This is a genomic window from Enterobacter sp. SORGH_AS_0287 (genome assembly GCF_031453695.1).
In the GTDB taxonomy this organism is placed as follows: domain Bacteria; phylum Pseudomonadota; class Gammaproteobacteria; order Enterobacterales; family Enterobacteriaceae; genus Enterobacter; species Enterobacter ludwigii.
Window position 1 is genome coordinate 3,506,471 of sequence record NZ_JAVIZW010000001.1, and the last position, 115,343, is coordinate 3,621,813.

The following is a 115,343-nucleotide window of genomic DNA, read 5'->3' on the forward strand; positions in this document are numbered from 1 at the left end:
TATCGGGTAAGCGCGGAATGCTCTCCCACACAGACGGGATGCCCAATGGCTTCGAGCATTGGAATATCCGAAAGATCGTCACCATAGGCATAACAATCCGCTGGATTAATCTCCTTATCCCGGCAAAACGTCATCAGGGCGTCTTTTTTACCCGCTCCAATTGTTTGGGGCAGGCCGATTTCCCCCGTCAACTCGCCTGCGTCATTTATTATCAACGGAGCACAGAGTATGTCCGTTACCCCAAGATATTTCGCAATGGGTGACAGAATCGGAAGCATAGAGCCCGATATAAATACGATGTACATGTTCTGTCTCTGATGGCTTTTAAGTGCTGAAACGGCACTCTCAATAAAAAATTCGTTTTCTGGCTTACGCCTGAACCATTCATCGCCCATTTCTTCCAGATAACGACAAGACACACCTTTAAACTGGCGATAATACTCTCTGTTCAGCGTCTCCCCTGGCATACCGTTTTTTACGTCGACGCGAAAACGAGACATATAGCGTTGAAGACGATCGTTTTGATTATTTTCCCTGCACCAGAAGTCATAGAAATCAAACATGCTTTTAATATTTATTAGCGTCTCATCAACGTCAAAAAATGCGGCGTGGTTTCATCGCGCCACTGACGATACTGCAGATAGTTATACGCGGGCACCTCAACGTGACGAAACTGAATATAATTAGATTCGGGTAAACTCTTTTTATTATCGATTGGGGATTCAACAAACTTAAGCAGTTCGCGACGAATATCGGTAGAAAGAACAGCAGAGAAACGATGGAACATGGATTCCATTTCACTCTCAGCACACGCAATTTCTTTAATGTCATTGAAAGCGCGCAGTTCCAGCAGTTCATTAACACCGTTTTCTTCACAGGAAAACTAGCGAACGTTTTCATTGCTTTTTAAGGAGGTAAAATCTTTCTCTGTAAAAGTATTTTTTAACGGGAAGCGTGATACCAGTACATATTTAGACGACATAATTACTCCGAATATTGATTGAGTGAGGATTCGGGTAGAAATTTATCAATATAGGAAACAATTGGAATTGTTAAATTTGTAATATATTTTTGGTATTACTGTTGAAATGGGTTTACTGCCCGCATTTAGCGTGTAATATCGAAATGGAAAAAAGACGAAATACCTTTTCGCATTCAGGACCCACGTATGGCCACAGCAGAACATTTAATCAGCAATAACCTGCCCAGTATCAAACAATTACAATGCTTTCTCGCTGTCGCACATGAACTGAACTTCCGTAAGGCTGCCGAACGCCTACGCATGACTCAACCGCCATTGACGCGTCAGATAAAATGCCTTGAAGCGGTTCTGAAACGTCAGTTGTTCAGCCGCAACACGCATGACGTTAGCCTCACAGAAGCAGGCCGTGCGCTGGTTGTTCAGGCTGAAAAAATACTCAAAGACATCAGTAACCTAAAAGAAGATCCTCTCTCTTCTGAAACGAGCCTGCGTATTGGACTCACACGGACCCTTAATTTTGAATATATTGAACCCGTGAATACCCAGCTTCACAAAATGAACGCGGGAGATGATGTCGAAACGCCGGACCTGACGTCAGCCCAACTGCTGCAAAGCTTGTCTAAAAACATGCTGGATCTGGTGCTGACCGGTGAAAAAGGAACGGGTCATGAAGACATTGTTCAATACCGCTGGGTCTGCCAGGAACCGTTGCTCATCGCAATGCCCTCTTTACACCCTGCCAGCCTGAAAGAGAAAGTCGCGCTGGAGGATATTAGCGATCTTCCCATTTTCTGGTTTTCCAGAAGTGCCAACCCGTCATTTTACGACAAATGCGAAAGCTACTTTGATACGCTGAAAACGCCTCTGAAGCGGATAAAAGAGCCGGATGATACCCTTGTGATGCTAAGCCGTATCGCAAGAGGGAAAGGATTTGCGCTACTGCCTCAGTCGAAATGCACCTTTAATCAGGAAGGACTTTGCTACCGTGAACTCACGGACGCCGAGGCAAAAAGGTTAAACATAGATATCTATGCCGCCACTCGCCTCAATGAAAATAGAGAGGAGATTCTTAACGCACAGAATGTGTTATGCGGGAAAACGGCTTAATGCAGGTAAAACACGCCCTCTTCCGGCAGGAAAAGCTGGTTATAGCGTAACTGGAAGGCGTTTAGCTCCTGCGGATCGGGCTCCATTTCACGCATAAAACCCAGCGTCAGACGGACCTGCGCGTCCGTGATCGGCGCGGCCAGACGGGCTTTACGCAGCATACGGTGCCAGGCAAGCAAATTCTCTTCACTGCCATTAACAATGCAGACCTGCCAGATCAGCAGCACCTGCGCCGCGTTTTGCAGATGCGCCTCGTCCGGGCGTTCAAGGTAGCGGATAAACTCATTGCCGGGCGTTTTACCGAACTGATCGATCATCGATTCTACAGGAACCGGGGTGATCCCCAGCCGCTCGCTCAGGCGTTTAATTGCGCGACGTGAATCTGAGGTCAGGACCCGAAATCCCACCACAAACACCACAGCAAGCGTTGCCAGCATTATCCAGACCATGCGTTCTCCTCTACGTCAGCCGCTCATCATAGCGGGAAACGCGCGGCGTCGACAGCGGGCAAGGCCATAATAGTGCAGTGAAAAAAGGTGGAAAATCGTTATGAGGGCAGCGCCAGGCGTGCTGGCGTGTAGTGCGCCGAAGACAGCCCGCGCAGAACGGGCTGCGGGGCTGTTGCTTTAGACCGGTCAGCGTGCCTGCAGCCCTTTCAGCAGCGCGTCATGGAAGCGCTGAGGGTCCTGCATCTGTGGCGCATGGCCCATGTCGTTAAACTCAACCAGCGTCGCATGCGGAATGCGTTTTTCCGTCTCCTTACCCAGTACTGCATAGTTGCCCAGCGTCTTGCGGATCGCCGGCGGGGCGAGGTCTTTCCCGATGGCGGTGTTGTCTTTGGTGCCGATCATCAATAATACCGGCATCTTCAGTTCACCAAATTCGTAGATCACCGGCTGGGTATAAATCATGTCGTAAAGCAGGGCTGAGTTCCAGGCGACACGCGTTTTGCCCGGCCCATTGTTCAGCCCTGCCAGCATCGTCACCCAACGCTCATACTCCGGCTTCCATTCCCCGGCATAGTAGGTATTTTTCTCGTACTGACGAATACCATCGGCGCTGGTTTTAAGTTCACGCTGATACCACTGATCGACCGTAATATGCGGTACGCCGCGGGCTTTCCAGTCTTCTAAACCAATCGGGTTGACCATCACCAGCTGTTCCACTTCCTGCGGCCACATGAGCGCGTAGCGGGTCGCCAGCATGCCGCCGGTCGAGTGCCCAATAACCGTCACGCGATCGACGCCGAGCTGCTTAAGCAACGCGTGGGTGTTATCCGCCAGCTGCTGGAAGGTGTACTGGTAATGCTCGGGTTTGGTGGATTTACAAAAACCAATCTGGTCTGGTGCCACCACGCGGTATCCGCTGGCGGAAAGCGCGCGGATAGTCCCCTCCCACGTTCCGGCGCAGAAGTTTTTACCGTGCATCAGCACCACGGTGCGGCCGTTGGGTTTTTCTGGCTTAACGTCCAGATAGGCCATATCAAGCGGCTGATGTTGCGAGGTAAAGGTGAAATGCTTAACCGGCCAGGCGTAATCAAACCCTTCCAGCTTCTCGCCGTACGTCGGCGCATCCGCCGCCAGGGCGGGGGAGGCAAGCGCCACCAATAGCGCAAGACAGGATAGTCGTCGGTTTACCATGCAAGCTCTCCATAACAAAACGGACAAAAGCCGCGGGGTGCGGCAGCAAAATTAAAATGTAGAGCATTGCAGGGAGCGGGTCTGTAAAGGGGGGTAAAGGTGGGATGTAAAAAAAGCCCGGCGGTCAACCGGGCAAAGAAGTTACCTGCACACTCAGGCTACTTTTAATTTCTGCATCCGATTTTCACGGCGGATCTTACGTTCTTCCAGCACCGCGACCATCGCCATCAGGACGATACAACCGATGGCGGCGGCATCCAACGCGGCAAAGGTCCCGGCCCAGCCGGTGAGGCCGAAAATCGGCGTGCCGTCGGCGATCATACCCAGACCCAGCTTGGCGAAGCTGTCACCGATCAGGTAGGCGAAGGTGCCTTTAATTCCATCGGCAGCGCCGATCGCTTTTTTCGGTACGAAGCCGACTGCCGCCACGCCGATCAGCAGCTGTGGACCAAACACCAGGAAGCCGAGCGCGAACAGGGACGCCAGGTAAACGTACTGGTTGCTGGCGTGCTGGTAGACGCCGAGCGTGGCGATAATCAGCGCCAGCGCGACGCAGGCCACCAGCGCGCGGCGACCATTGGCGAGGTCCGAGAGCCAGCCCCACAGCAGCGTGCCGACCAGCGCGCCCACTTCGAACAGGGTGAAGCCCTGAATCGCAACTTCTTTGGAGAGCTTCAGCTCCTGGAAGGCATACACGGTGGACCACTGGTCGATACCGATACGCACCACGTACAGGAAGATGTTGGAGAAACAGAGCAGCCAGATCACTTTGTTTTTCAGCACGTACTCAACAAAGATCTGCCATTTGGACATCTCGTTTTCTTCGGTCTCTTTGTCCTCTTCGCTGATCTCCTCGCCGAACAGCTCTTCGGCTTTGCCGAGGCCGTACGATTCCGGGGAGTCGCTGCCGTAGCGCAGGCCGATAAAGCCGACAATCAGGGCGATAATCGACGGGAAGATAAACATGCCGATCACGTGGCCGTCGAACAGGTAGTTTGCGCCGAACAGCGCCACGCCTGCCGCACCCGCCCCACCGAGGTTGTGGGAGATGTTCCACATGCCAAGGTACGAACCACGCTTGCGGCGAGGGGTCCATTTGGTGATGGTGGAGTAACTGCACGACCCACCGGTACTCTGGAAGAAACCGCTCAGGGCGTAGAAGGCGATCATCATGAACAGGCTGACGGAGCCCGCGCCCATGCTGGCGCTGAAGCCGAGCATACAGATGGCGGAGAGGATCAGCATAAACGGCAGGAACTGCTTGGTGTTTTTGCCGTCCGCGTAGTAGGAAACGACGGTTTTGCCCACGCCGTAGGTGATAGAGAAGCCCAGGCCAATCATCCCCAGCTGCGTCATGCTCAGCCCGTAGGTTGAGATCATGTCGTTCTGCGCGATGTTAAAGTTTTTGCGGATCAGGTACATGGTCAGGTAGCCGATAAAGACCACCAGGTAAGACTGCATGAACGGTTTGAACCACATTTTACGCCGCACATCGAGCGGCAGATCCAGGGTCGGTTTGCGCACCTGATTTAAGAAGGCCAGCATGATTGGTTTACTCCTGAGCTGATTTTTGCAGCATTGTAAAAACCAGCCGGGAGCGACGCCTGAGACAGCGTCCAGGTGAAACCAGGAAAATTTCTTAGTTTTGCGCCATTCGGGATGAAAAGGTGAAGCACATCACGCTTCGTGTGCCTCGCGCGGCGCCTGCGCATGCAGGAACGGCAGCAGCAGCAGGGCCGAAATTCCTGCCGCGATGGCGATCACGGCGAAGAAACCGCTCCAGTGCCAGACGTCGATCACCCGCGCCAGCGGCCAGCCGGAGAGCGAAGCGCCAAGATAAGCAAACAGCCCGACAAAGCCCGTGGCTGCTCCCGCGGCGTCTTTGTGTGAACACTCCGCCGCCGCCATGCCGATCAGCATCTGCGGGCCAAAGACGAAAAAGCCGGTGGTGAAGAAACACGCCGCCTGCATCACGTAGCTGGCAAACGGCATCAGCCATAGCGAACCAACGGAAAGTAAAATCCCGGCGGCGAAGATCAGGTTCATCGGCCCGCGGTTACCGTTGAAGAGCTTATCCGAGCCCCAGCCCGCCACCAGCGCGCCGATAAAGCCGCCCAGCTCGAACATCGTCACCGCCGAGTTGGCGGTCACCAGATCGACGCCCAGGGTTTCGGACATATACAGATTGCCCCAGTCGTTGATCGCCGCACGCACCACGTAGACCAGCACGTAGCAGAGGGAGAGTAACCAGATATAGGGATTTAACAGCACATATTTGGTGAGGATCTCTTTACGCGTCAGCCCTGCACCTTCCTGCTGTTGAGCGACTTCCATCTCGTCGTGCCGCCAGTCGCCTACCGCGGGCAGGCCCACGGTTTGTGGCCTGTCACGCAGTCGCCAGCAAAGAAACAGCCCGGCAACGATCGCCAGCCCGCCGGCAATCATCATTCCCGTGCGCCAGCCGTAGTGCAGCGCCGCCGCCCCGACCACCATCGGAATAAGCGCCCCCCCGACGTTATGCGCCGTGTTCCAGATAGCCCACCAGCCGCCACGCTCGTTGCGCGAGTACCAGGCGGTAAGCAGACGGGCACACACCGGCGCGCCCCATCCCTGGAAAAAGGCGTTCAACGCCCACAGCAGCGCAAAGGCCCAGAGTGAGGTGGAGAAGCCAAACAGAATGTTCACCACCCCGGTGGCAATGAGTCCAGAGCCCATAAAATAACGGGCATTCGAGCGGTCGCTGACGATACCGGAGAAGAACTTCGACAGGCCGTAGGTGATGTAAAACAGCGTCGCTAGCAGGCCAATATCGGTGCGTGTCATCACCCCGCTGGCGAGGATTTCCGGCGCGGCGGCGTTGAAACTTTTGCGGGTAAAGTAAAAAAGCGCATACCCCAGCCAGATGGTGATCAGGATATGGCGACGCCAGTAACGATAGCGGGCGTCAATTTCACGTTTATCGTTTAGCGGGGCGGCATTCGCCGGGGTTTTAAACATGCTGACTCCTCAGCGGTAAACTGACGCTGACGCGCGTGCCGTGGGTGCAGGAGATGGTCAGGGTGCCACCCAACGCCTTGACGCGCTCACGCATGCCCGCCAGGCCAAAACCCAGCTGGCCGGAGCCCGGCGGCAGACCGCAGCCATCATCTTCAATCACCAGCATCAGGCGTTCATCCTGTTGCCATCCCTGCAGCGTTACCGCGCTGGCGCTGGCGTGCTTAACAATATTATTCAGCCCTTCCTGACAGACGCGGAACAGCGTGACGCGCTGGCCCTCGCTCAGCAAAGATTCATTGATGCGCCAGTCAAGATGGCTGACGATCCCGCGGCTTTCCAGCTCCATCTCGCGCATCAGAGACCGTACCGCCTGCTCAAGCGTAAGATCGTCCAGCTGGCGCGGTCGCAGCCTGCCAAGCAGTCGCCGCACCGAGTCATACACGCCAAGAGAGAGCTGTTCGATATGTGCCCCGCCCTGCTTTACGCCGGCGTTTTCGGCCGCCAGACGCTGAACGATGCCTGCCTGAGTGCGAATGGCGGTAATGGTCTGGCCGATGTCATCGTGCAACTCGCGGGCCACCTCCTGCCGGACGCTCTCTTCCGTTTCCAGCAGGCGTTCTGCCAGACGGCGATTACGCGCCAGCTCGGTTTGTAATGAGTGGTTAAGTTCACGCAGGCGCTGAATCCCGGCCCCCAGCAGCAGCCCGGTCAGGCTCTGGGCCAGCAGGGAGAGCAGTAAATCGACGGGGTGATCGTGCCAGGTCTGGCTGGCAATCAGCGCGATAGCGTTCATCAGGGTGGCAATCAGCGCGCCCTGCCAGCCGTAGTGCCACGCGAGGGCAATAATCGGCAACGCCAGGCAAAACGGGGTAAAGCGCGACAGCTCATCGGGCAGGCCAAGCTGCAGCCACAGGCTGATCGCAAACAGCAGCAGATACCAGATAAGATGCCGGGCGCGCCAGTTTACCGGCTGAGAGACCAGCGCCGGTCCGAGCGGCTGCCAGACGGTACTGGTGAGGTAGTGCCAGATAACCAGACAGGTGGGAGCCAGCGTCAGACCGCCGGTCAGCGTCAGCAGAAGGGCGTTAAGCATCTCCTCTTCGCCGGTCCACGGCAGGGACTGCAACAGCGCGGCGGCAATCAGCGCAGCCCCCTGACGCAGCAGCGTGCGCCAGTCGCGCTGGTGACGATAACGGGAGATCAGCGCCACCGGGATCAGCGTGAGTACGCTGCCCGTCACCAGTAAAGGCAAGTGCGCCAGCGCCACCTCCTGCGCCAGCCAGATCAGCATCAGCCATTCGGCGCCCAGCAGTACCGGCCAGAAACCGCGCGGGCATTGCAGCATCAGCCCCAGACGCAGGCCAAACGGGAAAAGCAGCACCGCCAGCTCCGGGCGTTCAACCAGATGCAGGCTGATGCTCCACAGGCAGAACCAGGCGGCGGAGAAAATGGAAAAACTGGCAGCAACGGCGATCAGCCGTGAAAACAGCGGGTTCATTGCCAGCTGTCGAACATGCGGCGCGCCAGTTCAACGTCATTACTGACGCCGAGTTTTTCCATCAGGTTAGCGCGGTGAACGTGAACGGTTTTTGGCGACAGCCCCAGGTCCACGGCAATCTCTTTCACCGACATCCCCTGCGCCAGTTTTTCTGCCACCTGACGTTCGCGTCGGGTGAGCGGGTCCTGTCGCCCTGCCGCCAGCTTGATGGCGATATCCGGCGTCAGGTAGCACCCGCCGGTGGAGACCGTGCGTACGGCAGCGATCAGTTCGTCCGGGCTGCAGCGTTTGGAAAGAAATCCGCGTGCGCCTGCGTTCAGTGCCTGCTCCACCAGCGCCGGGCTGTCATGGACCGAGAGCATCACGATCGCCATCCCTTTCGGTAACTGGCTCAGCAGCTCGAGTCCGGAGAGATCCGGCATTGAGATATCGCAGATACAGACCTGGACACCGCGCCCGGGCAAACCTGCCAGCGCCTCGCGACCGGAGCCGAACTCCGCCACCACCTGAAAATCAGGCTCAAGGTTCAGCAGCTGGGCAAATCCGGAGCGGACGATGAGATGGTCGTCGATAAGGGCGATGGTGGTCATGGCGCGTTCCTGGCGGGTTAAAAAACGCGCTTACCTTAACGATAAGCGCGTGGGGGTTCAAGCTTTGCGCTATTTACTCGAAGAACACCGCAATTTTGTTAAACATGGTGGGATCGGACTGGTTGCGCACCACTTTCTCGACATCTTCCAGCTTGTCGATCTGCGCAATCATCTGCTCCAGACGCTGATCGTCATTCACCAGTAGCCAGATGCGGCTGTGCTCGCTGCCCTGAATGGGCAGACAGAGGATACCTTCCACGTTAAACGCGCGGCGGGCAAAAAGCCCACAGACGTGCGTCATCACGCCAGGGTGGTTGCGGACGGTGAGTTCCAGAATGACGTTATCATGTTGTTTCTGCATGGCTTATTCCCCCACCATCTCAGTATTTGCCGCACCTGGCGGCACCATCGGGTACACTTTTTGTTCAGGATCGATACGCACGTGGATCAGCGCCGGACCAGGACGAGAAATCGCCGCCTGCAGCGCCGCATGAGGGTCCGCTTCGGCGTTCAAATCGCAGGTATGCAGGCCAAAACCGGCGGCAATCTGCATAAAGTTAATCGTTCCTGGATAGGTCGCGGCAAACACGCCCTGCGTATAGAACAGACTCTGCTGCTGGTGCACCAGCCCCAGCGCCTGGTTGTTCATCAGGATGATTTTCACGTCTAACTGGTTTTCGGCTGCCGTCGCCATTTCCTGAATGTTCATCATCAGGCTACCGTCACCGGAGAAGCAGATCACCTTGCGATCGGGATTGGCCAGCGCCGCGCCCACTGCCGCCGGCAGGCCAAAGCCCATGGTCCCCAGTCCACCCGAGGTCAGCCACTGACGCGGACGGTTCAACGGGTAGGCCTGGGCGGTCCACATCTGGTGCTGGCCTACGTCGGTGGTGATAATTGCGCTGTCATCAACGCAGGCAGCCACGGCGTTAATCAGCCCGTAATGGCTCAGCGGGTCCCCCTCGGTTGGGATAGCGCCCGGGAACTCTTTTTGCAGATCGGCAACCAGCTGACGCCAGTCGGCGCGATCGGAAGCGTCCGTTTGCGGAATCAATTGCGCCAGCACCTCGGCAACGTCACCCTGAATCGCCACGTGCGGCTGCTTGATTTTACCCAGCTCGGCACGGTCGATATCCACATGAATGATTTTGGCGTTCGGGCAGAACTGCTCGGTCTTGCCAATCGCCCGGTCATCAAAACGTGCACCCAGAACAATCAGCAAATCCGCTTCTTGCAGAATATAGTTCGTGCTGCGCGCGCCGTGCATCCCCAGCATACCCAGCGACAGCGGGTGCGCTTTTGGCAACATACCCAGCGCCATCAGGGTCATGGTGGTGGGCAGGCTGGCTTTCTCTGCGAGCTGGCGTACCGCGTCGGAGGCATTAATCGCCCCGCCACCCAGATAAAGCACCGGGCGTCTGGCGGCGTTAATCATCGCCGCTGCAGCCTGCACGCTCTCTGCGCTGAACTGCGGCGCTGGCGCACGTTCACCCGGCTCCGGCAGCACGTCAATCTCGATCTCTGCGGTCTGAACATCCTTAGGAATGTCTATCCACACCGGGCCGGGACGGCCGGATTGCGCAATACGAAACGCATCGCTGATAACCTGAGGAAGCTCGGCGATATCGCGAACTAAATAGTTATGTTTAGTGATGGGGATAGAGATGCCGTAGGTATCCACTTCCTGAAACGCATCGGTACCGATCATGGAGGACGGCACCTGGCCGGTGATGCAGATCAGTGGAATTGAGTCCAGGCGCGCGTCGGCGATAGCGGTGACCAGGTTAGTCGCACCCGGGCCACTGCAGGCCATACAGACCGCGGGTTTGCCCTGCGTACGCGCCATGCCCTGAGCGATGAAACCCGCGCCCTGCTCGTGACGCGCCAGAACGTGACGAATCTGCGTGCTTTGGCTTAACGCATCATACAGCGGCAGCACGGTGCCGCCCGGGATCCCCGCAACCGTGGTGATGCCCTGTCGTTCCAGCAAATGAACGATTAACTGCGCGCCCGTGAAACGCGTTTTGGTGGATGTTGTGCCCGAACTTGCCATGCTCCAGTCCTTTTCTTCTGAGCCGACTTTCCGGGGAGGGTCCTTAAACGAAAAACCCCGCCCGGTTTGCGCCGGCGGGGTTTTGGATTCGTGTGTTGATCCAGTCCCTACGGCGCATTGCCGACGACCACCACCACACGCACGACGACCACTGCGGCTGGTTGCGCAGTTGCTAGTAGGGTCGAGGTGAACATGGATGCTGTCATTGGGGACCTGTGTTTGGAATCTATTGATAGAATTTATACAAACACAGCTTTTCGGGCATGACAATGGAAATATTTTCATCTGCGCAAAAATGCGTCGAAGATCACGTTTCGTTTGTTGCGTGCAGAAAACAAAAAACCTCGCCTGAGCGAGGTTTTTTTTCAGAGGTTTTGCGGTTGGTCGCCGCAGAACACACTGTGTTACGTCAACGCAAAAAGTATACGCGATCGAAGACGAACGCGCAATTCAGGCACGGATTTTGACGTTTTTGAGTATGGACCGCCTTCTGAATTTTGTCCAATAAATACTGTTCATGCATACAGTATTTATCTATACTGAGGGTGTTCGCAGTGAGCGAGGGGGCCGCAGTTCTACCGGCGCAACGAAGTCCTGGCTGAAACGGGTGGTGCCGTCAGTGCCTTAACCCCCTGAAGTGAGCACACTGTGTTACGTCAATCCAGGTGCTGGTCACAGGCGGCGGAAAGGTACGCCAGCATCGTGCTCCTTTTAACCAAAAGGAGACGCGTATGAGCGTAGTGGATATGGTGATACTTATCCTCAAACTCATTGTTGCTGTACTGCAACTACTTGATGCTGTCCTGAAATACCTTCGGTGATTCAGGTTCAAGTCGCACCTGAGAGGGGCGGGCAACCGCCCCTCTTTAATAACGAGGGAATGCTATGTCGCGTCTGTTAATTGAGCCTGTCACGCCAGAAGAACCAGGCTATATCGCCTTAAAGGCCGAAAGTATCGCATCGAATTTCAACATGCTGCGCCGGCTGGAAGAGAACTGGCAGCGCGGTGAAAACCGTTTTAACGCACCGGGCGAAAAGCTGCTGGGCGCCTTTTTGAACGGCAAGCTGGTGGGCGTATGCGGTCTTAACCGCGATCCCTTCAGCCAGCAACCGCGCGCCGGCCGCATTCGTCATCTCTACGTCAGCGAGAAGTGCCGCGGGCTGGGCATTGGTAAGCAGCTTCTGACCGTGGTAATGGCCGATGCCAGCATCTGGTTTGATTTTCTCAATACCCACGCGCCGGACGCTGCATACGGGTTTTATCATCAGGCGGGCTTTACGCTGGTCTCGGATGAACCACGGGTCACACACCGTCTGTTTTGCGCGGTGTGACCGGCTGGCAGCATCAGGTTGTGAATGTTACAGTTGAGTGACAATTCACCGCCAGATACGCCATGACCATTACCGTCTTCTGCATTTTACTGTTCGCCGCGCTGCTGCATGCCAGCTGGAACGCCATTGTTAAAGCCGGTACAGACAAGCTCTATTCAGCAATCAGCGTTAGCGGTTCCGCCGCGTTTATCGCCCTGGTATTACTGCCCTTCTCCCCACAGCCGTCTGCTGCCAGCTGGCCGTTTTTAGGGGTCTCCTGCGCGCTGCAGGTGGTGTACACGGTGCTGGTTGCAAAGACCTACCAGGTCTCCGATATGAGCCAGACCTATCCGCTGATGCGCGGTACGGCACCGCTGCTGGTGGCATTGATAAGCGTGCTGGTGCTGGGAGATAGCCTGTCATGGCTCGCGTGGTCCGGCATCGCCGTGATCTGCCTGTCGATTCTGGCTATGGCCATGAACGGCCGCATGACGTCGCGTAAGGGGGTCTGGCTTGCACTGCTCAATGCCTGTTTTATCGCCGGGTATACGCTGGTCGACGGCACCGGCGTGCGGTTATCAGACACCGCGCTGGGCTATACGCTGTGGACCTTCTTTATGAATGGCTTCTGTCTGCTCTTCTGGGCGATGATGGCACGCCGACGGGAAGCCTCCAGATACCTGCGTACGCACTGGAAAAAAGGGCTGCTCGGGGGGATCGGCACCATGGGCTCTTACGGGCTGGCGCTCTGGGCGATGACCCAGGCTCCGCTGGCCGTGGTCGCCGCCCTGCGTGAAACATCCATCCTCTTCGGGGCGCTGATCGCATTTGTGCTGTTAAAAGAGAAGGTTGCGGGCCTGCGTATCGCGGCCGCAGTGGGAATTGCGGGCGGGGCGATCCTGCTGCGCCTGGCATAAATCACTGGCAACATTAGTTGCCGATCTTGTTTACAAATCCTGCCTTTACCCCTTCTGACATTCATCACAGGAATGCTTAATTTGTCATCTCTCTGTGGTAGATTCCTCGCGCATTTATGGGAATGCGTAGTCACTTATTCTTTATTTCTCTCTTTTGGCAAAAGTATTCAGCGACATGAAAAAACACAGGAACGTTAACTTATTGTTGATGCTGGTGTTACTGGTGGCCGTCGGTCAGATGGCGCAAACCATCTACATTCCAGCGATCGCCGATATGGCAAAGGAACTTAACGTCCGCGAGGGCGCAGTACAGAGCGTAATGGCAGCTTATCTGCTGACCTATGGCGTTTCGCAGCTGTTCTATGGACCGCTGTCTGACCGCGTCGGGCGTCGCCCGGTGATTCTGGTTGGTATGTCCATTTTCATGGTGGCGACGGTGATTGCCATTACCACCCATAACCTGACCATATTGATTGCCGCCAGCGCCCTGCAGGGTGTCGGCACCGGCGTCGGAGGGGTGATGGCGCGAACCCTGCCACGCGATCTCTATCAGGGCACCCAGCTCCGCCATGCCAACAGTTTGTTAAATATGGGGATTCTGGTGAGCCCTCTGCTGGCGCCGCTGATTGGTGGCCTGCTCGATACGATGTGGTCCTGGCGTGCCTGCTACGCTTTCCTGCTGGTGCTGTGCGTAATTGTGACCTTCAGCATGGCGCGGTGGATGCCGGAAACCCGGCCAACGGACGCGCCACGCACCCGCCTTATCACCAGCTATAAAACGCTGTTCGGCAACGGCGCGTTTACCTGTTATCTGCTGATGCTGGTTGGTGGCCTGGCGGGTATTGCCGTGTTTGAAGCCTGCTCCGGCGTGCTGCTGGGTGCCGGGCTTGGCCTGAGCAGCATGGTGGTCAGTATCCTGTTTATTCTGCCCATCCCGGCCGCGTTCTTTGGTGCCTGGTTTGCCGGCCGTCAGAACAAGCGTTTCTCAACGCTGATGTGGCAGTCGGTGATCAGCTGCCTGCTGGCAGGTCTGATGATGTGGATCCCGGGACTGTTTGGCGTGATGACCGTCTGGACGCTGCTGATCCCGGCGGCGCTGTTCTTCTTCGGCGCGGGGATGCTGTTCCCGCTCGCCACCAGCGGCGCAATGGAGCCGTTCCCGTTCCTTGCAGGCACGGCGGGCGCACTGGTGGGGGGACTGCAGAACATCGGTTCCGGCGCGCTGGCCTGGCTCTCGGCGATGATGCCGCAAACTGGCCAGGCTAGTCTGGGGTTGCTGATGACGCTGATGGGGCTGCTGATTTTACTGTGCTGGCTGCCGCTGGCGTCGCGTGTTCCCCATCACGAGCAGCCGGTTTAACCGCATGATGGCCCGGCTTCTCGCCGGGCTTTTCACAAACAGGCGCGATCATGGCCTGCAGCAGCGGCTCTGGCGCTGGACGCCAGGCGCCCTCTTCCCCGTCGTAAAACTGAATATCCGCGTTGATAGCGTAGGGAATGTTGGCCTTTTGCAGTTCGCAGGCCATAAACGAGGCAAACGCCATTTGCGATGCGGTTGGGGTGAAGTGATTTGATTCACCCACGCCCCAGCCGCCCACCCAGCTGACGTGACCGGTTTTTTGCTGCCAGTGCAGCGCGGTCGCAATACGATTATGGATAGCCGCTTTCTCCGCCACCGTCCCGGACGTCCACGGATATTTACCGTTACTCTTTAGCGGACCCCACGGGAAAATGTGCCACTCCGCCAGCAGATAATTTTGGCTGTGCGCCGGGAGTTTCAGGCTGGAGAGATCCTCTGGCGCAGCCCGCAGACGTGGCGCGATGAAGATCATGCGATTAGCATCAATTGCATGAATGTCTTTGACGGTTTTCTCGTAAACCCGGTTAAGCGACGCGGCGTTATGGTTGAGCTTGTCCGCCGGTTCATAAATCAGGTCAAAACCCAGCAGGGGATAGCTTTGGCCGAAGTAGTGCGCCACGGCAATCCACCAGTTAATCACCTCTTTTTCCGTCTCGGCTTTCGGGTCGTTTTTATATTCATCGGCCTGATAAGCGATAATCGGGATCACCCCGTATTGCTCGCAGGCTTCCACCAGCTTACGCAGATGAATCAGCCGCGCTTCCGTCGGTTCATCGGCCACGCGGATACGCACATGGCTGATACCCTTCGCACGAAAATCGCGAACCACCAGCGGATCGAACTCCCGAATGCCGCGCTCGGTGCGCGCCCAGTCCACGTCCATCCCCACGCCCAGCTTTTGCGCATAAAGCGCAGCCGTCAGCGGGGTGGCTCAGCGGCAATCACCCAGCCGGAAGAGAACAGTAACGCAGTGGCAATCAAAGGCTTTAACACGGTGTACCTTGCGAGAAATCAAAAGCATTACCTGTATTTAGCACGCTTTTTCACATTTGGTGTAGCGCCAAAGCGTAATAATTCTTCAGCCAGCCAGTTCTCTCAGCCAGCTAATAAAGGCATCTATTTTCGGCCACTGTCGTCCTGGCAGGGTCGACATGTAGTAATGCTGATGGCATTTAAGCGTTTTCTCCCCAAACGGTGCAATCAACTCACCGCGTTCGAGCCGCTTTTGTACCAGCCGTTTTCGCCCCATCGCGACCCCGACATGGTTCATTGCCGCGACAATCGCTAAATCAGAACGATCGAAGCCAATGCCCGATGATGATGGCATGTTCACTGCAAAATGTGCCGCCCAGCTGAGCCATTCGTCGGTACCGGAATCGTTGCTCCAGGCCTGGCGATCGTGCAGGAGCGTACAGTGGCTGAGGTGGGCGGCGGGGTGTTTCAGCAGGTCATGTTCCCGGGCATACGCCGGCGAGCAGACGGGTAAAATCGCCTCGTCCATCAGGAAGTGATGCGTCAAATTGGCTGGCGGCGTATCGTCGAAATAGAGCGCCAGATCGATACCGGTTCGCTGCATATTGACGTTTTCATTGCCGGTCAGGATGGTCAGCGAGATCGCGGGATAACGCCGGGTGAAATCTCCGAGCATAGGCACCAGCCAGCACTGGGCAATCGACGGGCGAGAGTAAACCGTCAACGTGCCGGACAGCGCCTGGTTCTTGATATCCAGGATCTCCTGGTTCAACGTATCCAGCGACGATTTCAGCGTCCAGTAGACGCGTTTCCCCTCCTGCGTCAGCTCCACTTTACGGTGGGAGCGGACAAACAGCGCTATCCCTAACTCCTCTTCCAGCAGGTTGATACGGTGGCTCACCGCACTGGGGCTGAGCGACAGCTCCTCCGCCGCCAGCGCGAAGGACTCGTGGCGGGCGGCCACTTCAAACGTATACATTTTTGACAGCTGCCAGCCGTTTAACAGCCGGTTTCGGCCTTCATTTGCGTCATTCATCGCACTTCTCACACAGACTTTTGCTGCTCAGGATACCGCTCAAAGTTGAATTTATGTGAACCAAACACGCATTAAGTGCGCTTTTTTGAGTCCAGTCACGCGTTTGATCCAATCTGGCTCACCTGAAAGGCAATTTATATCGTTTGTCAGCACCCGCTGATTTTTCGTCCAATACCCGTAAATAACATAAGGGTGAGGTGAGATATGGGTGCTCAGGTCTGGGTTGTGGCGACGCTGCTCATCAGCATCGCGTTAATCGTATTAACTATCGTAAAACTGAAGTTTCACCCGTTCCTGGCGCTGCTGCTGGCGAGCTTTTTTGTCGGTGCCATGATGGGAATGCGCCCGCTGGACATGGTAAATGCCATTGAAAGCGGTATTGGCGGCACGCTCGGCTTCCTGGCGGCGGTGATTGGGCTTGGCACCATCCTCGGCAAGATGATGGAGGTGTCCGGTGCGGCAGAACGCATTGGGATAGCGCTTCAGCGTTGCCGCTGGCTGTCAGCCGATGTCATCATGGTACTGGTGGGGCTTATCTGCGGCATTACGCTGTTTGTTGAAGTCGGCGTCGTCCTGCTGATCCCGCTGGCCTTCTCCATCGCCAAAAAGACCCATACCTCGCTGCTGAAGCTGGCCATTCCCCTCTGTACCGCGCTGATGGCGGTGCACTGCGTGGTTCCGCCGCACCCGGCGGCCCTGTTTGTCACGAATAAGCTGGGGGCGGACGTGGGGACGGTTATCGTCTACGGTCTGATGGTTGGCCTGCTGGCCTCGCTGGTTGGCGGCCCGCTGTTCCTGAAATTGCTGGGCGATCGCCTGCCCTTCAAAGCCGTCCCGGCTGAATTTTCTGACCTCAACGTTCGTGAAGAACATACGCTGCCCTCGCTGGGAGCCACGCTGTTTACCGTGCTGCTGCCCATTGGCCTGATGCTGGTGAAGACCCTCGCCGAGCTGAATATGGCAAGAGAAGGCACGCTGTATACGCTGCTGGAATTTATCGGTAACCCGATCACCGCCATGTTCATCGCCGTGTTCGTCGCCTATTACCTGCTGGGGCTGCGCCAGCATATGGGGATGGGTACGATGCTGACCCATACCGAGCATGGCTTTGGCGCCATCGCCAACATTCTGTTGATTATCGGCGCGGGCGGCGCGTTTAACGCCATCCTCAAAACCAGCGGCCTGGCCGATACCCTGGCGCACATTCTGTCGAACCTGAATATGCACCCGATCCTGCTCGCCTGGCTGGTGGCGCTGGTTCTGCACGCGGCGGTGGGGTCGGCCACGGTGGCGATGATGGGCGCAACTGCCATCGTCGCACCCATGCTGCCGCTCTATCCTAACGTCAGTCCGGAGATCATCACCATTGCTATCGGTTCCGGTGCCATTGGCTGCACGATCGTGACCGATTCCCTCTTCTGGCTGGTGAAGCAGTACTGCGGTGCCAGCCTGAACGAGACCCTGAAGTACTATACGACGGCGACGTTTATCGCCTCGGTACTTGCACTTGGCAGCACATTCCTGCTTTCTTTCATTATCTGAGCGCGAAGAGACGTACTATGGAAAACGCAACTATCAGCACCTTAACCGCACAGTTCCCTCTGATTGAGGATCTGATTGCCCTGAAAGAGACCACCTGGCTAAACCCGCGCACCACCTCGCTTGCTGAAGGGTTGCCGTATGTCGGGCTGAGCAAAGCCGATGTGGACGACGCGCATGCACGCCTTAACCGCTTTGCGCCGTATCTGGCAAAAGCGTTCCCCGAAACGGCGGCCACGCAGGGGATTATCGAGTCCGAACTGGTGGCTATTCCGGCGATGCAGAAAAGGCTGGAAAACGAATCGGGGATAGCCATTCCCGGCACGCTGCTGCTGAAAAAAGACAGTCATCTGCCTATCTCTGGCTCCATCAAAGCGCGCGGGGGCATCTATGAAGTGCTGACTCACGCCGAAAAACTGGCGCTGGAAGCAGGGTTGCTGAGCGTCGAAGACGATTACAGCATCCTGCTGGAACCGCGTTTTAAAGCGTTCTTCAGCCAGTACAGTATCGCGGTGGGATCCACCGGCAACCTCGGGATGTCCATTGGCATCATGAGCGCGCGCATCGGCTTTCAGGTTACGGTGCACATGTCTGCCGATGCCCGTGAGTGGAAAAAAGCCAAACTGCGTAGCCACGGTGTGATCGTCGTGGAATATGAGCAGGATTACGGCGTGGCGGTGGAGCAAGGACGTAAGGCCGCGGAGAGCGATCCGAACTGTTTCTTTATCGACGATGAGAACTCCCGCACGCTGTTCCTCGGCTATGCGGTGGCAGGCGAGCGGCTAAAAGCGCAATTTGCCGCGCAGGGCCGCGTGGTGGATGCGGAACATCCGCTGTACGTCTATTTGCCTTGTGGCGTCGGTGGCGGTCCTGGCGGCGTGGCGTTTGGCCTGAAGCTGGCCTTTGGCGACAACGTACACTGTTTCTTCGCCGAGCCGACGCACTCCCCGTGCATGCTGCTGGGCGTCTACACCGGGCTACATGATGCCATCGCCGTGCAGGATCTGGGTATCGACAACGTGACGGCCGCCGACGGGCTGGCGGTTGGACGCGCGTCTGGCTTTGTGGGCCGGGCGATGGAGCGGCTGCTTGACGGGTTCTATACCCTTTCCGATCAAAGCATGTACGACATGCTCGGCTGGCTGGCGCAGGAAGAAGGCATTCGCCTTGAGCCGTCGGCGCTGGCGGGCATGGCCGGGCCGCTGCGTGTTCCTGTCGCTTCCGCGAACGCGACCCATCTGGTCTGGGCAACCGGCGGCGGAATGGTGCCGGAAGACGAGATGGCGAAGTACCTGGCTAAAGGGAAAAAATAAACTGCAGATGGGTGACCGCAAACAGCAGTGACAACGACAGCACCGCGAGGGCGATCAGGAACTTATCGCGCACCGCCTTCGGCTGTACAAAATCGTCCTGCGTCACATCCATTACGTTGCGACTGCGGGTATAGCGCCACAAAACGATCGCCACAAGCGCCAGCACGACCAGTGAGATCCAGAATGGCACGCCTGTGCGATGCCAGTTGTGCTTGATGGCGAGGGCAATCAGCGCGCCATACCCCAGTAACGTACGCAGCCAGGCCAGCGACGTCCGCTCCGGCTGCAGGCCGGGGTCGGCTTCGCGTCGCGCTTTGCGGTTATCCACCATACAACACCAGCACCATCACCACGCCCGCTACCGCCAGCAAAATCATGCTGATGATGAGTAACCCACGCGTATAGGGAAGATCCTGCTTGAGCCGCATCGCCTTTTCGTTACGCAGCCAGCGCAGGTAGCCGTAAATGGCCAGCACGCCGGCAAACAGGCACAGCAGCAACGCCAGCACTTCGCGGATCAGCGGCGTGGCAAAATCAGGCGCGAGCTGGTCAAGCCCCACACCCGCGGCGAGAAAGCCCAACGCGGTTCGGATCCATGCGAGGAACGTACGCTCATTAGCCAGCGAGAAGCGGTAGTCAGGGGCTTCACCGAGGCGGGAAATTTTCATGAAGATTCCTTGTCTGCTACAGGCAGGTTCCAGCATAGCGTAAATCGACAAGGACAAGGAGACCGGCATCGGGCGATGCCGGTCAGGACGATTAATGCAGCGCTGGCCAGTACGCTTTGTTGGCCTCGATCAGATCATCCAGAATCGCTTTCGCAACGGAGGCGCTCGGCACCGTTTTCGACAGCGTAATCGCCTGCCACAATTTCTGGTACGAGCGCTGCTCCCAGGCATCCACTACCAGTTTTTCCACCGCTACCTGTTGGCTCATCAACCCTTTCTGGAAGTGTGGAATATCGCCCACCGTTAACGGCTCCGGCCCGTTATGACCGACCAGGCACGGAATTTCTACCATCGCGTCGGCATCAAAGTTATGAATGGCACCGTTGTTGGGCACAATCAGCAGCATGCGCTCCTGAGTGTTGAAGGCAATCGCAGTCGCCAGATCGACGATGTACGACGCATGTTCGTCGATTTCCAGCTCCCCGGCGGACGATACACCGGCTTCGATAATCGCCCGGCAGGCGCTGAACACATGCTTCTCACGGTGATCCATCACCTCGTTAGCGCGCGTGCGTTCCGGATTGGAGTGCGCGACCACGTAGTCCGGGAACAAGTAATATTTCAGATAGGTGTTTGGCATGGTGTCCGGATCCAGCGCCTGCACATCTTTTGCCTTCGCGAACGTGTCGTTCCAGCTGGCTTCGGTATGGGCATTGTCAGAGGGCGGTACATAGCCGTTTTTTGCGACATATTCGCGCAGTTTCGGCATTAAATCATTGCCGTTTGCATCTTCAATGGATGTCCACCATCCGAAGTGGTTCAGCCCGTAGTAACGCACGCGCATCTCTTTACGGTCTTTAAGACCGACTATCTGCGCCATACGCCCTTCAATGCCGATGGGCATATCGCAGATGTTGAGGATTTTGGCGTTGGGTCGCAGGCGACGGGTCGCTTCAGCCACGATGGCCGCCGGGTTCGAGTAGTTCAGCATCCACGCATTCGGGGAGTATTGCTCCATATAATCGACCAGCTCCAGCACGCCGCCAATAGAGCGCATGCCGTAGGCGATCCCGCCGGGTCCGCAGGTCTCCTGACCCAGCACACCGTGACGCAGGGGGATTTTCTCGTCTTTTTCACGCATCGGGTATTTCCCCACGCGGATATGTGCCATCACAAAATCGACGTCGGTAAAGGCCGCTGCAGGATCGGTGGTGTAGCTAAACTCAATCTCCGGAGCTTGCTCTTTAAGGATGATCTTGCACGCCTCGGCGATGGTCTCCTGACGTGCGCCGTCGTTGTCATAGAATTTCAGCGCGCGCAGCGGAAAACGGTCACGGTTGGCTAACAGCATCAGGACGATACCCGGCGTGAAGGTACTGCCGCCGCCTGCAATGACAACTGAGAATTTTTTCATGATATAGCCTCTGTCAGGGTAGTTTGTTCGTTTGTTGAAGGGGTTTTCATCAGCGATTCAAGCTGGTCTCGCACCTGAGGGACGTGCAGTCCAACAATCACCTGAATGCCGTTGCCGCGTCGCACCACACCGTGTGCGCCCAGGGCCTTAAAGACGTCGTCGCTTTGGGTTTGCGCCATGTCGACCAGCGCGATACGTAAGCGGGTGGCGCAGTTATTAATGCTTTCGATATTGGCCGCGCCGCCCAGCGCCTGCAGGAATCCGGCGGCTTGCCCAACCTGCTGGCTGGCGGCAGCCGGTGCGGTGGTTTGCCCGCGCGCCGCTTTATAATCCGCCTTGCTGTAAAGTTTGACTTCGCTCTCTTCACGGCCCGGGGTTTTAAGGTTCAGCCGTTCAATCAGCGTTTTGAAGACCACGAAATAGAGGCCGGTGAAGCAAAGACCGATACCCATCTGGGTGAATACCGTCGAGGCGTGGTTGTGGAACATGGGGATCCAGTTTTGCGGCAGAAACTGGTCCAGCAGTCCGCCGCCCATGTTGCCCACGACGCCGAAGATGTACATCACCGTCGCCATCGTGGCGGCCAGAACGGCGTGGACGGCAAACAGCAGCGGCGAAATGAACAGGAAGGTGAATTCCAGCGGCTCGGTAATGCCCACCAGCACTGCGGTCAGCGTGGCCGGGATCAGCAGGCCTGCCACTTTGACGCGGTTTTCCGGTGACGCGGTGTACCAGAGCGCCAGCGCAATCCCGACAGAGCCAAACACTTTGGCGTTGCCATGAAGCGCAAAACCGCCTTCCGGGAACAGGGTTTTCAGCGGCAGGGTGCTTTGGCTAAATTCCTGAAGATGCTGCGCCCAATAAACCTGGATGCCGCCCTCGACCGCTGCCGGGCCAAAGATAAACGGACCGTAGACAAAGTGGTGTAATCCGGTAGGGATCAGAATGCGTTCCAGGAAGGTATAAACCCACACCCCCAGCGCACCGGCAGAGCGTAAAAAGGCCTGCAGGGACTCAATGCCGAGCTGCACTTTCGGCCAGCCCATCAGCGTCAGCCAGGCGCAGGGGATCATCACAAAGAACGCGAGGATAACGACAAACGAGGTGCCCTGAAAAATCCCCAGAAAAACAGGCAACTGCTTGTCGAAATAGCGGTTGTGGATAGCGGTGACAATCCCCGAAATCACAATCGCCCCAATGATGCTGGTATCGAGCGTTTTGATACCGGCAATCATGGCCAGTCCGCTGCCGGCAGTGGGCTCAGCGGCGAAGTCGACGCCAAAGAAATGACCCCATGTCATCCCCATCGCATTGATAAAGTAGTTCCAGGTCAGAAAACTGATCAGCACCGCCAGACAGGCGCGGCCCTGCGCCTGCTTCGCCAGACCAATCGGTAAACCCACGGCAAAAATCAGCGGCATATTGCGAAACACCGCCCAGCCGCCCTCTTCAATGATGTGAACAATTTGCGCGAACAGATTATCGGGGGCGGTTAAGGCCTCGCCCACAAACAGCGGGTTGCGAAGCATGATGGCGATCCCGACCACGATCCCGGCAAAGGGAAATAACAACACCGGGGTAAACATGGCGCCGCCAAAACGTTGTATTTGACTGAGCATTTTTAAATCCTCACGTAACAACCTGTAGGGGGTAGAGGCCTTTATGATTTTTTGCTGGGCCTGAAGTGAGCATAAGAATTTACCCATGGGCGAACATGACGTGCCGCTGCGATTCGTGATCGCATTCATGGTTTTATTTTGACCAGTCAGGTCTACTTTTCGTTGTTAATATGGACATGTCAGGACGCAAGCCACGCGTTAATACGGGCAGAGAGGTCTACTGATGATCTACAAATCTATCGCTGACAGGTTGCGGCTGCGGCTGAATTCGTCGGACTACAATATCGGGAGTCCGCTGCCGGGTGAGAAAGCGCTGGCGCAGGAGTTTGGCGTGGCGCGGATGACCATTCGGAAGGCGCTGGATCTGCTGGTGAACTGGGGGCTGGTTGAACGCCGACACGGTAGCGGGACATTCGTGGCGCGTAAAGATGTCCACCACGAAACCACCAATCTGACCGGGCTGGTGGAGGTGCTGCGCCAGCAGGGAAAAGAGGTGCAGAGCAAGGTGCTACAGTTCGAAGTGATGCCCGCCCCGCCCGCTATCGCCAGCCAGCTCCGCATTCAGGTGGATGAGCGTATCTACTTCTCGCGCCGGGTGCGTTATGTCGACGGAAAGCCCCTGATGCTGGAGGACAGCTTTATGCCCGTGAAGCTGTTCCGCACGCTTTCACTGGCACATCTGGAAGGGTCGAAGTTTGATTACATCGAGAAGGAGTGCGGAATAACCATCAGCGGCAACTACGAGAGCCTGACGCCGGTGCTGGCAGATAAACAGCTCGCCGGTTACCTGAACCTGCCGGAACAGACGCCGCTGCTGCGGATAACGTCTCTTTCCTACAGCGACAGCGGCGAATTTCTCAATTATTCCGTGATGTTCCGTAATACCCGTGATTACCAGGTGGACTACCATCTGCGGCGCATCCACCCGGACGATCTGCTAACTCATCCCCCAGAACAGCACCGCCAGTAGCTGCGGGGTAATAATGCGCAGGAACATCACCAGCGGGTAGACCGTGGCGTATGACAGCGCCGCCGCGCCGCTGGTGGCGTGCAGGTTGTTGGCAAAGGCCAGTGCGGGTGGGTCAGTCATTGATCCGGCGAGCATGCCGCAAAGCGTCAGATAGTTCATTTTGGCGAACATCCGCGCCAGGATCCCCATCGTCAGGAGCGGAATCGCCGTGATAAATATCCCGTAACCGACCCAGCTCATCCCCTCGCCCTTCACCAGGGTATCGATAAAATCGCCCCCGGATTTCAGGCCGACCACCGCCAGAAACAGCACAATCCCCAGCTCGCGCAGCGCCAGGTTGGCGCTCGGCGGCATAAACCAGTAGAGCTTACCGATACAGCCGATACGCCCGAGGATCAGCGCCATAATCAGCGGTCCCCCCGCCAGGCCCAGCTTGAGCGCGACCGGAAAACCCGGGACATACAGCGGAATGGAGCCAAGCAGCACCCCCAGCCCGATACCGATAAAGACCGGCAACATCTGCACCTGCTGCAGTTTTTGCTGGGCGTTACCCACCATGTCCGCTACCGCATCAATGGATGACGGGCGCCCAACCAGGTTCAGGATATCCCCGAACTGCAGGCTGGCTTCCGGGCTGGCGACCAGTTCCACCCCAGCACGGTTAAGACGGGAGATCACGACGTCATAGCGCTCTTTAACCTGCAAATCGCGTATTTTCTTGCCAAGCACGTGCTCGTTGGTCACCACGACGCGCTCTACACGCATATCGGTGCCGCGCGTGGAAAGCGAGGTCTCCACCTCCTGACCAATCACCAGCCGCGCGTTGTTTAAATCCCCGGGCTGTCCGACCAGGTGCAGCAGGTCACCCTGCTGAATAATGGTCCCGGGCGCAGGTACCATCAGCATATCGTCACGTTTAAGGCGTGAGCAGATAATATTGGCGCTGTTCAGGATCGGCACATCCTGAATCGCCATATTGTTGAGGTTGGGGTTATCGACGCGAATGTTGATAGTTTTGATCGGCATATGACCGTTGGTGAGCGTGGTTTCGTGGTCTTTTGCCTCGTTTTCGACGTTAATGCGAAAGAGTACCCGCACCAGCCACATGGAGAGCAGAATGCCGCAAATCCCAAACGGATAGGCCATGGCGTAGCTCATCCCCATCTGGTCGACAATACCGGGAGAGATGCCAAGATCGCGCAAAATTTGCTGCCCTGCACCCAGTGCAGGCGTATTGGTGACCGCCCCGGAGAAAATACCCAGCACCACCGGCAGCGGAATATCGAAGAGCTTATGCAGAATGGCGGTGACCAGCCCTCCCATCACCACAATGCCGAAGGCAAACAGGTTCAGCCGTAATCCGGAGACCCGAAGGGAAGCGAAAAAGCCAGGCCCCACCTGAATACCAATGGTGTAGACGAAGAGGATCAGACCGAATTCCTGGATGAAATGGAGCATTTCGGCGCTGAGCACCAGCCCAAGCTGGTCGGCAAAATGGCCAACAAAAATCCCGCCGAACAGCACCCCGCCTATCCCAAATCCGACGCCGCGGATTTTAACATTGCCAATCCACAGACCCACCACTGCGACCAGGGCCAACACGCTAACGGTTAACGCGATATCACTCATGATCCACTTCCTGTGCATAACCTTAGTTATGCTACGGATTCTCTCAGAGCCGCACGCGGTTGTATGGGCGATGGCGCACAAAAAAGCCCTGCCGGGGCAGGGCGTTATCTTTTCATCCTCTCCCTGTGGGAGAGGCAACAACCCGCAGAGGGTTAACTGTTCAGCGCAGGACGCTCGCTAATGGCGATACGCTGCGGTGCAATGGCTTCCGGCACGTTGCGGGTCAGGTCGATATGCAGCAGCCCGTTGGTAAATGTCGCGCCGGACACTTCCATATGGTCAGCCAGAGTAAAGCTCAGGCTAAACGGCTGATTAACCAGGCCCTGGTGCAGCCATTTGGTCTCGGTTTCTTGTTTTTCCGGCGTACCTTTCACGGTCAGGCGCGTGCCTTCGAGCTGAATATCCAGATCGTCCTGGCGGAACCCGGCCAGCGCAAGGGTAATGCGATAGTGGTTGTCATCGCTTTTTTCGATGTTGTACGGCGGAAACGTCTGTTGCTCGGTGGTGCTTTGCAGGGCATTAGCCAGTTTGTCAAAACCAATCCACTGACGCAGCAGGGGGGATAAATCGTAGTTACGCATACTAAATCTCCTTCTGAGAAGCGAGTTCGGCACAGTTTATTTTTGTGCGCAGTTGTTCCTGCAAATCCTCATGGATTCACATATGCTCCCATTACGGCAAGCAATTCTGGGTGGGCCGCTCGCGCGACCCGCATAATCAGTTGATCTCGATACGGCGCGGTTTTTTCTCTTCCGGAATCACACGTTCCAGTTCGATAAACAGCAGGCCGTTGACCAGGTTCGCGCCTTTCACGTGAATGTTCTCGGCTAACTGGAACTTGCGTTCAAAGTTGCGCTCGGCGATACCCTGATAAAGGTAGGTACGTTCTTTCTGCTCAGCCGTATGTGAACCTTTCACCACCAGCAGGTTGTCCTGCGCGGTGATCTCCAGTTCGTTCTCTGCAAAACCGGCGACGGCAATGGCGATGCGGTAGTGGTTTTCATCCACCAGTTCAACATTGTATGGAGGGTAGCCGTTGCTCTGGCTTTGGTTATTTTCTAAATGGTTAAACAGGCGGTCAAAACCAATTGCAGAACGGTATAGCGGGGAAAGATCGAAGTTACGCATAAATAAAAGCTCCTGAAATCAGCGAGAAATTGTAGCCTTCCACCATGGACAGGCCAGTGTGCCCCTGAACACCCCTCAGGCGTGTTCGTTATCGGGTTACATTCTTAAAATGGGTCTGGAACCGGTCTTTTCAAGCGCAGCGGACGCACTTTTTTTTGCACTTTCGTGCATCTCGCTTAGACTGGGACAACAGCACAAAGGGTTAAATTGCGATGGCTGCCACAGTGCGGGGTTATCGGGCTATCCATTTTGAACGAGGCTCGCTATAACCCTGAGTTGCAGGTTTATGCAGTGCCATTAACGATGACTGAGTGATGATGAAAAATGTTCTGATAAAGCTGACGACGTTCAGCGGGGTTGTTTTACTTTGCGGGTGTTCGAGCGTGATGTCTCACACCGGCGGTAAAGAAGGAACATATCCGGGGACGCGTGCCAGCGCTGAGATGATCTCCGATGACGATACCAACTGGGGCACAAAATCCCTGGTCATCCTGGATATGCCGTTTACGGCTGTGGCCGATACGCTTTTGCTGCCGTGGGATATGTTCCGTAAGGACAGCTCCGTGCGCTCGCGGGTAGAGAAAAGCGAGCAGCAAAATCTGGCCACCAATTCCGTCATTCCACCCGCTTAACGCCAACGCGTTAACGCTGCCCGGTTTCCGTTAGCCAAAGCTGACGGAAACCTTCTGTCTCTTCCATCCATGCAATAAAACGCCCGTCCGGGGAAAACACGACCGCATCACCAGACGGTGGATTGCCGTGATCGGACGTCAAAAACGTCACCTCTCCGGTTTGCGCATCACAGCAGGCAATCCGCTCTTCCAGCACAAATCCAAGACGTTGACCGGCTGGGTGCCAGGTAAATGCCGACTGAATGTCACTTTCGTTATGCGTCAACTGGCGTGGTTCGCCGCCTTCTGGAGCGATAAGCCACAGCTGCACAATGCCCTTATCATCACGCATCAGAAACGCAATCTGCGTCCCCTGCGGGTTACAGCGTACCCAGTGACGCGGCACGTTTACCAGCCCCGGGAATGCCCGCTGGTGGGTAAAGGTCAGCCGGCGCTGCATGACACCCGCCGGGGGCGCAGGCAGCGTCTCAGGAGTCCCCTGCAGCGGCGCATCGCCCGCGCGTTTCCATCCCTGCTCGTCGTTGGGCAGATCCACAATAAACAGTTCTGGCACTTTCTCGCCTGTCGCAGACACGGTATCGCCGATAAACGCCAGCCTGTCATTGCCCACCCAGCCCTCTTCATAGGCTCGGTTGATCTCATCGCTGCCGGGCTGAGGCGCGGGCGTCGTGCGGCTCACCAGCACGCTCCAGAAGGTGCCGGAATATTCACGTGGATGCGTCCCCTGCGGCATCACCGGGCCAAAAGGTACTGCGACGCCGACATTACGTAAATCGAGCTTCGGGTCACGCTCATGCAATACATGGTCGTTGTAGGTAAAGCTCACGAACTGTCCGTCAGGGCTAAAAACGTGCACGTGGCTGCCGCCACGCAGCGCGCCTGCGGTATAAGGCGGCGTGATATCCATGGCATCCAGGTTACTCACCTGACCGTTGTGTACAACCACGCCCTGACGATGATGAAAATCGTAGTGCCAGTCTGCATCCGGGTTTTCCGGGCCGTGGATAAAGACATATTTGTCCTGCTGCGGATGAACGGTCACCACGCCAACATGCGCGCCGTGACTGGTGCGATAGATCACCTCGACGTCACCCGTAATAACATTGACCCGCTCAATAGTTTCACCGGTAAACGATGCGCCGGACGGACGCACATCGTAGGCCAGCCACTGGCTGTCCGGCGTCCAGGTATTGATATTGGTAAGCTGGTGATGACGGGAGGCGAAGGTGATTTGTTTCATGGCGTTACCCTGATGCGCAGTTATCGCATCAGGGTAAAACATTGCGGGGAATTAGCCTACACGTTTGACGTCACCCACCAGCAGGATGTAGGAGAGCGCACCGAGCAAGGCCACTGCGGAGATATAGATCAGTGCCGGGCCAAAGCCATAGTCCTGAGCCAGATAACCGATGACCAGCGGAACCGTGATCCCCCCCAGTCCACCGACAAAGTTGAACACGCCCCCGGTCAGACCAATCAGGCGCATCGGGGCCAGCGAGGAGACCAGCGACCAGGTTATGGAGGCAAAACCGTTACCGAAGAACGCAATCGCCATCAGCGTCATAATCCAGACCGGATCGTTGGTGTAGTTTGCACCCATGATGCAGGTGGAGATCAGCAGCCCGCAGATAATAGGCGTTTTACGCGCGACACCCAGCGAGAACCCTTTTTTCACCAGCCTGTCCGCCAGCCAGCCGGAAAGCAGCACACCAAAGAAGGCCGCCAGGAACGGTACGGTGGTCATAAAGCCCGCCTTCAGCGCGGTGATGCCTTTTTCCTGGGTCAGATAGTTCGGGAACCAGGTCAGGAAGAACCACAGCGTGGAGGTCACCGCGAACTGCCCCAGATAAACCCCCACCAGCTTGCGATGGAAAACCAGCTTCCAGTCGGCTTTGGTCAGCGGCTGACGCGCCTCTTTTTTCACCGGCGCATCGCCATCCACCAGGCCGCCACCGTCGCGGATATAGTCCAGTTCAGCTTTGCTGATACTTTTGGTGAGACGCGGCGGTTGATAGACCTTGAACCAGATCAACGACCAGATAATGCCGATCCCCCCGGTCACAATAAAGACCCAGTGCCAGCTCAGCAGTTCCTGGATCCAGATCAGCAGCGGCGTCAGGAATGCCAGGCCGACAAACTGCCCGGAGGTGTAGAACCCAACGGCCGAGGCGCGTTCATGCTCCGGGAACCAGCTGGTCACCATGCGGTTATTGGTCGGAAACGCCGGGGCTTCGAAAATCCCGGTGATCGCACGCAGGCCAATCAGCGACATCAGCCCGGTGGCAAAGCCCTGGAACAGGGTCGCCACCGACCAGCCGAAGATGGCAATGAAATAGGTCAGGCGCGAGCCGACGCGGTCAAGGAACCAGCCGCCGGGGATCTGGCACAGCGTATACAGCCAGGCAAACGCCGAAAAGACGTAGCCCATTTCCGCTTTGCTGATCCCAAACTCCTCCTGAATATGGGCTGAAGCCACGGCAAGGTTGGCGCGGTCAACGTAACAGATGACCACAGTAATAAAGATCATGACCAGCGTCAGGTAGCGCCGACGCCCGGTTTTTGCAGCAGTAACAGGAATATCCATCGCAATCTGTCTCCAGATTTTGGGCATAGCGAAGCCGCTCACCATGCCCTGTAATTTACAGAGGGTGTGTTTGTTATTGTTGAAATTACTTTTTAGTGGCGATGTGCTTTGGCTGAATTACCACTCAGCGACAGAGCCATCTTCATGACGCCATAACGGGTTGCGCCAGTCCGGCGCGTTTTTACTCAGCTCAATGACTTTGGCTTCGTCGATATCCACGCCAAGGCCCGGCTTCGTTAACGGTTTAAAGAAACCGCCTTCCATGCTGAAATCATCTTTGTTTTTCACAAAGTCGAGCAGTTCCGCGCCCTTGTTATAGTGAATGCCCATGCTCTGTTCCTGGAACACCGCGTTGCGCGAGACAAAGTCGACGTGCAGACAGGCTGCCAGTGCGATCGGCCCCAGCGGACAATGCGGTGCCAGCGCCACGTCGTAGGCTTCCGCCATCCCGGCGATTTTGTAGCATTCCGTGATGCCGCCGGCATGCGACAGATCCGGCTGCAATATCGCCAGGCCGCCAGCTTCCAGCACGCGTTTGAACTCGAAGCGCGAGAACATGCGCTCACCGGCGGCAATCGGGATATGCGTCTGTGCGGCCAGTTTCGGGTAGTACTCCGCCTGCTCGGCCAACACCGGCTCTTCGATAAACAGCGGACGGTACGGCTCCAGCTCTTTAATCAGCACTTTGGCCATCGGCGCGCTGACGCGACCGTGGAAGTCCAGGCCAAACTCAATCTCGTTGCCGAACGCTTCACGGATCTGCGCCACGGTATTTACCGCGCGGTCTACCGCCCGTGCGTTGTCGATGACGCCCATCTCTTCGCAGCCGTTCAGTTTAAAGGTGTCAAAACCAATATTGCGCAACTGCCTGATACCGTCGATCACTTCCGCGGGACGGTCGCCGCCCACCCAGCTGTAGGCTTTGATTTTGTCGCGCACCAGGCCGCCCATCAGCTGCCAGACCGGGGCATTCAGCACTTTGCCTTTGATATCCCATAACGCCTGGTCGATACCGGCGATGGCGCTCATCAGAACCGGTCCGCCCCGGTAGAAACCCGCGCGGTACATCACCTGCCACAGGTCGTTGATGCGGGCAGGATCTTGTCCTGTCAGGTACTCGCCCAGCTCATGCACCGCCGCTTCCACGGTACGCGCACGCCCTTCAATGACCGGTTCGCCCCAGCCGACCACGCCTTCATCGGTTTCGATTTTCAGGAACAGCCAACGCGGCGGTAAACGGTACGTGGTGAGTTTGGTTATTTTCATTTCACTGCCTCTCGATACGCTTTCACAAATGCGGCCGCCTGCTGTGCGGTACGTTCGACGGATTGCCCGGCGCGATAGAGATCGCTGCCCAGACCCGCTCCGACACAACCTGCGTTGATCCACTGCGCCAGGTTTTCTGGCGTCACGCCCCCCACGGCAAAGACCGGTACGCTGGCGGGCAATACCGCTTTCAGCGCGCTGATATAGGCCGGACCAAAAGCCGATGACGGGAAAATTTTGAGCGACTGCGCGCCCGCATCGAGAGCCGCGAACGCTTCTGTTGCCGTTGCGCATCCCGGGCAGACGGTCATGCCGTAGCCCACTGCGCGACGGATCACCTCAGGGTGAATATTCGGCGTCACAATCAGCCTGCAGCCCATCAGCGCAAGCTGGTCCACCTGCTCCGGTTGCAGAACGGTGCCAGCGCCAATCAACGCCTTATCACCAAACGCGTCCACGACCGCCGGGATGCTCTTTTCCCACTGTGGGGAATTAAGCGGTATTTCCACGGCGTCAAAACCGGCGTCGATCGCCGCACCTACGTGCGCTAATACCTCGTCGGGCGTGACGCCGCGCAGGATAGCGATGAGGGGAAGATTAGTTTGCCACTGCATGAGCGATGCTCCTTATTCCTGCCTGAAATGCCGTGTCGCCTTCTACCGCAGCCACGTCCCGCCCGATGGCATTGAACGCCTGGCGGTAGCGAGAGGTCAGCGATGAACCCGCGACGAGGGTGATGGTCTGTTGCCCGGCGAACTGCTCGCTCAGGCTGGCGACTTCCGCGCCAATCAACAGGCCCGATAAAAATTCGCTGACCTGCGTACGGGGAAGCGTGCCCAGTACATGCGAAGCGCGAACTTCAAAAAGTTGCGGCAAAACGGCAGGGCTGGCGATACCCCGCTCCAGCCCGGCGGCAAAGGCCTCGGGCGAAGCGTCCTGCTCCGGCAACCCCGCGCCCACCAGCGAGTGCGTCAGCAGCAAGTGGTGCAGCTCACCGGTCATCACGGTGCGAAAATCGTGGATGTGCTCAGCGTCGGCCTGCACCCATTTACAGTGCGTGCCGGGCATGACGTAGACAGAAGAAGGAGAGAGCGTGCGCGCGCCAAGGAGCTGGGTCTCTTCGCCGCGCATCACATTGTGGTTATCGTTCCGGGAAACGCATAATCCTGGAATAATCCAGATATTGTCACCAACGGACGTTAACTGCTCGCCAATGGCAGCGAACGCGGCAGGGACGGGCAGATAAGGCGCAACCTTCCAGCCCACGTTACTGCCCACCATGCCCGCCATGACCACCGGCGTGGCGCCCTCGCGCCAGTTGTGTGTCACCTCTGCTAACACCGCCTCGGGGGATTTACCGTTCAGGCGCGTCACGCCTGCTTCTGATTGCCTGCTTTCCAGGCACTGCTCGCCCTGATACAGCCAGGCGCGCAGATTGGTCGATCCCCAGTCAATAGCGATGTAGCGAGATGTCATGTGATTTCCTTCAACCTTCGTGTCGAGCTGGCGATCATCGTAAGTGCCGCCTGCTCTGCCGCGTCGCCGTCCTGATGCCGGATAGCATCGAACAGCGCTTTATGTTCCTGGAGCGTTTTTGGCATGTTGGCCTCATCGCCCATCCAGGTTCGTTCAAATACCGCGCGCTGTAGCGAGCTGATGGCAACGCTAAGCTGCTGTAATACCGGGTTATGAACCGACTGCAGCACCGCTTCGTGATAGCGGATGTCCGCTTCGTTGAACGCATCCCGGTTCTGGTTATTGGCAATCATGTCGTTCAGGGCGGACTCAATCTGAGCCAGGTCTCCTGACGTTGCACGTTCCGCAGCCCAACGGGCGATGGCCGGCTCTACCAGGTTTCGTACCTCACTCATCGCGCCAATCAGCCTTGGGTCGTAGTCGTTTTCCAGCACCCACTGCAGGACATCGGTGTCGAGGTAGTTCCACTGATTACGCGGGGCGACAAAGGCGCCGCGGTAGCGTTTCATTTCAATCAGCCGCTTTGCCATGAGCGAGCGAAACACTTCCCGAATGATGTTGCGCGAGGTTTCAAACTCCTCACACAGCTCTGCCTCAGCAGGCAGCGGTGAACCGGGAACGTACTTTCCACCCACGATCTGGGTGCCCAGCGTGATGACGATGCGATCGGTTTTATTGAGAGTCATGGAGAGTCCTTATGCTCTGTATGTTCAGGACTACTTTACCTCGACCGCTGAATTTCGCCTCACTTTTGCAGTACAAACGTGACACCTTTCGTCATTACCGTGGCTGTAATGTAGTACAATCAATTAATGTTGTACTACAATCAAGATCACAAAAAGAACAATTCGATAAATTCAGCGCAAAAAAAAGCCCCGGTTGATAACCGAGGCTGATGAGCGTGAAACGCTGTTACTGCAGAACAAATTTCTCGATCGCGTAGGCAACGCCGTCTTCGAGGTTAGATTTGGTCACGAAATTGGCCACGTCTTTCACCGACGGGATCGCATTGTCCATTGCCACACCCATGCCCGCATATTCAATCATCGCAATGTCGTTTTCCTGATCGCCCAGCGCCATGATCTCGTCCGGTTTGATGCCCAGCGTATCTGCCAGCGATTTCACACCGGTGCCTTTATTGACACGTTTATCCAGGATTTCGAGGAAGTACGGCGCACTTTTCAGCACGGTGTATTTCTCTTTTACCTCAGCCGGAATGCGCGCAATCGCTTTATCCAGGATGTCAGGCTCATCAATCATCATCACTTTCAGGAACTGGGTGCTCGGATCCATTTTCTCAGCTTCGCAGAACACCAGTGGGATCGTCGCGACATAGGATTCATGTACGGTGTAATAGCTGATATCACGGTTAGCGGTATAGAGCGTATTGCGATCGAGCGCGTGGAAATGGGAACCGACCTCGCGGGACAGTTTTTCCAGGAACAGGTAATCGTCATAGTTCAGCGCGGTTTGCGCTACCGTGCTGCCATCCGCCGCCTTCTGTACCAGCGCACCGTTATAGGTAATGCAGTAATCGCCCGGCTGATTCATGTGCAGCTCTTTCAGGTAGCTGTGCACGCCCGCATACGGACGACCGGTGGTCAGTACCACATTCACGCCTTTTGCGCGCGCAGCGGCAATCGCGTTTTTAACGGCTGGAGAAATAGTGTGGTCTGGCAGCAACAGCGTGCCGTCCATGTCGATAGCAATAAGTTTGATAGCCATAGGGTCCCCGGGATAAATGAGTGCTGCCTCATGCTAACGCGATTAAGCCCACAAAAATAGAGCTACATTGCGCAACAAAAGCCCCCTTTTACGCCTGTCCCGGGGATCACGGCTTACTCGCGGGTGAGGACTATTTTGCCAAAAGCACCGCGGTCGAGGTGTACAAGCGCCTCTTCAAGCTGGTTAAAACGGTAGCGGTGTTCAATCACCGGTTTCAGCCCCGTGACATCGACTGCGCGGACAAAATCTTCCAGCGCACGGCGGTGCCCGACGCCAATCCCCTGAATCACCGGTGATTTCAGCAAGAGTTCGCTGGCAGGCAGCGAGATTTCACTCCCGGCCAACACGCCAATGACGGATATGCGCCCGTGAACGGCAACGGCCCGCAGGGAATGTCTCAGGTTCTCCCCGCCAACGGTTTCAATAATATGGTCGATACCGCGATCCTGCGTCAGCGCGTAAATCTCGTCAGCCCAGTTCCCTTTAAGCCGGTTGATGCCCCGATCGGCACCGAGCGTTTTAGCCAGCGCCAGTTTTTCATCACTGCCCGACGTCACAAAAACTTCTGCACCGTGTGCTTTGGCGATTTGCAACGCGAAGATTGCGACACCGCCTGTGCCTTGCACCAGCACCGACTGTCCGGCACGTAACTGTCCGCGCTCCACCAGCGCAAACCATGCGGTAAGCCCCGCGCAGGGTAAGGTGCTGGCCTCTGCGTCATCCAGCGTTTCCGGGGCGGCCACCAGCCAGTTTTCACGCATGATCACGTATTCAGACAGCATCCCCTGAAAATAACCGCCCAGCGTCTGGTAGGGCAAATTGCGGGCGTCGCCTTTCGGTTTACCGTCAACCCACTCCGGAGAGAAGGTGGAGATGACGCGAGCTCCGGGTTTAAAGCGGGTAACGCCTTCACCCGTACTGTCCACCACGCCTGCCATGTCAGATGCCGGAGTAAACGGGAAGGTGAGCGCGATCGGCATGTTGCCTTCAATGACCATTTTATCGCGATAGTTGAGCGCAACAGCGTTCACCCGCACGCGCACTTCACCCGGGCCCGGCTGGGGAACAGGCGCCTGAGTGAGTCTGAGGTTTTCACGCCCAAGGGCGTCCATTGACCAGCGTTGCATCATCTCTGTCATCTTTTTCTCCTGTTATCAAATGCACTTCAGTACTGACAGTCTAACGTTGACTCATGGTCGCCAGTGGCGATACCTTTTCCCACTATTGATTCCTGAAGAGCAACAATCCATGACCGATACGCTGAAGGATATTCCCGTTTTTGTCGCCGCCGTAGAGGCAGGCAGTTTTGCTCAGGCCGCAGTGCGTTTGCATTTGTCGCGCTCGGCGGTAGGGAAAAGCGTTGCTCGCCTTGAAGCGCGGCTGGGAGTACGCCTGTTTCAGCGCACAACGCGTAGCCAAAGCCTGACCGATAACGGTGCCCTTTTTTATGAACGTTGCCTGCGAGCACTCCAGGAAATCCGTGGCGCGGAGTCGCTGCTGGAAACAGGGAAACATCAGGTGAGTGGCCGTCTGCGTGTTGCCATGCCGGTGCTGTTTGGTCGCCAGTGCATCGCCCCGCTGCTGATAGCCTTGACGCAGGAGCATCCTGCCCTTGAGCTGGAAATGTCATTCAGCGATCGCGTAGTGGATATCGTCGAGGAAGGGTTTGATATGGCGGTGCGAAACGGCGCACTGCCGGACAGCACCATGCTGGTCGCCAGACGCCTGGGGGAACACCGAATGGTGCTGTGCGCCGCGCCGGAATACCTGAGGAATAACGGCCAGCCTGAAACCGTTGGCGATTTACGCCAGCATAAGGCCATTAACTACCTGCGTGCCGGCAGGGTGTTACCGTGGGAACTGGCGGACCACGAAGGCACGCAGCACACCCTAATTCCCCGCTCATCCCTCAATATGGACGATCTGCAGGCTATCTGCGACGCAGCGCTGGCCGGGCATGGTATTGCATGGTTACCCTGCTGGATGGTGCGCAAAGAGCTGCAGAATGGAGGGCTCATCCCACTCTTAAAACAGGCGCCGGATGTGCGTTTCGACGTTCACGCGGTCTGGCAGCAGACGCCGCATCTGCCCCTGCGAGTCAGGATTGCGGTCGACATGCTGGTCAGCCGGTTACCGTCAGTCCTGTCGCTGGAACTGGATGCTGATAATTCTGCGCCCACAAAAAAGCCGCGCTAAACGCGCGGCCTCTGACTTGCGGTGTAACCACTCTTAAATATCGATATTCGCCGCTTTCAGGGCGTTCTCTTCGATAAAGGCACGACGTGGTTCAACCGCATCGCCCATCAGGGTTGTGAACAGCTGATCGGCTGCAATCGCGTCTTTAACGGTCACGCGCAGCATACGACGGCTTTCCGGATCCATGGTGGTTTCCCACAGCTGATCCGGGTTCATTTCACCCAGACCTTTATAACGCTGAATAGACAGACCACGACGGGACTCTTTCACCAGCCATTCCAGCGCCTGCTCGAAGCTTGCTACCGGCTGACGACGTTCACCACGTTCGATAAACGCATCGTCTTCGATAAGACCACGGAGCTTCTCACCCAGCGTACAGATACGGCGATATTCCGGACCGGTCACAAACTCGTGCTCCAGGGGGTAATCGGTATCAACGCCGTGAGTACGCACGCGCACAATCGGTTCGAACTGCTGCTGAGCGTTCTGCTGGACATCAAACTTCCACTGGCTGCCGTGCTGCTCTTTCTCGTTCAGCTCGGTTACCAGGGTGTTCACCCAGCGGGTCACAACCTGTTCATCGCTCAGATCGGCTTCCGTCAGGGTTGGCTGATAAATCAGCGCCTTCAGCAGCGATTTAGGATAACGACGCTCCATACGACCAATCATTTTCTGCGCCGCGTTAAACTCGGACACCAGACGCTCCAGCGGCTCACCGGCCAGTGCAGGAGCGTGAGAGTTCGCATGCAGGGTCGCACCATCAAGCGCGATCGCGATTTGGTACTGATCCATCGCTTCGTCGTCTTTGATGTACTGTTCCTGTTTGCCTTTCTTCACTTTGTACAGCGGTGGCTGTGCAATGTAGACGTGGCCACGTTCAACAATTTCTGGCATCTGACGATAGAAGAAGGTCAACAGCAGCGTACGGATGTGCGAGCCGTCGACGTCCGCATCGGTCATGATGATGATGCTGTGGTAGCGCAGTTTGTCCGGGTTGTACTCGTCACGGCCGATGCCGCAACCGAGCGCGGTGATCAGCGTTGCCACTTCCTGAGAAGAGAGCATCTTGTCGAAACGGGCCTTCTCTACGTTGAGGATTTTACCCTTCAGCGGCAGGATAGCCTGATTCTTACGGTTACGGCCCTGCTTCGCAGATCCGCCCGCGGAGTCCCCTTCCACGAGGTACAGTTCGGACAGCGCCGGGTCGCGTTCCTGGCAGTCAGCCAGTTTGCCTGGCAGGCCAGCTAAATCCAGCGCGCCTTTACGACGGGTCATTTCACGAGCTTTACGCGCCGCTTCACGGGCACGTGCCGCATCGATAATTTTGCCAACCACGATTTTCGCGTCTGACGGGTTTTCCAGCAGGTATTCGCTCAGCAGTTCGTTCATCTGCTGTTCAACCGCCGATTTCACCTCAGAAGAGACCAGCTTGTCTTTAGTCTGAGAGGAGAACTTCGGATCCGGCACCTTCACGGAGACAACCGCAATCAGGCCTTCACGGGCATCGTCACCGGTGGCGCTGACTTTCGCTTTTTTGCTGTAGCCTTCTTTGTCCATGTAGGCATTCAGGGTACGAGTCATTGCCGCACGGAAGCCCGCAAGGTGAGTACCGCCGTCACGCTGTGGAATGTTGTTGGTGAAGCAGTAGATATTTTCCTGGAAACCATCGTTCCACTGCAGCGCCACTTCCACGCCAATACCGTCTTTTTCGGTAGAGAAGTAGAAGATATTCGGGTGAATGGGCGTTTTGTTCTTGTTCAGATACTCAACGAACGCCCGGATACCGCCTTCGTAGTGGAAGTGGTCTTCTCTGTTGTCGCGTTTGTCACGCAGACGAATCGAGACGCCGGAGTTCAGGAACGACAGTTCACGCAGGCGTTTCGCCAGAATCTCATATTCGAACTCGGTAACGTTGGTGAACGTTTCAAGGCTCGGCCAGAAACGCACCATGGTACCGGTTTTGTCGGTGTCACCCGTAACAGCCAGCGGTGCCTGCGGCACGCCGTGCGTATACAGCTGACGGTGAATTTTGCCTTCGCGCTGGATAACCAGCTCCAGTTTCTGCGACAGGGCGTTAACCACGGACACACCTACACCGTGCAGACCGCCGGAAACTTTATAGGAGTTATCATCGAACTTACCGCCTGCGTGCAGAACGGTCATGATAACTTCCGCAGCCGATACGCCCTCTTCCGGGTGAATACCGGTTGGGATGCCACGACCGTCATCGGTGACGGAGACGGAGTTGTCCGCATGGATCGTGACCACGATGTCTTTACAGTGACCCGCGAGCGCTTCGTCGATAGCGTTATCTACCACCTCGAATACCATGTGGTGCAGACCGGTGCCGTCATCCGTGTCGCCGATATACATACCCGGGCGCTTACGCACCGCATCCAGTCCTTTCAGGACTTTGATACTGGAGGAGTCATAAGAATTCGACATCAACGTTTCTCGCTCATTTCAACTTGGGTTAATCCGTTATTTTACCCTTTTCCACGGTAAACATCTTCGAATTTTCGTCCGACATGTCTATAACGTGTTCAGCGCTAATCGCACTGACGAAAACCTGTGACTGCGTGGCTTTTAAGCGGCTGGCAAGCAGCCCGCGCCGCGCGTCGTCAAGTTCCGAGGCAAAATCATCTATCAGGTACAGGCAGCGTCGCCCGCTCTCGCGGGTCAAAAACTCTCCCTGCGCCAGGCGCAGCGCGCACATCAAAAGCTTGAGCTGCCCACGCGACAGCGTGTCTTCCACCGGCGCACCGTCGGCACGAATGCGGAAATCCGCCTTGTGCGGGCCATGTGCGGTGTAGGTCAGCATGCGGTCGCGCTCGAAATTTCTCTCTAACACTTCGGCATAATCTGTCTCTTTCTCCCAGCCGCGCTGGAAGGAGAAGGTGAGAGAGAATTCAGGTAAAAACTGTTTGCAGGTGTCGGCCATATCGTCGGCGATACCCGCGCTGTATTCGGCACGCCAGCAGCTGATTTGTTCCGCAAGGGGAATTAATTCCTTGTCCCACGGGCGCAGCTGGGCGTAGCGTGTCATCTGGCGCAGTGCAGCGTTACGCTGCTTAAGCAGGCGCTTCAGGTTGCTCCAGGCGTTAAAGAAACCGGCTTCGTTGTGAAAGCATCCCCAGTCAAGGAAGGCTCTTCTGTATTTGGGGCCGCCATTGAGTAAAGTAAACCCCTCCGGCGTAATCAGCTGCATCGGCATCAGCAGCGCGAGCTCAGCCACTTTGTGGCCGTCAGTACCGTCGATACGAACCTTGCTGTCGCCCTGCTTGTCTTTGGTCAGACCGATGGCCGTTTCACGCTCCTCGCCCTGCAAACGCCCGTGCAGAACAAAGGCTTCCTGTTCGTGGCGAATGACGCGGCCAATTTGCAGACTGCGAAACGCCCGTCCGTGGCCGAGCGTGTAGATGGCCTCAAGCACGCTGGTTTTGCCGCTGCCGTTCGCGCCAACCAGGAAATTAAAGCCAGGGGATAAAGCGAGATCCGCGTTTTCGATATTGCGGAAATCTTTAATTAAAAGGCGCGTCAGTGACATATCTGGATTTCTTCGGGCCAGGGCGTAATCGGCTCAGCCCGTTTCAACGCGGACTGCACGCAGACCCTGGCGCGTACACGAAGTGCGAGACAGGGGCGAGCACAGCCCGGGTTGAAAAAGGCAAGTAAGATAGCCCGATAGCGTTCACTACAGCCTCATCGGCATGACAACGTAAGCCGCACTTTGGCTGGCCGCATCTTCAATCTGTACACTCGAAACGGAGTCGGTCAGCAGAATGCGAACGTTCTCGCATTTAAGCGCGTTCAGCACATCCAGCACATAGCTGACGTTAAAGCCGATTTCCATCTCAGTCCCGGCATAGGTGACGTCCAGAATCTCTTCTGCCTCTTCCTGCTCCGGGTTGTTGGCGGTGATTTTGATCTGATTTTCGCTCACATACAGACGCACCCCGCGGAATTTCTCGTTAGAGAGAATCGCAGCGCGGGCAAAGGCCTGCTTGAGGCTGTCGCAACCGGCTTCCAGCGTTTTGTCCGGGTTCTTCGGCAATACGCGGCGATAATCGGGGAAACGACCGTCAACCAGCTTCGATGTGAAGACAAAATCACCCACGTGAGCACGGATGTTATTGCTGCCGATCTGCACGCGCAGTGGCGTATCACCACCGTCGAGCATACGCATCAGCTCAATCACCCCTTTACGCGGTACGATCACCGAATGGTTTGGCAGCGAGTCGCCAATGGGCATGGAACAGACTGCCAGTCGGTGACCGTCGGTAGCCACGGTACGCAGCTCTTCACCTTCGGTTTCGAACAGCATGCCGTTTAAGTAGTAACGAACGTCCTGATGCGCCATTGAGAACTGCGTGGCTTCAATCAGACGCTTCATCGTTGCCTGCGGCAGGGTGAATTCAACTTCACTCTGCCAGTCGTCCAGGTTCGGGAAGTCCGCGGCAGGCAGCGTCGAGAGCGAGAAACGGCTACGGCCAGAGCGCACCAGCATACGGTCGCCTTCCAGCTGCACGGCAATTTCAGCGCCTTCCGGCAGCCCGCGGCAGATATCAAAGAATTTACGTGCCGGAACAGTGGTCGCGCCCGCTTCATGCGGCTGAGACAGCGTAACGCGCGCGATCATTTCCATTTCCAGATCTGTGCCGGTCAGCGACAGCGTACCGTCCGCGACCTGAAGCAGCAGGTTTCCGAGAATTGGCAGCGTTGGGCGGCCACCTAATGGGCCACTCACCTGTTGCAGCGGTTTTAATAAATGTTCACGTTCAACGGTAAATTTCATAGCGTCACGATGATAATGTTCTGATTAAATTGGAAAAATCTTCTTTTATGTCGTGGCTTTCTTCGCGTAACTGCTCAATCTTACGACAAGCGTGCAGCACGGTCGTATGGTCACGGCCACCAAACGCATCGCCGATCTCCGGCAGACTGTGGTTGGTTAACTCCTTTGCCAGCGCCATCGCCATCTGACGCGGACGCGCCACCGAGCGGGAACGACGTTTAGACAGCAAATCTGCCACTTTGATTTTGTAGTACTCGGCCACCGTCTTTTGAATATTGTCGATAGTGACCAATTTTTCCTGCAGTGCCAGCAAATCGCGCAGCGCTTCACGCACAAAATCGATGGTGATCGCACGGCCGGTGAAGTTGGCATTGGCAATCACGCGGTTCAGTGCCCCTTCAAGTTCACGGACGTTGGAGCGCAGACGCTTGGCAATAAAGAACGCCACTTCACCCGGCAGGCGAATGTCGTTTTCATCGGCTTTCTTCATCAGGATCGCGACGCGGGTTTCCAGTTCCGGTGGCTCGATCGCCACGGTCAGGCCCCAGCCAAAACGGGATTTCAGACGATCTTCAACGCCGTTGATCTCTTTTGGATAACGATCCGACGTCAAAATGATCTGCTGATTACCTTCCAGCAGCGCATTAAAGGTGTGGAAAAACTCTTCCTGGGATCGTTCTTTGTTGGCAAAGAACTGGATGTCATCGATAAGCAGTGCGTCAACAGAACGGTAGTAGCGTTTAAACTCTTCGATCGCATTGTTTTGCAGGGCTTTTACCATGTCCTGAACGAAGCGCTCGGAGTGCATATACACCACTTTCGCATTTGGCTTACGCGCCATAATGCCGTTGCCTACCGCATGCAGAAGGTGCGTTTTACCCAACCCCGTGCCGCCATAAAGGAACAGCGGGTTGTAGGCACCACCGGGGTTATCTGCAACCTGGCGTGCCGCCGCGCGCGCCAGCTGGTTCGATTTACCTTCAACGAAGTTATCGAACGTGTGTTTAACATTGACGTTAGAACGGTAGGTTTGCTCTGCCGGAGCAGGCACGTTGTCCCAGCCCGAACGGGTCGCCGGAAGGGCGCGCGGTGCCGGAGCGGGGGCTGCCTGAGCAGGTATTGCCACATTTACCGTTTCACGCACGGTCTGCGTGACCGGTTTTGTTCCCACTTCAAAGCGTAGCTGTGGCGCATCGGATCCGCAGAAATCATTCAGCAGTCCATTGATGTTATTAAGGTACTTGTCCCTTACCCAATCGAGCACAAAACGGTTTGGCGCATACAAAGCCAGCGTGTTATCGCTCAGTTCCGCCTGCAAGGGGCGGATCCACATACTGAATTCTGTGGCTGGTAACTCATCCTGCAATCGGGCAAGACACTGCTGCCAAAGCGAAAGTGACACGGCGGACTCCACTCGAACAATAAAAGAAAACTATTGAATATTCATGATTGTTGGCGCACATCGACATGACCCTGTGCAAAAGGGTGATGTGCGAACCGCTATCTGCGGTTATACCCGACCAGGATCGCTGGATCCCGATCGGGACCGCGGATCATAGCCTAAACTGAGCCAGAGATCTTCTGTTTCTCACAGATTCTTCCCGATTTATCCACAGGAAGATCGGAAACCGGGTAAGTGTAAACGATCCTGGGGTGAGTACCCTACGATTTAGCCCGCATATTGGAAAAATTAATGAGCACAGACAATTTCTTGCTTAAATGATCTAACGAAGATCCGGGACGATCCTTGCGCTTTGTTTGGGAGGCCGTATAATCCTCGACCCGGCGCGTGGTGCTCATCTTCCTGCGTCGTCCGTTGCTCATTTTCCACGCGAAAACGTGCGGAAATACGCGGGAAATAAGGAAAGAGAATTGACTCCGGAGTGTACAATTATTACAATCCGGCCTCTTTAATCACCCACGCTGAGGCGTTAGTCGTTCGAAACTCGTTCGGGTATACGCAAAAGTCAGTGAATTTATTCAAGTTTAGGTAGAAATCGCCATGAAACGCACTTTTCAACCGTCTGTACTGAAGCGCAACCGTTCTCACGGCTTCCGTGCTCGTATGGCTACTAAAAATGGTCGTCAGGTTCTGGCACGTCGTCGTGCTAAAGGCCGCGCTCGTCTGACCGTTTCCAAGTAATAAAGCTAACCCCTGAGTGGTTAAGCTAGCATTTCCCAGGGAGTTACGTTTGTTAACTCCCACTCATTTCACTTTCGTCTTCCAGCAGCCACAACGGGCTGGCACGCCGCAAATCACCATCCTCGGCCGCCTGAATTCGCTGGGGCATCCCCGCATCGGTCTTACTGTCGCCAAGAAAAACGTTAAGCGTGCGCATGAACGCAATCGGATTAAACGTCTGACGCGTGAAAGCTTCCGTTTACGTCAACACGAACTGCCTTCAATGGATTTCGTGGTGGTGGCTAAAAAAGGGGTTGCCGACCTCGATAACCGTGCTCTCTCGGAAGCGTTGGAAAAATTATGGCGCCGCCATTGTCGCCTGGCTCGCGGGTCCTGATAGCCCTCATTCGGGTCTATCAACGCCTGATTAGTCCGCTACTCGGGCCGCACTGCCGTTTCACGCCAACATGCTCAAGCTACGGAATTGAGGCATTGCGCAGGTTTGGAGTGATAAAAGGCAGTTGGTTGACGGTGAAACGCGTATTAAAATGCCACCCTTTACACCCAGGTGGAGACGATCCCGTCCCGCCAGGACCCTTTGATACCAGAGAACACTAACGATGGATTCGCAACGCAATCTTCTTATCATCGCTTTGTTGTTCGTGTCTTTCATGATCTGGCAGGCATGGGAGCAGGATAAAAATCCTCAACCCCAGCAGCAGACCACGCAGACTACGACCACCGCAGCGGGTAGCGCCGCCGACCAGGGCGTACCGGCCAGTGGCCAGGGGAAACAGATTACGGTTAAGACCGATGTGCTTGAGCTGACTATCAACACCCGTGGTGGTGATGTTGAGCAGGCGCTGCTGTTGACCTACCCAAAAGAGCTGAAGTCTAACGAACCGTTCCAGTTACTGGAAACCACGCCTGAGTTTATCTACCAGGCCCAGAGCGGCCTGACCGGTCGTGATGGCCCGGATAACCCGGCTAACGGTGCGCGTCCACTGTACAACGTCGAGAAAGAGACTTTCGTACTGGCTGATGGTCAGAATGAAATCGCTATCCCGATGACCTACACCGACGCCGCGGGCAACACCTTCACCAAAACCTTCACCCTTAAACGCGGTGAATATGCGGTGAACGTGGGCTACAGCGTTCAGAACACCGGTGCGAAACCGCTGGAACTGTCGACCTTTGGTCAGCTGAAGCAGTCCATCAATCTGCCGTCTCACCGTGACACCGGAAGCAGCAACTTTGCGCTGCATACCTTCCGTGGCGCGGCGTACTCTACGCCTGATGCGAAGTACGAGAAATACAAATTCGACACCATTGCCGATAACGAAAACCTGAACGTCAGCGCTAAAGGCGGTTGGGTGGCAATGCTGCAGCAGTATTTCGCCACTGCGTGGGTGCCAACGAACGACGGTACTAACAACTTCTATACCGCGAACCTGGGTAACGGTCTTGCAGCCATTGGCTACAAATCTCAGCCGGTTCTGGTACAGCCGGGTCAAACCGGTAAGCTGGCAAGCACCCTGTGGGTCGGTCCGGAAATCCAGGACAAAATGGCTGCCGTTGCGCCGCACCTGGATCTGACCGTGGACTACGGCTGGTTGTGGTTCATCTCTCAGCCGCTGTTTAAGCTGCTGAAGTTCATCCACAGCTTCCTGGGTAACTGGGGCTTCTCCATCATCGTTATCACCTTCATCGTACGTGGCATCATGTACCCGCTGACTAAAGCGCAGTACACCTCCATGGCGAAGATGCGTATGCTGCAGCCGAAGATTCAGGCAATGCGTGAGCGTCTGGGCGATGACAAACAGCGTCAGAGCCAGGAGATGATGGCCCTGTATAAAGCAGAGAAAGTGAACCCACTGGGTGGTTGCTTCCCACTGCTGATTCAGATGCCAATCTTCCTTGCGCTGTACTACATGCTGATGGGTTCCGTTGAGCTGCGCCACGCGCCGTTCGCCCTGTGGATCCATGACCTGTCTGCACAGGACCCGTACTACATCCTGCCGATCCTGATGGGCGTAACGATGTTCTTCATCCAGAAGATGTCGCCGACCACCGTGACCGACCCGATGCAGCAGAAGATCATGACCTTTATGCCGGTCATCTTCACCGTGTTCTTCCTGTGGTTCCCGTCAGGTCTGGTGCTGTACTATATCGTCAGCAACCTGGTGACCATTATCCAGCAGCAGCTGATTTACCGTGGTCTGGAAAAACGTGGCCTGCATAGCCGCGAAAAGAAAAAGTCCTGATTCGGTAAGTTAACGCTAAAATAAGGGCGGTCGATTGACCGCCTTTTTTATTTGTATTGAACGAGACCAACCATGAGCCATAACGACACTATCGTCGCCCAGGCAACCCCACCGGGACGCGGTGGTGTAGGCATTCTGCGTATCTCCGGCCTGAAGGCCCGCGAGGTCGCCGAAGCGGTGCTGGGTAAGCTGCCAAAGCCGCGCTACGCTGATTATCTGCCGTTTAAAGACACTGACGGCACGCCGCTGGACCAGGGCATTGCGCTGTGGTTCCCGGGCCCGAACTCCTTTACCGGAGAAGACGTGCTGGAGCTGCAGGGCCACGGTGGCCCGGTCATCCTCGACCTGCTGTTAAAACGCATTCTGACGCTGCCGGGCCTGCGCATTGCAAAGCCAGGTGAGTTCTCCGAGCGTGCCTTCCTGAACGACAAGCTCGACCTCGCACAGGCAGAAGCAATTGCTGACCTGATCGACGCCAGCTCCGAGCAGGCAGCCCGCTCCGCACTGAACTCGCTTCAGGGCGCATTCTCGGCGCGCGTGAATCATCTTGTGGAAGCACTTACTCACCTGCGCATCTATGTCGAAGCGGCTATCGATTTCCCGGATGAGGAGATCGACTTCCTCTCTGACGGTAAAATTGAAGCTCAGCTCAATAGCGTGATGGCCGATCTCGACGCGGTGCGTGCCGAAGCACGTCAGGGTAGCCTGCTGCGCGAGGGGATGAAGGTCGTGATTGCGGGCCGCCCTAACGCCGGTAAATCGAGCCTGCTCAACGCCCTGGCGGGCCGTGAAGCGGCGATCGTCACCGACATCGCCGGTACCACCCGCGACGTGCTGCGTGAGCATATTCATATCGACGGTATGCCGCTGCACATCATCGACACGGCAGGTCTTCGCGACGCCAGTGACGAAGTAGAGCGCATCGGTATCGAACGTGCCTGGCAAGAGATTGAGCAGGCTGACCGTGTGCTGTTTATGGTGGACGGTACCACGACCGATGCCGTTGATCCGGCGGACATCTGGCCAGACTTTATTGCCCGCCTGCCGGCAAAACTGCCGATCACCGTGGTGCGTAACAAAGCGGATGTAACCGGCGAAACGCTGGGTATCAGTGAAGTGAATGGCCACTCACTTATTCGCCTGTCGGCCCGTACCGGTGAAGGCGTTGACGACCTGCGCAACCATCTCAAACAGAGCATGGGCTTTGATACCAGTATGGAAGGCGGCTTCCTTGCGCGCCGTCGTCACCTTCAGGCGCTGGAAGACGCGGCACGCCACCTCGATCAGGGGAAAGCGCAGCTGCTTGGCGCATGGGCGGGTGAACTGCTGGCGGAAGAGCTGCGTCTGGCGCAGCAAAATCTGAGTGAGATAACCGGCGAATTTACCTCGGACGATCTGCTGGGACGGATTTTCTCGAGCTTCTGTATCGGCAAGTAATTACCGCTGATTAAGGGTGATTTCCTCCCGGGAAATCACCTTTGTCCAAATGGCAACTCGCCTAATCCCTTTTATCCCCCTATTCTGCTTGCCTGCATCTATGGGGGGTTTATGGCTCGTTTTCTGTTTTGTAGTTTTGCGCTGGTTCTGCTCTATCCGTCGGGTATTGATATGTATCTGGTGGGGCTGCCGCACATTGCCCGCGATCTGGGTGCCAGCGAGGCGCAGCTGCATATTGCGTTTTCGGCCTATCTCGCCGGGATGGCATCATCGATGGTATTTGCCGGGAAAATCGCGGACAAAGCGGGTCGTCAGCCCGTGGCCATTACCTGTGCCATCATCTTCGCGCTGGCGTCAATGCTCTGCTCCCTGGCCCAGGACAGTACCCTGTTCCTGACAGGACGCTTTATCCAGGGAATAGGTGCCGGTGGCTGTTATGTGGTGGCCTTCGCCATCCTGCGCGATACCTTAAGCGCCCAGCGCCGTGCCAAAGTGCTTTCCATGCTCAACGGTATTACCTGCATCATTCCGGTGATGGCGCCGGTGGTGGGCTATCTGATCATGCTGAAATTTCCGTGGCAGAGCCTGTTCTGGACGATGGCGGCCATGGGTGCGCTGGTCTTTATCCTCTCGATCACGGTGCTGAAAGAGACCCATCCAGGCTCGCAAAACGCAGGCCATACGGCAACCCTTCATCCGGCCGAGACGCTGCTAAACCGCTTTTTCCTGAGTCGCCTGGCCATTACCACACTGAGCGTGGCGGTGATCCTGACGTATGTAAACGTTTCCCCGGTGTTGCTGATGGAGACCATGGGGTTTGATCGCGGTGAGTATTCCACCGTGATGGCACTTACCGCGATGGTCAGTATGGCCGTCTCGTTCTCGACGCCGTTCGCACTGAATATCTTCCGTCAGCGCACACTCATGCTAACCTCTCAGGTGCTGTTCCTCGCTGCGGGGGGGATTCTGGCGACCACCAGCACACATGCGCTGATGCTGGTAGGGATTACGCTGATTTGCGCCGGCTTCTCCGTCGGCTTTGGCGTGGCGATGAGTCAGGCGCTTGGCCCGTTCTCGCTGCGCGCGGGTGTGGCAAGCTCGGTGCTGGGTATTGCGCAGGTCTGCGGTTCGTCGCTGTGGATATGGCTGGCGGCGGTCATCGGCCTTAATGCGCTCAATATGCTGATCGGGATTCTGATTGGTTGTAGCATGCTCTGCATCACCTTACTTATGGTCATCCAGCCCGCGGCCCATTATGAAGAAGCCAATCAGCAGTCTCGATCTTAACCTGTTGTTGTGTCTGCAGCTTTTGCTGCAGGAGCGCAGCGTAACCAAAGCCGCGAAACGGATGAACGTAACCCCGTCCGCGGTAAGTAAATCGCTGGCGAAACTGCGCGACTGGTTTGACGATCCGCTGTTTGTGAAAACACCGTTAGGCCTGCTGCCGACACCGCTGACGATGAGCCTGGAGCAGGATCTGGCCGACTGGATGCAGATTGGCAATCAGATCCTCGATAAATTCCATCATGACTCCCCGGGCGGGCTGACGTTCGTGCTGGCCGCGGAAACGCCTCTGATGTTGATCCGTTTTAATGCCCTGCTCGAGCAGGTCAATCAGCGCTATCCACAGGCCAGGGTAAAGATGCGCCACTGGGATTACGACTCGGTGGATGCCATTACGCGCGGAGAAGTCGATCTTGGCTTCACGGGCCGTGAAACGCATCCGCGCTCCCGCGAGCTGTTGAAGCTGATGCCGTGGTTTATCGACTACGAAATTCTGTTCAGCGACCGCCCCTGCGTCTATTTGCGCGAAGATCATCCGGCTCTTCAGGAAGAGTGGAACCTGGAGACTTTCCTGCGCTATCCGCATATCAGCATCTTCTGGGAGCGCAGCGACACCTGGGCGCTTGATGAGGTGCTCAGAGAGATGGGACGTGAGCGTAATATCGCCATGAGCCTGCCCGGTTTCGAACAGTCGATGTTTATGGCGGCGCAGCCAGGCCATAACTACATCGCCACGGCGCCACACTACTGCCATCACTATAATCAACTCCACCAGCGTAAGCTGATCGCCCTGCCCATTCCCATTGATGAAGCCCAGGCTGAAAAACTGACCGTTCCTTTCACGCTGATCTGGCATAAACGAAACAGCCATAATCCGAAAATCCTCTGGCTCCGTGAGACAATCAAAGCGCTATATGCCGCTCCAGCGCTTATTTTTGCCTAAGAAAATGTAAAGTTGGGTGCTCAGGCTTCTCTTACTCCCATTTACTGATTAAAACAGAAGGCAAGTTAAGCGATAATCATGTAACCGTTTAACCGAATACGACCATTATCAAGGAGCGAAAAATGGCAACGCACTTTGCAAGAGGGATACTGACAGAGGGACATCTCGTATCGGCCAGAATTTCATCCGCGTGTCACCAGGAAGCACGTAAACTGCCGGAGCATCGCCGGACGCGGTTTTTGGCATCCCGCGCGCTTCTCGCTGAGCTGATGTTCATGCTGTACGGCACCAGTGAACTGCCGGATATCCTCACCCAACCTGAAGGCCGCCCGGTCTTTGCCGACCCGGAGCTGCCGCGTTTCTCCATTGCCTACACGGGCAATATCATTGGCGTCGCGCTCACCACTGAAGGGGATTGCGGCCTGGACATGGAGCTTCAGCACGCAACCCGCGGCTTCCACGGCGCGAACCCGCACGATGACTACCCGCTTTCCAGTAATGAAAAGCTGTGGGTGCGTAACCAGAACGATCCCATCGAGGCCAGAGCTCAGCTCATTACCTTACGCCAGAGCATTCGAAAGCTCTGTGGCTGTGCATCAGACGACGCCAGCCTGCTGCAATTGCTTCCAGGCTCCGGACGTCTGCGTTCCGCTAAAGCCACGCTGGTAGAGGCGCTCAGCGATGCCGAAGACGTACTGATTTGGTCCATCGCGGTGACCCCCGCCATCGAACGATTGAAAATCTGGGAATTTGACAGTCAACACGGATGGAGTAGCCTTCCGGATGTGCCCGAGCGAGCCAACGAACCCGCCGCGCGCCTGATGAGATTAACCAGTTTACCGGCAGAAAAAGCATATACCCTTAGCTGATCCATTCAGGGTCATCATGATGAAACAGGAGTAATCATGTCTGATACGTTGAAAGTTGTTACGTTACTGGGAAGCCTGCGCAAAGGTTCATTTAACGGGATGGTTGCCCGCACGCTGCCTCAGCTGGCACCGGCAGGTATGGACATTAGCGCCCTGCCATCGATTGGCGACATTCCGCTTTACGACGCGGATGTGCAGCAGGAAGAAGGGTTTCCACAGAGCGTAGAAGCGCTTGCAGAGCAGATCCGCCAGGCAGACGGCGTGGTGATTGTTACGCCTGAATATAACTACTCCGTCCCGGGTGGCCTGAAGAACGCCATTGACTGGTTATCCCGTCTCCCGGAGCAGCCGCTGTCGGGTAAACCGGTGCTGATCCAGACCAGCTCTATGGGCGCGATTGGCGGGGCACGCTGCCAGTACCATCTGCGTCAGATCCTGGTCTTCCTGGATGCGATGGTAATGAACAAACCGGAATTTATGGGGGGCGTGATTCAGAACAAGGTCGACCCGCAGACGGGTGAAGTGGTGGATCAAAGTACGCGTGACCATCTTTCTGGCCAGCTGACCGCGTTTGGTGATTATATTAAGCGAGTGAAAGCTTAAACGTAGCCTGACCCCCTCACTCTGGCCCTCTCCCACAGGGAGAGGGCGCAAACACAAAAGCCCTTTTCGACGAAAAGGGCTTTCTGTTTATTTGGCATCAATAAAAACAATCTTCAGCACAAACAGCAGCGCCACAATGATGACGCACGGGCTGAGGTCGCGGAAGCGACCGGTACCAATCTTCATGACGCAGTAGGAGATAAAGCCCAGCGCGATACCTTCGGTAATCGAGAAGCTAAACGGCATCATCACCGCGGTAATAAACGCAGGCACCGCTTCGGTTAAATCATCCCACTTCACGCGCGACAGGCTGGAGGTCATTAACACCCCCACGTAGATCAGCGCGCCGGCTGCTGCATACGGAGGCACCATGCCCGCCAGCGGCGACAGGAAGATCACCAGCAGGAACAGGATACCCACCACAACCGCCGTCAGACCGGTACGGGCCACCCACAGAGACACCTGAAGAGGATTCAATGTAAGCGGTAACAGACGATGTACCGATAAACGCACCGGTGACAGAGGAGACACTGTCAACAAACAGCGCCTGCTTCATGCGCGGGAATTTCCCATTCTCATCCGCCAGGCCGGCTTTGTCGGTCACGCCAATCAGCGTACCGGAGGAGTCAAACAGGTTAACCAGCATGAAGGAGAAAATCACGCCCGCCAGACCCAGGTTCAGGGAGCCTGCCAGATCGACGTGCCCAATGACGGTAGATACGCTCGGTGGCGCGGAGACAATCCCTTTGTACTGCACATCGCCCAGCATCCAGCCCAGCAGCGTGGTGACCACGATAGAAACCAGCACGGCCGCATGAATATTGCGCGAAGCCAGGATAGCGATGATAAAGAAGCCCAGCACGCCCAGCAGCACGTTGTGCGAGGTCAGGTGACCGATGCTCACCAGCGTGTCCGGGTTAGCCACGATAACGCCTGCGTTTTTCAGACCCATCATGCCGATAAACAGACCAATACCGCTGGTAATCCCCACGCGCAGGCTCACCGGAATATTGGCTATCATCCAGTAACGTACGCGGAAAATGGTCAGCAACAGCAGGCCAACCGCGCCCCAGAAGATAGCGCCCATGCCGACCTGCCATGGCAGACCCATCGCCTGGACGACCACGAACGCGAAGAAAGCGTTCAGACCCATTGCCGGGGCCAGCGCCACGGGCAGATTAGCGAACACACCCATCAGGATACTGCCCAGCGCAGCGATCAGACAGGTGGTCACGAAGACGGCGCTGGTGTCCATGCCAGCAACGCCCAGAATTTGTGGGTTAACAAAAACGATATAGACCATCGTCAGGAAGGTGGTGAAACCGGCGATCACTTCGGTGCGTGCCGTTGTGCCGTGCTCACGCAGTTTAAACACGCGCTCAAGCAGACCCTGACCAGATGTCTGGGTAGTGTGTTGTTGACTCATCATCAATTTCCGAACAAGGAGGGAAAATTCGTCGCTATCCTATACCAAAATGCGACAATAGTGGCGGTTACAAGATACTTTTTTCATTGATTTTGCTTATACGGCAACGATTGCGTCTCATTAAACTGCCGTACGTAAACGTTAAACTTGTAAAAAGGGAAAGGCATGTCCGGAATTGAAGCGGTATTTTTCGACTGCGACGGTACGCTGGTCGACAGTGAGGTCATTTGTTCCCGCGCGTATGTGACCATGTTCAGGGAATTTGGCATTACGCTGGATCTCGAAGAGGTGTTTAAACGCTTTAAAGGCGTGAAGCTCTACGAGATCATCGACATCATTAACGAAGAGCACGGTGTGGATCTGGCGAAAGCAGATCTGGAGCCGGTCTACCGCGCCGAGGTCGCACGCCTCTTCGACTCCGAGCTGGAGGTCATTGCCGGGGCGAATGCGCTTCTGGATGCGATGACGGTGCCCATCTGCGTGGTCTCGAACGGTCCGGTCAGCAAAATGCAGCACTCGCTGGGTAAGCTTGAAATGTTGCACCACTTCCCGGAAAAACTGTTCAGCGGCTACGATATCCAGCGCTGGAAGCCAGACCCGGCGTTGATGTTCCATGCAGCAAAAGCGATGAACGTTAACGTGGCGAACTGCATTCTGGTGGATGACTCTTCTGCGGGAGCGCAGTCGGGAATTGATGCGGGTATGGAGGTGTTTTATTTCTGCGCCGATCCGCACAACAAACCGATCGATCATCCGAAAGTGACGACCTTCACCGATCTGGCGCAGCTGCCAGAATTGTGGAAGGCTCGCGGGTGGAATATTACTCGCTGAAAAAAAGCCGGATAGCGCTGACGCTTATCCGGCCTATAAGGTTCGCAGGCCCGGTAAGCGCAGCAGCACCGGGCATGTTAGCGCATCACTCTTTCGGATCTTTACCCGCCAGCAGCTTGTCCAGCTCATCGCCGCCAACGTGACGGAAATCCTGTCCTTTCACGAAGTAGAAGATGTATTCGCAAATGTTCTGGCAACGGTCACCGATACGCTCGATTGAGCGCGCGCAGAACAGCGCGGTCAGGACGCTTGGGATCGTACGGGAGTCTTCCATCATGTAGGTCATCAGCTGACGCACGATGCCTTCATATTCCTGGTCGACCTTTTTGTCTTCACGGTAGATACGTACCGCTTCGTCCAGATCCATTCGCGCAAAGGCATCCAGTACGTCATGCAGCATCTGCACGGTATGACGACCCAGCGACTCGAGGCTCACCAGCAGTGGCTGGTGCTGCTGAGAGAATTTCTCCAGCGCGGTGCGGCAGATTTTATCTGCAACGTCACCAATACGCTCCAGCTCGGCGATGGTTTTGATGATCGCCATAACCAGACGCAGGTCGCTCGCCGTTGGCTGACGCTTGGCGATAATACGCACGCAGGCTTCATCAATGGCGACTTCCATCATATTGACGTTTTTATCACCTTCGATAACGCGCTTTGCCAGCTCGCTGTCCTGGTTGTGCATCGCGGTAATGGCATCGGAAAGCTGCTGCTCAACCATGCCACCCATGGTCATCACCTGAGTGCGAATACTTTCCAGCTCTGCGTTGAACTGGCCTGAAATGTGTTTGTTAAGATTGAGATTGTCCATAGCGCGCTCCTGAATCAACCGTAACGACCGGTGATATAGTCTTCTGTTTGCTTTTTAGCGGGCTTGGTGAACAGATCGTCCGTATTACTGAACTCAATCAACTCGCCCAGGTACATAAACGCCGTGTAATCGGAACAACGCGCAGCCTGCTGCATGTTGTGGGTCACGATAACCACGGTGTAATCCTGCTTCAGCTCGGTGATCAACTCTTCAATACGGCCGGTTGAGATCGGGTCCAGAGCTGAACACGGCTCATCCAGCAACAACACTTCCGGGCGAATGGCGATACCACGCGCAATGCACAGACGCTGCTGCTGACCACCGGAGAGAGAGTAACCGCTCTGGTGCAACTTATCTTTGGTTTCGTTCCATAATGCGGCCTTGGTCAAAGCCCACTGAACGCGCTCATCCATATCCGTACGGGAGAGCTTTTCAAACAGACGTACGCCAAAGGCGATGTTGTCATAGATGGACATCGGGAACGGCGTCGGTTTCTGGAACACCATCCCGACTTTCGCACGCAGCAGGGCGATATCCTGGCTGTTGGTCAGAATGTTATCGCCGTCCAGGATGATTTCACCTTCGGCACGCTGCTCCGGATAGAGCGAATACATTTTGTTAAAGGTACGCAGCAGCGTGGATTTACCACAGCCAGACGGACCGATAAATGCCGTGACCTGGTTCCTGGCGATATCCAGGTTGATGTTCTTCAGGGCATGGAATTTGCCGTAGTAGAAGTTCAAATCACGAACCTGAATCTTACCCGGGGCAGTATCAACCATACTCATTGACTCATTTCCTCATTCGGCGCCGCGATCTGCCGCGCCGTAAAAATTTAACCGTGTTTCTGCTTCGCGAAAATGACGCGCGCCAGAATGTTCAGCAACAGTACGCAAAGGGTAATGATCAGCACCCCGGCCCAGGCCAGCTGCTGCCATTCCGCGAATGGGCTCATCGCAAATTTAAAAATCGTCACCGGCAGGTTGGCGATCGGCTGCATCATGTCCGTACTCCAGAACTGGTTGGAGAGGGCAGTAAACAGCAGCGGCGCCGTTTCGCCTGCAATACGGGCAATGGCCAGCAGGATACCGGTCATGATCCCCGATACGGAGGCTTTCAGCGTAATCGCGGAGATCATTTTCCACTTCGGCGTGCCCAGCGCGTAAGCCGCTTCACGCAGGCTATCCGGCACCAGTTTCAGCATGTTCTCGGTGGTACGAATGACGATAGGTACCTGCAGCAGCGCCAGCGCAATCACGCCGGCCCAGCCGGAGAAGTGTTCCATTTGCGCCACCACAATGGTGTAAACAAACAGACCGACCACGATAGACGGCGCAGACAGCAGGATGTCGTTAATGAAACGAATCACCTCTGCCAGCCAGGATTTACGCCCGTACTCCGCCAGATAAATCCCCGCCATAATGCCAAGCGGCGTACCAACTACCGTCGCCCAGAGGATCAGCAAACCGCTTCCCGCCAGGGCATTCGCCAGGCCGCCACCCGCCGTATTTGGCGGCGGCGTCATCTCGGTGAACAGCGACAGCGACATCCCGTCGATGCCGCGCACAACGGTCGAGAACAGGATCCAGACCAGCCAGAACAGACCGAACGCCATCGTTGCCATTGAGAGCGTCAACGCAACGCGGTTTTTGAAACGACGCTTCGCCTGCATTTTGCGACGGGATTCCGCCAGCGCAGTGGTGCTTTGCATTTCGAGAGTTGCCATTAGCGTGCCCCCTCATTTTTTGCGAGACGCAGGATCATCAGCTTGGAAATCGCCAGCACAATGAAGGTAATCACAAACAGGATCAGGCCCAGTTCCATCAGCGCCGCGACGTGCAGCCCGGATTCCGCTTCGGCAAATTCATTCGCCAGTGCGGAAGTAATACTGTTACCCGGCATGTAGAGGGAGGCGCTGTCGAGCTGGTAGGTGTTACCGATAATAAAGGTCACCGCCATGGTTTCACCCAAAGCACGGCCTAACCCCAGCATGACGCCGCCAATCACCCCATTTTTGGTGAACGGAAGGACGATGCGCCAGATAACTTCCCAGGTGGTGCAGCCGATGCCGTAGGCCGACTCTTTCATCATCACCGGGGTTTGTTCGAAGACATCGCGCATAACCGCCGCAATGTACGGAATAATCATAATGGCGAGGATCACCCCCGCAGCCAGAATACCGATACCGAAAGCCGGGCCAGAGAACAGGGTGCCGACAAACGGAATGGCAGAGAGAACATTACCCACCGGTTCCTGGAAGTACGTTGCGAACAGGGGAGCAAAGATAAACAGGCCCCACATGCCGTACACGATACTTGGAATAGCGGCCAGCAGTTCAATGGCGATACCCAGTGGACGTCGCAGCCAGCCCGGCGCCAGTTCCGTCAGGAACAGGGCAATACCAAAGCTCACCGGCACCGCAATCAGCAGGGCGATAAACGACGTCACCAGCGTGCCGTAAATCGGCACCAGCGCACCGTAGATATCGTTCGGCGCATCCCACTCTTTGGTCCACAGGAAGGAGAAACCGAATTTCTGGATGCTCGGCCAGGAGGAGAAAATCAGGGACACGATAATGCCGCCCAGCAGCAATAGCACAATCAGCGCAGCCAGTTTGACCAGCGCGCTGAAAATCATGTCACCTTTTTTACCCGGAGGGTTAAATGCAGGCTTTGTTGCAGCCATAAATCACTCTTCTGTTAAACGCGTTTACGAAATCGGCGGGTAGCGCGAGCGCCACCCGCCATTTTCGTCAGAATACTAAATTAATACAATGCTTTACCGCTGCTGTCTTTCACGTTGGTTTTCCATGCAGCGCGAATCTGCTCAACCACGTTGTCCGGCAGGGTGGCGTAATCCAGCGCGTTAGCCTGTTTGCCGCCGTTTTTGTACGCCCAGTCAAAGAACTTCAACACTTCAGCGCCCTGCTCAGGTTTCTTCTGCTCTTTGTGAACCAGAATGAAGGTGGTAGAGGTGATTGGCCACGCACCTTCGCCTTTCTGGTTAGTCAGATCCTGAGCGAAGGATTTGCTCCAGTCAGCGCCTTTTGCAGCGTTAGCAAAGTTCTCTTCAGTCGGGCTGACTGGCTTGCCATCGGCAGAAACCAGTTTGGTGTAGGACAGGTTGTTCTGCTTAGCATACGCATACTCTACATAGCCGATAGAACCAGGCAGACGCTGTACGAACGCGGCGATACCGTCGTTGCCTTTACCACCCAGACCGGTTGGCCAGTTAACGGTAGAGCCGGAACCGACTTTAGATTTCCACTCTTCGTTCACTTTCGCCAGGTAGCTGGTGAAAACGAAAGAGGTACCGGAACCATCTGCACGACGAACCACTGCGATGTTCTGCGAAGGCAGTTTGACACCCGGGTTCAGTTTGGTGATGGCTTCGTCATCCCATTTTTTGATTTTACCGAGGTAGATGTCACCCAGGGTTTTGCCGTCCAGGACCAGCTCGCCTGATTTCAGGCCTGGAATGTTAACGGCCAGCACAACACCACCGATAACGGTCGGGAACTGGAACAGGCCTTCCTGCGCCAGTTTGTCATCAGACAGTGGAGCGTCTGATGCGCCGAAATCAACGGTATTCGCGGTAATTTGTTTTACGCCACCGGAGGAGCCGATACCCTGATAGTTAACCTTGTTACCGGTTTCTTTCTGGTAGGTATCCGCCCATTTGGCATACACCGGCGCAGGGAAGGTTGCACCAGCGCCAGTCAGGCTTGCTTCTGCAAATACAGAGAACGCGCTCAGAGATAAGGTCGCGGCGACAACAGTTGCGACAGTGGTACGCATAACTTTCATAATGTCTCCTGCAAGATTTTCGTAAATCGTTGTTTAGTGGCTACGATGAGCAAAATAGGACAAACAGGTGACAGATAAATGTACGAATTATGACAGTTTTATGACAATGAAAATTTAACTTAAATATCAGTAAAAATTCATTTAATTATCATCTAGTTAACCACTTACATGACAGCAAGTTTTCAGAAATATTTTCTTTATGTGACACTGAAAAAAGTAGCTGAAGATGACAGATTGTCATAAATAAAAATGCGGATGGGTTGATTAAAAACAAACCAGGAAGGGTAAAAAGCTCCACCCGAAGGTGGAGCCTGAGGGGATTATTCTACGGTGACCGATTTCGCCAGGTTACGTGGCTGGTCAACGTCAGTGCCTTTGATCAGCGCGACGTGATAGGCCAGCAACTGCAGCGGAACGGTGTAGAAGATAGGGGCAATCACCTCTTCCACATGCGGCATCTCGATGATGTGCATATTGTCGCTGCTCGCAAAGCCGGCGTCTTTATCGGCGAAGACGTACAGTACACCACCGCGGGCGCGGACTTCTTCGATATTGGACTTCAGTTTTTCCAGCAGTTCGTTGTTAGGTGCCACAACGATGACCGGCATGTCTGCGTCAATCAGCGCCAGCGGGCCGTGTTTCAGCTCGCCTGCTGCGTAAGCTTCCGCGTGGATGTAAGAGATCTCTTTCAGCTTCAACGCGCCTTCCAGCGCAATTGGATACTGATCGCCACGGCCGAGGAACAGGGCGTGATGTTTGTCAGAGAAATCTTCCGCCAGCGCTTCAATGCGTTTGTCCTGAGACAGCATCTGCTCAATACGGCTTGGCAGCGCCTGCAGGCCATGAACGATGTCATGCTCAACAGACGCATCCTGCCCTTTCAGACGCGCCAGTTTCGCCACCAGCATCAGCAGAACGGTCAGCTGAGTGGTAAACGCTTTGGTGGAGGCCACGCCGATTTCCGTGCCTGCGTTGGTCATCAGCGCCAGATCGGATTCACGAACCAGCGAAGAACCCGGCACGTTACAGATGGCCAGAGAGCCCAGATAGCCCAGCTCTTTAGAGAGACGCAGCGCCGCCAGGGTGTCCGCCGTTTCGCCAGACTGGGAAAGGGTGATCATCAGGCTATTACGACGCACCGCGGATTTGCGGTAGCGGAATTCTGAAGCGATTTCCACGTCACACGGAACACCGGCCAGGGATTCAAACCAGTAGCGGGAGACCATACCGGAGTTGTAGGAGGTACCGCAGGCCACGATCTGAATATGCTCAACCTTACCGAGCAGCTCATTGGCGTTGGCACCCAGTTCGCTCAGATCCACCTCGCCGTGGCTGATGCGCCCGGTCAGGGTGTTTTTGATGGCGTTCGGCTGCTCGTAAATTTCTTTCTGCATGTAGTGACGGTAAGCGCCTTTGTCGCCTGCGTCGTACTGCAGATTGGATTCGATCTCCGGGCGTTTCACCTGCTCGCCTTTGGTATCGAATACCGTCACGCTGCGACGCGTCACTTCCGCGATATCACCCTCTTCCAGGAAGATAAAGCGACGGGTAACCGGCAGAAGTGCCAGCTGGTCAGAGGCGATAAAGTTCTCGCCCATGCCCAGACCGATAACCATTGGGCTACCGGAACGTGCGGCCAGCAGCGTGGACGGATCGCGTGAATCCATGATTACCGTACCGTATGCACCGCGCAGCTGAGGGATCGCGCGCAGCACCGCTTCACGCAGTGTACCGCCCTGCTCCAGCTCCCAGTGAACCAGGTGAGCAATAACTTCGGTGTCGGTTTCAGAGACGAAGGTATAGCCGCGCGCTTTAAGTTCTTCGCGCAGCGGTTCGTGGTTTTCGATAATGCCGTTATGCACGACCACGATGTGTTCGGACACATGCGGGTGCGCATTGCCTTCAGACGGTTCGCCGTGGGTCGCCCAGCGGGTGTGCGCAATACCCGTGCCACCGTGCAGCGGATGATCTTCCGCAGCCTGGGCCAGCATCTGCACTTTACCGAGACGACGCAGACGGGTCATATGCCCTTCTGCATCCACAACTGCCAGACCGGCAGAGTCGTAACCACGGTATTCCAGACGACGTAAACCTTCGAGAAGGATTTCAGCAATATCACGCTGCGCAACTGCGCCAACAATTCCACACATAGTTTAATTTCCTGATTATGGCGTTATGCCATGCGTTGTCGCTGACCTGTATTTGCCCTTTCCGGGCACCCCGAGCCTTGTAGAGAGTGGGGTTATTGTTATAAGTACTGCCTTTGGGGGGAGGATTATGTTATCCCCTCACCCCATCCCTCTCCCCAGAGGGGCGAGGGCGAAAAACACCGCACCGAACGAGCGCTCTCCTCGCGGGAGAGAGCAGGGTGCAGGTCGTTACTTTTTCTTCACCGGGCGTTTCCAGCCCTGCTTGTGAACCTGCGGCACGCGGCTCAGCACCAGCTCATTGTCGGCAACATCGCGCGTCACGGTCGTCCCGGCGGCAATGGTTACCCCGTTCCCGACCGTCACCGGTGCCACCAGTTGTGTATCAGAACCGACAAACACATCATCACCGATGATGGTTTTAAACTTGTTGGCACCGTCATAGTTGCAGGTGATTGTTCCTGCACCAATGTTCACGTTATCGCCAATCTCTGCATCGCCCAGGTAGGTTAAATGGCCGGCTTTGGAACCTTTGCCCAGACGCGCTTTTTTCATCTCAACGAAGTTGCCAACATGGGCGCCTTCGAGCAATTCAGCGCCAGGGCGCAGGCGTGCGAACGGCCCAATGGTGCATGCCGCGTCCAGATGTGCATCTTCAACCACGCTGTACGGGCTAATGTCGCAGTCGTCACCGATGACGCTGTTTTTGATAACACAACCGGCACCAATTTTGACGCGGTGGCCAAGCGTGACGTTGCCTTCAAGGATAACGTTAGTATCGATTTCAACGTCGCGCCCGTGAGATAAGGTCCCGCGCAGATCGAAACGCGCCGGGTCGCGCAGCATAACGCCTGCCAGGAGCAGTTTTTCAGCCTGTTCGGACTGATAAACGCGTTCCAGGCGGGAAAGCTGAAGGCGGTTATTCACCCCTTCGGTTTCGCTAATCCGTGCCGGATGAACCGCCGCAATCTCACGCCCTTCCTGATAGGCCATCGCGATGATGTCGGTGATGTAGTACTCACCCTGCGCATTATTGTTGTTGAGCTTCGACAGCCAGCGCTTCAGGTCCGCGCCATTGGCAATCAGGATACCGGTGTTGATCTCCTGAATCTGACGCTGTGCGTCGCTGGCATCTTTATGCTCAACGATACCCGTTACGTTACCGTTTTCGCGGGTAATGCGGCCATAGCCGGTCGGATCGTCAAGCACGACGGTTAACAACCCGATGCCACCCTGCGGTTTAGCTTCACGCAGGCGGGCAAGGGTGTCGACAGAGATCAGCGGGACGTCGCCGTAAAGCATCAGAATATCTTCGTCATCCGCAAAGAACGGGGCGGCCTGCTGCATGGCGTGTCCGGTCCCCAACTGTTCTGCCTGAAGCACCCAGTTGAGTTTGTCATCGTTCAGCGTCTTTTTAAGCAGATCGCCGCCGTGACCATAGACCAGATGGACCTGACGGGCACCCAGTTCATTAGCGGCATCAATGACATGCTGCACCATCGGCTTTCCTGCCAGCGTGTGCAGTACCTTTGGAAGATCGGAATACATGCGGGTACCTTTACCGGCGGCAAGGATGACCACGCTCATTGTATTGTTCAACATACGCGTCCTGACTGTAATTTGAGTAAGAAGTTAAACCCGTTGACGTTGAAAATTCTACATATTTTGCGTCATAAAATGGAGTGGCGGTAAAACGTTCAACATCAGCCAATAATGGCTATTTGAGGCCATTTTTAGGGGCAGAGTAAACCCCTTTTTCTCTGGAAAATAGCCTTCTCGCGATAAGTCGCTAGCACACACAATAGCTTAGCTATTCTTTTGGATCATGAATAAAGATCGGTGTGATACGAAACCATAAAAAAAGCCAGCCTGGAAACCAGACTGGCTTTGTGCTTTTCAAGCCGGTGTTACATCGCTTTTTTGGTCAACTCGATAACGCGCAGTTTCGCGATCGCTTTGGCCAGCTCCGCAGACGCCTGAGCGTAATCCACGTCACCATGAGAGCTGCTAATGTGCTCTTCAGCCTTACGCTTCGATTCCAGGGCTCGTGCTTCGTCGAGATCCTGGCCACGAATAGCGGTATCGGCCAGAACGGTCACGCTGCCAGGCTGCACTTCAAGAATGCCGCCGGACAGATAGATAAACTCTTCATGACCGAACTGTTTAACGATGCGGATCATACCAGGCTTAATGGCGGTGAGCAGCGGTGCGTGACCCGGGAAAATACCCAGTTCACCTTCACTACCCGTTACCTGGATTTTCTCGACCAGACCAGAGAACATTTGTTGCTCTGCGCTGACGACGTCCAGGTGGTAAGTCATTGCCATATCACCCTCCGATTAAGGCGTTAAAGTTTTTTGGCTTTTTCCACGGCTTCGTCGATGGAACCAACCATGTAGAACGCCTGCTCCGGCAGGTGATCGTATTCGCCTTCCATGATGCCTTTAAAGCCACGGATGGTGTCTTTCAGGGAAACGTATTTACCCGGAGAACCGGTGAATACTTCCGCAACGAAGAACGGCTGGGACAGGAAGCGCTGGATCTTACGCGCACGTGCTACCACCAGTTTGTCTTCTTCAGACAGCTCATCCATACCCAGGATGGCGATGATGTCTTTCAGTTCCTGGTAACGCTGCAGCAGGGACTGTACGCCACGCGCGGTGTCGTAGTGTTCCTGACCCACAACCAGTGGATCCAGCTGACGGCTGGTGGAGTCCAGCGGGTCAACGGCCGGGTAGATACCCAGAGACGCGATCTGACGGCTCAGTACCACGGTTGCGTCAAGGTGCGCAAAGGTGGTGGCTGGGGATGGGTCAGTCAAGTCATCCGCAGGTACGTATACCGCCTGAACGGAGGTGATAGAACCGGTTTTGGTAGAGGTGATACGTTCCTGAAGAACACCCATCTCTTCTGCCAGTGTCGGCTGATAACCTACCGCTGAAGGCATACGACCCAGCAGTGCAGATACTTCAGTACCGGCCAGGGTGTAACGATAGATGTTATCAACGAACAGCAGAACGTCACGGCCTTCGTCACGGAACTTCTCAGCCATAGTCAGGCCAGTCAGCGCAACGCGCAGACGGTTTCCTGGTGGCTCGTTCATCTGGCCGTAAACCAGGGATACTTTGTCCAGAACGTTGGAGTCGGTCATTTCGTGGTAGAAGTCGTTACCCTCACGAGTACGTTCACCTACGCCCGCAAATACGGAGTAACCGGAGTGCTCGATCGCGATGTTACGGATCAGCTCCATCATGTTTACGGTTTTACCTACACCCGCACCACCGAACAGACCAACTTTACCGCCCTTCGCAAACGGACACATCAGGTCGATAACTTTGATGCCGGTTTCCAGCAGTTCCTGAGAGCTGGACAGCTCTTCGTAGGAAGGTGCTGCGCGGTGGATAGCCCAACGCTCTTCTTCACCGATGTCGCCTTTCATGTCGATTGGTTGACCCAATACGTTCATGATACGACCCAGTGTTGCTTTACCTACCGGGACTTCGATCGGGTGCTCAAGGTCTTTAACTTCCAGACCACGACGCAGACCGTCGGAAGAACCCATCGCGATGGTACGCACGATACCGCCGCCGAGCTGCTGCTGAACTTCCAGCACCAGGCTCTCGTTACCATTCTGTACCTCAAGCGCGTCGTACACGCGTGGTACGGCGTCCTGAGGGAACTCGACGTCCACCACGGCGCCGATTACCTGGACAATCTTTCCAGTAGCCATCTTGAATCCTCTACGTAATTCGTAAACCTGGTTAAACCGCGGCGGCCCCCGAGACGATCTCGGTGAGTTCCTGAGTAATGCTGGCCTGACGAGCTTTGTTGTAAACCAACTGCAGCTCTTTAATCAGGCTGCCGCCATTATCGGTCGCGGCTTTCATCGCCACCATTCGTGCGGCCTGCTCGCTGGCCAGGTTTTCTACAACGCCCTGATAAACCTGAGATTCAACGTAACGACGCAGCAGGGTATCCAACAGCGGTTTCGGATCGGGTTCATACAGGTAATCCCAGGATTTTTGCTTCAGCTCGTCATCTTCTGATGCCGGTAAAGGCAGCATCTGAGTGAGCGTTGGAACCTGAGACATGGTGTTAATAAATTTGTTGCTGACAACGTACAGTCTGTCCAGACGGCCTTCATCGTAAGCCTGCAACATCACTTTAACCGGGCCGATCAGCTCGGACAGGGAAGGGTTATCACCCATACCCGTCACCTGAGCGACAATGTTGCCACCAACGGAGTTAAAGAAAGAGACGCCTTTAGAGCCGATCATTGCGATATCGCACTGAACGCCTTTTTCAGACCATGCTTTCATATCCGCCAGCAGTTTTTTGAACAGGTTAATGTTCAAGCCGCCACACAGACCACGGTCGGTCGACACCACCAGGTAGCCCACGCGCTTAACGTCGCGTTCTTCCAGGTAAGGGTGCTTATATTCCAGATTACCGTTTGCAAGGTGACCAATCACTTTGCGCATGGTTTCTGCATAAGGACGGCTGGCCGCCATGCGATCCTGCGATTTACGCATTTTGGAAGCGGCGACCATCTCCATCGCTTTAGTGATCTTTTGCGTGTTCTGGACGCTTGCGATCTTACTACGTATCTCTTTTGCGCCGGCCATGAGCTTCTCCTCAATGCCAGGCGGCTTGTCCTGAGACAAGCCGCCGGACGATTACCAGGATTGGGTTGCTTTGAAGGAATCGAGGATAGCTTTCAGCTTGCCTTCGATTTCGTCGTTATAGCCACCGGTCTGGTTGATCTCTTGCATCAGCGGAGCGTGATCACGGTCGACGTAAGCCAGCAGAGCGGCTTCGAAGCTACCGATTTTCGCCAGTTCCACATCTTCGAGGTAACCGCGTTCAGCCGCGAACAGAACCAGGCCCTGCTGAGCAACAGACATTGGTGCGTACTGTTTTTGCTTCAGCAGCTCGGTCACTTTCTGACCGTGGCTCAGCTGTTTACGGGTTGCTTCGTCCAGATCGGATGCGAACTGAGAGAACGCAGCCAGTTCACGATACTGTGCCAGCGCGGTACGAATACCACCGGACAGTTTCTTGATGATCTTGGTCTGAGCAGCACCACCCACACGGGATACGGAGATACCCGGGTTAACTGCCGGACGAATACCGGAGTTAAACAGGTTGGTTTCCAGGAAGATCTGACCATCGGTAATGGAGATTACGTTGGTCGGAACGAACGCAGAAACGTCACCCGCCTGGGTTTCAATGATTGGCAGCGCGGTCAGAGAGCCGGTTTTACCCTTCACTTCACCTTTGGTGAAGTTCTCGACGTATTCCGCGTTAACGCGGGAAGCACGCTCCAGCAGACGAGAGTGGAGGTAGAATACGTCGCCAGGGAACGCTTCACGTCCAGGTGGACGACGGAGCAGCAGGGAAACCTGACGATATGCAACGGCCTGTTTAGACAGGTCATCGTATACGATCAGCGCATCTTCACCGCGGTCACGGAAGTATTCGCCCATTGCGCAACCGGCGTATGGTGCCAGGTATTGCAGTGCAGCAGATTCAGAAGCGGTCGCCACAACAACGATGGTGTTAGACAGCGCGCCGTGCTCTTCCAGTTTACGAACCACGTTAGAAATGGTGGACGCTTTCTGGCCGATAGCCACATACACACATTTGATGCCGGAGTCACGCTGGTTGATGATGGCGTCGATAGCCATCGCGGTTTTACCAGTCTGACGGTCACCGATGATCAGTTCACGCTGGCCACGACCGATTGGAATCATGGCATCAACGGACTTATAACCAGTCTGCACTGGCTGATCAACGGACTGACGGTCGATAACGCCTGGTGCGATAACTTCGATTGGGGAGAAGCCATCGTGCTCAACCGGACCTTTACCGTCGATTGGCGCACCCAGGGTGTTAACAACGCGACCCAGCAGGCCACGGCCAACCGGCACTTCCAGAATACGGCCAGTACACTTAACCTTCATGCCTTCGGCGAGGTCAGCGTATGGACCCATCACAACTGCACCTACGGAGTCGCGCTCCAGGTTCAGTGCGATAGCGTAACGGTTACCCGGCAGGGAAATCATCTCACCCTGCATACAATCGGCCAGGCCGTGGATGCGGATAACACCGTCACTTACAGAAACAATAGTACCTTCGTTGTGAGCTTCGCTCACAACACTGAACTGAGCAATGCGCTGCTTGATCAGTTCGCTGATTTCGGTGGAATTCAGTTGCATGCTCCAGTCCCCTTAAGACTGCAAGACGTCTGCAAGGCGTTCAAGACGGCCGCGTACGCTGCCATCAATGACCATATCACCCGAACGGATGATTACGCCTGCCATTACAGACTTATCGATTTTGCAATTCAGCTTAACTTTGCGTGACAGACGTTTTTCCATCGCGGCGGTGATTTTCGCAAGCTGTTCATCACTCAGTTCAGTCGCAGAAGTCACTTCGACTTCAGCGGTAGCTTCACTAAGGGCACGTAAGTGCTCAAACTGCTCGAGAACATCCGGGAGCACACGGAGACGACCATTTTCTGCCATTACCTTAATCAGGTTCTGACCATTGGCATCCAGTTGCTCTCCGCACACGGCGATAAACGACGCGGCGAGAGTTTCAGGCGCTAACGCACCAGAAAGCAACTCGGCCATTTGTTCGTTTTTCGTCACCTCAGCGGCAAACGCCAGCATATCCTGCCAGCGATCGACATTTTGGTGTTCGACAGCAAAGTCAAAAGCTGCTTTGGCGTAGGGGCGAGCTACCGTAACAAATTCAGACATCAGCCCCTCCCTCCTTACAGTTCAGCGACAAGTTTGTCCACGATGTCGCTGTTAGCAGCTTCATCCACGGAACGTTCGATGATCTTCTCGGCGCCAGCAACAGCCAGAATCGCAACCTGCTTACGCAGTTCTTCGCGAGCACGTTTACGCTCAGCTTCAATTTCAGCCTGAGCTTGTGTCACGATCTTAGTACGTTCCTGTTCTGCTTCAGCTTTGGCTTCGTCCAGGATCTGCGAACGGCGTTTGTTAGCCTGTTCGATGATAACCTGAGCTTCCGCTTTCGCTTTTTTCAGCTGGTCTGTCGCGTTGGCCTGTGCAAGGTCCAAATCTTTCTTAGCGCGTTCTGCAGAAGCCAGACCGTCAGCAATTTCTTTCTGACGTTTTTCGATGGCAGCCATTAAAGGCGGCCATACATACTTCATGCAGAACCAGACAAAGAGAATAAACGCGATGGCCTGGCCGAGGATTGTTGCGTTCATGTTCACAGCACAATACCTCTTTAATATCTGTGGCTTAGGGTTTTAAAACTACTACTACGCGACAGCAAACATCACGTACAGACCCAGACCTACAGCGATCATTGGGATAGCATCCACCAGACCCATAACGATAAAGAACTGAGTACGCAGCAGAGGAATCAGATCAGGTTGACGCGCTGCGCCTTCCAGGAATTTGCCCCCGAGGATGCCGATACCGATCGCAGCACCGATAGCCGCCAGACCCATCATCACAGCGGCAGCCATGTACAGCAGATCCATATTCAGGTTTTCCATGACAGTCTCCAGTTTGTTTCAATTAAAACGTAGTAGTGTTGGTAAAAAATCAGTGCTCTTCAGACGCCATCGACAGATAGACGATCGTCAGAACCATGAAGATAAAGGCTTGCAGCGTAATGATCAGGATGTGGAAAATGGCCCAAGGCACATTCAGAATCCACTGTGACCACCACGGCAGAAGACCCGCGATCAGAATGAAAATCAGCTCACCCGCATACATGTTGCCGAACAGTCGCAGACCCAGTGAAACAGGTTTGGACAGCAGGCTAACGCCTTCCAGGATCAGGTTGACCGGAATAAACGCCCAGTGGTTGAACGGCTGCAAGGTAAGCTCTTTCACGAAGCCGCTTACGCCTTTCATTTTGATGCTGTAGAAAAGAATCAGGATAAACACGCCCAGCGCCATCGACAGGGTGATGTTCACGTCAGCGGACGGCACCACGCGCAGTGCTGGCAGACCGAGGACATGTTCGCCAATCCACGGCAGGAAATCGATTGGCAGCAGGTCCATCAGGTTCATCAGGAACACCCAAACGAACACGGTCAGGGCCAGCGGAGCAATCAGCTTGCTCTTACCATGGTACATGTCTTTGACGCTGCCATGGACGAAGCCGATGATCATTTCGATGAACGTCTGGAATTTCCCTGGAACACCGCTGGTCGCTCTTTTCGCAACACCGCGGAACATGGCCAGGAACAGAAGACCCAAAACGACCGAGAAGAACATGGAGTCGATGTTGATCGTCCAGAAGGTGGCCGGGGGGTTATGCGGATCCACCAGCGAGAATGTACGCAGGTCCAGCTGAAGGTTATTCAGATGGTGACCTATGTAATCCTGCGGCGTCATATTTTCTGAAGCCATGATGCCTTTTACCCTTTGTTGTTGATTACAGCTGGAGCCAGAACTTGTACCACCAGCACCAAAACCCACGTTGCTATCAGCGGCATGAATACCACTTTCAAAACCGCCAGCGCCATCACCAGTAGAGCAAAGGTCAGCAACACCTTACACACTTCACCGAGAGCGAAGGACCAGGCCACACGGCCTTTGGCGGGTGTATGCGCCTGATGACGCCAGGCAAAAATCATAAACAATACGTTTGGCAGAACAACCGCCAAACCCCCGCACACGGCGGAGATGCCCCAGAAGGGGTCTTTGAGGCTAAACAGCAGTCCACTTGCTATCACAGCCAGAAACTGAATGAACAGAAGCTTACGAGCAACGTTTCTACTCAAGAGCGACACAGACATCACGTTTTTACTCCTGCTCCCTTCGAGGTATGCCGCGTGTCGTATAAAACGTCCTTTAAGGCTCAGAGTCAAGCATCAAAAAGCGGTCAAATTATACGGTGCGCACCCGTGATTTCAAACATTAAGTAGCGAAAAGGTGAATAAATGTTTAAATATTTTTCCCCGCCGCTATTTTTTAACTTTTCCTGAAAGCCACGACCTTCGACCAAAACTGCAAACAGCGCGAAAACGTTGGCTACAAAGCGTGCACGAGATCACAAAATACACATTTGCGATAAGGGTGTATTTATCAAAGACGCAAATCGGTTTATTTCATCTTTATGAAATTAAAGACAAATTATCGTAACTATTTTCAAAACAGCCCGGTATACAATAAAAACCTTTTATTGACATTCTTAATAAATATTTAACATTCGATTCTGGTTGCCGTATTCCACTTTTAGCAGGCTGATATTTTCGATGTTGACTATCTTCATGCTGAACAATGGCTGTTACGTTAACCGTTAGAAAAACCTTAGTAACACAGAGGTTAAATTCTCTTCGGTAAAACCAGAGAATTAGTGCTGTTATTTAACATGGTCAGAACAGCACTAATTCCACAATTTTTATTAAATATTTAAAAATTGTTTGGCTTAATTATCACCAGATGGCGTTCACCCTCAAGCTGAGGAATGTTTAATTTCTCAACGGATTCGACAGCAAAACCCTCCGGAAGCTGTTCAATTTCATCGCCCGGCAACTGCCCTTTCAGGGCATAAAAGCGGCCATTTTGTGCAGGCAAGTGCTTACACCAGCTCACCATATCATTGAGCGACGCAAACGCGCGGCTGATAACACCGTCAAACGGTGGCTCCGCGGGGAACGCCTCTACCCTGCTCTGTACAGGGGCGATGTTCTCCAGCTTCAGCTCATGCTGGACCTGACGTAAAAAACGGACGCGTTTGCCAAGGCTGTCCAGCAGCGTGAAATGGCTCTCAGGGCGGACAATCGACAGCGGGATCCCCGGCAGGCCAGGGCCTGTGCCCACATCGATAAAGCGCTCCCCTTTAAGATACGGCGCAACCACGATGCTATCGAGGATATGACGAACCAGCATCTCGTTGGGGTCGCGAACAGACGTCAGGTTGTACGCTTTATTCCATTTGTTCAGCATATCGACATAGGCCACCAGCTGAGTTTTCTGGTGATCGGTGAGCGAAATACCTGCCTGTTCCAGCAGACGAGAGAGTTTATTGAGCACAGTGGGTACCTGTTTAGACATAAATTGCCCGGTGGCGCTTACCGGGCCTACGAATTAGCAGGGCGGGTAGCGAAGCGCCACCCGCCAAAAGCACTGGATATTATGCGCTACGGCGCAGCATACCTTGCTTTTTCAGCCACACCAGCAGAATCGAAATCGCGGCAGGTGTGACACCGGAGATACGGGACGCCTGACCGATCGACACAGGCTTGTGATCGTTCAGCTTGGCGATCACTTCATTGGAAAGCCCCGTCACCTGACGGTAGTCCAGCATTTCCGGCAGCAGCGTATTTTCGTTGCGCTGCTGTTTTTCAATCTCATCCTGCTGACGCGCGATGTAACCTTCGTATTTGACCTGGATCTCAACCTGTTCAGCCGCTTCAGCGTCGTCAAGGCCAGGCGCGAACGCGGTCAGTTTCACCAGGTTCTCGTAGGTCACTTCAGGGCGACGCAGCAAGTCTTCGCCGCTGGCTTCGCGCGAAAGCGGCGCAGTTAAGTGAGCATTCACTTCTGCAGCGGTTTCCGCCTGGGGATTCACCCAGGTGGTTTTCAGGCGCTGACGTTCCTGCTCAATACGTTCCAGTTTTTCGTTGAAGCGCGCCCAGCGTTCGTCATCTACCAGACCCAGTTCACGACCCACTTCGGTCAGACGCAGGTCGGCGTTATCTTCGCGCAGCATCAGGCGATATTCCGCGCGAGAGGTAAACATACGGTACGGTTCTTTCGTACCCAGGGTGCAGAGATCGTCGACCAGCACGCCCAGATAAGCCTGAGAACGCGCAGGTGCCCAGCCCTCTTTCTCCGCAGAGAAGCGTGCTGCGTTCAGACCGGCAAGCAGACCCTGAGCGGCAGCTTCTTCGTAACCGGTCGTGCCGTTAATCTGGCCGGCGAAGAACAGACCGTGGATGAATTTGCTCTCCAGGGTTGGCTTCAGGTCACGCGGATCGAAGAAATCGTACTCAATAGCGTAGCCAGGACGAACGATTTTCGCGTTCTCCATACCCTGCATTGAGCGAACAATTTGCATCTGCACATCGAACGGCAGGCTGGTGGAGATGCCGTTCGGGTAAATTTCATTTGACGTCAGTCCTTCCGGCTCCAGGAAGATCTGGTGCTGGTTACGATCGGCAAAGCGCATCACCTTGTCTTCGATCGATGGACAGTAACGCGGGCCGATCCCTTCGATCACGCCAGCGTACATTGGGCTGCGGTCGAGGTTATTGCGGATCACGTCATGGGTTTTTTCGTTGGTATGCGTGATGTAGCACGGTACCTGCTGCGGATGTTGAGCCGCATTGCCCATGAACGAGAACACCGGCATGGGGTTATCACCGTGCTGTTGTGCCAGCACGCTGAAATCAATGGTGCGCGCATCAATACGCGGTGGCGTGCCTGTTTTCAGGCGACTGACGCGCAGCGGAAGTTCACGCAGACGACGAGACAGCGGAATGGACGGCGGATCGCCAGCACGGCCACCGCTGTAGTTATCCAGACCGATATGGATTTTGCCATCCAGGAAGGTCCCAACAGTCAGTACGACGGCTTTCGCGCGGAACTTGAGGCCCATCTGGGTTACGGCACCCACAACGCGATCGTTTTCAACGATAAGATCTTCTACCGCCTGCTGGAAGATCATCAGGTTTGGCTGATTCTCCAGGGCAGTACGTACCGCCTGACGGTAAAGCACGCGGTCTGCCTGAGCACGGGTGGCGCGCACAGCGGGACCTTTGCTTGCGTTTAGTATCCTAAACTGGATGCCGGCATGATCGATCGCTTTCGCCATCAGGCCGCCAAGTGCATCCACTTCTTTTACCAGGTGTCCTTTCCCAATGCCGCCAATCGCCGGATTACAGGACATTTGTCCCAGCGTGTCGATATTGTGTGTCAAAAGCAGGGTCTGCTGACCCATTCGCGCTGCGGCCATTGCGGCCTCAGTGCCTGCATGACCCCCGCCAATGATGATGACGTCAAAAGGATCCTGATAAAACATGGTGGTCTGCCTCGCGTAAAGCGGTATGAAAATGGATTGAAGCCCGGGCCGTGGATTCTACTCAACTTTAGTCTTTCGAGAAAGCATTGGGATCCTGGGCTATTAAAAAGAAGATCTTTTTATTTAGAGATCTGTTCTATTGTGATCTCTTATTAGGATCGAGTACCTCTGTGGATAAGCCCGATCTCACGATGAAGATCATGCAGTTAGAAAGGATCGTTTGCTGTGAATGATCGGTGATCCTGGCCAGTATAAGCTGGGATCAGATCGCGACTTTATACACAGGGCCAAAACAGCCTCAGAGTTATAACTTGGATAACTACCGCTTAATACGAGCTTTTAACCAGAGTTATCCACATCTGTTCGCGCGATCTTTAATCGTTTTTGAGTAAATTTTTCCATTCACCCAGCCAGATCTCCGCTGGATCTTCCGGAATGTCATGATCGAGGATGTTGATCTTCAGTGTTTCACCCAGCTGTTTTGCCCCACAGGCAGTCACAGCGGCTTCGACTTTCTCTATTGCACCGCAAAAGGTGTCATATTCACGACTGCCGATACCCACCGCGCCAAAACGGACGTTTGACAGGTCAGGCTGCTGTTCCAGCAGTTCGTCATATAAAGGTTGCAGATTATCCGGCAGATCGCCTGCGCCGTGCGTCGAGGTGATCAGTAGCCAGACCCCATCAGTCGGGAGATCGTCAAGCAACGGGCCGTGCAGTGTTTCGGTGGAAAAGCCCGCGTCTTCCAGCTTCTCAGCCAGATGTTCCGCAACGTATTCCGCGCCGCCCAGGGTGCTGCCACTGATAAGGGTAATGTCCGCCATTGATCGCTCGCTCAAATAAAGAGGGGCTCATTGTACGCTGTGAACGAGCTGGGATCTACCTGTGGAAAATGTGGGAATGAATTTGCCCGATCAGGGGCGGATGGTACGCATGATCGGGTTCTGCAGGGAGATCAATGTTTCAGTGGACTGAATTTCATCAATTGTTTGGATCTTGTTGATAAGTACCTGCTGGAGGGCATCAATGGAGCGGCACATCACCTTTATAAAGATACTGTAGTGCCCGGTGGTGTAGTACGCCTCTGTGACTTCTTCAAGCGCGTTGAGCTTCGCCAGGGCTGACGGATAGTCTTTGGCGCTTTTGAGAATAATGCCAATAAAGCAGCAGACGTCATAACCCAGCTGCTTAGGGCTGACGTCGATACGTGCGCCGGTAATGATCCCCGCCTGTTTCATCTTTTCCACGCGAACGTGGATTGTGCCCGGACTGACGCCAAACTGTTTCGCCAGTTCCGCGTAGGCAGTACGTGCATTGGCCATTAAGGCCTCCAGGATGCCGCGGTCCAGATTATCGATCTGATAATTTTCCATAGCTTTTTCTTATGAACATTAATGAATCTCTCTATTCTAGCGCCTTATTTTAATGAATCAAAAGTGAAGAGGGCTTTTTGTTGATTGGTTATTGAATAACAGGCCATTTCTGTTGCTTAATCTCTATCAACAGGACGCAGGAGTATAAATAATGAAAACCGCTTACATCGCAAAACAACGCCAGATCAGCTTCGTTAAATCCCATTTTTCACGTCAGCTGGAAGACAAGCTTGGTCTGATCGAAGTCCAGGCGCCCATTCTCAGCCGCGTGGGTGACGGGACGCAGGACAACCTTTCTGGATGCGAAAAAGCGGTACAGGTGAAAGTGAAAACACTGCCAGACGCCCAGTTCGAAGTGGTGCATTCCCTTGCGAAGTGGAAACGTCAAACCCTGGGACAACACGACTTCAGCGCGGGCGAAGGGCTTTACACACACATGAAAGCCCTTCGCCCCGATGAAGACCGTCTTACGCCAATGCACTCTGTCTACGTCGATCAATGGGACTGGGAGCGTGTCATGGGCGATGGCGAGCGTCACGTCGGTACGCTGAAATCCACCGTAGAGGCGATCTACGCCGGGATCAAAGCGACCGAAGCGGCAGTGAGCAAAGAGTTTGGTCTGGCACCGTTCCTGCCGGAATCGATCCACTTTGTCCACAGTCAGGAACTGCTGAGCCGTTATCCCGATCTGGATGCCAAAGGCCGTGAGCGTGCGATCGCCAAAGAATTGGGTGCTGTGTTCCTGATCGGGATTGGCGGCAAATTGTCTGACGGTAAACGCCATGATGTGCGTGCGCCGGATTATGATGACTGGAGCACGACGGGTGAGGGCGAACGCGCCGGTCTGAACGGCGATATTCTGGTCTGGAACCCGGTGCTGGAAGATGCGTTTGAGCTCTCTTCAATGGGGATCCGCGTGGATGCTGACGCCCTGAAACGTCAGCTGGCACTGACCGGGGATGAAGATCGTCTCACGCTGGAGTGGCACCAGGCGCTGCTGCGCGGAGAGATGCCGCAGACCATTGGCGGCGGTATTGGCCAGTCCCGTCTGACCATGCTGCTGTTGCAGCTGCCTCATATTGGTCAGGTGCAGTGCGGTGTCTGGCCACAACAGGTACGCGATCGCGTTGAATCTCTTCTGTAATTAGCGCTGCCAGCGTCTTAGCAGGCGGCTACGTAACCCGGTATCAAAGCGCCAGATATGATCGAAGATGCGCATGATGCCGGGTTTTCCATGGGCAGACATCGCCACAGCATGGAAACGGTGCTGATGCACTCGCTGTAGCTCCTTCACTTTATTCACCACGTCATCCGGTAGCCGCTGGGCAATAAAATCGGAGATGACCACGGCGTCAGCGTCATACCAGTCTCCGCCCTGCATCCGCTCAACGATGCTTCGAAAACAGCTGGCCAGATCGGTACCGCCACGAAAGCGCTGGCTTAAAAAGCGGATCGCCTGCTCAATACCCTGTTGATGGGTCAATTCATACCCCACAACTTCGCTGGAAAAGAGCATGATGAAGCAGCGACGTCGATCGGCGAGCGCCACGCGCATCAGAGCCAGGCAGAACGCTTTCGCGCACTGTTCGTTAAACCCTCCCATCGAGCCGGACGTATCCACGCACACAATAAAAGGCCCGCGCGGCTGTTCGTCAAAATCCTGATGGATGACCGGGCGCTGGCTGAGCTTTTCACGCCAGGCTTCGCCATGCAACCGGTAGGTCAGAAGCTGTTTTTCCACCAGCCGGCGATAAAACTCGTACTCAAGCTCGGTCATCCCCAGCGTACTCAGCTCCGTGGGCAGCAGGCGCAAAATATCGTCGCTTTGCTGGAGCCCATCCACCTGCTCAGGCACGGTGGCCGGTTCACGGACCAGGGTGCGGAAGGTCTCCATTGGGGCATCTTTCTTTGGGACCGATTTGGCCTCCCGTGAACGACCCAGCTGTTCGGCAAGCTTCATCAGCTCTGGCTGCTGTGCCAGAAAATCGCCGTACTTGACGATGAGCTGGTAATCTCCGCGCCGCAGCTGACCAGCGCTCATATCCCAAAGACGCCCGGCGGCGTTTTCATTTTCCACCAGCACCTGCTCCAGCTGACCGCTTAAGGTCATGCGTTCCTGCACTTCGCTAAGCAGCTGTTCACGCTCCTCATCCAGCAACTGCTGGTTCAACGTTGTGGCCTGCACCACCAGGCTGAGGCGCCAGCGTTGTAAAAAGAGGGTGTGTAGCGCGGGGGTAAACGTGGCGTTATCCGTGACCAGCGCCCGCGCCTGGCTGGCAAACGGAGAGTGTACTGTGTCGAGTAACGTCAGGGTTTGCGGGAGCTGGGCGATAAACTGTGACGTAGAGAGCCGCTGGCACTGCTGATAGCAGGCCACCTCGTCAGTTAATTCAGGGGGGACTTCGGTCTCTTTGAACCGCTGACGCAGGTTTTCGCGCCAGCGCGGGAGATCGTCGGTCATCGCCTTTTTGAGCCGTGGGAATTTTTCAAAAAAAGCCGCCAGCTGCGGGGAGGCCAGAAGGGTGATGACCACCTCTTCGATCAACCCCTCTTCGCTGACGGCCAGCATGACGTTAAGCGTATCCAGCGTTAGCATTGACGAGCCTGTTTGATCTGCGCGCTGACATACTGCAGGCTGGCTTCGATGCGACCTAACCAGTCGCTATGAATAAAGAGGCATTTTTGCTGCTCGCTGAAGCGCGTATGTTGCTGGTGCCATTCTGTATCCAGCGCTTCAAGCTGGCGTTTAATCTCTTCCGGCACGCTGTCAGAGGCGGTTCCCGGAAGCGCAAGACGCGATCCCTGCAGGCTGACGTCGCGGATCACCAGATGCTGGCTGCTGTCCACTTCCAGCGTCAGCGGCTGGGCAAAACCGATGCCGTTGAGTTTGCCGCGGATCTCCCCGCCCTTATCAAGCCACTGAGCCAGTGGCTCTCGCTCCACGGTGATATGGACCACCTGCATGTCATGAAGCTTAAGGGGCTGCTGAAGCAGGAGCGTCAGCGTTGTACTGGTCAGTTCGGACGGCAGCTCATAATGCGCTTTGCGGGCGAACATACCGCCAAGGCGGTTTACTTTCAGCGCTGTTTTGTCGCTTTGTTGTTGCTGCAGCTGAATACGCCGTTGGGCAATCGCCCCGAGCTGGTTGAGCATCGACTGCTGGCCCCAGGCGTGTCCGGTCATCAATACGTCAAGCTGCTGCTGCATCAGGTTCATGCCTTCCGCGTCGTGCCAGAGACAATCTTTTAAAAGGATCAGATCGATTGGCGCAACGGCATCGCGGCCGCTGAACAGGGCGCTGGCCTGCAGCAGGCGGATCGCTTTTTTCCAGCGACGGTCGGAGACATACGGCGCAGAAGGCAGTAAATCGAGCTGCTGGCGCAGCAGATAGATCAGCTCAAACACCGAATCCGGCAGTGTGATTTTGCCGATATCCTCCTGCCACTGGTAATACTCCTCATCCGTGACCTGCAGCGAAGCGGGGACCGGGTTTTCATTCTCATCCTGCTGGCTGACCAGCATCGAGCGGAAGTTGGATTTATCCTGCACTTTGTCGAGCCACAGGCGGATCAGCATGCGGTCATACAGCGCTTCAAGGCTGCTGTCGGCTTCCGGGAGTTCGTTAGAGGCCGCCACCAGCAGGCGCATCGGGATTTTCTCTTCGCTGGCACCGTTGCGGAATCGGCGTTCGTTTATCGCCGTGAGCAGGGTGTTCAGAATAGCCGGCCCCGCTTTCCAGATCTCATCAAGAAAAACAATTTCCGCTTCCGGAAGATACCCCTCAGTCAGGCGCTGATAGCGCCCTTCATCTTTCAGCGCCTGAATGGAAAGCGGGCCGAAAACTTCTTCTGGGGTGGAAAAGCGGGTCATCAGGTATTCGAAAGCGCGGGCGTTCTGAAAGGCAAATTTCAGCCGGCGGGCAATCAGGCTTTTGGCGATGCCCGGAGGACCAAGCAGAAAGACGCTTTCACCGCTCAACGCCGCCAGTAAACAGAGGCGAATGGCGTGGCTACGCTCGAAAAGGCCTTTTTCCAGCGCGCCGCTGAGGCGGGAAATTCTTTCTGCTATTAAATGTGAGTGAGCCATAATAGTTTTGCATCCTTTCGCCGTCGTGGCGGCCAATTGAAGCGAGTATAGACGTTTCAGTCAGGGCTGGTAATAGACTGAAGTGCGGCGCTATTTTCTTTGCGCTACATTAATGCGGTTGCATTTAGGGGTACGATTTTGCATTGAATCGTGCATACTGTGCGCTTTTTGTGGGCCAAGGGACTAAGCACACATTTGTTATTTAAACGAAAAGACTAGTCTATGAGCACTGATAATAAGCAATCATTACCCGCAATAACGCTTGCGGCGATCGGGGTTGTCTACGGTGATATCGGCACCAGCCCGCTTTATACGCTTCGTGAATGTCTGTCCGGTCAGTTTGGTTTTGGTGTTGAGCGCGATGCCGTCTTTGGCTTCCTGTCCCTCATCTTCTGGCTGCTGATCCTGGTGGTTTCAGTGAAATACCTCTCCTTCGTTATGCGTGCAGATAACGCCGGTGAAGGGGGGATCCTGACTCTGATGTCCCTTGCCGGGCGGAATACCTCCGCCAGAATGACGTCGGTGCTGGTCATTATCGGCCTGATTGGCGGCAGCTTCTTCTATGGGGAAGTCGTCATTACGCCCGCGATTTCGGTTCTCTCGGCGATAGAGGGGCTGGAGATTATCGCGCCACAGCTTGATTCATGGGTTGTTCCGCTGGCGATCCTTGTCCTGACGCTGCTGTTCATCATCCAGAAGCACGGCACCGGGCTGGTGGGCAAGCTGTTCGCTCCGATTATGCTGGCCTGGTTCCTGGTCCTGGCGGCACTCGGTTTACGCAGCATTATTGCTAACCCGGACGTGCTGCATGCGCTGAACCCTTACTGGGCCGTGCATTTCTTCCTTGAATACAAAGTGGTTTCCTTCGTCGCGCTCGGTGCCGTCGTGCTCTCCATCACCGGTGTTGAGGCGCTGTATGCCGATATGGGGCACTTCGGGAAACTGCCTATCCGCGTGGCGTGGTTTTTAGTGGTCCTGCCGTCGCTGGTGCTGAACTATTTCGGTCAGGGTGCGCTGCTGCTGCAAAACCCGGAGGCGATTAAGAACCCATTCTTCCTGCTGGCTCCGGACTGGGCGCTGGTGCCCATGCTGATTCTGGCGACGCTGGCGACCGTTATTGCCTCGCAGGCAGTAATTTCAGGCGTGTTCTCTCTGACGCGTCAGGCCGTGCGTCTGGGGTATCTCTCGCCTATGCGCATTATCCATACCTCCGAGATGGAGTCGGGCCAGATTTACATTCCGTTCATCAACTGGCTGCTCTATTTCGCCGTGGTGATTGTCATCGTCAGCTTCGAGCACTCCAGCAACCTGGCGGCGGCGTACGGTATTGCGGTAACCGGTACGATGGTACTGACCTCGCTGCTCTCCACCACGGTAGCGTACCGAAACTGGCACTGGAACAAATTCCTCGTGATGATGATTCTGGTCGGCTTCCTGTGCATTGACGTGCCGCTGTTCTCCGCCAACCTCGACAAGATTGTCTCCGGTGGCTGGCTGCCGCTGACGCTCGGTCTGGTGATGTTCATTGTCATGACCACGTGGAAAAGCGAACGTTTCCGCCTTCTGCGCCGTATGCATGAGCACGGTAACTCCCTGGAGGCTATGATTGCCTCGCTGGAGAAATCGCCGCCGGTACGCGTGCCGGGCACCGCGGTGTATATGTCGCGTGCGCTGAACGTTATCCCGTTTGCGCTGATGCATAACCTCAAGCACAACAAAGTGCTGCACGAGCGCGTGATCCTGCTGACCCTGCGCACCGAAGATGCCCCGTACGTCCACAATGTCCGCCGCGTGCAAATCGAGCAACTGTCGCCGACCTTCTGGCGCGTAGTGGCAAGCTACGGCTGGCGTGAGACACCAAACGTCGAAGAGGTGTTCCATCGCTGCGGTCTGGAAGGTCTGAGCTGTCGCATGATGGAGACCTCGTTCTTTATGTCCCACGAGTCGCTGATTATCGGCAAGCGCCCCTGGTATTTGCGTCTGCGCGGCAAGTTGTACCTTATCCTGCAGCGTAACGCCCTTCGCGCGCCTGACCAGTTTGAGATCCCGCCTAACCGTGTGATTGAGCTGGGAACGCAGGTCGAAATCTAGGTCCTCGTGTGGCCTGATGCCCTCTCCTGGATGGAGAGGGTGCAACCCTAAAAAAACGGTAACCAAAGGGTTACCGTTTTTGCATTTATCGCCTTCTCATTTCACGTAGCGAAACGTTTCGACGCCGATCACAAATCTGTTATGTCATGGTGGTTTTCTGAACACCGTTAAGACTAAACTGATTTCAGCGAAACGTTTCGCTAGTGGAGCAAGAAAATGAAGAAAGGCACCGTTCTTAACGCAGAAATCTCATCGGTTATTTCCCGTCTTGGGCATACCGATACGCTGGTGGTTTGCGATGCAGGCTTACCGGTTCCACGCAGCACAACCCGTATTGATATGGCGTTAACGCAGGGCGTGCCCTCGTTTATGCAGGTACTGGACGTGGTGACGGCGGAGATGCAGGTTGAGGCGGCCATTCTCGCGACGGAAATTAAACACCATAATCCGCAACTCCACGAAACGTTGCTCAGCCACATTGAGCAACTGCAACAACACCAGGGAAACACCATAGAAATTCGTTACACAACGCACGAGCAATTCAAACAACAAACCGCAGACAGTCAGGCGGTGATTCGCAGCGGGGAGTGTTCCCCGTATGCGAATATCATTCTCTGTGCTGGCGTCACCTTCTGAGGCCATCATGGACGCATTACTGCAACTGAAAGGGATCGATAAAGCGTTCCCGGGCGTAAAAGCCCTCTCTGGCGCGGCACTGAACGTTTATCCCGGACGCGTAATGGCGCTGGTGGGCGAAAACGGGGCCGGCAAATCCACTATGATGAAAGTGCTGACCGGTATCTATCAACGCGATGCCGGCTCGCTGCTGTGGCTGGGTAAAGAGACCACGTTCAACGGCCCGAAATCTTCCCAGGATGCGGGTATCGGTATTATCCACCAGGAGCTGAACCTGATCCCGCAGCTCAGCATTGCGGAAAACATCTTCCTCGGACGCGAGTTCGTTAACCGGTTTGGCAAAATCGACTGGAAAACGATGTATGCCGAAGCGGACAAACTGCTGGCGAAGCTAAACCTGCGCTTCAAGAGCGACCGTCTGGTGGGCGACCTTTCCATTGGCGATCAGCAAATGGTTGAAATCGCGAAGGTGCTGAGCTTTGAGTCGAAGGTCATCATTATGGATGAACCGACGGACGCGCTGACCGACACCGAAACCGAATCTTTATTCCGCGTTATCCGCGAGCTGAAATCGCAGGGACGCGGGATTGTCTATATCTCTCACCGTATGAAAGAGATTTTCGAGATCTGCGACGACGTAACGGTCTTCCGCGACGGGCAATTCATTGCCGAGCGCGAAGTCGCCACGCTGACCGAAGATACCCTTATCGAAATGATGGTGGGACGTAAGCTCGAAGACCAGTATCCGCATCTGGACAAAGCACCGGGTGAGATCCGCCTTAAGGTGGATAACCTCTGTGGCCCGGGCGTGAACGATGTCACCTTTACCCTGCGCCAGGGGGAGATCCTTGGCGTGGCGGGGTTAATGGGGGCAGGCCGTACCGAGCTGATGAAAGTGCTCTATGGCGCACTGCCGCGTACCAGCGGTTATGTCACGCTCGACGGTCATGAGGTGGTGACTCGCTCTCCACAGGATGGCCTGGCAAACGGCATCGTCTATATCTCCGAAGACCGCAAGCGTGACGGCTTAGTGCTGGGGATGTCGGTAAAAGAGAACATGTCGCTTACTGCCCTGCGCTATTTCAGCCGCAGCGGTGGCAGCCTGAAGCACAAAGATGAACAGCAGGCGGTCAGCGATTTTATCCGTCTCTTCAACGTTAAAACGCCGTCGATGGAGCAGGCGATTGGCCTGTTGTCCGGTGGTAATCAGCAAAAAGTGGCCATTGCGCGCGGTCTGATGACGCGCCCGAAAGTGCTGATCCTTGATGAGCCAACCCGCGGCGTGGACGTTGGGGCCAAGAAAGAGATCTATCAGCTGATTAACCAGTTCAAGGCCGACGGCCTGAGCATCATTCTGGTCTCTTCCGAGATGCCAGAAGTATTAGGCATGAGCGATCGCATTATCGTCATGCATGAAGGGCATCTCGGTGGTGAATTCACTCGCGAGCAGGCCACCCAGGAAGTTCTGATGGCTGCCGCTGTGGGCAAGCTTAATCGCGTGAATCAGGAGTAAGAAGATGACTACCCAGGCTGTTTCTGGTCGCCGTTATTTCACAAAGGCATGGCTGCTGGAACAAAAATCGCTGATTGCCCTGCTGGTGTTGATCGCGATTGTTTCGACCATGAGTCCAAACTTTTTTACCGTTAATAACCTGTTCAATATTCTTCAGCAGACGTCGGTTAACGCCATTATGGCGGTAGGGATGACGCTGGTGATTTTGACGTCGGGTATCGATCTGTCCGTCGGTTCCCTGCTGGCGCTCACCGGTGCGGTTGCGGCTTCAATTGTAGGGATTGAAGTCAACGCGCTGGTGGCCGTTGCAGCTGCGCTGGCACTTGGGGCGGCAATTGGTGCCGTGACCGGTGTGATTGTGGCGAAAGGTCGCGTTCAGGCGTTCATTGCGACGCTGGTCATGATGCTCCTGCTGCGCGGTGTCACCATGGTTTACACCAACGGCAGTCCGGTAAATACCGGCTTTACGGATAACGCCGATCTGTTTGGCTGGTTCGGTATTGGTCGTCCGCTGGGTATCCCGACGCCGGTCTGGATCATGGCTATCGTTTTCCTCGCGGCGTGGTACATGCTGCATCACACCCGTCTGGGTCGTTATATCTATGCGCTGGGCGGTAACGAAGCGGCAACGCGTCTGTCCGGGATCAGCGTCAATAAAGTCAAAATCATCGTCTATTCGCTGTGTGGTCTGCTGGCCTCTCTGGCAGGCATCATCGAAGTGGCGCGCCTCTCTTCTGCGCAGCCAACGGCGGGGACGGGGTATGAGCTGGATGCCATTGCGGCAGTCGTTCTGGGCGGTACGAGTCTTGCGGGCGGTAAAGGTCGCATTGTTGGGACATTGATCGGCGCACTGATCCTTGGTTTCCTGAATAATGGTTTGAATTTATTAGGTGTTTCCTCCTATTACCAGATGATCGTTAAAGCAGTGGTGATTTTGCTGGCGGTTCTGGTAGACAACAAAAAACAGTAACTGACGACACTACAGGACATCTTAGATATGAACATGAAAAAGCTGGCTACCCTGGTTTCTGCTGTCGCGCTGAGCGCAACCGTAAGTGCTAACGCAATGGCGAAAGACACCATCGCGCTGGTTATCTCCACGCTGAACAACCCGTTCTTCGTCTCTCTGAAGGACGGAGCACAGAAAGAAGCTGACAAACTGGGCTACAACCTGGTGGTGCTGGACTCTCAGAACAACCCGGCGAAAGAGCTGGCAAACGTTCAGGACTTAACCGTACGTGGCACCAAAATCCTGCTGATCAACCCAACGGATTCTGACGCTGTGGGTAACGCCGTGAAGATGGCAAATCAGGCGAAGATCCCGGTCATCACCCTTGACCGTCAGGCGACGAAAGGCGACGTAGTCAGCCACATCGCTTCTGATAACGTACTGGGTGGCAAAATCGCGGGTGACTACATCGCGAAGAAAGCGGGTGAAGGCGCGAAAGTTATCGAATTGCAGGGTATTGCCGGTACGTCAGCGGCGCGTGAGCGTGGTGAAGGCTTCCAGCAGGCTGTTGCAGCGCACAAATTTAACGTACTGGCCAGCCAGCCTGCTGACTTCGACCGCACGAAAGGTCTGAACGTGATGCAGAACCTGCTGACCGCGCACCCTGACGTGCAGGCTGTGTTTGCACAGAACGATGAAATGGCGCTGGGCGCGCTGCGTGCTCTGCAGACCGCAGGTAAATCTGATGTGATGGTTGTCGGATTTGACGGCACGCCGGATGGTGAAAAAGCAGTAAAAGATGGCAAACTGGCGGCGACCATCGCTCAGCTGCCTGAGCAGATCGGCGCAACGGGCGTGCAGACTGCTGATAAAGTGCTGAAGGGCGAAAAAGTTCAGGCCAAATATCCTGTTGACCTGAAACTGGTCATCAAGCAGTAAAAGGCGAATCAGGCAGTCGCTGGCTGCCTGAGGGACACCCTATAAAGAAAAGTGTGGCATACGCCACCGGGTCACACCGGTGGCGCTCTCAGATGGACACCTCAACCATGAAAACCGCAGGCAATCTTGTCGTCCTTGGCAGTATCAATGCCGATCACATTCTTAACCTTGAATCGTTCCCGACACCGGGCGAAACCGTCACCGGTAATCAGTATCAGGTGGCATTCGGCGGTAAGGGCGCCAACCAGGCCGTCGCCGCAGGACGCAGTGGGGCGAAGATCGCCTTTATTGCCTGCACGGGTGATGACGATACCGGTGAGCGCGTACGCAAACAGCTGGCCAGCGATAACATTGATATTGCGCCTGTCAGCGTTGTCGAAGGGGAATCAACCGGCGTGGCGCTGATTTTCGTCAACGCGGAAGGTGAGAATGTCATCGGTATTCATGCGGGGGCTAACGCCGCGCTGACCACTGAGCGGGTGAACGCGCAGCGCGAGATCATCGCGAATGCCGAAGCGCTTCTGATGCAGCTGGAATCACCTGTTGAAAGCGTCCTGGCGGCCGCAGAGATAGCGCATCAAAATCATACCACTGTCGTACTCAATCCTGCGCCTGCGCGGGTATTATCAGACGAGCTGCTGGCGCTGGTGGATATCATTACCCCGAACGAAACTGAAGCGGAGAAACTGACAGGCGTTCGCGTTGAAAATGATGACGACGCCGCGCGGGCGGCGAAAGTGCTGCACGATAAAGGCATCGGCACCGTTATCATTACCCTTGGCAGTCGTGGAGTGTGGGCCAGCGTAAACGGGGAAGGCCGTCGCGTGCCGGGCTTTAAGGTTAAGGCGATTGATACCATCGCGGCGGGAGATACCTTTAACGGTGCATTGGTGACTGCGCTGCTGGAAGGCAAGAGAATGGATGATGCTATTCGCTTTGCCCATGCCGCCGCGGCGATTGCCGTAACGCGCAAAGGTGCCCAGCCTTCCGTTCCGTGGCGTAAAGAGATTGATGAATTCTTAAGTCAGCAGGGGTAACGCTTGGCCACAATGAAAGATGTCGCCCGCCAGGCGGGCGTTTCTACGTCGACAGTCTCCCACGTCATTAATAACGATCGCTTCGTTAGCGAGGCGATTCGGGAAAAAGTCGAAGCCGCGGTTAAAGATCTCAACTATGCGCCGTCCGCGCTGGCGCGCAGCCTCAAGCTCAACCAGACGCGCACCATCGGCATGCTGATCACCGCCAGTACCAACCCCTTTTATTCTGAACTTGTTCGCGGTGTCGAACGCAGCTGCTTCGAGCGTGGTTACAGCCTGGTGCTGTGCAATACCGAAGGGGATGAGCAGCGAATGAACCGCAACCTGGAGACGCTGATGCAAAAACGCGTCGACGGGTTACTGCTGCTGTGTACCGAAACACATCAGCCCTCGAAAGAGATTATTCAGCGCTACCCTTCTATTCCCACGGTGATGATGGACTGGGCGCCGTTCGACGGTACCAGCGATCTCATTCAGGATAACTCGCTGCTGGGGGGTGACATGGCCACCCAGTATCTGATCGATAAAGGCTATACCCGCATCGCCTGCATTACCGGCCCCCTGGATAAAACCCCGGCGCGTTTGCGTCTTGAGGGGTATCTTTCTGCGATGGCGCGGGCGGGGCTTACTGTTCCGGATGGCTACCGTATTACCGGTGATTTCGAATTTAACGGCGGCTTTGAAGCTATGCAGAAACTGCTGTCGCAAGCGCAGCGTCCGCAGGCTGTGTTTATCGGCAACGATGCGATGGCGTTTGGCGCGTATCAGGCGTTATATCAGGCGGGACTGCGTGTTCCACACGATATGGCGGTGATTGGTTACGATGACATTGAACTGGCCCGCTACATGACGCCGCCGCTCACCACGATTCATCAGCCAAAAGATGAACTGGGCGAGCTGGCCATCGATGTGCTTATCCACCGAATGGCCGAGCCCGGCCTTCAGCAGCAACGTCTGCAGCTTACTCCTGTTCTGATGGAACGGGGTTCGGTTTAGCCTTTGCTTTGTGGCGCTCTTTGATCAGGTTGCGGCCATCTTTGGGTTTTAACAGCATAAAGACCAACGCCGACACGACGGTGAGTGCGCCCATGGTAATAAAGGTATAGTGGAACTGTTCGACGGTGTTCGCGCTGTCAAAATCTTCATAAAACCGCAGTACCGCCGCACTGACGGCCACCCCCAGACTGATCGACAACTGCTGAGTCACTGCCAGCACGCTGTTGCCGCTACTGGCGTTATCGTCGGTCAGGTCGGCGAGGGTGATGGTGTTCATCGACGTGAACTGTGTCGACATGGCCATTCCCAGCACAAACAGGGGCAGGATCAGCATCCAGACCGGTAAAGAGGCGGATTGCAGGGAGAACTGCGCGATCATCAGCCCGATAAAGACCGTTACACCTACCAGCGTCTTACGATAACCAAACCAGCGCAACACCTGCGTGACGGTTGATTTGGCCAGAATAGAGCCCATCGCCGTGGGGGCCATCATGCAACCGGCAATCAGAGCCGGGTAGCCGAAACCCACCTGCAGCATCAGTGGCATCAGGAATGGCACGCAGCCCGTCCCCAGGCGTGAGGCAATGTTGCCCGCAATCCCCACGGAAAACGTTCGGGTGTTAAACAGCGACAGAGAAATTAACGGCGTCGGGTGACGGCGTGCATGACGTATATAAAGAAGGAACAGCAAAATACCGCCGAGGATGACGGAGAGTGCAATCCATGTCGCCACGATCTTCTCACCAAACAACTCCATCCCACTGGAGAAGAGCACCAGGCTCAGGCCAAACAGGAAAAAACCACGCATATCGAAACGGCGTCTTGGGGTGGTGAAGTTCGGCATATATTTGCGGGCATAAAGCAGCCCCGCGACGCCAATGGGAATATTAATCAGGAAGATCCAGTGCCAGCTTGCCCAGGTGACGAATACCCCGCCGAGAACCGGACCCAGTATGGGGCCGACCAGGCCGGGCATCGTGACGAAGTTGAGCACAGGAAGCAGTTCACTGCGCGGATAGGCGCGCAGTAACGCCAGACGCGCCACGGGCATCATCATCGCCCCGCCAACGCCCTGAAGAACACGGAAGATGACCAGCTCTGTAAGAGACGTTGACAGCGCACAGGCCAAAGAGCCGAGCGTAAAGAGCGTCACGGCCAGCATGAATATTTTGCGGGTGCCGAAGCGGTCAGCCAGCCAGCCGCTCACCGGAATGAGCATCGCGACAGTCAGGGTATAACTGATGATGGCGGACTGCATCGCCAGCGGGGATCGGTTAAGGCTTTGTGCAATCGCGGGTAGCGCTGTGTTGAGGATGGTGGCATCCAGTGCCTGCATAAAGAACGCCATGGCTGCAATCCACGGCAATCCGGCCATGCTGCGCGCTTTTCTCTCTCTCATTTATGTACCTGCTGGTGGGTTGGCGCGGCCAGCAATGCCTGGCATGCATCCTGGGCTCGCTGCCCGTCGCTCTCCTGAATGGCATCAACAATCGCCTGGTGCAAATCCAGCTTTACCACTTCGTCTTGCGTAATAGAGGTAAAGTAGGTGTGGTATACCGAATGGAATAAAGAGGCAAAGGATGTCAGGAACGGATTGGCGCTCATCATATAGATGTGTTCATGCCAGGCCATATCAACCTCAATCCAGCGTTCGCGATTGAAGTGTTTTTTCAGGAACACCATCTCTTCCATCAGGGCATTGAGCTGCGCTTTCTGTTCTGCCGTACCGAGCGTGGCGGCAAGGAGGCAGGCCTGAGGTTCAAGACTGCTGCGCATCACCAGGAAGTGATCGACGACCTGATGAAAGTTATCTTCCGTCATCCACCATGAGAGCAGTTCCTGATCGAGGAAGTTCCAGTTGCTCTGTGGCATCACACGCGTACCAATGCGAGGACGCGGAAGCACCATTCCTTTTGCCGTTAAGGTTTTCACCGCTTCGCGAACGGCGGTACGGCTCACCCCAAACTGCTCACCCAACTCCATTTCACCCGGCAGGATGCTCCCCGGGGCATATTTACCCGCTAAAATCAGCTGAGCCAGTTTTTCTGCCAGCACATACGACAGGTTTTTTTGGGCAGCCAGTTGTTGTGCGCTTAATGGCATCGCGTTTATTCCTTAAAGATTCATGCTGATAATTATGCCACCTCGGGTGTTATTGTGGTTGCAGATACATCAAATAGAACAATTTGTAGCTTGATTTCACCCCTGTTGGTGAAAAAAAACACGGACAGAAACTTTTTTTGAATTTCCTCTTGTCACTTCAGAATAACTCCCTATAATGCGCCTCCACTGACACGGAACAACGGCACACACGCCGCCGGGTCAGCAGAGATAAGCGAAAATAAATGCTTGACTCTGAAGCGGGAAAGCGTAATATGCACACCCCGCGCCGCAGCGAAAACGAAGCGGCACTGCTCTTTAACAATTTATCAGACAATCTGTGTGGGCACTCAAAGTGACATGGATTCTTAATGTCTTCGGACACTAAATGAATACCAAGTCTCTGAGTGAACATACGTAATTCATTACGAAGTTTAATTCACGAGCATCAAACTTAAATTGAAGAGTTTGATCATGGCTCAGATTGAACGCTGGCGGCAGGCCTAACACATGCAAGTCGAACGGTAGCACAGAGAGCTTGCTCTCGGGTGACGAGTGGCGGACGGGTGAGTAATGTCTGGGAAACTGCCTGATGGAGGGGGATAACTACTGGAAACGGTAGCTAATACCGCATAACGTCGCAAGACCAAAGAGGGGGACCTTCGGGCCTCTTGCCATCAGATGTGCCCAGATGGGATTAGCTAGTAGGTGGGGTAACGGCTCACCTAGGCGACGATCCCTAGCTGGTCTGAGAGGATGACCAGCCACACTGGAACTGAGACACGGTCCAGACTCCTACGGGAGGCAGCAGTGGGGAATATTGCACAATGGGCGCAAGCCTGATGCAGCCATGCCGCGTGTATGAAGAAGGCCTTCGGGTTGTAAAGTACTTTCAGCGGGGAGGAAGGTGTTGCGGTTAATAACCGCAGCAATTGACGTTACCCGCAGAAGAAGCACCGGCTAACTCCGTGCCAGCAGCCGCGGTAATACGGAGGGTGCAAGCGTTAATCGGAATTACTGGGCGTAAAGCGCACGCAGGCGGTCTGTCAAGTCGGATGTGAAATCCCCGGGCTCAACCTGGGAACTGCATTCGAAACTGGCAGGCTAGAGTCTTGTAGAGGGGGGTAGAATTCCAGGTGTAGCGGTGAAATGCGTAGAGATCTGGAGGAATACCGGTGGCGAAGGCGGCCCCCTGGACAAAGACTGACGCTCAGGTGCGAAAGCGTGGGGAGCAAACAGGATTAGATACCCTGGTAGTCCACGCCGTAAACGATGTCGACTTGGAGGTTGTGCCCTTGAGGCGTGGCTTCCGGAGCTAACGCGTTAAGTCGACCGCCTGGGGAGTACGGCCGCAAGGTTAAAACTCAAATGAATTGACGGGGGCCCGCACAAGCGGTGGAGCATGTGGTTTAATTCGATGCAACGCGAAGAACCTTACCTACTCTTGACATCCAGAGAACTTTCCAGAGATGGATTGGTGCCTTCGGGAACTCTGAGACAGGTGCTGCATGGCTGTCGTCAGCTCGTGTTGTGAAATGTTGGGTTAAGTCCCGCAACGAGCGCAACCCTTATCCTTTGTTGCCAGCGGTCCGGCCGGGAACTCAAAGGAGACTGCCAGTGATAAACTGGAGGAAGGTGGGGATGACGTCAAGTCATCATGGCCCTTACGAGTAGGGCTACACACGTGCTACAATGGCGCATACAAAGAGAAGCGAACTCGCGAGAGCAAGCGGACCTCATAAAGTGCGTCGTAGTCCGGATTGGAGTCTGCAACTCGACTCCATGAAGTCGGAATCGCTAGTAATCGTAGATCAGAATGCTACGGTGAATACGTTCCCGGGCCTTGTACACACCGCCCGTCACACCATGGGAGTGGGTTGCAAAAGAAGTAGGTAGCTTAACCTTCGGGAGGGCGCTTACCACTTTGTGATTCATGACTGGGGTGAAGTCGTAACAAGGTAACCGTAGGGGAACCTGCGGTTGGATCACCTCCTTACCTTAAAGAACCTGCCTTTGTAGTGCTCACACAGATTGTCTGATGAAAAGTAAATAGCAAGGCGTCTTGCGATTGAGACTTCAGTGTCCCCTTCGTCTAGAGGCCCAGGACACCGCCCTTTCACGGCGGTAACAGGGGTTCGAATCCCCTAGGGGACGCCACTTGCTGGTTCGTGAGTGAAAGTCACCTGCCGACATATCTCAAAACTCATCTTCGGGTGACGTTTGAGATATTTGCTCTTTAAAAATCTGGATCAAGCTGAAAATTGAAACGACACACATGTTATGTGTGTTCGAGTCTCTCAAATTTTCGCAAGCCGGTGATGAATCGAAAGAAACATCTTCGGGTTGTGAGGTTAAGCGACTAAGCGTACACGGTGGATGCCCTGGCAGTCAGAGGCGATGAAGGACGTGCTAATCTGCGAAAAGCGCCGGCGAGGTGATATGAACCTTTGACCCGGCGATGTCCGAATGGGGAAACCCAGTGTGTTCCGACACACTATCGTTAACTGAATACATAGGTTAACGAGGCGAACCGGGGGAACTGAAACATCTAAGTACCCCGAGGAAAAGAAATCAACCGAGATTCCCCCAGTAGCGGCGAGCGAACGGGGAGCAGCCCAGAGTCTGAATCAGCTTGTGTGTTAGTGGAAGCGTCTGGAAAGTCGCACGGTACAGGGTGAAAGTCCCGTACACGAAAGCACACAGGCTGTGAACTCGAAGAGTAGGGCGGGACACGTGGTATCCTGTCTGAATATGGGGGGACCATCCTCCAAGGCTAAATACTCCTGACTGACCGATAGTGAACCAGTACCGTGAGGGAAAGGCGAAAAGAACCCCGGCGAGGGGAGTGAAAAAGAACCTGAAACCGTGTACGTACAAGCAGTGGGAGCCTCTTTTATGGGGTGACTGCGTACCTTTTGTATAATGGGTCAGCGACTTATATTCTGTAGCAAGGTTAACCGTATAGGGGAGCCGAAGGGAAACCGAGTCTTAACTGGGCGTTAAGTTGCAGGGTATAGACCCGAAACCCGGTGATCTAGCCATGGGCAGGTTGAAGGTTGGGTAACACTAACTGGAGGACCGAACCGACTAATGTTGAAAAATTAGCGGATGACTTGTGGCTGGGGGTGAAAGGCCAATCAAACCGGGAGATAGCTGGTTCTCCCCGAAAGCTATTTAGGTAGCGCCTCGTGAACTCATCTTCGGGGGTAGAGCACTGTTTCGGCTAGGGGGCCATCCCGGCTTACCAACCCGATGCAAACTACGAATACCGAAGAATGTTATCACGGGAGACACACGGCGGGTGCTAACGTCCGTCGTGAAGAGGGAAACAACCCAGACCGCCAGCTAAGGTCCCAAAGTCATGGTTAAGTGGGAAACGATGTGGGAAGGCACAGACAGCCAGGATGTTGGCTTAGAAGCAGCCATCATTTAAAGAAAGCGTAATAGCTCACTGGTCGAGTCGGCCTGCGCGGAAGATGTAACGGGGCTAAACCATGCACCGAAGCTGCGGCAGCGACGCTTATGCGTTGTTGGGTAGGGGAGCGTTCTGTAAGCCGTTGAAGGTGTCCTGTGAGGGGTGCTGGAGGTATCAGAAGTGCGAATGCTGACATAAGTAACGATAAAGCGGGTGAAAAGCCCGCTCGCCGGAAGACCAAGGGTTCCTGTCCAACGTTAATCGGGGCAGGGTGAGTCGACCCCTAAGGCGAGGCCGAAAGGCGTAGTCGATGGGAAACAGGTTAATATTCCTGTACTTGGTGTTACTGCGAAGGGGGGACGGAGAAGGCTATGTTAGCCGGGCGACGGTTGTCCCGGTTTAAGCATGTAGGCGGAGGTTCCAGGTAAATCCGGTTCCTTATTAACGCTGAGGTGTGATGACGAGGCACTACGGTGCTGAAGTAACAAATGCCCTGCTTCCAGGAAAAGCCTCTAAGCATCAGGTAACATCAAATCGTACCCCAAACCGACACAGGTGGTCAGGTAGAGAATACCAAGGCGCTTGAGAGAACTCGGGTGAAGGAACTAGGCAAAATGGTGCCGTAACTTCGGGAGAAGGCACGCTGATATGTAGGTGAAGCCCCTGCGGGTGGAGCTGAAATCAGTCGAAGATACCAGCTGGCTGCAACTGTTTATTAAAAACACAGCACTGTGCAAACACGAAAGTGGACGTATACGGTGTGACGCCTGCCCGGTGCCGGAAGGTTAATTGATGGGGTTAGCGGCAACGCGAAGCTCTTGATCGAAGCCCCGGTAAACGGCGGCCGTAACTATAACGGTCCTAAGGTAGCGAAATTCCTTGTCGGGTAAGTTCCGACCTGCACGAATGGCGTAATGATGGCCAGGCTGTCTCCACCCGAGACTCAGTGAAATTGAACTCGCTGTGAAGATGCAGTGTACCCGCGGCAAGACGGAAAGACCCCGTGAACCTTTACTATAGCTTGACACTGAACACTGGTCCTTGATGTGTAGGATAGGTGGGAGGCTTTGAAGCGTGGACGCCAGTCTGCGTGGAGCCAACCTTGAAATACCACCCTTTAATGGCTGGTGTTCTAACGTAGACCCGTAATCCGGGTTGCGGACAGTGTCTGGTGGGTAGTTTGACTGGGGCGGTCTCCTCCCAAAGAGTAACGGAGGAGCACGAAGGTTAGCTAATCCTGGTCGGACATCAGGAGGTTAGTGCAATGGCATAAGCTAGCTTGACTGCGAGAGTGACGGCTCGAGCAGGTGCGAAAGCAGGTCATAGTGATCCGGTGGTTCTGAATGGAAGGGCCATCGCTCAACGGATAAAAGGTACTCCGGGGATAACAGGCTGATACCGCCCAAGAGTTCATATCGACGGCGGTGTTTGGCACCTCGATGTCGGCTCATCACATCCTGGGGCTGAAGTAGGTCCCAAGGGTATGGCTGTTCGCCATTTAAAGTGGTACGCGAGCTGGGTTTAGAACGTCGTGAGACAGTTCGGTCCCTATCTGCCGTGGGCGCTGGAGAATTGAGGGGGGCTGCTCCTAGTACGAGAGGACCGGAGTGGACGCATCACTGGTGTTCGGGTTGTCATGCCAATGGCACTGCCCGGTAGCTAAATGCGGAAGAGATAAGTGCTGAAAGCATCTAAGCACGAAACTTGCCCCGAGATGAGTTCTCCCTGAGACTTTAAGTCTCCTGAAGGAACGTTGAAGACTACGACGTTGATAGGTCGGGTGTGTAAGCGCAGCGATGCGTTGAGCTAACCGATACTAATGAACCGTGAGGCTTAACCTTACAACGCCGAAGGTGTTTTGGCGATGAGAGACGATTTTCAGCTGATACAGATTACAGAATTTGCCTGGCGGCTTTAGCGCGGTGGTCCCACCTGACCCCATGCCGAACTCAGAAGTGAAACGCCGTAGCGCCGATGGTAGTGTGGGGTCTCCCCATGTGAGAGTAGGGAACTGCCAGGCATCAATTAAAAGAACCCCGTACCGTATGGTGCGGGGTTTTTTGCTTTGGGTTTTTCCCGCTGCCGGAGAGAGCATCAGACAGCACACCAATTCAAAATAAACGCGGCGATCTCTTCAATGTTATTCAAATCCAGTACCGGTATCTCCAGATCCAGGGCTACGTCACTGGCGACTGCAATTACATGCTCATCGAGCGTCAGCTCGTGAACATCATGCCCGGCATGGCTTCTGAACAGCAGGATCTTCGCCACCGCGTCATGCTTAAACCCCTCAACCAGCACCAGATCCAGAGTAGAGAGATCCATCCGGCTAACCAGATACATGAGATCCAGCGGCGCTTCATCCGGTGTTTCAGTCATCAATGCCCAGCGCTGATCACTCGCCACCATCGTTTGGGCTGCTCCCGCCTTACGCAGCTCATAGCTGTCTTTTCCCGGCTTATCGACATCCATATTGTGATGCGTATGCTTAATTAATCCGGGGCGAACACCTTTAGCGCAAAGCGCAGGGATCAGTTTTTTCAGCAGCGTCGTTTTCCCGGTACCACTCCAGGCTGAAATGGCCAAAACAGGTATCATTTTTTCTCCTGCATCATCTGCAAATCTTCTGTGGTATTGACGTTCATAAACGCCGACTTCAAATCGCTAAAATCAACGGGATGGCCGCCTGACTGGCGCATAAAAGTCATCACCCTGCGCTCTCCTGCCGTCAGGTACTCCTGTAACGCCGGAACTAACGAACGGTGGATCAACGCAACAGCAGGGTGGTCACGCTCACCGTCATGGGCCCAGACAACGGGTGCGCTACCACGAAGCCGTACCATGCGTTCGACAAGACAAGACGGAATAAACGGGGTATCACACGGACAGAAGATAAACCACTCCCCGTGCGACTGCTGCATAACCGAAAGCATACCGGCCAGCGGCCCGGGGTAATTCTCCTGCGTATCCTCGTAAACGGGATACCCGCTACGCTGATAAACATCTCTATGCCTGTTAGCGCTGATGACCATTGTCATGACCTGGTCCGCAAGCGTATCAGCGACATGCTGCCAGAGTGGCTTACCGTTAAGGAGCTGAAGACCTTTATCTTTCCCCCCCATTCGGGTTGCCTTGCCACCCGCCAGAACAACGCCGATTATTTGCTGGCCATGATTCATGAATATCGCCTCTTTTATTGTGGGATTGACCCTGCTAACGTGTCACTCTCAATGAAAGGAGCACCACCATGAAATGTAAACGTCTGAATGAAGTCATTGAACTCCTCCAGCCGGCCTGGCAAAAAGAGCCAGAGCTTAATCTGATGCAATTTTTACAGAAACTGGCGAAAGAGTCAGGTTTTGACGGCGAACTGACAGACCTTTCTGACGATATCCTGATCTACCATCTCAAAATGCGCGACTCTGCCAAAGACGCTGTTATTCCTGGTATTCAGAAAGATTATGAGGAAGATTTTAAAACCGCGTTGCTGCGCGCACGTGGCGTAATTAAAGAGTAAAAGCTTGTAAGCGGCGGCACCGAAATCGCCACAAGATGATATCCTGAATCATTCGTATAATTTCCGGATGATCGGATGAACGACCAGGCTTTTACTTTCCAGACATTACACCCGGATACCATTATGGATGCGCTGTTTGAACAGGGTATTCGGGTGGATTCCGGGCTAACCCCCTTAAATAGCTACGAAAACCGCGTCTATCAGTTTCAGGACGAGGATCGTCAGCGCTTCGTCGTAAAGTTCTATCGCCCTCAACGTTGGTCCGCAGAACAAATTCAGGAAGAGCACCAGTTTGCTCACGATCTGCTGGATGATGATGTTCCCGTTGCCGCGCCGCTTAAATTTAATAACCAAACGCTGCTCACCCACGAAGGGTTTTACTACGCCGTATTCCCAAGCCTGGGGGGCCGCCAGTTTGAAGCGGATAATATCGATCAGATGGAGTGGGTTGCCCGATATCTGGGACGCATTCACCAGACAGGACGCAAAGAAGACTTTATTGCCCGTCCGACAATCGGTATTCAGGAATACCTGCTTGAACCTCGTCAGGTATTTGAAACCTCGGCGCTAATCCCCAAAGCGCTTAAGGATAATTTCCTCAACGCGACCGATAAACTTATTGATGCGGTGAAAACCTGCTGGCGCGATGATATTTCCGTTCTGCGTCTGCACGGCGATTGTCACGCTGGTAATATTCTCTGGCGTGATGGCCCGCTGTTCGTCGATCTCGATGATGCACGTATGGGGCCAGCGGTTCAGGACCTGTGGATGCTGCTCAATGGCGATAAAGCTGAGCAACGGATGCAGCTTGAAACGATTATTGAGGCCTATGAAGAGTTTAGCCCTTTTAATTCAGACGAAATTGTCCTGATTGAACCTTTACGCGCGATGCGTTTTGTTTATTATCTCGCATGGTTAATCAGGCGTTGGGACGATCCTGCATTTCCCCGTAATTTCCCGTGGCTTACCGGAGAGGATTACTGGCGCAGCCAGATATCCACATTTACTGAGCAGGTTAAGGTTCTTAAGGAGCCCCCTCTGCAATTAACGCCGATGTATTAATTGGACACACCCAGGAGAGAGTTAATCATGAAAAAAATTTGGCTGGCGCTGGCAGGTATGATTCTGGCATTTAGCGCTTCTGCTGCGCAGTTTACCGACGGCAAACAGTATACGACGCTGGAAAAGCCAGTCGCTGGCGAGCCACAGGTTCTGGAGTTCTTCTCGTTCTATTGCCCACATTGCTATCAGTTCGAGCAGGTGCTGCATGTTTCCGATAACGTGAAGAAAAAGCTGCCAGAAGGCACCAAAATGACCAAGTATCACGTTGAGTTCCTGGGCCCATTGGGTAAAGACCTGACTCAGGCGTGGGCGGTAGCTATCGCGCTGGGCGTGGAAGATAAGATCACTGCACCAATGTTTGAAGCAGTCCAGAAAACCCAGACAGTTCAGACGACTGCAGATATCCGTAAAGTCTTCGTGGATGCCGGTGTGAAAGGTGAAGAATACGACGCGGCATGGAACAGCTTTGTGGTGAAATCTCTGGTAGCCCAGCAGGAAAAAGCCGCCGCAGACCTTCAGCTGCAGGGCGTTCCGGCGATGTATGTTAACGGCAAATATCAGCTGAACACGCAGGGCATGGACACCAGCAGCATGGATATCTTCGTACAGCAGTACGCGGATACCGTGAAATATCTGGTCGAGAAGAAGTAAGAGCAATAAAGAAAAAAACGCCGGTCACTGACCGGCGTTTTTGTATGAAGATTTAATCTTTTCTATCTGTTCATCTTTCTCATTCCAGAGCGTATTCAGCCAACGCTGGAAAAGACGTTTGAAATTCTTATCGTTAACGTAATCCCCGTGCAACCCGTCATCAACCGGCACCAGCTCGATGCGTACAACGATCCGCGTCAGCTTGCCGCTGAGCATATCGAAGAAGGGTGTCCTGTCGTTTTCCGGATAGCAGAGCGTGACGTTGAGTAATTTATCGAACTGCGCGCCCAACACGTTAAGCGCCATCGCAATGCCCGCAGCCTTGGGCGGCAGCAGGTGCTGATAAGGAGAGCGAGTTTGTTGACGCTTCTCTTCCGTAAAGCGCGAGCCTTCCACGAAGTTCACAATGGTTGTTGGATGCGCGCGAAATTTTTCGCAGGAACGGCGCGTGGTTTCCACATCTTTACCACGATGCTCCGGATGACGAAGCAAATAGCTGCGCGAATAGCGTTTCATAAACGGCATATCAAGCGCCCAGCAGGCCAGACCGATAAAAGGCACCCAGGCGAGCTGCTGTTTCAGGAAGTATTTGTTCATCGGGATATGTTTGCGGAAAAGCACGCATAACACCACGATGTCTGCCCAGCTGTGGTGGTTGCAGATAAGCAGGTACCAGTTCTTTTTGTTGAGGCCTTCAAGCCCTTCCACATCCCACTTCAGGTGTGGGTTCAGGTACAACAGGAACGCCAGTCCTTCACACCAGCAGTACATCATGAAATTACAAAATGCGGATACGGCTCGCCATACCACGGGCACGGGCAGCAGCAACTTAATGATTCCGGCAACAATGATCGGCACAGAACAGGCGACAGTCACCAGAATAGTTAAAATGATGCTTAAAGGTAATGTTATTGCTGCGAGCAATCTCGACATGATGAGCTTTTTCAGATGGTTAGCTGTAAGTGAGCGGCCGGCTATCCGGTGCAGGGCGCTGATTTTATCAGAAATCAGACAAAATAAGGGTGCTTTCATGCCAGGCGTTGCGGGATAACGCCCGGGAGCAGAAGATTTCGCTATAACGGCGTGCGGCCCAGGGCTTATATCCACATAGACTAAATTGTCATCAATTGACCATAAAGATCAAATGAAACATAATAACTCTATGATATATAGCATCTATTTATTATGAGGTATGTACTTTTAGCGTCTGTTATTCCTGTGGCGTAAAAGTATGCACAAACTTATCCACAGATTTATTTTTGCGAGCGATCCTCACGATCGCAAAATCTTTTCCTGTATCTGGCGCTAATAACTGATGTTTTCATCCTTCTGTGGCATCCTTTACGCATAAATTGATTAAAGGCACGGACATTATGGTTCAGATCCCAGAAAACCCTCTTATTCTCGTCGACGGCTCTTCTTACCTGTATCGGGCGTACCATGCGTTTCCTCCTCTGACCAATAGCGCAGGGGAACCTACCGGCGCAATGTACGGCGTGCTAAACATGCTGCGCAGCCTGATCCTTCAGTACCAGCCAACCCATGCGGCAGTGGTGTTTGATGCGAAAGGTAAAACCTTCCGCGACGAGCTTTTTGAGCATTACAAATCTCACCGTCCGCCAATGCCTGACGATCTGCGTGCGCAGATTGAACCGCTGCACGCGATGGTAAAAGCGATGGGCTTGCCGCTGCTGGCCGTCTCTGGGGTCGAAGCCGATGACGTAATAGGTACGCTGGCACGTGAAGCAGAAAAAATGGGTCGTCCGGTACTGATCAGTACAGGGGATAAAGATATGGCGCAGCTGGTAACGCCGGGTATCACCCTGATTAACACCATGACCAACACCATCCTGGGGCCTGAAGAGGTGGTCACAAAATATGGCGTGCCGCCAGAGCTGATTATCGACTTCCTCGCGCTGATGGGCGACTCCTCGGATAACATCCCAGGCGTACCTGGCGTGGGTGAAAAGACCGCCCAGGCGCTGCTTCAGGGATTGGGCGGGCTGGATACGCTGTACGCGGAGCCGGACAAAATCGCCGGGCTCTCCTTCCGTGGTGCAAAAACCATGGCCGGAAAGCTGGAAGAGAACAAAGAGGTGGCTTATCTCTCCTATAAGCTGGCAACCATTAAAACCGATGTTGAACTGGAACTGGGTTGTGAGCAGCTTGAAGTGCAGCAGCCTTCCGCAGACGAACTGTTAAGCCTGTTTAAGAAATACGAATTCAAGCGCTGGACCACGGACGTGGAAGCCGGTAAATGGCTGCAGGCAAAAGGGGCCAAACCGGCTGCTAAGCCAAAGGAGACGATTGTCGTTGATGCCGAAGAGCTGGCAGAAGAAGAGGCCATCGCGCTCTCTTTCGACAATTACGAAACCCTCCTTGAAGAGTCACAGCTGGTGGCGTGGATTGAGAAGCTCAAAAAAGCGCCATTCTTTGCCTTCGATACGGAAACCGACAGCCTCGATAACATTTCCGCCAATATGGTCGGCCTGTCATTTGCGACGGAGCCGGGAATGGCGGCCTATGTGCCCGTTGCACATGATTACCTCGATGCACCTGATCAGATCCCGCGTGAGCGTGTGCTGGAGCTGCTGAAGCCGATTCTGGAAGATGACAAGGCGCTTAAGGTCGGGCAAAACCTCAAATATGATCGCGGCATTCTGCAAAACTATGGCATTGAGCTGCGCGGCATTGCGTTCGATACCATGCTGGAATCTTACATTCTCGACAGCGTGGCGGGTCGTCATGATATGGACTCTTTATCCGACCGTTGGCTTAAGCATAAGACCATTACCTTTGAAGAGATTGCCGGAAAAGGTAAAAACCAGCTCACCTTCAATCAGATTGCCCTGGAAGAAGCGGGTCGCTACGCGGCCGAAGACGCCGATGTCACGCTGCAACTGCACCTGAAGATGTGGCCAAAACTGCAGAAGCACGAAGGTCCGCTGAACGTGTTCCAGCACATTGAGATGCCGCTGGTACCTGTGCTCTCGCGCATTGAGCGCAACGGCGTAAAAATTGATCCGACGGTGCTGCATAACCACTCCGGAGAACTGGCGCAGCGGTTGACCGAGCTTGAGCAGAAGGCGCATGAGCTTGCTGGCGAACCGTTTAACCTTTCATCTCCGAAACAGCTTCAGACCATCCTGTTTGAAAAGCAGGGAATTAAGCCGCTGAAGAAAACCCCTGGCGGCGCGCCATCAACGTCTGAAGAAGTGCTTGAGGAACTGGCGCTGGATTACCCGCTGCCAAAAGTGATTCTCCAGTACCGTGGTCTGGCGAAGCTGAAGTCTACCTATACCGATAAACTTCCGCTGATGATCAACCCTAAAACGGGCCGCGTGCATACCTCGTATCATCAGGCTGTGGCGGCGACCGGTCGTCTCTCCTCGACCGATCCAAACCTGCAGAACATCCCGGTACGCAATGAAGAAGGCCGTCGTATCCGTCAGGCGTTTATCGCGCCAGACGACTACCTGATCGTCTCGGCCGACTACTCGCAAATTGAGCTGCGTATTATGGCGCACCTGTCACGCGACAAGGGGCTGCTGACGGCCTTTGCGGAAGGAAAGGATATCCACCGTGCAACGGCGGCTGAAGTCTTTGGGCTGCCGCTGGACAGCGTGACTCACGAGCAACGTCGCAGTGCGAAGGCGATCAACTTCGGTCTGATCTACGGCATGAGCGCCTTTGGCCTTTCGCGCCAGCTCAACATTCCGCGTAAAGAGTCACAGAAGTATATGGATCTCTACTTCGAGCGTTATCCGGGCGTGCTGGAATATATGGAACGCACCCGCGCACAGGCGAAGGAGAAAGGCTACGTCGAAACCCTGGATGGCCGTCGCCTTTATCTGCCGGACATCAAATCAAGCAACGCCGCACGTCGTGCCGGTGCAGAACGTGCTGCCATCAACGCCCCGATGCAGGGGACGGCGGCAGACATTATTAAGCGCGCGATGATTGCGGTTGATGCCTGGCTGGAAAAAGAGAAGCCACGCGTGAAGATGATCATGCAGGTACACGATGAACTGGTATTCGAAGTCCACAAAGATGATCTGGACGCTGTGTCGAAGAAGATCCACGAACTGATGGAAAGCAGCATGACGCTTGACGTGCCGTTGCTGGTGGAAGTGGGCAGCGGTGAAAACTGGGATCAAGCTCACTAAGGGTTCTGCCAATAACGCGCTTTTTATGTAAGTTAGCAACATAACAAAGTGCGTTTTGTGACGATCATTAGAATTCCCTATGTAAAGAATGAAAAAAAACTACAAAAAGTGCTTTTTCTACAGCAAAAAAAGGGGTAGAGTTATTCGCGTAGGGTACAGAGGTAAGATGTTCTATCTTTCAGACCTTTTACTTCACGTAATCGGATTTGGCTGAATATTTTAGCCGCCCCAGTCAGTAATGACTGGGGCGTTTTTTATTGCGGCAAAGAAAAATCCAGGCAAAAAAAAGCGCGGACATCGCCGCGCTCGGTATTACTCTTCTTCCGCTTCCGTCGCGGGTTCCAGCTCGTTGAACCAGCTATCGAGCTTCTGACGCAGCTTGTCGACACCCTGCTTTTTCAGCGAGGAGAACGGCTCTACCTGTACGTCGCCGTTAAAAGCCAGCACCGCTTCGCGAACCATATTCACCTGCGCTTTACGCGCGCCGCTCGCCAGTTTATCCGCTTTAGTCAGCAGTACCAGCACGGCTATCTCACTTGAGACAGCCCAGTCGATCATCTGCTGATCGAGATCTTTCAGGGGATGGCGGATATCCATCAGCACCACCAGACCTTTCAGGCACTGGCGTTTTTCCAGGTATTCACCCAGCGCACGCTGCCATTTGATCTTCATCTCTTCCGGAACTTGCGCGTAACCATATCCCGGTAAGTCGACCAGGCGTTTGCCTTCTGCCACTTCAAACAGGTTAATCAGCTGAGTACGGCCAGGTGTTTTTGAGGTACGCGCCAGGCTCTTCTGATTGGTCAGCGTATTCAGGGCGCTGGATTTGCCCGCGTTAGAGCGGCCAGCAAAAGCCACTTCAATGCCAGTATCAGAAGGAAGGTGGCGGATATCGGGCGCACTGGTGACAAAATGCGTCTGTTGGTAGTTCCAGGTAGTCACGTGGTCGTCTCCAAAATCGTAATCTGAGGGGGATTATACCTGAATGCCGGCAAAAGACTTTTTTGATTGCACAGTGCCTGTAAGTTAAAACCCTGGCGGTTGTGAGAGATCGGCTATGAATACTATGGGAGATTTCAGAGAATTCGCAGGCGTTAAAAAAGCCAAATTGTTTTAAATCATAAGCTTATTCTCGGGTAATTATCTGAAAATCCGTTTTTGTGCCGTTTCGTTGCTTGTCAGTTTAACTGAACAGGGTAAAGTGTGCGTCAGGGCGAGGAAGCCAACAGGAAATAGACTTAAGGATTAGGGTCAGGAGCGCCAGGAGGCGAAGACGCAGGATTGTCAGGATGACCAACGCCTGGAGGCGTTTTAACAGGAAACGGAACCGTATCACGGACGGTATTAGCCAAGGGATAAACAGGGTTTGTTGTTGGCAAACACGGAATGTCTGACCCGTTAAGGGTTGTGAGTCAGGAAAAAAGGCGACAGATTGCTCTGTCGCCTTTTTTCTTTGCTTGCTTTCTGCTAGATTTCGCCGCAATTCTATACTGAAGAAAACGACTTAAAGATAAAACATCATGAAAAAACCGACCTCCGCTGCGGGCGCTAAACGCCCTGCAAAAGCACACCGCAAAACGCGCGAAGAACTGAACCAGGAATCGCGCGATCGCAAACGCGATAAAAAACATCGCGGTCATGCTGCGGGTAGCCGTGCAAACGGTGGTGATGCTTCTGGCGCTTCTGCGAAAAACAAGCAGCAGAAAGACCCACGTATTGGCAGTAAAACACCTGTTCCACTGGGCGTGACAGACACCCCGGTCACTAAGCAGCACAAACCAAAGAGCGAGAAACCTATGCTTTCACCGCAGGCTGAGCTGGATTTGCTGGAGAACGATGAGCGCCTGGACGCGCTGCTGGAACGTCTTGAAGAGGGTGAAACCCTGACCGCCGAAGAGCAGTCATGGGTTGATGCCAAACTGGACCGCATTGATGAGCTGATGCAGAAGCTGGGTCTGTCTTACGAGGATGACGAAGATGAAGAAGAAGACGAAAAGCAGGAAGATATGATGCGTCTTCTGAAGGGTGGAAACTAACATTTGCATCCGGCAGGGACGATAGTCCTGCTAATAACCCTTCCGGTTATATGTTATCTGGTGTGGTTATTCGTTAAACTACGGCGGTTGTCGCGGCGACAGAAGTGGCTGCGCACCCGAGTGATGGCCCGAGATGGGACCAGAACGGGCCGCCGTATGCGAACGCGACACCAACGGAAGGAGTGAGCATGTCTGTACCAACTATCGACTGGGATTTGGCCCTAATCCAGAAATATAACTATTCCGGGCCGCGTTATACGTCATACCCCACCGCGCTGGAGTTCTCCGATAGTTTCGGCGAAGCGGCGTTTCAGCAGGCTGTCGCGCGCTACCCCGAGCGTCCGCTGTCGCTCTATGTCCATATTCCGTTCTGCCACAAGCTCTGCTACTTCTGCGGCTGCAATAAAATCGTTACCCGTCAGCAACATAAAGCCGATCAGTATCTGGATGCGCTGGAGCAGGAGATTCTGCACCGTGCCCCGCTGTTTGCCGGCCGTCACGTCAGCCAGCTTCACTGGGGTGGGGGGACGCCAACGTATCTGAATAAAGCGCAGATCAGCCGTTTAATGACGCTCCTGCGCAACAACTTCCGTTTTAACGACGATGCTGAAATCTCGATCGAGGTCGATCCGCGCGAAATTGAGCTGGATGTACTGGATCACTTACGCGCTGAAGGTTTCAATCGCCTGAGCATGGGCGTGCAGGACTTCAACAAAGAGGTGCAGCGGCTGGTGAACCGTGAGCAGGATGAAGAGTTTATCTTTGCCTTACTCAGCCACGCCCGCGATATCGGCTTTACGTCGACCAATATCGACCTGATTTACGGCCTGCCTAAGCAAACGCCGGAGAGCTTCGCCTTCACGCTGAAACGCGTGGCCAAACTCAACCCGGACCGCCTGAGCGTCTTTAACTATGCGCATCTGCCGACGCTGTTTGCCGCTCAGCGCAAAATCAAAGATGCCGACCTGCCTTCTGCCCAACAGAAGCTGGATATTCTGCAGGAAACCATCGCCTCGCTGACCGAAGCTGGTTATCAGTTCATCGGCATGGATCACTTTGCTCGTCCGGATGACGAGCTGGCTATTGCCCAGCGCGAAGGCGTACTGCACCGAAATTTCCAGGGCTACACCACCCAGGGCGACACTGATTTGCTGGGGATGGGCGTCTCCGCCATCAGCATGATCGGGGACTGCTACGCGCAGAACCAGAAAGAGCTGAAGCTTTACTACCAGCAGGTAGATGACGCGGGCAACGCGCTGTGGCGCGGTATCGCGTTAACGCGCGATGATTGCATCCGTCGTGACGTGATTAAGGCGCTCATCTGTAACTTCCGTCTTGATTTCAGCGAGGTGGAAGCGCAGTGGGATCTGCATTTCAGCGATTACTTTGCTGATGACCTGAAGCTGTTAGCGCCTCTGGCAAAAGATGGGCTGGTGGATGTTTCAGAACGTGCAATTGACGTGACACCCAAAGGGCGCCTGTTGATTCGTAATATCTGCATGTGCTTCGACGCCTATCTGCGTCAGAAAGCGCGTCTGCAGCAGTTCTCACGCGTCATTTAAGACGTGCCAACATATTTGGCCGGGTAAGGCGAAGCCGCTACCCGGCTTTTTTGTTAGCGACTCTCTAGCTAAACAGCCCAACCAGCGCCGCGCACAGCACAGCAGCAACGGCTGTTTGTGGCGTGTGGCTTTCAGCTGCTCCACTTGAGAGCATATTCACTAATGTTTCCAGCATGATGATCACCCTCACTTTCCGGGCACGATCATACAAAAATCATTGATACAGTAAAGCGCAAAATAGCAGCAATTTGCGCTCAATTAATAACCTTTACACAAGAGTAAAGATCACTCCATGCCCAGCTCTTTCAGCTTACGCGTCAGGGTATTACGTCCCCATCCCAGCAGGCGTGCCGCTTCCTGCTTATGGCCCTGTGTATGGCGGAGTGCGGTGGTCAACAGCGTGCGCTCCATCTCGGGCTGGGCTTCAGACAGCAAGTTTTGATGACCGGAACGCAGCGCGCGATCGGCCCACTGTGCCAGCAGCGTCGCCCAGCTGTCCGGCAATGCATGTCCGGTGCTGCTTTCTGGCGCAGTCGCTTCAAACAGTTCAGCCGGTAAATCCTGAATCAGGACTTCCTGCCCGGCGGCCATTACGGTCAACCAGCGACAGGTGTTTTCCAGCTGACGCACGTTGCCCGGCCACGCCAGGCGGGTGAGGGCGGCATCGGTTTCCGGGTGCAGCTGCTTGGCTTCCACGCCCAACTCGCGGGCAGCGACCTGCAGAAAATGGCGCGCCAGGCGGGGAATATCTTCACGGCGTTCACGTAGCGGTGGCAAATGAACGCGGATCACGTTCAGGCGATGGAATAAATCCTCACGGAATTTACCTTCCTGGACGCGCTGCTCCAGATTCTGGTGCGTCGCGGCAATAATGCGTACATCGACCTTCACCGGCGCATAGCCACCTACGCGATAAAACTGTCCGTCGGCCAACACACGCAGCAAACGGGTCTGGACATCCAGCGGCATATCACCGATTTCATCCAGGAAGAGTGTTCCACCGTCCGCCTGCTCGAAGCGACCCTGGCGAATGGTATTCGCGCCGGTAAAAGCCCCTTTCTCATGGCCAAACAGTTCGGATTCAATTAAATCCTTTGGGATGGCTGCCATATTCAGGGCGATAAACGGTGCTTTTGCCCGCGGGCTGTGGCGATGTAAGGCATGCGCTACCAGCTCTTTACCGGTTCCCGATTCACCGTTAATCAGTACGCTGATGGACGAGCGTGACAGACGGCCAATGATACGAAACACATCCTGCATGGCTGGCGCTTCGCCAATGATGTCCGTCGTGGGCCCGAAGTCAGGCGTGTGACGAGGTTGCTGCTGCTCCTGGTAGTGGCTGATCGCGCGCTCAACCAGGGCGACCGCTTCGTCGATATCAAACGGTTTGGGCAGGTAATCGAACGCCCCTTGCTGATAGGCACTCACCGCGGCGTCCAGGTCGGAATGCGCCGTCATTATGATGACCGGAAGCATAGGATGGCGTTGTTTGATCTGCTTTAAAAGCGCCAGCCCGTCCATTCCCGGCATGCGAATATCCGAAAGCAGCACATCCGGCGTTTTGGTGGTGAGTGCGTCGAGCACTTCGCTGCCGCTCTCAAACGTCGTGCAGCTTAATCCTGCCCCTGTGAGCGCGCGTTCAAGCACCCAACGGATGGAGCTATCGTCATCGACTACCCAGACTATCCCTCGTTGCATAAACGTCACCTTTATTTTTTAATCGGCAGGAAAACCGAAAATTCGGTATGTCCCGGCCAACTGGTAAATTCAATTTTTCCAGAGTGTTGATCGATCAAACTACGGGCAATGGATAACCCCAGGCCGGTACCGCCTTCGCGACCGCTGACCATCGGGTAGAACAGGGTGTCCTGAAGATGCGACGGAATACCCGGCCCGTTGTCCTCAACGTCGATGCGGGCAGCCAGACGATAGCGCACGCCGTGCAGTGTGAGCTGGAACGCGGTGCGGGTGCGCAAAATAATTTCGCCCCCTTCCGGCCCCAGCGCCTGCAGGGCATTACGCACAATATTCAGCAAGACCTGCTCAATCTGATCCGGGTCATGCGCCAGTTCCGGCAGGCTTGGGTCGTAATCACGGACCAGCGTGACGTTCTCCGGCAGCTCCATTGAGACGAGTTTCACAACCCGCTCAGCCACTTTATGAATACTTTCTGAGACATGCATGCCGGGCTGTTGCGGCCCGAGCAGACGGTCAACCAGGTTACGCAGGCGGTCTGCCTGCTCAATGATGACGTTGGTGTACTCCGCCAGCGCAGGGTCGGGCAGCGCTTTGGTCAGGAGTTGTGCCGCCCCGCGTAAGCCACCCAGCGGGTTCTTGATTTCATGCGCCAGGCCTCGCACCAGGTCACGGGCGGCAATTTGCTGAGCATGCTGAAGTTGTTCCTGGCTCAGGCGGCGCTGATTATCCATCGGCGCCATTTCAAGCAGGATCAGTCCTTCAGGAAGCCGTTGTGCGGTAAGCGATAAAATATGTGAGCGCCCGTCGATCACCAGCGTGACTTCGTTATCGGTAAAGCCCTGACCGGCCTGCAGACTTTCCTGCATCAGGCCAATATTCAGCGAGAAATAACTCAATAATTCCGGAAGCGGGGTGCCAAACAGTTTGCGTGAACTCTGGGCGAGCAGCTGCTGCGCCGCCGGGTTGGCGTAATGTACGGCCAGCTCGTCGTCGACCAGCAAAATACTGTTAATCAAAGAATTGAGGATCTGCCCAGCATCGGGCAGCGTGCCAGTTGCCATTCAGCAGTCTCCTGGAGTTGGTTGCACTAATTTAGTGCAGTATAGCTTTTTCGTCGTAAAAAGCGCGTGAGATCAGTTTGTTGGTGGAGAAAAAAGCCCATCCGGAGATGGGCTGAAAGTTTCCACGGCAACAAATAAAAGCTTGTGAGATCGCGCGTAAAAGGGCGCGCGAAACTCATTGAAACTTAAACGCTGTAGTACAGTTCGAACTCAACCGGGTGTGGCGTCATACGCACACGGTCGTTCTCTTCAGTACGCAGGGCGATGTAAGCATCGATAGCGTCGTCAGTGAACACGCCACCCGCAGTCAGGAACTCGCGGTCTGCGTCCAGCGCCTGCAGGGCTTCTTCCAGAGAGCCTGCAACCTGTGGGATCTCTTTCGCTTCTTCTGGCGGCAGGTCGTACAGGTTTTTGTCCATAGCTTCGCCTGGGTGGATCTTGTTCTTGATACCGTCCAGACCCGCCATCAGCAGTGCTGCGAAGCACAGGTATGGGTTAGCAGCTGGATCCGGGAAGCGAACTTCGATACGACGCGCTTTAGGAGACGCCACCACCGGGATACGGATAGAAGCAGAACGGTTACGCGCAGAGTACGCCAGCATTACCGGTGCTTCGTAGCCTGGGACCAGACGCTTGTAGGAGTTAGTGGTTGGGTTCGCCAGGGCGTTGATCGCTTTAGCGTGTTTGATTACGCCGCCAATGTAATACAGAGCCTGCTCAGACAGACCGGCATATTTGTCACCAGAGAACAGGTTGGTTCCGTTCTTGGACAGAGACATGTGGCAGTGCATACCGGAACCGTTATCGCCAAACATTGGTTTTGGCATGAAGGTCGCGGTTTTACCGAAACGGTGCGCAACGTTGTGCACAACGTATTTGTAGATCTGAATTTCGTCTGCTTTTTTGGTCATGGTGTTGAAGCGGGTTGCCACTTCGTTCTGACCCGCAGTCGCCACTTCGTGGTGGTGAGCTTCAACCACCAGGCCCATCTCTTCCATCACCAGACACATGGTGGAACGGATGTCCTGAGCGGAGTCGACCGGAGGAACCGGGAAGTAACCGCCTTTAACGCCAGGACGGTGACCTTTGTTACCACCTTCGTATTTGGTGGAGGAGTTCCATGCACCTTCGATATCGTCGATGGCAACGTGGGAGCCAGAAATAGAGGCACCGAAACGGATGTCATCAAACAGGAAGAATTCTGGCTCTGGCCCGAACAGTACGGTGTCTGCGATACCGGTTGAACGCAGGTACTCTTCAGCGCGTTTCGCGATGGAGCGTGGGTCGCGGTCGTAGCCCTGCAGTGTGCCTGGCTCGAGGATGTCGCAACGGATGATCAGGGTTGGTTCTTCGAAGAACGGATCAATGACCGCAGTGGAAGCGTCAGGCATCAGAACCATGTCAGATTCGTTGATACCTTTCCAGCCGCCAATGGAGGAGCCGTCAAACATTTTGCCTTCTTCAAAGAATTCGGCGTTTACCTGATGAGCAGGAATAGTGACGTGCTGTTCTTTACCTTTGGTATCGGTGAAGCGCAGATCAACAAACTTCACTTCATGTTCGTTCAGCATCGTCAAAACGTGTTCAGCGGACATACTTAACTCTCCAGATTGGTCATTGTCGTCGTGGTAACGAGGTCTTCAATTTCTGTCTTGGGCTGGCTGTGTGCCATTTTTTTGCCGTATTTTTATAAAGCGAAATCTGTGCCAACTTTTAAAACACCCCAAAAAGGCGTTATCATGCGCACCATAGTGCAAAAGTGCTGCACCACAATGGTTATGTTGCACCAGTATAGTGCTTCAGTGTGAACACTGAGCACCATATTGGTGCAATTTTCGTTAAAGTGCCCTTTTTACGCTCCGTGAAAGCGATCACAAAGCATCTCTGCAATACTTGTTTGCGGGGGATGTTTGTGATCCTGTTTTGTAGTGCGATTAATCCGTGTACAATAACGCGCTATTTCTAATGCCTGAGGCAAAGTTGTGATCGAAAATTTGCGTAACATCGCCATCATCGCGCACGTCGACCATGGTAAAACCACCCTGGTTGATAAGCTGCTGCAGCAGTCCGGTACGTTTGATGCTCGTGCCGAAACTCAAGAGCGTGTGATGGACTCCAACGATTTGGAGAAAGAGCGTGGGATTACTATCCTCGCGAAAAACACCGCTATCAAATGGAATGACTACCGTATCAACATCGTTGATACCCCAGGGCACGCCGACTTCGGTGGTGAAGTTGAGCGCGTGATGTCCATGGTGGATTCCGTGCTGCTGGTGGTTGACGCATTTGACGGCCCAATGCCGCAAACGCGCTTCGTGACCAAAAAAGCATTTGCCCATGGCCTGAAACCTATTGTTGTTATCAACAAGGTTGACCGTCCGGGCGCGCGTCCTGACTGGGTTGTTGATCAGGTGTTCGACCTGTTCGTTAACCTCGACGCGACCGACGAGCAGCTGGACTTCCCTATCATTTACGCTTCGGCGCTGAATGGTATCGCGGGTCTGGATCACGAAAATATGGCGGAAGACATGACTCCGCTGTATCAGGCGATTGTCGATCACGTACCGGCTCCGGATGTTGATCTTGATGGTCCGCTGCAGATGCAGATCTCCCAGCTGGACTACAACAACTACGTTGGCGTTATCGGTATCGGCCGCATCAAACGCGGTAAAGTGAAGCCGAACCAGCAGGTTACTATCATCGATAGCGAAGGCAAAACCCGTAACGGTAAAGTGGGCAAAGTTCTGACTCACCTGGGTCTGGAGCGTATCGACAGCGAACTGGCTGAAGCGGGCGACATCATCGCGATTACCGGTCTGGGCGAGCTGAACATCTCTGACACCATCTGCGACCCGCAGAATGTGGAAGCGCTGCCAGCCCTGTCTGTTGATGAACCAACGGTAACCATGTTCTTCAACGTCAACACCTCTCCGTTCTGTGGCAAAGAAGGTAAATTCGTTACCTCTCGTCAGATCCTTGACCGCCTGAACAAAGAGCTGGTGCACAACGTTGCGCTGCGCGTTGAAGAAACTCAGGATGCTGACGCATTCCGCGTTTCTGGTCGTGGTGAGCTGCACCTGTCTGTTCTGATCGAAAACATGCGTCGTGAAGGTTTCGAAATGGCGGTTTCCCGTCCGAAAGTTATCTTCCGCGAAATCGACGGCCGTAAACAAGAGCCGTTTGAGAACGTAACGCTGGACGTTGAAGAGCAGCATCAGGGTTCTGTTATGCAGGCTCTGGGTGAGCGTAAAGGCGACCTGAAAAACATGAATCCAGATGGCAAAGGCCGCGTACGTCTCGACTACGTGATCCCAAGCCGTGGTCTGATCGGTTTCCGTTCAGAGTTCATGACCATGACGTCCGGTACCGGTCTGCTGTACTCCACCTTCAGCCACTACGACGACGTTCGTCCGGGTGAAGTTGGCCAGCGTAACAACGGCGTTCTGATCTCCAACGGTCAGGGTAAAGCGGTTGCGTTTGCGCTGTTCGGTCTGCAGGATCGCGGTAAGCTGTTCCTGGGTCACGGTGCTGAAGTTTATGAAGGCCAGATCATCGGTATTCACAGTCGTTCTAACGACCTGACTGTAAACTGCCTGACCGGTAAGAAACTGACCAACATGCGTGCGTCCGGTACTGACGAAGCAACGGTTCTGGTTCCACCGATCAAGATGACCCTGGAGCAAGCTCTGGAGTTCATCGATGACGACGAACTGGTAGAAGTGACCCCACTGTCTATCCGTATCCGTAAACGTCACCTGACCGAGAACGATCGTAAACGTGCAATGCGCGGTGCGAAAGAAGAGTAATACGGTCAATCCGTAGGCCGGGTAAGCGCATGCGCCACCCGGCACGTAAAAAGCCGCTGAGCGATCAGCGGCTTTTTTTATTATCAGAACGAATACCTTAACCCCAGGCGGATACGGTACTGCTCGCGGTTGTAATCATTCCATCTGTCCAGCCACTGGAGCTCGAGATAGGGCAGCCAGTTTTTATCGATTTTATAGCTAAATTTGTGAGTGATTTCCCAGTGATGGTCTTTGCCATTTTTGCTGTGGTAATCGTTCACGCGCTGGAAAAAATGCGGTTCAAAGGTATAGAAAAACGCATCCGTGACCTTGAAATTCCAGTAGTTAGCGAATTCGTGGGTGTCGTTTTTATCCATCTGGCCGTTGTAGTCTGGCGTATCGTAATTGTTGTGGTTATAGCGATAACGGAAGGTCAGGTTAAACCAGTCGAGAAATTTATAATTGGTATCCAGATAGATAGCGCCTCCGGACCCGGCGCTGCTGTCATTCAGTAAACCGCCAGGCTGAAAGGTGAGTTTATCGGTCGGTTTAAAAAGCGGATACCACCCTTCAATTTCGTTATAGCTGTGCTTAAGCTCGTCCCATTTGCCCACGTTATAGGCGTTAGTGAACATCAGCCCCGCGCCCTTATCGAAGTTATAGCCGGCACGCAGGATCACTTCGTGCAGTTCAGAGGCCGTATTATAGGCTTCGCGCGTTTCGACATAGGCGCCGGCAACTGCCGAGCAGGACACAGACGACACAACCAGTGCAGTAACGATTCTTTTCATAATCAGTCCATGTATGAGGTACAGAAAGGCCCCCCTCCTGTTACACAGGAAGGGAATCAGGGCCGGATTTATTGTTATAAAGTGACTGCTGACGCTTTATTGTTGGTGGTTAACTCAGGGGGTTTTGCGGGTTGTTTTTTCCGTTTTCCAATCTCCTCAATAATAAAGGCGAAGCGTGCTTCGTTGAGTTTATAAAAGAGTCCCATGGTTATCGCGGCAACGATCGCCAGGCCGCACGGCCAGAGAAAAATTAGCTGACGGAGCCCCAGTAGCGTGCCCGCACTCTGCACGGCGTGTGGAATGTAGCCAATCTGCGTCAACATAATGCCCGGCAGGAAACCGGCGAGGGCGGCGGAGATTTTGCGCGAGAAGGTATAACCGGTATAAACCGATCCTTCGGCGCGAATGCCTGTTTTCCACTCGCCATAATCCACGGTATCGGGCACCAGCGCCCAGTTGAGGCTGTTTACGAATGCCGTACCGAAAAAGGCCATGCAGGAAAAGAGCACAAAGAGCAGGGAGCTGGTTCCCCAGAGGAAGTTCATCACGTCGCCCACGGCCCACAGCGTCAGCCCGCCAAGGTAGACCGGCTTCTTGCCGAAGCGCTTAACCGCGCCAGGCACCAGAAACACGCCAACCAGAATGCAGCCCATACTGAAAAAACCCATCCACGACAGCAGATGCAGATCGTTTAGCACGTACTGGGTGTAGTAGACCTGAATCGCCAGTTTGATATTAAACGCGGCGAGGGTGCAGAGGTTGGCGATACACAACACCAGCAACGGCGGGTTGCGGAAAATGGCACAGAAGGATTTCAGGATGCCAGGCTTATGATGATCGGGCGTGACCTCCACATAGCGCTCTTTCACACCGCTGTAGCACCACCACATGCAGAACAGACCGCCGGTGACGAACACCAGTGCGGCCACCAGATAGCCGAGAGAGGGCTGGCTGACAAACAGCGCCTGGATTGGCATAAACCCCACGGTGCAGAGCAACAACCCAACCGTAGCGCCGCCCTGACGCCAGGCCGCAAGCTGCGCCCGCTCGTTCGGATTTTTAGTGATGGCGGGAACCATCGCGCCGTAAGAGCAGTTCATCAGGCTATAACAGAGGCCAAACATCATGAAGAGCAGGGTGGCGATAGCGGTTTTCACCGTCAGGCTAAAATCGGTGGCCACAAACTGCGCCGTGGCCACCAGGGCAACCGGCACCGAGGCATAAAGAATAAACGGCCTGAATTTGCCTCTGGCACCGATGTTACGCCGCGAATCCAGCAACACCCCGGTCAGCATGTCGGTGAATGCGGTAAAGAACTTCGCCACCAGGAAAATAATGCCGCCATAAAAAGCGGGCATGCCCAGTTCATCAGTATAAAACTTCAGCAGATACAGCGTGCCAATACAGAGCATCAGGTTAGAGCCAAAATCGCCCATCCCGTAGGCGCACTTTTCGCGCAGGCTCAGCTTCAGGGTTAACGGATCACTCTTGTGTGTCATGGTCGATCCTCACAGCGCCCCGCAGGGCGCTCTCTCAAGTCAGTTATGCTGTACGTTTGCGCAGTTCAATTTCTTCCACGATGCGCACATACATCTTCTCGTTGAGGTTGTAGAAACAGCCCATCGCCACGATGGTGATGACGGCCAGCAGACTGGGGTAGATAAATATCAGCTGCCGCAGCCCTTCAACCGTTCCGGCGGATTGCACCACGTTTGGCACATAGCCGATTTGCGTGAGCATGATGCCGGGGAAGAAGCCGGCCAGCGCCTGTGAGACCTTCCGGAAGAAGGTAAAGCCGGTATAGACCGTCCCTTCGGATCGCACGCCGGTGCGCCACTCGCCGTACTCCACGGTATCGGACACCAGCGCCCAGTTGAGGCTGTTCACGAAGGCTGAGCCGAAGAAGGCCAGACAGGAGAACGCCACAAAGCTTACCGAACCACCGCCAAAGAAGTAGTTGAGCAGGTCGCCTGCCACCCAAATCAGCAGCCCGCTGATATAGACCTTTTTCTTGCCGAAGCGACGCACCGCGCCGGGCATCATAAAGACGCCGATAAAAATGCAGCCCATGCTGAAAAAGCCCATGTAGGACAACAGAATAGGGTCGTTCAGCACGTACTGCGTGTAATAAACCTGAATGGCGAGCTTAACGTTAAAGGCCCCCAGCGTGCACAGGTTGGCGATGCAGAGAATAAACAGCGGTCGGTTACCGGCGATGGCGCGAAACGACTGCAGCAGGCCGGGCTTCTGGGCTGGATTGGCGGGCTGCATCTCAACGTAACGCTCGGTCACGCCCTTATAGCACCACCACATAAAGAACAGCCCGAACAGCGAGAAGAGGGTCGCGGCAAAGATATACCCAAGCTGGTCATTGCCTTCAATCAGGTTCATTACCGGCACAAACCCGACGGTACAGAGCAGCAGGCCAAGCGTGGCGCCACCCTGACGCCAGGCGGCCAGCGAAGCGCGCTCGTCCGGGTTTTTGGTAATGGCCGGCACCATCGCACCGTAGGAGCAGTTCATCATGCTGAAGAACAGGCCGTAAAGCATGAACAGCACGGTCGCCATCACCGTTTTGCCGGTGATTTCAAACGGCGTGCCGACAAAGTTTGCGATGGCCAGTAATGTCACCGGGAACGCCGCATACAGCACGAACGGGCGGAATTTTCCCTTAGGACCGATCTTGCGTCGGGAATCGAGCATGATACCCGTGCCCATATCGGTGAAGGCGGTGAAGAACTTGGCAATCAGGAAGATGATTCCGCCGTAGGTACCAGGCAGGCCAAGAACGTCGGTGTAGAACTTCAGCAGATACAACGTGCCGATATCCAGAAGGATGTTAGAGCCGAGATCGCCCATCCCGTAGGCGAGTTTCTCTTTAAACGGCAGGCGTAGCGTTGCCGGATCGGAAGCGTGTTGACGCATTATTGTTCTCCATCTGCCCGCAGGTTTCCCTGCGGGCGAGCCTTATCAGATATGACGTAAGGTGCTAAACAGGTCTGCCCATTCGCTTTGCTGGCGATAAAACACCGGCGGTTTGCCGAGCGGAGCGTCAACGGTGATGTCACCGCCCTCATGCGTTTCACCCGTCCAGGCATTCACCCAGGTGTCCTCAGGCAAATAGAGCGTCCAGTCACGACGGCCTTCTTCATGGACCGGTGCCACCAGCAGATCGCGGCCAAACAGATACTGGTATTTCAGCGTGTAGCTGCGCGCATCGTTTTCGTAATGCAGGAACAGCGGGCGCATCACCGGCAGGCCGCTTTTCGCATTCTGCGCAACGGCGGCTTTAATGTAGGGCTTCAGGGTAGTGAAGACGGTCGTCATACGCGCAAAGTGGGCGATGGTTTCGCCGTCGCCATCAAACTGCCAGTTATCGCCAGGGCGGTTGCCCTCGTGGGTACGCATCATCGGTGTGAAGGCGCTGAAGTCGCACCAGCGCAGCAGCAGCTCTTTGCTGCGTTTCATCTCAAACAGCGTGGTATAACCGCCGATGTCGCTGTGATGCAGCCCGTGCCCGGTCATTGCCAGTGAGAGTGCCGCAGGAACCACTGACGCCAGACCGTCGTCCAGGCTCCAGTCGACGTTCTGATCGCCGGCCCACATCATCACCGAGTGTTTCTGGCTGCCGGTATAACCCGCGCGCATAAAGAACAGGATCTCGCCGAGCTTGCCGGTCTCTTCCAGCGCCTCGTAGTTACATTTCGCCCATAGCGCAGGCCAGGCGTTGTGCATGATTTCCGCGCTCACGCCATTGTGCAGGAAGGTATCAGTCGGCAAATATTCACCAAAATCAGCCATCCAGCCGCCACAGCCCAGCGCTATCAGGTTCTTTTTGATGACCTCTTTGTACCAGTCGTAGGCTTCCGGATTCGTCAGGTCGATAACGCCCGCGTAG

103 protein-coding genes, 1 tRNA gene, 3 rRNA genes, 2 pseudogenes and 1 other annotated feature (2 of these 110 running past the window's edge) are annotated in these 115,343 nt (G+C 54.8%); of the genes and pseudogenes, 40 read left to right on the forward strand and 69 right to left on the reverse strand.

Annotated features, from left to right (window positions below; translation table 11 throughout):
* Both QE396_RS16625 and QE396_RS16630 read right to left on the reverse strand, forming a co-directional pair.
* Positions 1–563: the 5' portion of an HAD family phosphatase gene (locus QE396_RS16625; RefSeq protein ID WP_020882728.1), read on the reverse strand. The gene continues 31 nt to the left of window position 1, outside the view; the window shows 563 of its 594 coding nt (coding positions 1–563); its start codon is at positions 561–563; its stop codon lies beyond the left edge, outside the window.
* Between the two features lie 14 nt (positions 564–577).
* Positions 578–796: a hypothetical protein gene (locus QE396_RS16630; RefSeq protein WP_020882729.1), complete on the reverse strand. Its 219-nt coding sequence runs from the start codon at positions 794–796 to the stop codon at positions 578–580.
* Between the two features lie 372 nt (positions 797–1,168).
* Between QE396_RS16630 and QE396_RS16635 the strand changes: the two genes are divergently transcribed.
* Positions 1,169–2,089 carry a LysR family transcriptional regulator gene (locus tag QE396_RS16635; protein ID WP_020882730.1) on the forward strand — a complete coding sequence of 307 codons (921 nt, stop codon included), beginning with the start codon at positions 1,169–1,171 and terminating at the stop codon, positions 2,087–2,089.
* On the opposite strand, the gene QE396_RS16640 is transcribed toward QE396_RS16635, so the two are convergent.
* The 9 genes from QE396_RS16640 to ivbL all read right to left on the reverse strand — a co-directional run bounded on the left by QE396_RS16640 (position 2,086) and on the right by ivbL (position 11,073).
* Positions 2,086–2,538, reverse strand: coding sequence for a DUF1198 domain-containing protein (locus QE396_RS16640; RefSeq protein ID WP_020882731.1), 453 nt, complete (start codon positions 2,536–2,538; stop codon positions 2,086–2,088). The genes QE396_RS16635 and QE396_RS16640 overlap by 4 nt on opposite strands.
* A 186-nt stretch (positions 2,539–2,724) precedes the next feature.
* Positions 2,725–3,729 carry an alpha/beta fold hydrolase gene (locus QE396_RS16645; protein ID WP_020882732.1) on the reverse strand — a complete coding sequence of 335 codons (1,005 nt, stop codon included), beginning with the start codon at positions 3,727–3,729 and terminating at the stop codon, positions 2,725–2,727.
* Positions 3,730–3,882: 153 nt separating this feature from the next.
* Positions 3,883–5,274, reverse strand: coding sequence for a hexose-6-phosphate:phosphate antiporter (uhpT, locus tag QE396_RS16650; RefSeq protein ID WP_020882733.1), 1,392 nt, complete (start codon positions 5,272–5,274; stop codon positions 3,883–3,885).
* A gap of 132 nt (positions 5,275–5,406) precedes the next feature.
* Positions 5,407–6,726, reverse strand: a complete 1,320-nt coding sequence (locus QE396_RS16655) for an MFS transporter (RefSeq protein ID WP_014167989.1) — start codon at positions 6,724–6,726, stop codon at positions 5,407–5,409.
* On the reverse strand, positions 6,719–8,224 hold the full coding sequence (uhpB, locus tag QE396_RS16660) for a signal transduction histidine-protein kinase/phosphatase UhpB (protein ID WP_020882734.1): 1,506 nt from the start codon (positions 8,222–8,224) through the stop codon (positions 6,719–6,721). Before uhpB ends, QE396_RS16655 begins: the two co-directional genes overlap by 8 nt.
* Positions 8,221–8,814 (reverse strand): transcriptional regulator UhpA, encoded by a 594-nt coding sequence (gene uhpA / locus QE396_RS16665; RefSeq protein WP_014167987.1) that lies wholly within the window; start codon positions 8,812–8,814, stop codon positions 8,221–8,223. Before uhpA ends, uhpB begins: the two co-directional genes overlap by 4 nt.
* Positions 8,815–8,887: 73 nt before the next feature.
* Positions 8,888–9,175, reverse strand: a complete 288-nt coding sequence (ilvN, locus tag QE396_RS16670) for an acetolactate synthase small subunit (protein ID WP_014167986.1) — start codon at positions 9,173–9,175, stop codon at positions 8,888–8,890.
* A gap of 3 nt (positions 9,176–9,178) precedes the next feature.
* Positions 9,179–10,867 (reverse strand): acetolactate synthase large subunit, encoded by a 1,689-nt coding sequence (gene ilvB, locus QE396_RS16675; protein ID WP_020882735.1) that lies wholly within the window; start codon positions 10,865–10,867, stop codon positions 9,179–9,181.
* Positions 10,868–10,974: 107 nt separating this feature from the next.
* On the reverse strand, positions 10,975–11,073 hold the full coding sequence (gene ivbL, locus QE396_RS16680) for an ilvB operon leader peptide IvbL (RefSeq protein ID WP_071605430.1): 99 nt from the start codon (positions 11,071–11,073) through the stop codon (positions 10,975–10,977).
* Positions 11,074–11,598: 525 nt separating this feature from the next.
* Here ivbL and tisB point away from each other — a divergent pair.
* The 4 genes from tisB (at position 11,599) to emrD (ending at position 14,455) form a co-directional block, all read left to right on the forward strand.
* On the forward strand, positions 11,599–11,688 hold the full coding sequence (gene tisB / locus QE396_RS16685; protein WP_020684667.1) for a type I toxin-antitoxin system toxin TisB: 90 nt from the start codon (positions 11,599–11,601) through the stop codon (positions 11,686–11,688).
* 64 nt (positions 11,689–11,752) lie between these two features.
* On the forward strand, positions 11,753–12,199 hold the full coding sequence (locus QE396_RS16690) for a GNAT family N-acetyltransferase (RefSeq protein WP_014167984.1): 447 nt from the start codon (positions 11,753–11,755) through the stop codon (positions 12,197–12,199).
* Positions 12,200–12,261: 62 nt separating this feature from the next.
* Complete coding sequence (locus QE396_RS16695; protein ID WP_020882736.1) at positions 12,262–13,095, forward strand: EamA family transporter; 834 nt, start codon at positions 12,262–12,264, stop codon at positions 13,093–13,095.
* Positions 13,096–13,270: 175 nt separating this feature from the next.
* Entirely contained in the window at positions 13,271–14,455 is a 1,185-nt protein-coding gene (gene emrD / locus QE396_RS16700) for a multidrug efflux MFS transporter EmrD (protein ID WP_020882737.1), read from the forward strand.
* Here emrD and QE396_RS16705 read toward each other — a convergent pair.
* Positions 14,358–15,448 (reverse strand): annotated as a pseudogene (locus QE396_RS16705) (cellulase family glycosylhydrolase). The gene emrD and the pseudogene QE396_RS16705 sit on opposite strands and share 98 nt — an antisense overlap.
* A gap of 85 nt (positions 15,449–15,533) precedes the next feature.
* Positions 15,534–16,463: a DNA-binding transcriptional regulator DsdC gene (gene dsdC / locus QE396_RS16710; protein ID WP_309951801.1), complete on the reverse strand. Its 930-nt coding sequence runs from the start codon at positions 16,461–16,463 to the stop codon at positions 15,534–15,536.
* A 204-nt stretch (positions 16,464–16,667) separates the two neighbouring features.
* Here dsdC and dsdX point away from each other — a divergent pair, with 204 nt between their 5' ends.
* Entirely contained in the window at positions 16,668–18,005 is a 1,338-nt protein-coding gene (dsdX, locus tag QE396_RS16715; protein WP_014167979.1) for a D-serine transporter DsdX, read from the forward strand.
* A gap of 17 nt (positions 18,006–18,022) precedes the next feature.
* Positions 18,023–19,315, forward strand: coding sequence for a D-serine ammonia-lyase (gene dsdA, locus QE396_RS16720; protein ID WP_020882740.1), 1,293 nt, complete (start codon positions 18,023–18,025; stop codon positions 19,313–19,315).
* Here dsdA and QE396_RS16725 read toward each other — a convergent pair.
* The 4 genes from QE396_RS16725 to QE396_RS16740 form a co-directional block, all read right to left on the reverse strand.
* Positions 19,299–19,646, reverse strand: coding sequence for a DUF202 domain-containing protein (locus QE396_RS16725; RefSeq protein ID WP_014167977.1), 348 nt, complete (start codon positions 19,644–19,646; stop codon positions 19,299–19,301). The genes dsdA and QE396_RS16725 overlap by 17 nt on opposite strands.
* Complete coding sequence (locus tag QE396_RS16730) at positions 19,636–19,983, reverse strand: YidH family protein (RefSeq protein WP_020882741.1); 348 nt, start codon at positions 19,981–19,983, stop codon at positions 19,636–19,638. Before QE396_RS16730 ends, QE396_RS16725 begins: the two co-directional genes overlap by 11 nt.
* Before the next feature lie 91 nt (positions 19,984–20,074).
* A complete protein-coding gene (locus QE396_RS16735) occupies positions 20,075–21,397 on the reverse strand; it encodes a 6-phospho-alpha-glucosidase (protein WP_020882742.1) in 1,323 nt (440 codons plus the stop codon).
* Complete coding sequence (locus QE396_RS16740; RefSeq protein WP_020882743.1) at positions 21,394–23,016, reverse strand: alpha-glucoside-specific PTS transporter subunit IIBC; 1,623 nt, start codon at positions 23,014–23,016, stop codon at positions 21,394–21,396. Before QE396_RS16740 ends, QE396_RS16735 begins: the two co-directional genes overlap by 4 nt.
* 223 nt (positions 23,017–23,239) lie before the next feature.
* On the opposite strand from QE396_RS16740, the gene QE396_RS16745 reads away from it, so the two are divergent.
* The gene (locus QE396_RS16745; RefSeq protein ID WP_014167973.1) at positions 23,240–23,986 is read left to right on the forward strand and encodes a GntR family transcriptional regulator; all 747 of its coding nucleotides are present in this window, start codon (positions 23,240–23,242) and stop codon (positions 23,984–23,986) included.
* Here QE396_RS16745 and QE396_RS16750 read toward each other — a convergent pair.
* The 3 genes from QE396_RS16750 to ibpA all read right to left on the reverse strand — a co-directional run bounded on the left by QE396_RS16750 (position 23,954) and on the right by ibpA (position 26,743).
* Entirely contained in the window at positions 23,954–25,615 is a 1,662-nt protein-coding gene (locus QE396_RS16750) for a putative transporter (RefSeq protein WP_020882744.1), read from the reverse strand. The genes QE396_RS16745 and QE396_RS16750 overlap by 33 nt on opposite strands.
* Positions 25,616–25,767: 152 nt before the next feature.
* Positions 25,768–26,196 (reverse strand): small heat shock chaperone IbpB, encoded by a 429-nt coding sequence (gene ibpB / locus QE396_RS16755; RefSeq protein ID WP_025202652.1) that lies wholly within the window; start codon positions 26,194–26,196, stop codon positions 25,768–25,770.
* A 136-nt stretch (positions 26,197–26,332) separates the two neighbouring features.
* Positions 26,333–26,743 carry a small heat shock chaperone IbpA gene (gene ibpA / locus QE396_RS16760; protein WP_008500162.1) on the reverse strand — a complete coding sequence of 137 codons (411 nt, stop codon included), beginning with the start codon at positions 26,741–26,743 and terminating at the stop codon, positions 26,333–26,335.
* Positions 26,737–26,809, reverse strand: a sequence feature (ROSE (Repression Of Heat Shock gene Expression) occurs in the 5'-region of heat shock genes and acts as an RNA thermometer to modulate expression.). Its footprint overlaps the gene before it by 7 nt.
* A 248-nt stretch (positions 26,810–27,057) precedes the next feature.
* Here ibpA and QE396_RS16765 point away from each other — a divergent pair.
* Positions 27,058–27,375, forward strand: coding sequence for a YceK/YidQ family lipoprotein (locus QE396_RS16765; protein ID WP_025202651.1), 318 nt, complete (start codon positions 27,058–27,060; stop codon positions 27,373–27,375).
* A 10-nt stretch (positions 27,376–27,385) separates the two neighbouring features.
* Here the strand turns inward: QE396_RS16765 and QE396_RS16770 are convergent, their stop codons facing one another.
* The 8 genes from QE396_RS16770 to QE396_RS16805 all read right to left on the reverse strand — a co-directional run bounded on the left by QE396_RS16770 (position 27,386) and on the right by QE396_RS16805 (position 35,565).
* Positions 27,386–28,615, reverse strand: a complete 1,230-nt coding sequence (locus QE396_RS16770) for a DUF3748 domain-containing protein (RefSeq protein ID WP_309951808.1) — start codon at positions 28,613–28,615, stop codon at positions 27,386–27,388.
* A 51-nt stretch (positions 28,616–28,666) separates the two neighbouring features.
* A complete protein-coding gene (locus QE396_RS16775; RefSeq protein WP_080271857.1) occupies positions 28,667–30,004 on the reverse strand; it encodes an MFS transporter in 1,338 nt (445 codons plus the stop codon).
* Between the two features lie 72 nt (positions 30,005–30,076).
* Positions 30,077–31,225, reverse strand: coding sequence for a galactonate dehydratase (gene dgoD / locus QE396_RS16780; RefSeq protein ID WP_014167964.1), 1,149 nt, complete (start codon positions 31,223–31,225; stop codon positions 30,077–30,079).
* The gene (locus tag QE396_RS16785) at positions 31,222–31,839 is read right to left on the reverse strand and encodes a 2-dehydro-3-deoxy-6-phosphogalactonate aldolase (RefSeq protein ID WP_309951812.1); all 618 of its coding nucleotides are present in this window, start codon (positions 31,837–31,839) and stop codon (positions 31,222–31,224) included. The genes dgoD and QE396_RS16785 overlap by 4 nt, the downstream gene beginning before the upstream one ends.
* Complete coding sequence (locus tag QE396_RS16790; RefSeq protein WP_014167962.1) at positions 31,823–32,701, reverse strand: 2-dehydro-3-deoxygalactonokinase; 879 nt, start codon at positions 32,699–32,701, stop codon at positions 31,823–31,825. Before QE396_RS16790 ends, QE396_RS16785 begins: the two co-directional genes overlap by 17 nt.
* The gene (gene dgoR, locus QE396_RS16795; protein WP_006177594.1) at positions 32,698–33,387 is read right to left on the reverse strand and encodes a D-galactonate utilization transcriptional regulator DgoR; all 690 of its coding nucleotides are present in this window, start codon (positions 33,385–33,387) and stop codon (positions 32,698–32,700) included. Before dgoR ends, QE396_RS16790 begins: the two co-directional genes overlap by 4 nt.
* A 226-nt stretch (positions 33,388–33,613) precedes the next feature.
* Positions 33,614–34,426, reverse strand: a complete 813-nt coding sequence (yidA, locus tag QE396_RS16800; RefSeq protein WP_032679289.1) for a sugar-phosphatase — start codon at positions 34,424–34,426, stop codon at positions 33,614–33,616.
* Between the two features lie 113 nt (positions 34,427–34,539).
* Positions 34,540–35,565, reverse strand: a complete 1,026-nt coding sequence (locus QE396_RS16805) for an NAD(P)-dependent alcohol dehydrogenase (RefSeq protein WP_014167960.1) — start codon at positions 35,563–35,565, stop codon at positions 34,540–34,542.
* A gap of 109 nt (positions 35,566–35,674) precedes the next feature.
* On the opposite strand from QE396_RS16805, the gene QE396_RS16810 reads away from it, so the two are divergent.
* Positions 35,675–36,622: a LysR family transcriptional regulator gene (locus QE396_RS16810; protein WP_020882752.1), complete on the forward strand. Its 948-nt coding sequence runs from the start codon at positions 35,675–35,677 to the stop codon at positions 36,620–36,622.
* A 33-nt stretch (positions 36,623–36,655) separates the two neighbouring features.
* On the opposite strand, the gene gyrB is transcribed toward QE396_RS16810, so the two are convergent.
* The 4 genes from gyrB to dnaA form a co-directional block, all read right to left on the reverse strand.
* Positions 36,656–39,067 (reverse strand): DNA topoisomerase (ATP-hydrolyzing) subunit B, encoded by a 2,412-nt coding sequence (gene gyrB / locus QE396_RS16815; RefSeq protein WP_020882753.1) that lies wholly within the window; start codon positions 39,065–39,067, stop codon positions 36,656–36,658.
* A gap of 28 nt (positions 39,068–39,095) precedes the next feature.
* Positions 39,096–40,169 carry a DNA replication/repair protein RecF gene (gene recF / locus QE396_RS16820; RefSeq protein WP_020882754.1) on the reverse strand — a complete coding sequence of 358 codons (1,074 nt, stop codon included), beginning with the start codon at positions 40,167–40,169 and terminating at the stop codon, positions 39,096–39,098.
* A gap of 147 nt (positions 40,170–40,316) precedes the next feature.
* Positions 40,317–41,417, reverse strand: coding sequence for a DNA polymerase III subunit beta (gene dnaN, locus QE396_RS16825; protein ID WP_014167956.1), 1,101 nt, complete (start codon positions 41,415–41,417; stop codon positions 40,317–40,319).
* 4 nt (positions 41,418–41,421) lie between these two features.
* A complete protein-coding gene (dnaA, locus tag QE396_RS16830) occupies positions 41,422–42,819 on the reverse strand; it encodes a chromosomal replication initiator protein DnaA (RefSeq protein WP_020882755.1) in 1,398 nt (465 codons plus the stop codon).
* A 600-nt stretch (positions 42,820–43,419) separates the two neighbouring features.
* Here dnaA and rpmH point away from each other — a divergent pair.
* From rpmH to QE396_RS16875, 9 genes are all read left to right on the forward strand, one after another.
* Positions 43,420–43,560, forward strand: a complete 141-nt coding sequence (gene rpmH / locus QE396_RS16835; protein WP_000831330.1) for a 50S ribosomal protein L34 — start codon at positions 43,420–43,422, stop codon at positions 43,558–43,560.
* A gap of 16 nt (positions 43,561–43,576) precedes the next feature.
* Positions 43,577–43,936 (forward strand): ribonuclease P protein component, encoded by a 360-nt coding sequence (rnpA, locus tag QE396_RS16840; RefSeq protein WP_014172301.1) that lies wholly within the window; start codon positions 43,577–43,579, stop codon positions 43,934–43,936.
* Positions 43,900–44,157 carry a membrane protein insertion efficiency factor YidD gene (gene yidD / locus QE396_RS16845; protein WP_001307474.1) on the forward strand — a complete coding sequence of 86 codons (258 nt, stop codon included), beginning with the start codon at positions 43,900–43,902 and terminating at the stop codon, positions 44,155–44,157. Before rnpA ends, yidD begins: the two co-directional genes overlap by 37 nt.
* Positions 44,158–44,159: 2 nt before the next feature.
* Positions 44,160–45,803 (forward strand): membrane protein insertase YidC, encoded by a 1,644-nt coding sequence (yidC, locus tag QE396_RS16850; protein WP_014172300.1) that lies wholly within the window; start codon positions 44,160–44,162, stop codon positions 45,801–45,803.
* A 72-nt stretch (positions 45,804–45,875) separates the two neighbouring features.
* On the forward strand, positions 45,876–47,240 hold the full coding sequence (gene mnmE, locus QE396_RS16855; RefSeq protein WP_014172299.1) for a tRNA uridine-5-carboxymethylaminomethyl(34) synthesis GTPase MnmE: 1,365 nt from the start codon (positions 45,876–45,878) through the stop codon (positions 47,238–47,240).
* A 111-nt stretch (positions 47,241–47,351) separates the two neighbouring features.
* Complete coding sequence (locus QE396_RS16860) at positions 47,352–48,527, forward strand: MFS transporter (RefSeq protein ID WP_020882757.1); 1,176 nt, start codon at positions 47,352–47,354, stop codon at positions 48,525–48,527.
* Positions 48,496–49,467 carry an HTH-type transcriptional regulator YidZ gene (gene yidZ, locus QE396_RS16865; RefSeq protein ID WP_032679282.1) on the forward strand — a complete coding sequence of 324 codons (972 nt, stop codon included), beginning with the start codon at positions 48,496–48,498 and terminating at the stop codon, positions 49,465–49,467. The genes QE396_RS16860 and yidZ overlap by 32 nt, the downstream gene beginning before the upstream one ends.
* A 122-nt stretch (positions 49,468–49,589) precedes the next feature.
* Positions 49,590–50,336, forward strand: a complete 747-nt coding sequence (locus tag QE396_RS16870) for a 4'-phosphopantetheinyl transferase superfamily protein (RefSeq protein ID WP_014172296.1) — start codon at positions 49,590–49,592, stop codon at positions 50,334–50,336.
* A gap of 36 nt (positions 50,337–50,372) precedes the next feature.
* Complete coding sequence (locus QE396_RS16875; RefSeq protein ID WP_020882759.1) at positions 50,373–50,939, forward strand: NADPH-dependent FMN reductase; 567 nt, start codon at positions 50,373–50,375, stop codon at positions 50,937–50,939.
* Between the two features lie 87 nt (positions 50,940–51,026).
* Here the strand turns inward: QE396_RS16875 and QE396_RS16880 are convergent.
* Positions 51,027–52,365 (reverse strand): annotated as a pseudogene (locus tag QE396_RS16880) (NCS2 family permease).
* A 165-nt stretch (positions 52,366–52,530) separates the two neighbouring features.
* On the opposite strand from QE396_RS16880, the gene yieH reads away from it, so the two are divergent.
* Positions 52,531–53,196 carry a 6-phosphogluconate phosphatase gene (gene yieH / locus QE396_RS16885; protein ID WP_014172293.1) on the forward strand — a complete coding sequence of 222 codons (666 nt, stop codon included), beginning with the start codon at positions 52,531–52,533 and terminating at the stop codon, positions 53,194–53,196.
* An 85-nt stretch (positions 53,197–53,281) separates the two neighbouring features.
* On the opposite strand, the gene phoU is transcribed toward yieH, so the two are convergent.
* From phoU to asnC, 20 genes are all read right to left on the reverse strand, one after another.
* Entirely contained in the window at positions 53,282–54,007 is a 726-nt protein-coding gene (phoU, locus tag QE396_RS16890) for a phosphate signaling complex protein PhoU (RefSeq protein ID WP_008500182.1), read from the reverse strand.
* A 14-nt stretch (positions 54,008–54,021) separates the two neighbouring features.
* A complete protein-coding gene (pstB, locus tag QE396_RS16895) occupies positions 54,022–54,795 on the reverse strand; it encodes a phosphate ABC transporter ATP-binding protein PstB (protein ID WP_014172291.1) in 774 nt (257 codons plus the stop codon).
* Positions 54,796–54,842: 47 nt separating this feature from the next.
* On the reverse strand, positions 54,843–55,733 hold the full coding sequence (pstA, locus tag QE396_RS16900) for a phosphate ABC transporter permease PstA (RefSeq protein WP_014172289.1): 891 nt from the start codon (positions 55,731–55,733) through the stop codon (positions 54,843–54,845).
* Positions 55,733–56,692, reverse strand: coding sequence for a phosphate ABC transporter permease PstC (gene pstC / locus QE396_RS16905; RefSeq protein ID WP_014172288.1), 960 nt, complete (start codon positions 56,690–56,692; stop codon positions 55,733–55,735). The genes pstA and pstC overlap by 1 nt, the downstream gene beginning before the upstream one ends.
* A gap of 80 nt (positions 56,693–56,772) precedes the next feature.
* Positions 56,773–57,813, reverse strand: coding sequence for a phosphate ABC transporter substrate-binding protein PstS (gene pstS / locus QE396_RS16910; protein WP_059305815.1), 1,041 nt, complete (start codon positions 57,811–57,813; stop codon positions 56,773–56,775).
* Between the two features lie 320 nt (positions 57,814–58,133).
* Positions 58,134–59,963 (reverse strand): glutamine--fructose-6-phosphate transaminase (isomerizing), encoded by a 1,830-nt coding sequence (glmS, locus tag QE396_RS16915; protein ID WP_047954840.1) that lies wholly within the window; start codon positions 59,961–59,963, stop codon positions 58,134–58,136.
* A gap of 228 nt (positions 59,964–60,191) precedes the next feature.
* Positions 60,192–61,562, reverse strand: a complete 1,371-nt coding sequence (gene glmU, locus QE396_RS16920) for a bifunctional UDP-N-acetylglucosamine diphosphorylase/glucosamine-1-phosphate N-acetyltransferase GlmU (protein ID WP_032679280.1) — start codon at positions 61,560–61,562, stop codon at positions 60,192–60,194.
* Positions 61,563–61,867: 305 nt separating this feature from the next.
* Complete coding sequence (locus QE396_RS16925) at positions 61,868–62,287, reverse strand: F0F1 ATP synthase subunit epsilon (protein WP_006177560.1); 420 nt, start codon at positions 62,285–62,287, stop codon at positions 61,868–61,870.
* A gap of 20 nt (positions 62,288–62,307) precedes the next feature.
* Positions 62,308–63,690, reverse strand: coding sequence for a F0F1 ATP synthase subunit beta (atpD, locus tag QE396_RS16930; protein ID WP_006177559.1), 1,383 nt, complete (start codon positions 63,688–63,690; stop codon positions 62,308–62,310).
* 31 nt (positions 63,691–63,721) lie between these two features.
* Positions 63,722–64,585: a F0F1 ATP synthase subunit gamma gene (gene atpG / locus QE396_RS16935; RefSeq protein ID WP_020882764.1), complete on the reverse strand. Its 864-nt coding sequence runs from the start codon at positions 64,583–64,585 to the stop codon at positions 63,722–63,724.
* Between the two features lie 51 nt (positions 64,586–64,636).
* Positions 64,637–66,178, reverse strand: a complete 1,542-nt coding sequence (gene atpA, locus QE396_RS16940; protein ID WP_006808751.1) for a F0F1 ATP synthase subunit alpha — start codon at positions 66,176–66,178, stop codon at positions 64,637–64,639.
* 12 nt (positions 66,179–66,190) lie between these two features.
* Complete coding sequence (atpH, locus tag QE396_RS16945) at positions 66,191–66,724, reverse strand: F0F1 ATP synthase subunit delta (protein ID WP_014172281.1); 534 nt, start codon at positions 66,722–66,724, stop codon at positions 66,191–66,193.
* A 14-nt stretch (positions 66,725–66,738) separates the two neighbouring features.
* Positions 66,739–67,209: a F0F1 ATP synthase subunit B gene (atpF, locus tag QE396_RS16950; RefSeq protein ID WP_003862370.1), complete on the reverse strand. Its 471-nt coding sequence runs from the start codon at positions 67,207–67,209 to the stop codon at positions 66,739–66,741.
* A gap of 48 nt (positions 67,210–67,257) precedes the next feature.
* A complete protein-coding gene (atpE, locus tag QE396_RS16955) occupies positions 67,258–67,497 on the reverse strand; it encodes a F0F1 ATP synthase subunit C (protein ID WP_000429386.1) in 240 nt (79 codons plus the stop codon).
* A 49-nt stretch (positions 67,498–67,546) separates the two neighbouring features.
* On the reverse strand, positions 67,547–68,362 hold the full coding sequence (atpB, locus tag QE396_RS16960) for a F0F1 ATP synthase subunit A (RefSeq protein WP_014172280.1): 816 nt from the start codon (positions 68,360–68,362) through the stop codon (positions 67,547–67,549).
* Positions 68,363–68,370: 8 nt separating this feature from the next.
* On the reverse strand, positions 68,371–68,751 hold the full coding sequence (gene atpI, locus QE396_RS16965) for a F0F1 ATP synthase subunit I (RefSeq protein ID WP_008500194.1): 381 nt from the start codon (positions 68,749–68,751) through the stop codon (positions 68,371–68,373).
* A gap of 616 nt (positions 68,752–69,367) precedes the next feature.
* Positions 69,368–69,991 carry a 16S rRNA (guanine(527)-N(7))-methyltransferase RsmG gene (gene rsmG / locus QE396_RS16970; protein ID WP_020882765.1) on the reverse strand — a complete coding sequence of 208 codons (624 nt, stop codon included), beginning with the start codon at positions 69,989–69,991 and terminating at the stop codon, positions 69,368–69,370.
* A gap of 100 nt (positions 69,992–70,091) precedes the next feature.
* Positions 70,092–71,981 (reverse strand): tRNA uridine-5-carboxymethylaminomethyl(34) synthesis enzyme MnmG, encoded by a 1,890-nt coding sequence (mnmG, locus tag QE396_RS16975; RefSeq protein ID WP_020882766.1) that lies wholly within the window; start codon positions 71,979–71,981, stop codon positions 70,092–70,094.
* Between the two features lie 374 nt (positions 71,982–72,355).
* Positions 72,356–72,805 (reverse strand): FMN-binding protein MioC, encoded by a 450-nt coding sequence (gene mioC / locus QE396_RS16980; protein ID WP_020882767.1) that lies wholly within the window; start codon positions 72,803–72,805, stop codon positions 72,356–72,358.
* A 90-nt stretch (positions 72,806–72,895) separates the two neighbouring features.
* Positions 72,896–73,354: a transcriptional regulator AsnC gene (gene asnC, locus QE396_RS16985; RefSeq protein WP_014172275.1), complete on the reverse strand. Its 459-nt coding sequence runs from the start codon at positions 73,352–73,354 to the stop codon at positions 72,896–72,898.
* A 151-nt stretch (positions 73,355–73,505) separates the two neighbouring features.
* Here asnC and asnA point away from each other — a divergent pair, with 151 nt between their 5' ends.
* Positions 73,506–74,498, forward strand: coding sequence for an aspartate--ammonia ligase (gene asnA / locus QE396_RS16990; RefSeq protein ID WP_020882768.1), 993 nt, complete (start codon positions 73,506–73,508; stop codon positions 74,496–74,498).
* On the opposite strand, the gene viaA is transcribed toward asnA, so the two are convergent.
* The gene (gene viaA, locus QE396_RS16995) at positions 74,499–75,950 is read right to left on the reverse strand and encodes an ATPase RavA stimulator ViaA (RefSeq protein WP_014172273.1); all 1,452 of its coding nucleotides are present in this window, start codon (positions 75,948–75,950) and stop codon (positions 74,499–74,501) included.
* Entirely contained in the window at positions 75,944–77,440 is a 1,497-nt protein-coding gene (gene ravA / locus QE396_RS17000) for an ATPase RavA (RefSeq protein ID WP_020882769.1), read from the reverse strand. Before ravA ends, viaA begins: the two co-directional genes overlap by 7 nt.
* Positions 77,441–77,662: 222 nt before the next feature.
* Here ravA and kup point away from each other — a divergent pair, with 222 nt between their 5' ends.
* The 7 genes from kup (at position 77,663) to rbsR (ending at position 85,601) form a co-directional block, all read left to right on the forward strand.
* Positions 77,663–79,531: a low affinity potassium transporter Kup gene (gene kup / locus QE396_RS17005; protein ID WP_014172271.1), complete on the forward strand. Its 1,869-nt coding sequence runs from the start codon at positions 77,663–77,665 to the stop codon at positions 79,529–79,531.
* Between the two features lie 216 nt (positions 79,532–79,747).
* Complete coding sequence (gene rbsD / locus QE396_RS17010) at positions 79,748–80,167, forward strand: D-ribose pyranase (protein ID WP_020882770.1); 420 nt, start codon at positions 79,748–79,750, stop codon at positions 80,165–80,167.
* A gap of 7 nt (positions 80,168–80,174) precedes the next feature.
* The gene (gene rbsA, locus QE396_RS17015) at positions 80,175–81,680 is read left to right on the forward strand and encodes a ribose ABC transporter ATP-binding protein RbsA (RefSeq protein ID WP_020882771.1); all 1,506 of its coding nucleotides are present in this window, start codon (positions 80,175–80,177) and stop codon (positions 81,678–81,680) included.
* Between the two features lie 4 nt (positions 81,681–81,684).
* Positions 81,685–82,650, forward strand: a complete 966-nt coding sequence (gene rbsC, locus QE396_RS17020) for a ribose ABC transporter permease (RefSeq protein WP_020882772.1) — start codon at positions 81,685–81,687, stop codon at positions 82,648–82,650.
* 27 nt (positions 82,651–82,677) lie between these two features.
* Complete coding sequence (gene rbsB, locus QE396_RS17025; protein WP_014172267.1) at positions 82,678–83,568, forward strand: ribose ABC transporter substrate-binding protein RbsB; 891 nt, start codon at positions 82,678–82,680, stop codon at positions 83,566–83,568.
* Positions 83,569–83,675: 107 nt separating this feature from the next.
* Positions 83,676–84,605 (forward strand): ribokinase, encoded by a 930-nt coding sequence (gene rbsK / locus QE396_RS17030; protein WP_020882773.1) that lies wholly within the window; start codon positions 83,676–83,678, stop codon positions 84,603–84,605.
* Positions 84,606–84,608: 3 nt separating this feature from the next.
* Entirely contained in the window at positions 84,609–85,601 is a 993-nt protein-coding gene (rbsR, locus tag QE396_RS17035; protein ID WP_072255737.1) for a ribose operon transcriptional repressor RbsR, read from the forward strand.
* On the opposite strand, the gene mdtD is transcribed toward rbsR, so the two are convergent.
* Both mdtD and QE396_RS17045 read right to left on the reverse strand, forming a co-directional pair.
* A complete protein-coding gene (mdtD, locus tag QE396_RS17040; protein WP_309951847.1) occupies positions 85,567–87,000 on the reverse strand; it encodes a multidrug transporter subunit MdtD in 1,434 nt (477 codons plus the stop codon). The two genes, rbsR and mdtD, sit on opposite strands and share 35 nt — an antisense overlap.
* The gene (locus QE396_RS17045; protein ID WP_020882776.1) at positions 86,997–87,704 is read right to left on the reverse strand and encodes a FadR/GntR family transcriptional regulator; all 708 of its coding nucleotides are present in this window, start codon (positions 87,702–87,704) and stop codon (positions 86,997–86,999) included. Before QE396_RS17045 ends, mdtD begins: the two co-directional genes overlap by 4 nt.
* A gap of 453 nt (positions 87,705–88,157) precedes the next feature.
* Here QE396_RS17045 and QE396_RS17050 point away from each other — a divergent pair.
* The 4 genes from QE396_RS17050 to rrf all read left to right on the forward strand — a co-directional run bounded on the left by QE396_RS17050 (position 88,158) and on the right by rrf (position 93,136).
* Positions 88,158–89,697, forward strand: a 16S ribosomal RNA gene (locus QE396_RS17050).
* A gap of 85 nt (positions 89,698–89,782) precedes the next feature.
* Positions 89,783–89,858, forward strand: a tRNA-Glu gene (locus tag QE396_RS17055).
* 192 nt (positions 89,859–90,050) lie between these two features.
* A 23S ribosomal RNA gene (locus QE396_RS17060) occupies positions 90,051–92,957 on the forward strand.
* Between the two features lie 63 nt (positions 92,958–93,020).
* Positions 93,021–93,136, forward strand: a 5S ribosomal RNA gene (gene rrf, locus QE396_RS17065).
* The 16S, 23S and 5S rRNA genes sit together here with 1 tRNA gene alongside, the layout of an rRNA operon.
* Positions 93,137–93,210: 74 nt before the next feature.
* On the opposite strand, the gene mobB is transcribed toward rrf, so the two are convergent.
* The gene (gene mobB, locus QE396_RS17070) at positions 93,211–93,714 is read right to left on the reverse strand and encodes a molybdopterin-guanine dinucleotide biosynthesis protein MobB (RefSeq protein ID WP_020883993.1); all 504 of its coding nucleotides are present in this window, start codon (positions 93,712–93,714) and stop codon (positions 93,211–93,213) included.
* Positions 93,711–94,295, reverse strand: coding sequence for a molybdenum cofactor guanylyltransferase MobA (gene mobA, locus QE396_RS17075; RefSeq protein WP_020883992.1), 585 nt, complete (start codon positions 94,293–94,295; stop codon positions 93,711–93,713). Before mobA ends, mobB begins: the two co-directional genes overlap by 4 nt.
* A gap of 68 nt (positions 94,296–94,363) precedes the next feature.
* Here mobA and QE396_RS17080 point away from each other — a divergent pair, with 68 nt between their 5' ends.
* The 3 genes from QE396_RS17080 (at position 94,364) to dsbA (ending at position 96,346) form a co-directional block, all read left to right on the forward strand.
* The gene (locus QE396_RS17080; RefSeq protein WP_010436801.1) at positions 94,364–94,633 is read left to right on the forward strand and encodes a YihD family protein; all 270 of its coding nucleotides are present in this window, start codon (positions 94,364–94,366) and stop codon (positions 94,631–94,633) included.
* A 75-nt stretch (positions 94,634–94,708) separates the two neighbouring features.
* Positions 94,709–95,695: a serine/threonine protein kinase gene (locus QE396_RS17085; protein WP_020883991.1), complete on the forward strand. Its 987-nt coding sequence runs from the start codon at positions 94,709–94,711 to the stop codon at positions 95,693–95,695.
* Between the two features lie 27 nt (positions 95,696–95,722).
* Positions 95,723–96,346 (forward strand): thiol:disulfide interchange protein DsbA, encoded by a 624-nt coding sequence (gene dsbA / locus QE396_RS17090; RefSeq protein WP_020883990.1) that lies wholly within the window; start codon positions 95,723–95,725, stop codon positions 96,344–96,346.
* A 24-nt stretch (positions 96,347–96,370) separates the two neighbouring features.
* Here dsbA and QE396_RS17095 read toward each other — a convergent pair whose 3' ends face one another.
* The gene (locus QE396_RS17095) at positions 96,371–97,222 is read right to left on the reverse strand and encodes an acyltransferase (protein WP_230075073.1); all 852 of its coding nucleotides are present in this window, start codon (positions 97,220–97,222) and stop codon (positions 96,371–96,373) included.
* Between QE396_RS17095 and QE396_RS17100 the strand changes: the two genes are divergently transcribed.
* Positions 97,119–97,397, forward strand: coding sequence for a hypothetical protein (locus tag QE396_RS17100; protein ID WP_223862563.1), 279 nt, complete (start codon positions 97,119–97,121; stop codon positions 97,395–97,397). The two genes, QE396_RS17095 and QE396_RS17100, sit on opposite strands and share 104 nt — an antisense overlap.
* A 322-nt stretch (positions 97,398–97,719) precedes the next feature.
* A complete protein-coding gene (gene polA / locus QE396_RS17105; RefSeq protein WP_020883988.1) occupies positions 97,720–100,512 on the forward strand; it encodes a DNA polymerase I in 2,793 nt (930 codons plus the stop codon).
* 312 nt (positions 100,513–100,824) lie between these two features.
* On the opposite strand, the gene yihA is transcribed toward polA, so the two are convergent.
* A complete protein-coding gene (gene yihA / locus QE396_RS17110) occupies positions 100,825–101,454 on the reverse strand; it encodes a ribosome biogenesis GTP-binding protein YihA/YsxC (RefSeq protein ID WP_014172255.1) in 630 nt (209 codons plus the stop codon).
* 578 nt (positions 101,455–102,032) lie between these two features.
* Between yihA and yihI the strand changes: the two genes are divergently transcribed.
* Positions 102,033–102,548 (forward strand): Der GTPase-activating protein YihI, encoded by a 516-nt coding sequence (gene yihI, locus QE396_RS17115; protein WP_020883987.1) that lies wholly within the window; start codon positions 102,033–102,035, stop codon positions 102,546–102,548.
* 188 nt (positions 102,549–102,736) lie between these two features.
* Complete coding sequence (hemN, locus tag QE396_RS17120; protein WP_020883986.1) at positions 102,737–104,110, forward strand: oxygen-independent coproporphyrinogen III oxidase; 1,374 nt, start codon at positions 102,737–102,739, stop codon at positions 104,108–104,110.
* Between the two features lie 64 nt (positions 104,111–104,174).
* Here the strand turns inward: hemN and QE396_RS17125 are convergent, their stop codons facing one another.
* The 4 genes from QE396_RS17125 to glnA all read right to left on the reverse strand — a co-directional run bounded on the left by QE396_RS17125 (position 104,175) and on the right by glnA (position 108,464).
* Positions 104,175–104,285 (reverse strand): YshB family small membrane protein, encoded by a 111-nt coding sequence (locus QE396_RS17125; protein WP_032670298.1) that lies wholly within the window; start codon positions 104,283–104,285, stop codon positions 104,175–104,177.
* A gap of 110 nt (positions 104,286–104,395) precedes the next feature.
* Entirely contained in the window at positions 104,396–105,808 is a 1,413-nt protein-coding gene (glnG, locus tag QE396_RS17130) for a nitrogen regulation protein NR(I) (RefSeq protein WP_020883985.1), read from the reverse strand.
* 11 nt (positions 105,809–105,819) lie between these two features.
* Complete coding sequence (gene glnL / locus QE396_RS17135; protein ID WP_014172250.1) at positions 105,820–106,869, reverse strand: nitrogen regulation protein NR(II); 1,050 nt, start codon at positions 106,867–106,869, stop codon at positions 105,820–105,822.
* Between the two features lie 185 nt (positions 106,870–107,054).
* Complete coding sequence (gene glnA / locus QE396_RS17140) at positions 107,055–108,464, reverse strand: glutamate--ammonia ligase (RefSeq protein ID WP_014172249.1); 1,410 nt, start codon at positions 108,462–108,464, stop codon at positions 107,055–107,057.
* A gap of 387 nt (positions 108,465–108,851) precedes the next feature.
* Here glnA and typA point away from each other — a divergent pair, with 387 nt between their 5' ends.
* The gene (typA, locus tag QE396_RS17145; protein ID WP_014172248.1) at positions 108,852–110,675 is read left to right on the forward strand and encodes a ribosome-dependent GTPase TypA; all 1,824 of its coding nucleotides are present in this window, start codon (positions 108,852–108,854) and stop codon (positions 110,673–110,675) included.
* An 83-nt stretch (positions 110,676–110,758) separates the two neighbouring features.
* Here the strand turns inward: typA and ompL are convergent, their stop codons facing one another.
* The 4 genes from ompL to QE396_RS17165 all read right to left on the reverse strand — a co-directional run.
* A complete protein-coding gene (gene ompL / locus QE396_RS17150) occupies positions 110,759–111,445 on the reverse strand; it encodes a porin OmpL (RefSeq protein WP_020883984.1) in 687 nt (228 codons plus the stop codon).
* A 74-nt stretch (positions 111,446–111,519) separates the two neighbouring features.
* Entirely contained in the window at positions 111,520–112,944 is a 1,425-nt protein-coding gene (locus QE396_RS17155) for an MFS transporter (RefSeq protein ID WP_020883983.1), read from the reverse strand.
* A 43-nt stretch (positions 112,945–112,987) separates the two neighbouring features.
* Entirely contained in the window at positions 112,988–114,370 is a 1,383-nt protein-coding gene (locus QE396_RS17160; protein ID WP_020883982.1) for an MFS transporter, read from the reverse strand.
* 45 nt (positions 114,371–114,415) lie between these two features.
* Positions 114,416–115,343, reverse strand: the end of a protein-coding gene (locus QE396_RS17165) for an alpha-glucosidase (RefSeq protein WP_047366315.1). The gene runs 1,097 nt beyond the window's last position; 928 of the gene's 2,025 nt are visible here — the last part of the coding sequence; the start codon falls outside the window, past its right edge — the gene reads right to left on this strand; it ends in the stop codon at positions 114,416–114,418.

What these genes read in the sequence shown, in the direction of transcription:
- glmS (WP_047954840.1), bottom strand. Translation starts at nt 59,963, where the DNA reads ATGTGTGGAATTGTTGGCGCAGTTGCGCAGCGTGATATTGCTGAAATC.
- recF (WP_020882754.1), bottom strand. Translation starts at nt 40,169, where the DNA reads ATGTCACTGACGCGCCTTTTAATTAAAGATTTCCGCAATATCGAAAAC.
- QE396_RS16655 (WP_014167989.1), bottom strand. Translation starts at nt 6,726, where the DNA reads ATGTTTAAAACCCCGGCGAATGCCGCCCCGCTAAACGATAAACGTGAA.
- dgoR (WP_006177594.1), bottom strand. Translation starts at nt 33,387, where the DNA reads ATGACTCTCAATAAAACCGATCGCATCGTCATCACGCTGGGCACCCAG.
- QE396_RS16740 (WP_020882743.1), bottom strand. Translation starts at nt 23,016, where the DNA reads ATGCTCAGTCAAATACAACGTTTTGGCGGCGCCATGTTTACCCCGGTG.
- asnA (WP_020882768.1), top strand. Translation starts at nt 73,506, where the DNA reads ATGAAAACCGCTTACATCGCAAAACAACGCCAGATCAGCTTCGTTAAA.
- yidZ (WP_032679282.1), top strand. Translation starts at nt 48,496, where the DNA reads ATGAAGAAGCCAATCAGCAGTCTCGATCTTAACCTGTTGTTGTGTCTG.
- atpE (WP_000429386.1), bottom strand. Translation starts at nt 67,497, where the DNA reads ATGGAAAACCTGAATATGGATCTGCTGTACATGGCTGCCGCTGTGATG.
- QE396_RS16860 (WP_020882757.1), top strand. Translation starts at nt 47,352, where the DNA reads ATGGCTCGTTTTCTGTTTTGTAGTTTTGCGCTGGTTCTGCTCTATCCG.
- QE396_RS16875 (WP_020882759.1), top strand. Translation starts at nt 50,373, where the DNA reads ATGTCTGATACGTTGAAAGTTGTTACGTTACTGGGAAGCCTGCGCAAA.
- QE396_RS17125 (WP_032670298.1), bottom strand. Translation starts at nt 104,285, where the DNA reads ATGCTGGAAACATTAGTGAATATGCTCTCAAGTGGAGCAGCTGAAAGC.
- pstS (WP_059305815.1), bottom strand. Translation starts at nt 57,813, where the DNA reads ATGAAAGTTATGCGTACCACTGTCGCAACTGTTGTCGCCGCGACCTTA.
- QE396_RS17045 (WP_020882776.1), bottom strand. Translation starts at nt 87,704, where the DNA reads ATGCCATTAAGCGCACAACAACTGGCTGCCCAAAAAAACCTGTCGTAT.
- QE396_RS16635 (WP_020882730.1), top strand. Translation starts at nt 1,169, where the DNA reads ATGGCCACAGCAGAACATTTAATCAGCAATAACCTGCCCAGTATCAAA.
- atpB (WP_014172280.1), bottom strand. Translation starts at nt 68,362, where the DNA reads ATGGCTTCAGAAAATATGACGCCGCAGGATTACATAGGTCACCATCTG.
- QE396_RS16765 (WP_025202651.1), top strand. Translation starts at nt 27,058, where the DNA reads ATGATGAAAAATGTTCTGATAAAGCTGACGACGTTCAGCGGGGTTGTT.
- QE396_RS16810 (WP_020882752.1), top strand. Translation starts at nt 35,675, where the DNA reads ATGACCGATACGCTGAAGGATATTCCCGTTTTTGTCGCCGCCGTAGAG.
- mobB (WP_020883993.1), bottom strand. Translation starts at nt 93,714, where the DNA reads ATGATACCTGTTTTGGCCATTTCAGCCTGGAGTGGTACCGGGAAAACG.
- QE396_RS16640 (WP_020882731.1), bottom strand. Translation starts at nt 2,538, where the DNA reads ATGGTCTGGATAATGCTGGCAACGCTTGCTGTGGTGTTTGTGGTGGGA.
- ravA (WP_020882769.1), bottom strand. Translation starts at nt 77,440, where the DNA reads ATGGCTCACTCACATTTAATAGCAGAAAGAATTTCCCGCCTCAGCGGC.
- ompL (WP_020883984.1), bottom strand. Translation starts at nt 111,445, where the DNA reads ATGAAAAGAATCGTTACTGCACTGGTTGTGTCGTCTGTGTCCTGCTCG.
- ilvB (WP_020882735.1), bottom strand. Translation starts at nt 10,867, where the DNA reads ATGGCAAGTTCGGGCACAACATCCACCAAAACGCGTTTCACGGGCGCG.
- mobA (WP_020883992.1), bottom strand. Translation starts at nt 94,295, where the DNA reads ATGAATCATGGCCAGCAAATAATCGGCGTTGTTCTGGCGGGTGGCAAG.
- QE396_RS16785 (WP_309951812.1), bottom strand. Translation starts at nt 31,839, where the DNA reads ATGCAGTGGCAAACTAATCTTCCCCTCATCGCTATCCTGCGCGGCGTC.
- asnC (WP_014172275.1), bottom strand. Translation starts at nt 73,354, where the DNA reads ATGGAAAATTATCAGATCGATAATCTGGACCGCGGCATCCTGGAGGCC.
- phoU (WP_008500182.1), bottom strand. Translation starts at nt 54,007, where the DNA reads ATGGACAATCTCAATCTTAACAAACACATTTCAGGCCAGTTCAACGCA.
- QE396_RS17085 (WP_020883991.1), top strand. Translation starts at nt 94,709, where the DNA reads ATGAACGACCAGGCTTTTACTTTCCAGACATTACACCCGGATACCATT.
- rbsC (WP_020882772.1), top strand. Translation starts at nt 81,685, where the DNA reads ATGACTACCCAGGCTGTTTCTGGTCGCCGTTATTTCACAAAGGCATGG.
- yihI (WP_020883987.1), top strand. Translation starts at nt 102,033, where the DNA reads ATGAAAAAACCGACCTCCGCTGCGGGCGCTAAACGCCCTGCAAAAGCA.
- rbsB (WP_014172267.1), top strand. Translation starts at nt 82,678, where the DNA reads ATGAACATGAAAAAGCTGGCTACCCTGGTTTCTGCTGTCGCGCTGAGC.
- tisB (WP_020684667.1), top strand. Translation starts at nt 11,599, where the DNA reads ATGAGCGTAGTGGATATGGTGATACTTATCCTCAAACTCATTGTTGCT.
- QE396_RS16745 (WP_014167973.1), top strand. Translation starts at nt 23,240, where the DNA reads ATGATCTACAAATCTATCGCTGACAGGTTGCGGCTGCGGCTGAATTCG.
- QE396_RS17160 (WP_020883982.1), bottom strand. Translation starts at nt 114,370, where the DNA reads ATGCGTCAACACGCTTCCGATCCGGCAACGCTACGCCTGCCGTTTAAA.
- glnA (WP_014172249.1), bottom strand. Translation starts at nt 108,464, where the DNA reads ATGTCCGCTGAACACGTTTTGACGATGCTGAACGAACATGAAGTGAAG.
- QE396_RS16925 (WP_006177560.1), bottom strand. Translation starts at nt 62,287, where the DNA reads ATGGCAATGACTTACCACCTGGACGTCGTCAGCGCAGAGCAACAAATG.
- atpD (WP_006177559.1), bottom strand. Translation starts at nt 63,690, where the DNA reads ATGGCTACTGGAAAGATTGTCCAGGTAATCGGCGCCGTGGTGGACGTC.
- uhpA (WP_014167987.1), bottom strand. Translation starts at nt 8,814, where the DNA reads ATGACCACCATCGCCCTTATCGACGACCATCTCATCGTCCGCTCCGGA.
- yidA (WP_032679289.1), bottom strand. Translation starts at nt 34,426, where the DNA reads ATGGCTATCAAACTTATTGCTATCGACATGGACGGCACGCTGTTGCTG.
- atpH (WP_014172281.1), bottom strand. Translation starts at nt 66,724, where the DNA reads ATGTCTGAATTTGTTACGGTAGCTCGCCCCTACGCCAAAGCAGCTTTT.
- QE396_RS16750 (WP_020882744.1), bottom strand. Translation starts at nt 25,615, where the DNA reads ATGAGTGATATCGCGTTAACCGTTAGCGTGTTGGCCCTGGTCGCAGTG.
- yidC (WP_014172300.1), top strand. Translation starts at nt 44,160, where the DNA reads ATGGATTCGCAACGCAATCTTCTTATCATCGCTTTGTTGTTCGTGTCT.
- ivbL (WP_071605430.1), bottom strand. Translation starts at nt 11,073, where the DNA reads ATGACAGCATCCATGTTCACCTCGACCCTACTAGCAACTGCGCAACCA.
- pstB (WP_014172291.1), bottom strand. Translation starts at nt 54,795, where the DNA reads ATGAGTATGGTTGATACTGCCCCGGGTAAGATTCAGGTTCGTGATTTG.
- dgoD (WP_014167964.1), bottom strand. Translation starts at nt 31,225, where the DNA reads ATGAAAATAACCAAACTCACCACGTACCGTTTACCGCCGCGTTGGCTG.
- dsdX (WP_014167979.1), top strand. Translation starts at nt 16,668, where the DNA reads ATGGGTGCTCAGGTCTGGGTTGTGGCGACGCTGCTCATCAGCATCGCG.
- dsbA (WP_020883990.1), top strand. Translation starts at nt 95,723, where the DNA reads ATGAAAAAAATTTGGCTGGCGCTGGCAGGTATGATTCTGGCATTTAGC.
- atpG (WP_020882764.1), bottom strand. Translation starts at nt 64,585, where the DNA reads ATGGCCGGCGCAAAAGAGATACGTAGTAAGATCGCAAGCGTCCAGAAC.
- dnaN (WP_014167956.1), bottom strand. Translation starts at nt 41,417, where the DNA reads ATGAAATTTACCGTTGAACGTGAACATTTATTAAAACCGCTGCAACAG.
- glnL (WP_014172250.1), bottom strand. Translation starts at nt 106,869, where the DNA reads ATGGCAACTGGCACGCTGCCCGATGCTGGGCAGATCCTCAATTCTTTG.
- QE396_RS16730 (WP_020882741.1), bottom strand. Translation starts at nt 19,983, where the DNA reads ATGAAAATTTCCCGCCTCGGTGAAGCCCCTGACTACCGCTTCTCGCTG.
- ilvN (WP_014167986.1), bottom strand. Translation starts at nt 9,175, where the DNA reads ATGCAGAAACAACATGATAACGTCATTCTGGAACTCACCGTCCGCAAC.
- uhpT (WP_020882733.1), bottom strand. Translation starts at nt 5,274, where the DNA reads ATGCTGGCCTTCTTAAATCAGGTGCGCAAACCGACCCTGGATCTGCCG.
- viaA (WP_014172273.1), bottom strand. Translation starts at nt 75,950, where the DNA reads ATGCTAACGCTGGATACGCTTAACGTCATGCTGGCCGTCAGCGAAGAG.
- dsdC (WP_309951801.1), bottom strand. Translation starts at nt 16,463, where the DNA reads ATGAATGACGCAAATGAAGGCCGAAACCGGCTGTTAAACGGCTGGCAG.
- mnmE (WP_014172299.1), top strand. Translation starts at nt 45,876, where the DNA reads ATGAGCCATAACGACACTATCGTCGCCCAGGCAACCCCACCGGGACGC.
- QE396_RS17100 (WP_223862563.1), top strand. Translation starts at nt 97,119, where the DNA reads ATGAAATTACAAAATGCGGATACGGCTCGCCATACCACGGGCACGGGC.
- rbsK (WP_020882773.1), top strand. Translation starts at nt 83,676, where the DNA reads ATGAAAACCGCAGGCAATCTTGTCGTCCTTGGCAGTATCAATGCCGAT.
- QE396_RS16775 (WP_080271857.1), bottom strand. Translation starts at nt 30,004, where the DNA reads ATGGTGAGCGGCTTCGCTATGCCCAAAATCTGGAGACAGATTGCGATG.
- QE396_RS17155 (WP_020883983.1), bottom strand. Translation starts at nt 112,944, where the DNA reads ATGACACACAAGAGTGATCCGTTAACCCTGAAGCTGAGCCTGCGCGAA.
- hemN (WP_020883986.1), top strand. Translation starts at nt 102,737, where the DNA reads ATGTCTGTACCAACTATCGACTGGGATTTGGCCCTAATCCAGAAATAT.
- mioC (WP_020882767.1), bottom strand. Translation starts at nt 72,805, where the DNA reads ATGGCGGACATTACCCTTATCAGTGGCAGCACCCTGGGCGGCGCGGAA.
- atpI (WP_008500194.1), bottom strand. Translation starts at nt 68,751, where the DNA reads ATGTCTGTGTCGCTCTTGAGTAGAAACGTTGCTCGTAAGCTTCTGTTC.
- uhpB (WP_020882734.1), bottom strand. Translation starts at nt 8,224, where the DNA reads ATGAACCCGCTGTTTTCACGGCTGATCGCCGTTGCTGCCAGTTTTTCC.
- QE396_RS16630 (WP_020882729.1), bottom strand. Translation starts at nt 796, where the DNA reads ATGGAATCCATGTTCCATCGTTTCTCTGCTGTTCTTTCTACCGATATT.
- mnmG (WP_020882766.1), bottom strand. Translation starts at nt 71,981, where the DNA reads ATGTTTTATCAGGATCCTTTTGACGTCATCATCATTGGCGGGGGTCAT.
- yidD (WP_001307474.1), top strand. Translation starts at nt 43,900, where the DNA reads ATGGCGCCGCCATTGTCGCCTGGCTCGCGGGTCCTGATAGCCCTCATT.
- QE396_RS16870 (WP_014172296.1), top strand. Translation starts at nt 49,590, where the DNA reads ATGGCAACGCACTTTGCAAGAGGGATACTGACAGAGGGACATCTCGTA.
- QE396_RS16725 (WP_014167977.1), bottom strand. Translation starts at nt 19,646, where the DNA reads ATGGTGGATAACCGCAAAGCGCGACGCGAAGCCGACCCCGGCCTGCAG.
- rbsD (WP_020882770.1), top strand. Translation starts at nt 79,748, where the DNA reads ATGAAGAAAGGCACCGTTCTTAACGCAGAAATCTCATCGGTTATTTCC.
- kup (WP_014172271.1), top strand. Translation starts at nt 77,663, where the DNA reads ATGAGCACTGATAATAAGCAATCATTACCCGCAATAACGCTTGCGGCG.
- polA (WP_020883988.1), top strand. Translation starts at nt 97,720, where the DNA reads ATGGTTCAGATCCCAGAAAACCCTCTTATTCTCGTCGACGGCTCTTCT.
- QE396_RS16695 (WP_020882736.1), top strand. Translation starts at nt 12,262, where the DNA reads ATGACCATTACCGTCTTCTGCATTTTACTGTTCGCCGCGCTGCTGCAT.
- emrD (WP_020882737.1), top strand. Translation starts at nt 13,271, where the DNA reads ATGAAAAAACACAGGAACGTTAACTTATTGTTGATGCTGGTGTTACTG.
- dsdA (WP_020882740.1), top strand. Translation starts at nt 18,023, where the DNA reads ATGGAAAACGCAACTATCAGCACCTTAACCGCACAGTTCCCTCTGATT.
- rbsA (WP_020882771.1), top strand. Translation starts at nt 80,175, where the DNA reads ATGGACGCATTACTGCAACTGAAAGGGATCGATAAAGCGTTCCCGGGC.
- pstA (WP_014172289.1), bottom strand. Translation starts at nt 55,733, where the DNA reads ATGGCAACTCTCGAAATGCAAAGCACCACTGCGCTGGCGGAATCCCGT.
- QE396_RS16735 (WP_020882742.1), bottom strand. Translation starts at nt 21,397, where the DNA reads ATGAAAAAATTCTCAGTTGTCATTGCAGGCGGCGGCAGTACCTTCACG.
- QE396_RS16690 (WP_014167984.1), top strand. Translation starts at nt 11,753, where the DNA reads ATGTCGCGTCTGTTAATTGAGCCTGTCACGCCAGAAGAACCAGGCTAT.
- mdtD (WP_309951847.1), bottom strand. Translation starts at nt 87,000, where the DNA reads ATGAGAGAGAGAAAAGCGCGCAGCATGGCCGGATTGCCGTGGATTGCA.
- QE396_RS17080 (WP_010436801.1), top strand. Translation starts at nt 94,364, where the DNA reads ATGAAATGTAAACGTCTGAATGAAGTCATTGAACTCCTCCAGCCGGCC.
- rpmH (WP_000831330.1), top strand. Translation starts at nt 43,420, where the DNA reads ATGAAACGCACTTTTCAACCGTCTGTACTGAAGCGCAACCGTTCTCAC.
- QE396_RS16805 (WP_014167960.1), bottom strand. Translation starts at nt 35,565, where the DNA reads ATGACAGAGATGATGCAACGCTGGTCAATGGACGCCCTTGGGCGTGAA.
- QE396_RS16770 (WP_309951808.1), bottom strand. Translation starts at nt 28,615, where the DNA reads ATGAAACAAATCACCTTCGCCTCCCGTCATCACCAGCTTACCAATATC.
- QE396_RS16790 (WP_014167962.1), bottom strand. Translation starts at nt 32,701, where the DNA reads ATGACATCTCGCTACATCGCTATTGACTGGGGATCGACCAATCTGCGC.
- yieH (WP_014172293.1), top strand. Translation starts at nt 52,531, where the DNA reads ATGTCCGGAATTGAAGCGGTATTTTTCGACTGCGACGGTACGCTGGTC.
- glmU (WP_032679280.1), bottom strand. Translation starts at nt 61,562, where the DNA reads ATGTTGAACAATACAATGAGCGTGGTCATCCTTGCCGCCGGTAAAGGT.
- ibpA (WP_008500162.1), bottom strand. Translation starts at nt 26,743, where the DNA reads ATGCGTAACTTCGATCTTTCCCCGCTATACCGTTCTGCAATTGGTTTT.
- gyrB (WP_020882753.1), bottom strand. Translation starts at nt 39,067, where the DNA reads ATGTCGAATTCTTATGACTCCTCCAGTATCAAAGTCCTGAAAGGACTG.
- ibpB (WP_025202652.1), bottom strand. Translation starts at nt 26,196, where the DNA reads ATGCGTAACTACGATTTATCCCCCCTGCTGCGTCAGTGGATTGGTTTT.
- glnG (WP_020883985.1), bottom strand. Translation starts at nt 105,808, where the DNA reads ATGCAACGAGGGATAGTCTGGGTAGTCGATGACGATAGCTCCATCCGT.
- QE396_RS16645 (WP_020882732.1), bottom strand. Translation starts at nt 3,729, where the DNA reads ATGGTAAACCGACGACTATCCTGTCTTGCGCTATTGGTGGCGCTTGCC.
- pstC (WP_014172288.1), bottom strand. Translation starts at nt 56,692, where the DNA reads ATGGCTGCAACAAAGCCTGCATTTAACCCTCCGGGTAAAAAAGGTGAC.
- atpA (WP_006808751.1), bottom strand. Translation starts at nt 66,178, where the DNA reads ATGCAACTGAATTCCACCGAAATCAGCGAACTGATCAAGCAGCGCATT.